The following is a 112,799-nucleotide window of genomic DNA, read 5'->3' on the forward strand; positions in this document are numbered from 1 at the left end:
CCAGGTCTCGTGCAGCCCGAGGCCGCGGTGCAGGAAGCCGGGCAACGGCGACGTACCGAGCAACTTCTCAGCTCCACCCTCGGGAGCGCCGTACACGTTGTAGTGCGCGACTCCACTGTCGTCGCTGACGTCGTTCCACGTCACGTTGATCGCGTTGTCGGCTCGGCCGGCGGCGGTCAGCCCGGTCACGGCGCCCGGTGCCCGGCGGTCGTCGTACGGCTTGGTGAGCGACTGGACCACGTACGACGATGCGGTCCACGCAGGGCCGGCGGGTCGGAGTTCGATGTCCAGGTGGTCACGGCCCGCGGTGATGGATGCTGGTAGTTGGTAGTTGTCGTCGAGCCAGCGTTGATGAGTGTTTCCGAGCGGCTGCAGCCACGTGCCCGCATCCTTGCCGTTAACAATCACCCGCGCCGACTGACCGGCGATGTTCTGGTCGCTCGTCCGGCGGAGTGTGACGCCACGGTTCGCCGGATCGGTCTTCACATTGAAGCGGATCGGCTGCGTGGTGGAGCGGACCTGATCGGTGAGGGTGATGTCGTCGTGGTCACCTTCGTACACCGAGCTGAGGTCGGCCTGGGTGCCGTTGTCGACGTACCCGTGCTGCTGACGGCTGCTCGCCGAGCCCGTGTCGACGCGGTCGGTCTCCCGTGCACCGAACTTCGACGCCGTATAAAGGAAAGCTGTCGAGCCGTAGATCGCCGGGTGGTCGTCCTGCTGGCCGTGCTCGATACCGAAGTCGAGCTGGTTCTCGAAGGCGACCGAGTCGGTGATGTGCAGCCGCCACGCGCCGTCGCATTCGTTGGTGCAGAAACCAGCCCTGACCTCGTGCGCAGAGTTGCCGTGGAACGGGGTCGAGTACGTGCCGGCGTTGAAGTACCAGCCGGACTCGTAGTAGTCCTCGGTGCCGGTGCCGTGGATGGCCGGCGTCCGCTCGCCGTCGACGTACACCCGCTCATCGCCCTCCAGATAGCCGCGAGTGTTGCCGTCGGCAAGCAATCCCTCCATGGTCTGCGAGACGCCAACGAACTTGCCGCGGCCGGCCACGTCCGCGAACGTCCAGTCACTGCCCTGTGTGGTCTCGCCGCGCGTCGAGATCGCCGTGAAGTACCCGATCTTCCCGGCCGCCAGGTCGGCCGCCTTGCGAGCGTCGCGAGCCGACGTCACCTCGGCCTGCCCTTTCAACGGGTACGTCGTCTTGTTGACCAGCGTGACCGTGGCGCGAGCGGCGTACGGCATCGGCCACCAGGAGGAGTACCAGCCGTCGGGGTCGATGGCGAAGAAGAGCGAGTGCACCGGGTTCTCGCCGAGACCGGAGCCGAAGAACTCGCCGAGCGGCGCGTCGACGCGCTTCTGGCCGTCGATCGTCACCTGCACGCGCACACCCGCGAGGAGAGTGTCGGACGGCTTGACGCGGGCGGCGTCCTCGTCCGTCGCGGCGTACGTCATCGCGTGCTCGCCGCTCCAGTTCTGCTTGGTGATCGCGTACCCGTGGGCCTGCTCGTCCGCGAGGTGGTTGGGGCCGACATCGAGCGTGTCGGTCCGCCCGGCCGTGGAATCGACCCAGTACGCGAACTCGTTGAAGTCCAGGTCGGACGAGACGAACTCGTTGGTGATCGTGATCTGCGACTTGCCCGCGGTCAGCGCGGCCGGGAGATCGACCGACTGGTCGTGCCACTGCGCACCCTGTGCCTTGAGCGGCGCCCACTCGCCCGCGGGCGCGCCGTCCACGAGGATCTTCGCGCGCTGGTTGCCGATCCGCAGATCCATCCGGCGGGTCAGCTTCACGCCCGTGTTGGCCGGGTCGATCTTCAGCGTGAACGTGCTACCACCGAGGAACGCGCGACCGTCGTCGGCGACGCTCTTCAGGTCGAGTCCGACGAGCTCGGGCAACTTCAACCGCAGCGCACTCAGCTCACCCGCACCGCGGACGTCGGCCAGCGTCACCTGCTTGCCTGGGGCAAGGTTCACCGGACTGCTCGCGGTCTGCGCGTCGGGCTGCGCGGGCTTGGGATCCTTCGTGCCGGCCGCGTTGAGCAGCGCGAGCACGTCCTCGGCCTTGTCGCTCGGGTCGAAGGTCCGTACGCCGTTCGCGTCCGGGAACTGGCGGTAGTCGACGTGGTAGAAGTACGGATTCGTCTGCGTGGTGATCCGCATCGACGAGCGGTACGGCATCGGGACGCGGATGTACACGCCGCCGCTGGTCTGTACGCCGTTCGCGACCAGCGGGTAGCTGAACGGCGCGCCGAGCTTGCCGTCGACGATGTCCTGGAGCGAGCCGTGCAGGACCTGCTTGCCGTCGAGTTCGACGGTGATCGTGCCGGTCTTGGCGACGTTGCCCTCGTCGCGCGTGAACCAGATCGAGGCGACCTCACCAGGGCCGCTGTCCTCCGCGATCACGCAGCCCGCATCCGTCGTACGCAAGCAGGAGTAGGTGCCGTCGAAGCCGTCGTTGTTCGTGCCGTCGCGGCCGAAGCTGGAGAACTGCTTGGTGCGGACGGCGGTCTGCAGCTCGGGCAACCGGTCCAGGTTCCGGTACACCTCCCAGCCGACCGGTCCGTTGCTCCCAGACGTGCCGGCCGACGCCGAGACGGAACCGGTCAGCACCAGTACTACGGACATCAGCAGGACGACAGCACGACGGAGCATGGGCGGTTTCCTTCGTGATGGGAAATCGATTTCTGAGATGTCTACCACCGATGTTTGCGGTTGAGAAGCCCTCAGGCAGACTGGACCCCGCACACAACTTGAGACTGCGGGAGATTCGATGAGCTCTGAGAAAGCCCAGATCGGCGTCACCGGCCTGGCGGTGATGGGCCGCAACCTGGCCCGCAACCTCGCCCGCAACGGGTTCCGGGTCGCCCTGCACAACCGGTCCCAGGCGCGGACCGACGCCCTCGTGAAGGAGTTCGGCTCCGAGGGCGAGTTCGTCCCCTCCACTGACCTGGCGGGCTTCGTCGAGTCGCTGGAGCAGCCGCGCAAGGTGATCATCATGGTCAAGGCCGGCGCACCGACCGACGCGGTCATCGACGAACTGGTGCCGCTGCTCGCCGAGGGCGACATCGTCGTCGACGCCGGTAACGCGCACTTCGCCGACACCCGGCGCCGCGAGGCTGCCCTGAAGGAGAAGGGCCTGCACTTCGTCGGCAGCGGCGTGTCCGGCGGTGAGGAGGGCGCGCTGAACGGCCCGAGCATCATGCCGGGCGGCTCACCGGAGTCGTACGCGGCGCTGGAGCCGATGCTGACCAAGATCTCCGCGCACGTGAACGGCGAGCCGTGCTGCGTGCACGTCGGCCCGGACGGCGCCGGCCACTTCGTGAAGATGCTGCACAACGGCATCGAGTACGCCGACATGCAGCTGATCGCGGAGGCGTACGACCTGCTCCGCCACGTGCTCGACCTGACCCCCGCGGAACTCGCGGACGTGTTCCGGGACTGGAACACCAGCGACCTCGAGTCGTTCCTGATCGAGATCACCGCCGAGGTCCTCAGCCAGACCGATCCCACCACGGGCGGCGCCTTCGTGGACATCGTCCTGGACCAGGCAGAGCAGAAGGGCACCGGCCGCTGGACCGTGCAGTCCGCGCTCGACCTGGGCATCCCGGTCAGCGGTATGGCCGAGGCGGTGTTCGCGCGGTCGCTGTCGGGTGACGTCGTACGGCGGGAGGCCGCGGCCGGCGTACTGCCCGGGCCTTCCGACGTGAAGGTGGACGTCGACCGGAAGGCGTTCGTCGAGGACGTGCGGCACGCGCTGTACTCGTCGAAGATCGTGGCGTACGCCCAGGGCTTCGACGCGATCCGGGCGGCCAGCGAGGAGTACGACTGGAACATCGACCTCGGCGCGATGGCCAAGATCTGGCGCGGCGGCTGCATCATCCGGGCGCGGTTCCTGGACCGCGTCACGGAGGCCTACAACCGGAACCCGTCGCTGCCCTCGCTGCTGGTGGACGACTACTTCAAGGAAGCAGTCGCCAGCGGGCAGGAGGCCTGGCGACGGGTGGTCGCGACCGCGGCGACCGTCGGCGTACCGGCTCCGGGGTTCTCAGCGGCGCTGTCGTACTACGACGGGCTGCGGGCCGAGCGGCTGCCTGCCGCCCTGATCCAGGGTCTGCGCGACCTGTTCGGGGCGCACACCTACAAGCGCGTCGACCGTGAGGGCAGCTATCACCTGGAGTGGTCGGGCGACCGCTCCGAGGCCACTGCGTAGACAGCAAGCGCAGCAACACACAGGAAGCCCGCTGCTCCGACGCCGGCCACGTTGAACCCGTGGACGGCGTCGGAGTGAGCGGCCACTGTTGCGGCGACTGTGCTGAGCAGCGCCGTACCCAGTGATGCGCCGACCTGCTGGGACGTCATCACCATGGCACCGGCCACAGCACTGTCGGCGCCGGCGCCCAGGGTGGCGGTGCTGTTGGCCGTAACCAGGACCCAGCCTGTTCCCAGACCGACCAGCAGGAACACCGGCATGACCTGCAGCCAGTAGTTGGAGTCGGGGCGCAGGAGACCGAGCAGCGCGAGGCCTGCCGCGATGGTGAGCAGTCCGGGGCAGATGAGCGCGCGCACGCTTGCTTTGGCCAGCAGGCGGCTCACGGCGCGTACGCCGACCATCAGACCGACTGTGAGCGGCAGGAAACTCAGACCGGCGCGGATCGGCGAGTAGTGGCGGACTGTCTGCAGGTAGAAGGTCAGGAAGAACAGGGCCGCGAACATGCCGATCGCGAGACTGAAGACGGCCAGGTACGACGCTCCTCGCTTGCGGTCTCTAAGGATCCTCAGCGGCAGCAGCGGAGACGCAATGCGCGCCTGCACTGCCAGAAACGCCGCTAGGAGCGCCACACCGGCAGCCACTGACGCGTACGTCGCGGGCGCGCTCCACCCGTCCGACTCGGCTCTGCCGAAGCCGAACACCACTGCCATCAACCCAGTGGTGGCCAGCAGCGCGCCCAGTACGTCGACTCGCACGCCCGCGGTGCGTTGCACCGGAGGGACGGCGTACAGGACACCTGCCGCGGCCACCGCGGCGATGGGGAGGTTGACGAACATGGACCACCGCCAGTCCAGGTACTCCGTCAGCACGCCGCCGGCCAGGATGCCGAGTCCGGAGGCACTGCCCATGACGGCGCCGTAGATCCCGAACGCCTTTCCACGCTCCGCCGGCGCCGGGAACGAGGCCGCGAGCGTTGCCAGCACTGCCGGAGTCAGCAACGCGCCGAAGACGCCCTGCAGTGCACGTCCGGTCAGCAACATCGCCCCACCGGTCGCTGCCCCACCGAGCGCGGAGGCCAGCGCGAAACCGGTCAGCCCGATCAGGAGCGCTCGCCGACGCCCAATCAGGTCGCTCATCCGTCCACCGAGCAGCAGGAGTCCGCCGTACCCGAGCGCGAACAGGGTGATCACCCACTGCCGCGACGGATCCGACAGCCCGAGGTCCTGCTGCATCGACGGCAGCGCGATGTTCACGATCGTCAGATCGATCCCCACCATCAACTGCGCCGTAGCCACTGCCCCCAGCGCCCACCATCGCCGCTGCTGGGTCTGATCGAGGGCGACTTGCGTCCTGAGTTCGCTCATGGTCATCCTTAAGTGAACAACTGTAGTGCTACGACTGTAAGGCAACGTGCGTTGCAATACAATCGGATGCATGGACGCTGGGACGACGCGGAGCCGGAACCGGCGCGGGCAGGGCGAGCTCCTGCGCCGCGAGATCATCGACGCGGCGCTGCGGATGCTGAACGAGCTCGGCGACGACGAGGCGCTCTCGCTGCGGGCGGTCGCCCGCGAGGTCGGGATCGCGGCGACCTCGGTGTACATCCACTTCGCCGATCGCGACGAGCTCGTGTTCGCGGCGCTCGAGCAGTCGACCGCCGATCTGCTGCGCGACCTCGAACAGGCCGAGGCGAGCGGCGGCGACGATCCGGTACGCCGGCTGCGCGCACGAGTCCTGTTCCTCGGCGAGTGGTCGCGCGAATACCGGGGCCTCTACAAGGTGCTGCACGAGAGCACGCTGAACCGGCGGATGCACCTGGTCTTCAAGGAGGAGCTGTCGATCCGGGCGATCGCCGCCGTTCAGGCCTGCATGGACGCGGGGCTCGCGCCGGCGGACGACGCCGCGGCAGTGGCACTCGACCTGCGCTCGGCGGTGCACGGCGCGGTCTCGATCCGCATCAACGAGCCGGAGGCCGACCTGCCGCCCTTGGAGGACCAGGTCGATCGTTTTCTGCGCAGGCTGGTTGGCGTCTCAATCGAACATGTGTTCTAATGGTCGTCCGCGTCAGTTCCCGAAGGAGATCGCCGCAACGATGACTGTAGACACTCTGGCAGTTGAGACGCCGTCCGACCTCGCCGACACTCCCGACCCGGTCAACCTGTCGACGGCCGCCCCCGAATCCACCTCCACCCCAGCGCCGGCCGAGGCCGGCGAGGTTGTGAAGCCGAAGAAGGCGCCGGCCAAGAAGGCCGCGAGCAAGAAGACGAAGACCATCGAGCTGACGCTGACCGTCACCGGGACGGCGGACGGCGAGTGGCGCGCCGAGCTGAAGCAGGGCACGACGTACCTGGCCCGCGACCTGGCTGTCGCCGCGGCCGCGGTGTCGCGTGCGGCCAAGGAGCTGCACGAGGACCTGTCGACCCCGATCGACGAGGTCATCGAGGAGGCCCGCTCCCAGCAGGCCGCCAAGGTCGCCGCCCTCGAGGCCGAACTGGAAGCAGCCCGCAAGGCCCTCGCCGACCTCGACTGAGCGCCCAGCTGAGTTCCGCCTGATCCCGACGAACAGGCTCCCCGTGGTCGGTCACCTTCCCTGATCAACCACGGGCAGAAATATGGAACCCGTCCGCAACCGTGTGAGGTGGTTGCGGACGGGTTCTGCAAACTTACTGGGGCTGGGTCTTCAGCACGATGCGGAGGTTGGCCTTGGGCTGGTGCTGCCAGGCCTCCTCGGCCTGCTCGAGCGGGTAGGTCTCGATGATCGGTCGGATGTTCTTCAGGACCGCGAAGTTCAGCGTGTCCTCGGAGTCCTGGGCAACCCCGGAGTACCAACCGGACACCGACAGCCGACCCTCGGCGAGCGCGTGGCCGGTGACCTCGATCGGGTCGCCGCCTTCGAGAACGATCAGCTGACCGTTCGGCCGCAGACCCTTCACCAGATCCGACTGGAGTTCCGCGCGAGACACCGTCGCGAGGATCGCCGCCGCACCGCCGAGCGCCTTCAGCGCCGCACCGGCATCGCCCTCGGTGCTGTCGATGTACTCGTCCGCCCCGAGCTGCCGGGCGAGCTTCTCCTTGTCCCGGCCGCGGTTGATCGCCACGGTCCGGAAGCCCATCTTGTCGGCGAACTGGATCGCCAGATGCCCGACCCCGCCGACCCCCTGCACCGCGATCGTGTCCCCCGGCCCGGCGTGCGCGTGCCGGAGTGCGTTGAACGCGGTGATCCCGCCGCACATCAACGGCGCCGCCTCCTCGAAGCTCAGCCCCTCCGGGATCCGCGCCACCGCATCCTGCGGCACGACAAGGTATTCGGCGTACCCGCCGTCGTACGACGTCCCGACGATCGTCCGGCTGACGCAGTTCGTGAAGTCGCCGCGCCGGCAGAACTCGCAGGTGAAGTCGACGCCGCCGGACCAGCCCACGCCGACCCGCTGCCCGGCTTCCCAGACGGTGACGCCGGCGCCGACCGCGTCCACGACGCCGGCGATCTCGTGGCCGGGGATCCGCGGCAGCGTCGTACCGAAGAGCGCGTTCCGCGGGATCGCGTCACCGCCGCAGATCCCGCAGGCGTGCACCTTGACCCGGATCTGCCCTTCCGCGGGCTCCGGGATCGGTACGTCGGTCACCACGAACGGGCCGCCCGCCTGCTGAACCTGGGCCGCGCGCATCGTTCCAGTCATTGGTCTCCTTAGTGCATTCCGCCGTCGGCAATGATCTGCTGGCCGGTGATCAGGCCGGCCTCGTCGCTCGCGAGGAACGCCGCGATACCGGCGACGTCCTCGGTGGTGCCCAGCCGGCCGATCGGCACCATCGCGACCAGGCTCTGCTTGTACTCGTCGTTCGCCGGATCGGTGAAGATCCCGGCGCCGTCGATCGGACCCGGGACGATCGTGTTCACGGTGATCCCGCGCGGCCCGAGCTCCAGCGCGAGCACGCGGGCCAGGTAGCCGGTCGCGACCTTGCTCGTGCCGTACAGGCCGACGCCCAACTGCGGGACCGTGGTGGTGTTCGACGAGATCGTGATGATCCGGCCGTTGTCCGCGATCCGCCGGGCCGCCTCGCGCAGCACGAAGTACGGGCCCTTGGTGTTGACCCGGAACAGCAGGTCGAAGTCCTCCTCCGTGACGTCGGCCACCGGGACGTTGACCTTCTCCATGCCAGCGTTCGCGACCACGATGTCGACCTGGCCGAACTCGTCGAGCGTCGCGTCGTACAGCCGCTGGATGCCGTCGACCTCGGACACGTCGGCGGCGACCGAGATCGCCCGGACGCCGAGCGCCTTCGCAGCGTCGAGAACCTCGTCCGCAGCTGACTTGTCGCGCGAGTAGTTGACCACGACATTCGCGCCTTGAGCGGCGAGCCGGAGCAGGATCGCCCGGCCCAGCCCCTTCGACGAACCGGTGACGAGCGCCGTTCTGCCCTGCAGCGTCATCCTTTTCCTTCTCCCATCAAGTGGCTTGTCTCGATCGTCCTGCGGGATCGCGCGGTACGGAAACAGAGACTTCTTGGCGGGGGCACAACGGATCGTTGTGCCACCATGGGAGGCGTGGATCTGAGCTTGCGGCTGCTGCAGTCGCTCGAGGCGGTCGCGGCGGAGGGCAGCATGACGCGGGCCGCGCGGACCCTCAACCTGACCCAGCAGGCGGTCAGCGGGCAGATCCGGCAACTGGAGCGTGTGGTCGGTACGCCGCTGGTCGAGCGGCGCCCGACCGGGATCGAGCTGACCGCGGCCGGGGAGATCGTGCTCAAGCAGGGCGCCGCGCTGTTGTCGTCGGCGCAGGCGATGGTGACCGAGGCGCGGCTGGCGGCGTCCGGGCGGCCGGATCCGCTGCGGATCGCATTCAAGGCGCAGAGTACGGCGCACTTCATGCCGGCGGTCGAGGCCGCGCTCCGGCAGGAGGCGCCCGAGCTCGAGCTCCGGCCGATCGCCTCGCACACGCTGCCGGACGAGATCGACGCGCTGCTCGAGGGGCGTGCGGACGCGGCGTTCCTGTGGCTGCCGATCGGGGACGATCCGCGGTTCACGATTCATCCGCTGATGCAGGAGGACCGCTGGGTCGCCCTGCCGCCCGGGCATCCGCTGGAATCCCGTACGACGTTGCGCATCGCGGACCTGGCCGACGTACCGGTCATCGGGCCTCGGGACGGGATGCCCGCGGCCGTGGTCGACTTCTGGTTCATCGATCCGCGCCCGGACGGCACCCGAGCGCTCTTCGGGCCGCAGGCCAGGACGCCCGAAGAGTGCCTGCACCTGGTGGCGGCAGGTCACGGCTGCTGGATCGCACCGGCCTCCACGGTCACGTACTTCGCCCACCCCCGCCTGACCTGGCTCCCCCTACTCGACGCCGAGCCGAACGTACTCGCCCTGATCTGGCCGAAGCACAGCGCGAACCCGATGCTCCACCTCCTCCTGGAACAGACCCGGCACGCCCTCAAACCCTTGCCGACAGCAACGACCTGATACCCACCGACCTGCACACCACGCGACCCCTGGGGCAGAAGACCCGGTTATCCCCTCGACTTGGGGGTTCTCCCCTGGTGTGCGAGGGGAGAACCCCTAACACGAAGGGTTATCCAGCCCCGTGCCCGTGTCAGCTCAGGGCTGTTGTCAGCGTGATGGTGAGGAGCGTGATGGTGGCCAGGGCGGCTACCAAGGTCCAGCGAGCTGCGGTGTTGCTCATGCTCTGATCGTCTCGTGGACGCCGGCTGCTTGGAATGCCTGCGCGTGGGATTCAGGGCAGGCTCCGGGGCGTCCTCCGGTGGAGTCCTGATCGGCGCCAGCTATCGAACGGGCGATGAACGGGATGTGACTCAAACGGCACGCCGAAGTGGTGGGCGGGGGTGGCAGGTTGGCCTTACCGTGGGTGACCTGGGCCGGGTCGGTGGGCCTTGATCTGGTCGAGGGGTTTGGCCGCTCCGGGGTGAGAAGGGGTCAGATGAGCACTTTCCAGGACTTGGGTTCGCTGCTGCTGGTGCGCGGCGCCGACGAGATCGACCACGCGGGCGGCAGCCTGTACGTCCACCTGCACCGCGTGGCCAAGCGCCTCAGCTCCCTCGGCGCGTCCGACGCCCTGGTGCTGGCCGGCCTCGCCCACGCCGCGTACGGGACCGACGGCTTCCCGACGCACCTGTTCGACTGGCAGACCGAGCGCCCGGTCCTCGAGTCGGTGATCGGCACGGAGGCCGAGCTGATCGTCTACCGGTACGGCGCCTGTGACCGGGAGACCACCTGGCGCGACCTCGCCGAGCACCGCACCGTGACGGACCGCTTCACGGGTACGTCGGAGGAGCTCGGCACCGAGGACCTCCGCGACTTCGTCGACCTGACGATCGTCAACGAGCTCGACGTCCTCGACCACGACGTCAAACGTGCAGCCAAGCTGCGCCCGTTCCTCGAGGAACAGATCCCGCGCTGGCAGTCTCTCGCCTCCCCCGCGGTCCTCACCGATTCGCAGCGCATTCTCCAGCTGCAGAACGAGGCCCTGTCAGACTAGGAGCTGTGAAACGGTTCCTGTGGCGGGGGTTCTTGGGACTTCTCGGGCTCTGGCTGATCGTCACCGCGGCATCTCTCGGCTACAACCTCGTCACCAACGGAACCGCAGCACCACCACCGGGCCTCAAGTACGTGCAGGCCGGCGACGTCAACACCCGCTACGACACCTGGGGTACGTCGGGAGCGCCCGTCGTACTCGTGCACGGGTCAGCGGAGTCCGTCGACACGTGGTCGCGGCTCGTACCGCTGCTCGCTGCCAACCATCGCGTGTACGCGTACGACATCACCGGCTACGGGTACTCCGAGCGCAAGGCGCCGTACACGGTCGAGCATCTCGCGGCGCAGCTGCTCGGGTTCCTGGACGCGATGCATCTCGGCGGGCCGGGTGAACCGCGGCCGATCCTGGTCGGGCACTCGCTCGGCGCCGGGATCGCGGCCGAGGCGACGCTGGAGGCGCCGGACCGGATCGGCGGGATCATGTTCCTCGACGGGGACGGGCTGCCGTTGCCGGGCGGGCAGGCCGGGCCGCCGCGGTGGCTGATCGTCCCGCCGTACCGGACGTCGCTGTTCCGGCTGGTGCTCGACCAGGGTTGGCTGCTGAAGAAGATCTACAACGGCGTCTGCTCCCCGAACTGCCCGGAGATGGTCGTCGACGACTGGACCCGCCCGTTCCGGCAGCCCGGTGCGGAGAAGGCCGTCTGGGAGATGACCGCGCATGGCATCCCCGCGGTCGCGCCGGAGCGGCTGGCGAAGCTGAGCGCTCTCAAGCTCCCCAAAGCGGTCGTTTTCGGCGCCGACGACACGAACGGCGGCAACCCGAGCGAGACCGCGACGCGCATCGGAGCGCCCGCGCCGACGCTGATCCCGAACGCCAACCACCTCACGCTGATCTCCAACCCGGCCGAGGTGGCGGCCGCGATCAACGCACTTCGCTGATCGCAGATGCGGCTGGGTTTCCTGGAAATCCGGCGGCCGCCGACGGATGATCGGGATATGGCCCGTTACGAAGTGGTTGCGCGCGCGAAGCCCGATCGTCGACTGTCCAACGCCGACTACCTCGGCCTCGCCCTGAACTCGTGGTCCTTGGACAAGGGCCTGCGGTTCCAGCGGATCGAGGACCTGCCGGACGGATCGATCGCGGTCGTCCTGCAGCAGAAGATGTCGCCGCGCAAGCACGACGCCGCCTGTGAGATGGCGAACCGGAGCCTCGCCCAGCTCGGCATCCCGGCCAGCCGGGTCCAGCGGATCGACCTGCACCGCTTGACGCGCAAGGGCGGCCGCGCGCTGGTCCGCTCCTGGGCCGGCCCGATCGACCCGCCTGGGACCGCCGGCGATCGCGAGCCCCGGCGTCCGAAGCCGACGCCGCCGCACCTGCAGGCCTACCTCAAGGAGTGAAGACCTCGAACCGCGCGCCGTACTTCGTGCCCAGCAGAGCACCGGCCGGGCGCGAGGTGCCTTCGAGGAACTCCTCCGGGTCGAAATGCGGCCAGTTCAGCCCGTCGATGTAGGCCTTGTGCGCCTTCAGCGACCGCACTCCGACGGCGAACGTGTCGGTGGTGTCCACCCCGTGCCGCGCGTCGGGTGATCCGGCCGCCCAGACCTGCCGTACGCCGTCCCACTTGTCGCCGGCGTCCGTGAAGATCCACCGGTTCGCGGCGTCCCGGACCGCGTCGAGCGTGGCGCGGCCGGTGTTGATGTGGTCGGCTTGGTTCAGCGTTACGTCGCCGTCCCAGGTGTCGCGGAAGTTGTTCGTGATGACGATCTCCGGCTGGTGCCGGCGGATCGCGGCGGTGATCACGCGGCGGAGCGCGACGTCGTATTCGATGGTGCCGTCGGGCTGGCCGAGGAACTCGACCGCGGAGACCCCGACGATCCGGGACGACTCGATCTGTTCGGCCTCCCGCAGCGGGCCGCACTCGGCCGGGTCGACGCCGTCGATCCCCGCCTCGCCGGAGGTCAGCAGGCAGTAGACGATCTGTTTACCCTGTGCGGTCCAGCGCGCGATCGCGGCCGCCGTACCGAATTCCAGGTCGTCCGGATGCGCGACCACAGCCAGCGCCTTCTGCCAGTCCTCTACCACCGGTTCGAGAGTGCTCATGCCCGCAGGCTAGTGCCCGAAGACCTGACGGGTGTAGGCGTTATCGAACGTGCGCTGCGGGTCGAGGCGGTCGCGGACGGCGAGGAAGTCGTCGAAGCGCGGGTAGCGGGTGCGCAGGTCATCCGCCGTGAGCGTATGCAGCTTGCCCCAGTGCGGCCGGCCGCCGTAGTCGGCGACGATGTTTTCGAAGGCCCGGAAGTACGGGTCGTGCGGCAGCCGGTGGTACTGGTGGATCGCGACGTACGCCGTCTCGCGCCCGGACGCCGTGGACAGCCAGATGTCGTCCGGTGCGGCCACGCGGACCTCGATCGGGAACGGGATCCGCGACCCGGACGCGTCGATCCACTCGCGCAGCCGGCGGATCACGTCGACGACGTGCTCGCGCGGCACGGCGTACTCCGACTCGCGGAAGATCACGCTGCGCTCGGAACAGAACACCTTGTACGACGCGTCGACGTACTCCCGGGCCGACAGGGCACGCGAGGCGAGCTGGTTGATCCGCGGCACCATCCCGGGCCGCCGGACCGCGAGCCGGTTGGTCAGCTCGAAGACCTTGTTGGACAGCAGTTCGTCGTCGATCCAGCCGCGGACCCGGCCGACCGGCGAGGCGCCGACGCCCGGGGCGACCCGGTTGTTCCGCTTGGTCAGCGCGATCTCGGTGTGCGGGAACCAGTAGAACTCGAAGTGATCGTTGCCATCGGCAAGTTCACCGAAACCGTCCAGCACCTCGCCGAGCGGCAGCGGCATCTCCTGTGCGCGCAGCAGGAACGCCGGAACGCACTGGAGGGTCAGCGAGCTGATCACGCCCAGCGCGCCGACCGAAATCCGGGCCGCGGCGAACACGTCCGGGTTCTCCTCCGCTGAGCAGTGCAGCACCGAGCCGTCCGCGGTGACCAGGTCGAGCGCGACGACCTGCGTGGCCAGGCCGCCGAGCCGCGCACCGGTCCCGTGCGTGCCGGTCGAGATCGCGCCGGCGACGGTCTGTTCGTCGATGTCGCCGAGGTTCGCCATCGCCAGGTCGAACGCCGCCAGGCCCGCGTTCAGCTTCCCCAGCCCGGTGCCCGCGCCGACCGTGACGCGGCCGGACTCCTTGTCGGCGTTGACGATCGAGGACAGGCCGTCCAGCCGGACCATCACCTGCTGCGGCACCGAGCAGCCTGTGAACGAGTGCCCGGACCCGACCGCCTTGAGCTTCTTGCCCTGCTCGGCCGCGGACTTGACCACGGCCGCGAGTTCGTCGGCCGAGTCTGGTCGCAGGGTCTCGATCCCGGTCGCAGACTCGGTGCCGGCCCAGTTCCGCCAGGTGCTCATCCGAAGTTCTTCCCTTCGCCCCGGTAGGTGACCAGTTCGCTCACCTCATCGCCGTCGATCGCGTGCACGACGTCGAACCGCTCCAGCATCTCGCCTGCCTTCGCGTACCGCATCCACACTCTGTCGCCGATGTGCAGCCGATCGGCCGATTGTCCCTGGACCGGAGTCTGCACCTCGCCGGCGCCTTCGGTGCCCAGCAGCTTCAGCCCCGACGGTGCGGCGGGCAGCGGCAGCCGCGATTTCTTCGCCGGCCCCGAGGCCACATATCCCCCGCCGAAGAGCGTGGCGATCCGCGGTGCGGGCCGCCGTACGACGTCCAGGGCGTAGGCCATCGCGTGCTCGGGCTGGAACACGTCGTACTTGTCGAAGAGGGTCGGGCCGTAGAGACCGGAGCCGGCGGTGACCTCGGTGACGACCGGGTCGGCGCTGCTGATCTCCAGACTGCCCGTCCCGCCGCTGTTGACGATCCGGAGCGCCGCGACCTGCTTGACCGCGTCGACGACCGCGCCGCGCCGGTCGGCGAGCTCGGCGGCCGAACGGCGCTTCACCCAGCGAACGGCCGGCGATGTGTCGGGAAGGCCGGCGATCTGCGCCTCGTAGAACATCACCCCAGTCAGCTCGAAGGCGTCGTCGGCGGCGACGGTGCGGGCCAGCGCCGCTACGTCGGACGGGGTCCGCAGCGGCGACCGCCGTACGCCGAGATGCTGGCCGAAGATCCGCAGCGAGGCGTCGACGTCGAGGCAGATCTGAATCCGGGCGGTCCCGGTCGCGGCGGCCTTGACGTACCCGAGGTGCTCCGGCGAGTCGATCATCAGCGTGATCCGGGACGCCGCCTCGGGGTCCTCGGAGAGCTCGCGGAGCGCGGTCCGATGGGTCGTCGGGTAGCCGAGCAGGATGTCGTCGACACCGTTGCGGGCCAGCCAAAGCGCCTCGGGGAGCGCATAGCTCATCACCCCGTGGAACCCGGGCCGCTCGAGCGCGGCCGTGATCAGCGCGCGGCAGCGGACCGACTTGGAGGCGATCCGGATCGGCGTCCCGGCGGCGCGCCGGACCAGGTCGTCGGCGTTCCGCCGGAACGCGGCGAGGTCGATCACCGCGTACGGCGCGTCGTGCCGCGCGGTCAGGCGGGCATACCGGTCGAAGTCACCCATAACCGGAGTGTAGGACACGAAATACTGAAAGGTAATACAACTTCTGCTGCGACTTTCCCCAGGACCAGGGAGTCTCACGGGCGCGACCGAGGTGCCGCCCAGGCGAATCTGATGGCTCGCCTCCCCAGAAAGGTCTCTTTCATGAACGTCAGTCGCCGCACCCTCCTCCGGACCACCGGCGCCGCCGCGCTGGCCACTCCGCTCCTGACCGCGGGCGCGGCCGCTGCGCCGAACCTTCCGTTCGGCCCAGTGCAGCAGATCGACGCAGGTGTCCTCAACGTCGGGTACGTCGAACTGGGCCCGGCGCACGGCACCCCGGTGCTCCTGCTGCACGGCTTCCCGTACGACATCCACAGCTACGAGCAGGTCGCCCCGCTGCTCGCCCGCCGCGGCTACCGCGTCATAGTGCCCTACTTCCGCGGCCACGGCAGTACGACGTTCCGCTCGGCCGCCACGCCGCGCAACGTCGACCAGGCCGCGTTCGCGCTCGACATCCTCGCTCTGATGGACGCACTGGGGATCCAGCGGGCCGTGCTGGCCGGCTACGACTGGGGCTCGCGCACCGCGGACATCATCGCCGCACTCTGGCCGGAGCGAGTGAAGGCGCTTGTCTCGGTCACCGGGTACCTGATCACCAACCTGGAGTTCAACAAGAAGCCGCTGCCGCCCGCGGCCGAGAACGCCTGGTGGTACCAGTACTACTTCGCCACCGAGCGCGGCGTGGACGGCCTGCACCAGTACAAGCGGGAGATCGGTGAGTTCATCTGGAAGTTCAACTCGCCGACGTGGAAGTACAGCGCCGCGACCTACGCCCGGACCGCGGTTGCCTTCGACAACCCGGACTACGAGGCCATCGTGATCGGCAACTACCGGTGGCGGCAGAGCCTGATCCCGGCCGAGCCGGAGTACGCCGAACTGGAGAGCGAACTGCAGAAGGCGCCGAAGATCGCCGTACCGACGATCACCATCGACGGCCGCCACGACCCGTTCACACCGGCCGGGAACGGCCAGTCCTATCGCGACCACTTCACCGGCGCGTACGAGCACCGCGCCTTCGATGTCGGGCACAACGTTCCCCAGGAAGCACCGCGCGACTTCGCGCGGGCGGTTGTGGACGCGGACCGCCTCTAGCCCATGCCTGCTTCCAGTGCTGGGACGACAGTGCGAGCCCAATCAGCCTGCTGGTCCGGCTTGGTGGAGGTCGTGGCCAGCAGCGCAACCGTCGATCCGTGCACCACGGACACGTCTACGTAGGACTCTGCTCCGGCGTACGCACGTACCGCGGCGGCAGCTGTGGTGTCGACCCAGAGCTGTTTGGCGCTTAGGTCTCCACCGGTGTCGCAGGCATTCATGCGGGCTTGGTAGCCGGCGTAGTACGCCGCTGCCTGGTTGGAGTTGCTGAAGCGGAGTAGGAGCGCGGTGGCGGGTAGGGCGTCGGCCGTGCGATAGCTGCCAGTCAGGGCGTAGGCGGGGACGGGTAGCGAGCCGTTGACTGGCTGGCCGGCGCAGCCGGAGGGCAGTGCTTCGTAGGAGGCCTGGTGTGGGTCACGGCGGCGGGTCCAGGTGTTGTTGCCGATGAAGCCCGCCTCAGCACCGCCTGGGTCGGTGTAGGTCTTCCAGCCGGCTCCCAGCTTCTCCGGTGCTGGGAGGTTGCGGGCGGTGAGCGGACCGGCGTTGGCCGGAGGCGGTGCGGTCGCCTGCTCCGGCACCTCCGGTGGGACCGCTGCATCCGTCGGCTTGGCGGTGGGGAGCGTGGCGGGCGGAACCGGCACCGTCCCGCCGACGGTGCTGGGGATGACCGGTGTGGGGGACTGCTGAACGACACCCGGCCCGGGCTGCTGGGCTGCGGAGTTGGAGCTGCAGCCCGCCAGCACCACCGCCAGGACACCGGCGACTACTAGGGCTTTCACTTCGGCTGGAAGTGCTGGTAGTCGGGTTTGGCCCAACCGGCGCCCCAGAAGTACCCCTGGCCGATCAGCGCCTTCGTCGGCACGCTGCTCGCGAACAGCATGCCGGGACGCGCCGGCGTGCGCGTGCGGTACGCCAGACCGTTCGACGGGTACCAGACGCCGTTCGCGGCGAGGTACGGGTTCTCCACAGTGTTGATGTCGATCGCCCAGCCGTACGAGTGCGGCGACAGCGAGTACGGATCACCCGTGACGCGGCGGCAGTTGAACGCGGACGTGTTGTCGGCCGCCATCGACTTGATGTCGCTGCCGCCGAACACGTCCACCCGGCGCATCTGCCGGATCGGGAACTTCGACGCGAACGTCGAGGTCCACACGGCGATCATCTTCGCCACCGCGGCGTCCCGCAGGATCAGCTCGCCGCGGTGCACGCGGCCGTCGAAACCCCAGTAGTTCAGCTGCAGCAGCCGCAGCGACGACGGCTTCACGGGGCATCCGGCGCGGTACGTGTTCGGCACCATCGCGGCGGAGACGGCGTACACCTTGGGATTCAGTGCCGCCTTGATCACGATCGTCGCGAGGCCGGAGTACTCCATCGCGGGCTGGGCGACGTACCGCGTCACGACGCGGACGGTCCGCGTCTTCGGCAGGTCGTCGGGGACCCGCAGCCGGAAGTTGCCTCCTGCATCCATCGTGCCGATGTTCAGCAGTCGCCAGACGCCGGTGCCGAGGTACTCCTGCAGCGCGAGTTCCTTGCCCGGTTCGGCCGGCACCATCCGCCCGGTGACCGAGACGCCGGTCAGGGTCGCGTACCAGGACGCCGGGGTGTTGATCAGGATCTTCCGGTCCTGGATCGGCACGGTCCGGTAGTCCGAGATCGCGAGCGCCGTCTCCGCCTTGACCCCGATCATGGTGCGGAACGCCCAGGTGCCCGTGGCCGCCGACACGTAGCTGAACTTGTAGACGCCGCCGGTCGTGGTCCTGGTCGAGGCGCGCAGTACCCAGGCTCCGGGGACGCGCTGCCACAGCGTGATGTACGAGCCAGTGATCGGCTGGCTGATCTTGCCGGTGAAGACGGTCGGCTTGTCCTCCCAGGACGCGGCCGGCTGGTCCAGCGTGATCGACCAGGCCGCTGCCACCGCTGGTGTCTGGGTAGGCGTCGGCGCAGGAGTGGGGGTAGGTGTAGGTGTTTCGGTTGGCGTTTCAGTAGGAGTCACCGAAGGCGTGACACTCGGCGAAGGACTCTCGTCCGCGTGGGCCACACCGACCGACCCGATACTCAGCAGAACCGCTACCGCCACCCCAACGAAGCGCCGCATCCGCCTCACCCTCCCCTGGACAACCTCTACCCCTATAAGAGGCAGTCACACAGGAAGACGTCACACGAAGGCGGGAAGTTGGTTCACTCCTGCAGTCTCTTCACCGCGGCGTCGATGCGCTCGTCGGTCCCGGTGAGCGCGACCCGGACATGCCGGTCACCCGCGGTCCCGTAGAACGCACCGGGGGCGACCAAGATCCCCCGGTCGGCCAGTGCTCCGACGGAGCCGTAAGCGTCGTACGACGAGTGCGACGCCCACAGGTACAGCCCGCCGTTGGACAGGGTGATCTCCCAGCCCGCATCGGTCAGCGCGTCCCGCAGTACCGCACGGCGACGCAGGTAGCGGGCACGCTGCTCCTCGACGTGAGCGTCGTCGGCGAACGCGGCAGCCATCGCGGCCTGGATCGGCGACGGCACCATCAGCCCGGCGTGCTTGCGGACGGCGAGCAGCTCAGTCACGACGGTCGGGTCACCGGTGACGAAGCCACCGCGGTACCCGGCCAGGTTGGAGCGCTTGGACAGCGAGTGCACCGCCAGCAGGTTGTCGAAGCTGCCACCGGACACGTCCGGGTGCAGCACCGACACCGGCTTCTCGTCCCAGCCGAACTCGGTGTAGCACTCGTCGCTGACCAGCAGTACGTCGTTCGCCCGCGCCCACTCGACCGCACGCCGCAGATCGGCCGGCTGGGTGATCTCACCGGACGGGTTGCGCGGAGAGTTCAGGTACGCGATCCGGACCGGCCCGTCGTACGTCGTCGGGTCAGCGACCGGGACGCTGGTCGCCCGGGCGAGCGCCGCACCGGCCTCGTACGTCGGGTACGCCAGGTCCGGGATGAGGACCGTGTCACCGGCACCGATGCCGAGCAGCGTCGGCAGCAGCATGATCAGCTCCTTGGTGCCGATCACGGGCAGTACGCCGCTCTGCGGGTCGACGCCGGTCACGTCCAGCCGCCGCGCCATCCAGTCCACGGCCGCCTGCCGCGCCGCCGACGTACCGATCGTCGTCGGGTACGCCGGGGCGTCCGCCGCGTCGGCCAGCGCCTGCTTCACCAGCGCCGGCACCGGGTCGACCGGACTGCCCACCGACAGGTCCACGATCCCGTCGGGATGCGCAGCCGCCGTCTGCTTGTAAGGGGCGAGCTTGTCCCACGGGAAGTCTGGCAACCGGCTGGAGGTCTCGAAGATCACCCGCCCATTCTCCCCCACACGCTCGGCAGCTGAGATCGGCTGTCCACATCACTACGATCAGCGTTGACAGGGGGGTGACCGAATGACGTATGACGTGGCAGTGGTGGGGGCCGGTGCGATGGGGTCGGCTGCCGCGCGGGCACTGGCCGCCGCGGGGCGAGAGGTCGTCGTACTGGAGCAGTTCACGCTCGGGCACGAGCGGGGCGGATCGCACGGCGCGACGCGGTTGTTCCGGCCGGCTGCGGACGAGGCCGAGATCGCTGAGCTGACGGAGCGGGCGCGGCCGCTGTGGCGAGAGCTGGAGGCGGAGTCGGGCGAGACGCTGCTCGAGGAGACCGGTGGGATCGACCACGGGATGAGTGACGCGTCGGTCGAGGCTTTCCGGTCGTTGCACCGGGCAACCGGGTCGGTGCTGCCGGCGGCGGAGGCTGCGGAGCGGTGGCCCGGGTTCCGGTTCGAGACTCCCGTGCTGTACCAGCCGGGGTCAGGTCGCTTGTACGCCGATCGGACCGTTCACGCACTACAGGTCGTGGCAGGTCGTCTGGGCGCCGAGTTCCGCGTGCAGTCACCAGTACGAGCGCTGCGGGCACATGCCGGTTTGGTCGAGCTCGACGTACCAGGGGGCGCGGTGCGGGCGCGGCACGTCGTACTGGCGACTGGGCCGTGGACACCGAAGCTGGTGGAGGGACTGGTGTCGTTGCCACCGTTCAGAGTGACGCAGGAGCAGCCGCGGTTCTTCGCTCCCATGTCAGACGAGCTGGAGTGGCCGTCCTTCGTGCATCACGGACCTACAAGCTACGGCCTGTACGAGCCGGGCTCCGGGGTCAAGGTCGGACTGCACGCGACTGGGCCGGAGGTGGATCCCGACCAGCGGGACTTCCAGCCGGAGCCGGAGCGGGACTCGGCCCTGCTGCAGTACGTCGAGCAGTGGTTCCCGGGGCTGGACCCCCACAGGTCCACAGCGATCAGCTGTCTCTACGACAACACGCCGACGTCCGACTTCGTCATCGACCGCGCCGGACCGGTCACAGTCGCCGCCGGGTTCTCGGGCCAGGGATTCAAGTTCGTACCGCTGGTGGGGGCCCTCGTCCGCGACCTGGTCACCGGCAGCGGCGAGACTCCAGCCAGGTTCAGATTTCAGAGCTTTCAGAGGTAGAGGCCGGTCTGGCCGTCCTCCAGGCGGCCCGCGGCCACCGCGTGCAGGTCGCGCTCGCGCAGCAGGATGTAGTCGTCGCCGCGCACCTCCACCTCGGCCCGGTCCTCCGGGTCGAACAGCACCCGGTCGTCGACCTCGACCGTCCGCACGTTCGCGCCGATCGCGACCACCTTCGCCCAGGAGAGGCGGCGGCCCATCTGCGCGGTGGCGGGGATCAGGATGCCCGCCGACGACTTCCGCTCGCCCTCCTGCTCGAGGGAGACCAGGACGCGGTCGTGCAGCATCCGGATCGGGAGCTTGTCGTCGGACAGCCGCTTGCGTGAAGTCACCGGCGACCCACCAGGCGGCGGATCACCAGGAGGACGCCGACCACGCCGACAACGGCACCGGCGACCGCGACGATCTTCTGGGTCCGCAGCTGACCCTGCTCGTCGAAGACCTGGGACTTGGCCTGCTCGACCTGCCGCAGGGCGACGTTCTTCGGGTTCGCCCGGTCGACCAGCTCGTCCACGGTCGAGGCCAGACGCGCCCGGGTGGCGGCGATGTCCGCCTCGATCTGCTCGGCGGTCCGAGCCTTCGTGTCCGACACGTGTCGGCGCTCCTTCCATCGGCGGGGCTGCCCCGGAATGCCCCTCGTCACCCACCATCCTCGCAGGTCATCCCCGCAAGTCCACGACCACCTTGATGTCTTCCGGTTTCCGCACCAATGCGTCCGGCCACTCCGACAGCGGCACGGTCCTGGTGATCAGCCGCTCCAGCCAGGTCCGGTCCGCGGCCAGCAGCACGTCCACGGCGTCCGCGTAGTGCCGCTTGCCTGCGTTCACCGTCCCGACCAGGGCGGCGTTGCGGACCACCAGCTGCCGAACCAGCGCGTCGAGCTGCACGTCGACAGTCGCCGGCCCGGGGTGGATCCCGGCCAGACACATGACACCAGCAGGCGGCAGCAGCGATGCGCAGTCGAACACCAGCTGCCCAGCCCCCGTTGCCTCGATCACCACATCCGGTACGACGTCCAGCTGCCCGAGGTCGGTGATGTATGTCCCGCCAAGCGCCCGTACCAGCTCTGGCTTCGGCCCGTCGTCAACCCGGTCCAGCACGTGTACGTCGTACCCGCGCTGCCGAGCAATCAGTGCGGCCAGCAAACCGATCGGTCCGGCACCTGTCACCAGTACGTGCTGCGGAGCGAACCACGACCGGGCTCCGACCTGGTCCACCTGCTCCCACGCCTTGGTGAGGATGCTGGCCGGCTCCACGAGCACACCGAGCTCTCCTAGCTCAGCAGGCACCGGTACGGCGAAGTACGGGTTGACCCGCCAGCGCTCAGCGCCGTACCCGTCCATCTCCTTGATGCCGCGCTCCGCGTACTGCCCGTTGCGGCAGAAGTCCCACTCGCCCCGTGCACACGCGGGACAGGGCACCGGGTCTGGCCGCCGTACCACTCCGGCGACCAGGTCGCCTCTGGTGAAGCCGGAGCCGACAGGTGCCTCCAACACGCGTCCGAGCGACTCGTGGCCGATGACGAGGCGGTCTGCACCGGGGCGGCCGCTGCCGAAGGCTCCGGAGACCATCTCCAGGTCGGTGCCGCAGATGCCCGTCAGCAGGCCCTCCACGAGGATCGAACCGTCGACGACGGGAGGTTCGGGGACGTCGCCCACTGTCGCCGAGTCGGACTTCCCCGGCGTGATTGTCATGGCCCGCATCGGCTCAGGCTAACCGGGTCATGTCGACGGTCACCTCGATGGCCGTCGCCGCCTCCCCGGAGTAGATGCCCTTCAGCGGCGACACGTCCGCGTAGTCGCGGCCGGTCGCCACCCACACGTGCCGGTGCCCGATCGAGATGTCGTTGGTCGGGTCGAAGCCCCACCACTCCCCGGTCCACGCCTCCACCCACGCATGGCTCTCGCCGACGACCTTCTCGCCCACTGCCGCATCCGGCTTCGTGTGCAGGTAGCCCGACACGTAGCGGCTCGGGACACCGACTGCGCGCAGCATGGCCAAGGTCAGGTGCGCGTAGTCCTGGCACACACCCTCACCGGCCTGCCATGCGTCGACAGCCGACGAGTGCACACCTGTGGTGCCGCGCTGGTACTTCAGCGTGTCGTGGACCCACTTGGACACCGCGAGCACGGTCTCCTCCGGCGAACGGCCACTCCGCAACGAGCGGGCGACCGCGGACAGCTCCCGGTGCTTCGGCACGTACGTCGTCCACTCGAGGAACTCGGCGTACGCGTCCAGGACCTCAGGTGACTTCAGCTGCACCCAAGTGACGTCAGCGGACGGCGGCGTCTGGTCGCTCGTCTCGACGACAGAGGCCGCGATCACCTTGAGCTCGGTGTGCGGGGTGTGCAGGTCGAAGGAGTTGACCTCAGTACCCCAGTAGTCCGTGTATTTGTACGCACGGGCTGCGGGGATCGTCTCCAGCCGAGCCACCATGAGGTTCTGCCGGTCGTCATGACGCGGCGTCAGCCTGGCTTCGTTGTAGGACTGCGTAACGGCCGTCGCGTAGCGGTAGCCGGTCGTGTGCACAACGCGGAGGCGCCAGTTCACAGGTTCACCTCCGTGTTGTTCCACTCGATCCACGGCACCGCATGGAAGTACTGCCGGGACACCGCCTCACCGACGTCGCGGACCGTCGTCTGCAACGCCTGCAGTCTGCCGGTCAGGTTGTCCAGCAGCTCCGCCGGCTGCAGGAACTCCAGATCGCTGCGTGCCTTTCCCAGCAACCGCGACGCCTCCGCACCCGCACCGATCCGCGCCGACGGCCCGTGGTCGAGGTCCTCCAGACAGGACTCCGCCTGCTGCAGCGCATGGAACACGGACCGCGGGAACAGCCGGTCCAGCAACAGGAACTGCACCACGCGGGATGCGTCGAGCGCGCCGCGGTACGTCCGCAGATACGTGTCGTGCGCACCCGCAGAACGCAGTACCGTCACCCAGCCGGGCGACGTGGGCCGGTCACCCACACGGGACATCAGCAGCCGGACCAGCATGTCCACTCGCTCCACCGACCGCCCGAGCACCAGGAACCGCCAGCCGTCGTCGCGGCTCATCGTGGAGTCTGCCAGCCCGGCGAACATCGCGGCCCGGTCCTCCACGAACGTGAAGAACTCGTGCGGCCCCACCCGGCGCGCAGCACGCTGCCGCTCGGGTACGGCGTTCCACATCGCGTTGATGCACTGCCACAGCTCGCTCGACACCACCTCACGCGCGACCCGGGTGTTCTCCCGCGCGCTGGCGATCGAGGACACGATCGACCCGGTCTCCGGGGACATCGCGACCAGCTCGGTCAGGCCCCACACGTCCAGCTCGCTGCCGTCGGGTGGGGTGATGCCGAGGACCGAGAGCAGCCGGCGGCTGGCCGTGTCGGCGTCGACGGTGGCGTCCTCGAGCAGTTGGTGGACCGAGACGTCGAGGATCCGCGCGGTGTCGTCCGCGCGTTCGACGTACCGGCCGATCCAGTACAGCGACTCGGCGTTGCGTGCGAGCATCGTCAGCACCTCCGTTGCACGTGGATAGTCATTGGCTAAACACTCACAGCCTCTGGCAAGGCGGTCCCGGTCTCACACTCTGGGCTGCCGGGTAGACGTTTCACAGCCACCCGCCCGGTCGCCCGGGTCTTCTGGTCGGCTCCACGTCCGTTTAACGTCTCCGCACCACTCGCGGCGACCGCCAGCGCGGCAAGGTTCCTCGCCGCGTTCTCATCACGATCCATCACCAGACCGCACGACTCACACACATACTCACGCTCGGACAAGAGCAGCTTGGCTTTCACCACTCCACATCCCGAACAGGTCTTACTGGAGGGAAACCACCGGTCAGCCACGATCAGCCGCCCGCCATTCCACTGGGACTTGTAGGCCAGTTGCCGCCGGATCTCACCGAACCCCGCATCCCCGATCCGGCGCGCAAGCTTGCGGTTCTTCAACATCCCGGCAACGTTCAGGTCCTCCATGACAACGGTCCCGAACTCGGCCACAATCGCGGTGGTCAACTTGTGCAGGGCATCGGCTCGCCGGTACGCGACCCGGTGATGCGCCTTGTTGCGCTGACCGTTGGCGCGCTGCCACCGGTTCGACGGCACCTGACCGGTACGGCGATCCGGCCCGACGCGGCGGGACACCCGACGCGACAGCTTCCCGAGCTTGCGCAGCGAGACGTCCAGGTGCTTGGGATTCGGCACCGTCTGGGGCTCGCCGCCCACCTCGGCCAGGATCGCAAGGCTCTTGACCCCAAGGTCCACACCGACCACCGCATCGGGCCGCATCGGGGCCCGGGCGGCTGTGTCCTGTTCGACGGTGAACGACACGAACCATCGGCCCCGCTCGAACCGGATCGTCGCCGCCATGATCCGGGCGGTGCCGTCGAGTAGCTCCGGTGCCGGTGTCTCGTGCAGCCGCACCCGGCCGATGCGCGGCAAGACCACGTACAGGTCCTCGCAGCGAATCACGCCAGTGGTGAACCGGCACGACCTGACCGCCTTGCGCTTTGCCTTGAACCGCGGGAACCCCACCGCGCGACCACGGCGCCTGCCCTTGCGCGAGTCGCCCCAGTTCTTCAGCGCTGCGGCCAACTGGGTCAGGCCGGAAGCGTAGGCCTCCTTCGAGTACTCAGCCCACCACGGCGCCACGTCGTGCTTGGCCTGGTTCCAGGCCTTGCGCAGCGAGTACATCGACCAGGAGATCGCCGGTGTCAGCAGCTCGGCCGGGATGCCGTAGCTAGTTTCGGCCGTCCGCTGATCCAGGTTGGCTTTGACCCGGCCAAGTCCCCAGTTGTACGCCTTACGCACCGCACCACAGTGCCCGTCCAGGTACCTTGCCTGACGGGGCGTGGGGTTCAGCGCATACTTGTACGCCCGCAGCATCACGACGGCAGCGTCAGGCATGTCAGCAGTCTCGCCGACCCCACCGACACAAATCGGCCGGCGACACCCGGCGGGCATCAGACCCAGGTCGGTAAGGCCTGGTCTACCTAGGCGACCCCCGCTTGCCAGTCCGAGGCAAGCAACCTCGCGCCGTGCCACCACCACAAGAGCAATGGCATCACTCACGCCCACGGAAACCATCCATCTCATCGAATCACGCCATTAGGACATGCCAGCAACCACTTCCGACGACTATTGACGACTCGACTGCAACACCCAATCAACCCCATCACTGTTGCTGCTGCTGTTGGGCGACGTTCAGTTCGGGACCCTGCTCCGGTGTCGCCGTACGGTCCGGCTTCACTGCCGCTGCCAGACCAGGTCCACGCAGCTCGGCGTCCTCACCGGACGCTCTGGGCGCCAGCACCCACGTGTCCTTGGACCCGCCGCCCTGTGACGAGTTGACGATCAGACTGCCCTCGGGAATCGCCACTCTGGTCAGTCCGCCCGGCAGAACGAACACGTCCTCGCCGTCGTTGACCGCGAACGGTCGCAGGTCCACATGGCGCGGCTGCAGCCGTTCACCCACCTTCGTCGGCACAGTCGACAGCTGTACGACGGGTTGCGCGATCCAGCCACGTGGGTTGGCCCTGATCCGCCGCCGCTGCGCCTGGAGCTCCTTGGGCGACGCATCCGGCCCGAACACGATGCCGTACCCACCAGAACCCTCCACTGGCTTGGTAACCAGCTCGTCCAGGCGGTCCAGTACCTCGGCCTGCTCTGCGGGCAGCCAGCACCGGTACGTGTCGACGTTCGGCAGCAGCGGCGTCTCGCCGAGGTAGTACTTGAGGATCTCCGGCAGGTAGGTGTAGATCAGCTTGTCGTCACCGACACCGTTGCCGACGGCATTGGCGATCACCACGTTGCCTGCGCGCGCTGCGTTCACCAGACCGGCCACACCGAGCACGGAGTCCGGAACGAACTGCACCGGGTCCAGGAACTCGTCGTCGATCCGCCGGTAGATCACATCGACCCGCTGCTCGCCTTCTGTGGTCCGCAGATAGATGACGTTGTTGCGGGCCAACAGGTCCCGCCCCTCGACCAGCTCCACCCCCATCTGGCGTGCCAGCAGCGAGTGCTCGAAGTACGCCGAGTTGTAGACACCTGGGGTCAGTACGACGACGTTCGGGTCGGTCACACCGGGTGCCGCGGCCCGCAGCGAGCGGAGGAGGTGTACGGCGTAGTCGCCGACCGCACGGACCCGGTGCTTGGCGAACAGGTCCGGGAACACCCGCGCCATCGTCCGGCGGTTCTCCATCACGTACGAAACCCCAGACGGGCTCCGCAGGTTGTCCTCGAGCACTCGGAAGTCGCCCTGCTCGTCACGCACCACGTCGATCCCGGCCACGTGGATACGGACGCCGTTCGGCGGTGCGATACCGGCAGCCTGCCGGTGGAAGTGCTCACAGGAGGTGATCAGCCGGCGTGGCAGTACGCCGTCCGCGACGATCTGCTGCTCGCCGTAGATGTCTGCGAGGAACGCCTCCAGTGCCCGCACCCGCTGGACGACGCCACGCTCCAGCCGCGACCATTCCGACGCCGTGATCACCCGCGGCACCAGGTCGAGCGGGAACGGCCGCTCCTCCCCCGACAGGCTGAACGTGATCCCCTGGTCGACGAGCGCCCGGTCGAGCGCCTCGGACCGGGTGGTCAGGTCCGCCGGCTGCAACGGCTGCAGCGAGTCGTGCAGCCGCTTGTACGCCGTACGCACGCCGTCGACCGGATCGAACATCTCGTCGTACGCCCCGGCATGCGGACGACGCGGGTCCAGGTAGCCGTCGAACAACTGGCGGGAGGATGCGCGGCTCATTTCCAGATCTTCACCTACGAACGTCCCGCTCGCACCCCGACAGGGCCTAGTTCTTCCGCACGTAACATTGCGCTCAGTAGACCTACCCGTGGAGGACCTGATGTCCGATCGTCTGTCCGTTGGCGACACCGCCCCCGACTTCACCCTGCCCGATGCCGACGGCAACGAGGTGGCGCTGGCGGACCTGCGCGGAAAGAACGTGATCGTCTACTTCTACCCGGCCGCGATGACCCCGGGCTGCACCAAGCAGGCCTGCGACTTCCGGGACTCGCTCGACTCGCTGCAGGCCGCCGGGTACGCCGTACTCGGAATCTCCCCCGACAAGCCGGCCAAGCTGGCGAAGTTCCGGGAGCGCGACGGCGTGACGTTCCCGCTGCTCAGCGACCCGGACAAGCAGGTGCTGGAGGCGTACGGCGCGTTCGGCGAGAAGACCATGTACGGGAAGAAGGTGACCGGCGTGATCCGGTCCACGTTCGTCGTCGACCCGGACGGGAAGGTCGCGGTCGCGCAGTACAACGTGAAAGCGACCGGCCACGTCGCCAAGCTGCGGCGTGACCTGGGCCTGTGACCTGTGACTGTGACCTCGTGGTTGTGACCTCGTGATTGTGAAAAGGCACCCCGCCGCAGGCGTTTCCGGAGGGAAACCTTCGACCGTTTCATGAGGTTGGTCCATAGAACGGTCGTTTGAAGCGAACTACCGCTGTGATTTGGGTCACACCAACATCTCAGCGGATCGCAGCGGAGTCGGCACTCTCGGTGAGTTTTTAAGCGTTCTTGTGAAAGAGCCGTACTCCGGGGACGGTTCCGGTTCAGCGACGGGTGGGTCACGACCGTTGGCGGGCTTCGCCGTGACGTGCGGAAACCGGGTAATCTGCGCGCGCAGTCTGCCTCTGGGAGGGAGGGACCTACCGCGATGGGAAAACATTCCTCTGCGGTGACGCGAACCAACAACAACCGTCGCTCGGTGTACATCACCGCGGTCGGGCTACTGGTGCTGTCGTTGGGCGCCGTCTTCGTCGTCCGCTCCTTCGGGTCCGAGGCGGGCGCCGACGGGTTCCTCGGCGGCGGCAAGGCCTGCGCCGACCCGACGCAGATCCAGTTGGCCACCACGCCCGAGATGCAGTCCTCGCTCGAAGCCGCGGCCAAGTCGCTGGCGGCCAAGGGCGGTAAGGACGGCACCCCGTGCCTGCAGGTCACCGTCAGCTCGGCGCCGTCGGCACAGGTCGCGCGGGACGTCGCGCACGGCAGCGACAACCGGCCGGACCTGTGGGTTCCGGACTCGTCGCTGTGGGTCGCCCAGGCCGATGACGGCCAGAGCGTCCCGAGCATCGCGGTCGCGTCCATCGCCACGTCGCCGATGGTCATCGTCAGCCGGCGCGAAAACTTCGCCGACACCTCGTCCTGGCTGCGCATCATGGCCGCCAACGAGCCGGCCCTGCTCGACCCGCTGAACACCTCACCCGGCGCACTCACGTTGCTGGCGGTGCAGAGCGAGCGGCAGAAGACGTCGGCGTCCGACGGTCAGGTGTCGCAGTTGATCGTCCCGCTGGCCCAGCGGCTCGGGTCGATGGCCAAGCCGTTCACGGACGTCAACGCGCTGTTCGGCCGCGCGGACCAGGACGGCAGCAAGACCGTCGTACCGGCGTCCGAGCAGAGCTTCGTGAAGTACCAGGAGGCGCACCCCGAGGCGCAACTCCGGGCGATCCAGCCGGACACCGGCACGCTGTACCTGGACTACCCGATCGTGGTCACGGCGAAGTCCGACACCGACTCGGCGAACGACGCCGCGCAGGCACTGGCCACCGAACTGCTGACCGACAGCTCCACGCAGGCCCGTGACCAGGCCGGCTTCCGGGACACCACGCTGAGCCCGCTCGGCGGCGGTCGCGGCGTCGGCGACGTGAACCAGCTGACGAAGCCGACCAGCGAGGCGATCGACACCGCGCTGCAGAACTGGACCCGGCTGTCGCTGTCCACGCACTCGCTGGCGGTCATCGACATCTCCGGCTCGATGGCGGAGAAGGTCGGCACCAAGACCCGGATGCAGCTCACGATCGAGGCGGCCGCGGGCGGCCTCAGCCTGTTCCCGGACAGCGCGGAACTCGGCCTGTGGACGTTCTCGACGACCATCGGCAGCGACAAGGCCGACTACAAACCGCTGGTGCCGATCGCGCCACTGTCGAAGCGGCAGCGCGGCAAGATCGTCGACCAGCTGAAGATCCAGCACCCGATCCCGAACGGCGGCACCGGCCTGTACGACACCGCGATCGCCGCGGTCCGGCAGGTCCGGCAGGAGTACAAGTCGAACGCGGTCAACACGGTCCTGCTGTTCACCGACGGCAAGAACGACGACCCCGGGAGCCCGACGCTGGCCCAGGCCGTCCAGATGCTCAAGGCCCAGCAGGACCCGTCCCGCCCGGTGCGCATCATCGCCCTGGGCATGGGCCCCGAGGCGAACGCGGACGAGCTCAGCGCCCTGGCCGGAGCCACCGGCGGCGCGGCGTACGTAGCCCGCAACCCCGGCGACCTGAAGAACGTCTTCATCGACGCCCTCCAGAGCCGCTGACACCGGCCCCTCCCCTAGGATGTCCTCCTAGGGGAGGCCAGCCCTCCTCAGCCAGAGTGGTGGAACGGCAGACACACCGGCTTTAGGTGCCGGCGCCCCCGGGCGTGCGGGTTCAACTCCCGTCTCTGGCACAAACAGCATTCATCCCCGGCGTTGTTCGTACGCCGCCGGCGGTACGTCGTACGACACCGGCAACTGTTGTCCGGTGTTCCGCGCGATCGCGACCAACGCCGACAGCGTGTGCTCGAACCACCCGAACAACACCCACACAAACAGGCTCCACACGACGCACCCGACCGCCGAAGCGATCCCGGCCGCGACGGAGTATTCGGTGGTCGGGTCCACCAGCGTGAGCAGAATGCTGACCCCCGCCGCAACCATCGCCAGCCCGATCAGCACCCATTTGACCACCCCGATCGCGACGGCGACGCGGGCACCGGCTGCCATGGAATTCGACATAGCTCCCCCTTCATCCGAATGTCGGCGTACGGTCAGCCGATCCTGGTCCAGGCACCGCAGTACCGGGTCTCGAAGGCCTTGTCGGTCTTCTTGATCGTGACGACCTGATTGCCGCCATTGCCATTGGCATTGATCGCGTCGAGATCGCCGTTGGTGTTCTTGAGGCGGGCCCAGTAGCAGTCGCCCTCGTTGCCGTTGCGGTAGGTGCCGGGCTTGATGTCGGCGCCTACCAGGTACACCCCGTCCTCGGTGATCGCAGCCTTCGGCGCGGGCGGCGGCGCTGTCACCGTCTTCGCCGGTCCGGGCACCGTCTGCGTGACGGTCGGTCCCGCAACGGTCGCGCCGGCCGGGCCGGGCACGGTCTTGGTCACGGTCGGCTGAGGTACGCCGGCGGTGGGCGTGCCGCTGCCGCTGCTCCCGGCGGTGCCGATGATCAACCCGAGCAGGAACGTTCCTGCGGCAACAACCCAGGGAACCCATCGGCGTGCCTTCTTCGGCGGCGGCTGCAACTGCGGGTCCTGCATCGGGGCGTACGGCGGATTGCCGCCATATCCCTGGCCCGGCTGCAGCTGCTGGTTCGGGTCGTGCGTGTACTGCGGGTATTGCTGAGACATGATGATTCCTCCCCCGGTCCCCGAGCCCCCCTCGGGATCCAAAGCCGAAACAGTAACGGTGAGTAGCGGTTCTGGCTATAGGTAACGGTGGATCGTTCGAAACCCTCACTCAACTGGAATGCACCGGTCAGAGCTGGATGGTGCCTGTGGTGCCGTTGAGGGTGGTTGGGGTGTTGGTGGGGATTTGGGTTGTTGCTGCGGGGACGGCTAGGACTGCGGGGATGCCTTGTTCTCGGGCGACTATGGCGGCGTGGGACAGGAGGCCGCCTTGTTCGGTGACTACGCCGGCCGCGATGGAGAGGAGTGGGGTCCAGGCGGGGTCGGTGAAGGGGCAGATGAGGATGTCGCCGGGGCGGACGGTGGGGAAGTCGGCTGGGCCGCGGACGACTCTGGCGGGGCCGGTTGCGGTGCCGTGGCTGCCTGGGATGCCGGTCAGCAGGTGCTGGTCGCTGCGGTCACCTGCGAGAGTCGCGTCGGGGGGTTGGGTTGTGATGGGGCGGGATTGTAGGAGCCAGGGGGTGTTGGTGGTTAGGGACCATTCGATGTCTTGGGGGGCGCCTAGGAGCGTGGTGACCCTTTGGGCTAGGGCTGCTAGTTGTGCGGCGGTTGCGTTGGAGAGGGTCGGCGTACGGCGTTGGGCGGCGGGGACCTGGCGGACGGTCAGGGTTGCGCCTTGGCGGTCTAGGGATGTGAGCTTGTCGGCGATGGTGCGGGTGACTTTGCCGGATGCGGTGACCTGGTAGCGGTCGGGGGTTACTCGGCCCTCTACGACGCTTGGGCCTAGGCCCCAGGAGGCCTCGATCAGGGTGGGGCCGTTCGCGTTGGTGAACATCACGCCGGAGACGTCCGCGTCCAGGTGGCGCTGGATGATGACGGCCATCGCCGGAGCCTCGGAGCCGTTGCGGTACGCCGTTGCGCGCGGGGACCACACGGACGCCCAGCAGGCGCGTACGGCGTCAACAACAGCAGCGATCCCTTGTACGCCGAGGAAGCTGTCGTGCTGGCCCGCTGCCGACGCGAGAGCGGTGTCCTCGTTCGCGGCCGATGACCGTACGGCGACCGGAGGATCACCCACGCTCCCAAGCCACCGCAAGAGCCCGTCGATGAGCCCATCATCAACCTGCTGGGTACCGAACGGGATGACGATGCCTTCGGGGACTGGGAGGCCGGCCTGGAGAAGGGTGGCGAGGGTGGCTGCTTTCGCGCCGCACCGGTCGGTGGTTGCGTCCTCGAGCGGCACCAGCATTCAACGGCTCCTATCAACGAAACGTTGACAACGGAATGTTGACAACATTCTGTTGATGATCCACTGTAGGCGGATGCGACGCAAGCAGGACGCGGCGGCGACCGCGGACCAGGAACAGGCCGAGCGCCAGCGCGAGGCGCGGGAACAACTGCTCGCCCTAGGCGCGAGGGACCTGCCGGCCCGCCCGTGGCGGCCGGCGCCGATCCCGTTGTCTGCGGTGGACTTCACGCAGTTCGCGGCCTGGCGGGCCGCTGACTTGAGCGACGACGATCTGCTAGCGGCGCTAGCGTTGTTGCCGGCTGCCCGGGCGGAGGTTGACGAGGTCGAGGCCGGGCTGCTGTTCATGGCCAGGAGCGCAGGGCTGACCTGGGCGGAGATGGCCGACGCGATGGGGTTCAGCTCGCCGCAGGCCTGTCAGCAACGGTTCAACCGCCTGGTCGCACGGCAGGACTCATGATGCTCCTGGTGCTGCACGCGGTCCGGCTCCTGGGGTTCGCGGACACGCAGGCGATCGCGCGACGTTTCGAACTGCAGGGCGTCGAGGACGACTTGAAGGACGCCGAGGCGCGCGGGTGGGCGACGTACAGCAGCTTCGCGGGTACGTCGGGCTGGTCACTCACCGAAGCGGGCCGCACGGAGAACGAGCGCCTGCTCAAGGCGGAGCTGACCGACGTGGACGCTATCCGCAAGGTGCACGCCGACTTTCTGCCACTCAACACCCTTCTCCAACAGGCCTGCACAGACTGGCAACTGCGGCCGACAGATGGCGATCCGTTGGCGGCGAATGATCACTCGGACGTCGCGTGGGATGCAGGAGTGTTGCACGAGCTCAAGGTGATCGACGGTGCGCTCGGGGGCATCAACCAGCGGTTGACGCAGGTGTTGCCCCGGTTCAGCGGGTACGACCGCAGGTTCTCACACGCACTGGCACGCGCCACAGCAGGCGAGACCGCCTGGGTCGACCGCAGCGACGTCGACTCCTGCCACCGCGTCTGGTTCGAACTCCACGAAGACCTACTCGCCACCCTCAACCTGCACCGCGGCGACTAGTTGCCCAAAGCGTCCAAGTAGGCAGCGCCGCGGGGGGTGAGTTGGTAGCCGACCTCGAGGCTGTAGGTGAGGCCGAGGTTCTTGAGTTTGCGTACGTCGAGTTTGAACGGCGCCGTCTCGCGCCCGACGGATGCCGCCAGGTCCGCCGCGCGCGTAGCCGGTGTGGATTCGATCAAGCGGAGCGTCTGCTCGGTCCAGGGACCGTGGTTGCTGAGCTGGTCGAAGTGATCCAGTCGCTCCCGTAGATCGGCCACATCAGCCTCCGACAGCGAAGACTGCGCGGCCAGCTCCTCGCGCGGGTCCGGACCCTCGACCAGGTGGAAGCGGATCAGGAACGTCGGCAACGTGTCGTCGCCGCGCAGCCGGCGCCGTACGTCCTTCGCGTTCTGGCGGTCGGCGAGTGCCACGTCCGGGTCGTTGTCGGCGATCAGGTCCGGATTCACCGGGCGGATGCTGTCGATCTCGATCCGGCCCGCGTTCGTCCGGTAGATCCGCCCCTCGACCACGCGCGGCTCGGCCCATCGCCGGTACGCCACGGTGATCTGGCCGCTCTCAACGCCGTCCTTGTCCGATCCAGCGAACAACATCTCTAGCTCCCCAACGCCTTCGCCACGATCGGGGCCAGTTCGCGCAACGCCTTGCCGCGGTGGCTGATCGCGTCCTTCTCTTCGATCGACAGTTCCGCGGTCGTGCGGTCGTACCCGTCGGCCTGGAACAGTACGTCGTACCCGAACCCGCCGGTCCCCCGCAACGAGCGGATCACCGACCCGCGCATCTCGCCGAGCACGAGCTCGTCCGGTCCGTCCGGCCGGACGAACGCGACCGCCGCCACGAACGACGCACCGCGACGCTCGTCCGGCACGTCCTCGAGCTGCCCGAGCAGCAGCAGGTTGTTCGCGTGGTTGTCCTTCGCCGGCCCCGACCACCGCGCGGACAGCACGCCGGGCATCCCGTTCAGCGCGTCCACGCAGATCCCGCTGTCGTCGGCGATCGACGGCAGCCCGGTCGCGGCGAGCGCGGCATGTGCCTTGAGCAGCGCGTTGCCCTCGAACGTCGGCTCGGTCTCGGCCGGTTCGACGTACGGCGGTACGTCGCCGAGCCCGAGCACCTCGATCCCGGGCACGATCGGCGTCAGGATCCGCCGCAGCTCCTCGAGCTTCTTCTTGTTGTTCGAGGCAAGCAGAACCCTGGTCACGCGAGGGCCTCCTGCTGGATCTTCGCCAGCTCCGCGCAGCCCGAAGTACCGAGCTCAAGCAAGCTGTCCAGCTCCAAACGGTCGAACGGCGCGCCCTCCGCCGTACCCTGCACCTCGATGAACTTGCCGTCGCCGGTGATCACCAGGTTCATGTCCGTCTCGGCGCGGACGTCCTCCTCGTAGCAGAGGTCCAGCATCGGCACCGAGTCGATGATGCCGACCGACACCGCGGACACCGTCCCGGTCAGCGGCTCGCTCTTCAGCAGCTTCCGCTCCCGCAGGAACGACACCGCGTCCGCGAGCGCGACGTACGCACCGGTGATCGCCGCGGTCCGGGTGCCGCCGTCGGCCTGCAATACGTCGCAGTCGAGCAGGATCGTGTTCTCGCCGAGCGCCTTGTAGTCGATCACGGCCCGCAGCGAGCGGCCGATCAGCCGGGAGATCTCGTGGGTGCGGCCACCGATCTTTCCCTTCACCGACTCGCGGTCCGAGCGGGTGTTGGTGGCCCGCGGGAGCATCGCGTACTCCGCGCTCACCCAGCCGAGGCCGGAGCCCTTGCGCCAGCGCGGCACGCCCTCGGTCACACTCGCCGCGCACAGCACCCGGGTCCGCCCGAACTCGACCAGCACCGATCCCTCGGCGTGGTCGAGCCAGTTCCGGGTGATCGTCACCGGGCGGAGCTGGTCAGCATTACGTCCATCAATACGGGCCATGAATCAGACCCTATGCCTCCAAACGCCGGACCTCCGCATTGGACGTGGGGTGCAGCGCGACCGGGGCGGCCGATCGGCGGACCGGGCCGAACTGGGTGACCGCCATCCGCGCCGCCCACGGCACCAGGTCGTTCGCCCGCCGCCCGACCCACGGCACGCCTTCCTTCACCAGCCAGACCGCGTCCGCCCACTTGCTCGGCGGCCGATAGGCGCAGTCCAGGTCCGGCGGTACGTCGATACGCACGCCGCGGACCGCCAGCTCGTCGGCGAACGCCCGTGCCAGCTTCCGGTGACCGCGTTCGGCGGGGTGCAGCCGGTCGATGCTCCAGAAGTCCCGGCGGTACACCTCCGGGTAGTCGGCCATGTCCAGCCGGATCCCGCCGTACCGCGCGTGCAGGTCGTCGAACACCACGTTCACCTGCTCGATCCGCCGCCAGAGCGGCCGGCGCAGCCACTTCGGCAGGCCGAAGACCTGCCCGTGGTCGTGGAACCGGACTGTGAGCAGCAGCGCGCCGCGCGCTGTCAGCCGGTCGGCGATCAGGTCGAGGTTGTCGCGGATCCGCCCGGCGTCGAAGGTCGATCGCAGGGTGTCGTTGACGCCCACGATCAGAGAGGCAAGGTCGATGGGACCGTCGCCGGTCGAGGGCAGTTGCTCGGTCGCGACGACCGGCACGGTGGCGCCGCTGGTCGCGAAGTTGGAGAACGTCACACGGTGGGTGCTGGCCAGGGAGTCGGCGAGCAGCGAGGCCCAGCCCCGCCACCCCTCGCCCGGGCGCGCACCGGCACCGGACAGGTCGGTCGTACTGCTGCCGTTCATCGGGTCCCCGACCCCTACTGTGGTCGAGTCCCCCAGTGCCACGTAGTGGAGGCTCACATTCCGCCATGGTGAGCGCACGGAGCGAGACCTCGATGTGCGGCGGATGACCACCAAGGCAATTCCAGCTGGAGGATCGGTGATTGCTTGCCAGAATTGCTCGGAGTTAGGCTGTTGCAAACAACTATGTGCAGGAGTTGCCTGGTATGACTGATCTTCGGTTTGGCGTGGTGGGGCTCGGGGCGCGCAGCCGCATCGCGCAGTACGCGCACCGTCCCGGCGAGGGCTCGGAAGTCGTCGCGGTCTGTGACCCGGTCGCGGGGCAGCGGGACCTCGCACTGGAGCTGTACCCGGACGCCACGGCGTACGCCGATCACTCCGAACTGCTCGACCAGAAGCTCGACGGCGTGTTCCTGACCACGCCCGACGACCTGCACGAGGGTCCGGCGATCGACTTCCTCGAGGCCGGGGTCTCGGTGTTCGTGGAGAAGCCGCTGGCGATCACCACCGAGGGCAGCGACCGGGTCCTGCAGGCGGCGTACGACTCCGGCGCCCGGCTGTACGTCGGCCACAACATGCGCCACATGCCCGTCGTCCTGACGATGCGCAAGCTGATCCAGGACGGCGCGATCGGCGACGTGAAGGCGATCTGGTGCCGGCACTTCGTCGGCCACGGCGGCGACTTCTACTTCAAGGACTGGCACGCGGACCGCACCCGCACCACCGGTCTGCTGCTGCAGAAGGGCGCTCACGACATCGACGTGATGCACTGGCTGGCCGGCGGCTACACGACCCGGGTGAACGCGATGGGGGCGCTCACGCTGTACGGCGGGATCACCGACCGGCTCGACCGGACGGGCCAGCGGTTCAAGGACTTCGTGTCCAGCGACAACTGGCCGCCGCTGGAGCAGAAGGGCCTGGCGCCGGTGATGGACGTCGAGGACCTCTCGATGGCGAACCTGCTGCTCGACAACGGGGTGTTCCTCACCTACGAGCAGTGCCACTACACGCCGGACTACTGGCGCAACTACACCGTGATCGGCACCCACGGCCGGCTCGAGAACTTCGGTGACACCGCGGGCGGGGTCGTGAAGGTGTGGAACAGCCGCCGCTCCGGGTACCGCGAGGACGCCGACCAGGTCGTCGAGATCGCCGGTGAGACCGAGCACCACGGCGGCGCCGACCCGCACCTGGTCGCCGAGTTCGTGAACTTCGTCCGCGACGGCGGCGCGACGCTCACCTCCCCGGTCGCGGCCCGCGCCGCCGTCGCCGCCGGCTACGCCGCCACCCAGTCCCTGCGCGCGAACGGCGTACCGCAGGACGTCCCGGCGCTGGACCCGGCCCTGGTCGCCTATTTCGACAACGGGCAGACGCGGTGAGGGTGTTATTCTCTTCGACGTGACCAGGTACGCCGCGATGCGAATGCTGAGCCCTCGATGCGGGAGGACTTCAGCGGCGTAGGCACGTGTGCTTGCAGCGAGAGGCCCCCGATGTCGGGGGCCTCTTTCGTTTCCCAAGACCCGCTGCACACCACTGGAGCCTGAGATGTACCCGATCACCTACATCACCGACTGTTTCGACGGTAACGCCCGCGCCAGACTCAGCACCCGGATCGGCGCCCTGTTCGGCCAGTCGCCGACCGTCGTCGCCGCCGACGGACCCGATCCGGAGTCGTTCGCCGCCCTCACCCTGCTCGACTGCCTGCAATCTCTCGAGCTGCTGGGCGAGGAGGGCCATCCGACGATCACGCTGCTGAACATCGCGCCGCGCGACGGCGTCTGGCCGAACGGCGTACCGTTCTGCTTCTTCTGGCACGGCAAGCACCTGGTCGCGAGCACCTTCAACGCCCGCGTGCTTTCCCTGGTACGGCGTGAGCTCGGCATCGACCACGTCTACGTCACCGACATCCGCGATGCGGTCACCGCCGCCGGGTTCGCGCCGGATGACGTCGAGAAGATCGCCGGCACCCAGTTCCGGAGCCTGTGGTACCTGCCGTTGCTCGCGAAATGGGTCGCCGACGGCCGCGCTGTCCCGGCGACCGAGACCGCCGTACCCGAGATCCTCGACGACGAACCGACCGTGAGCGTCGTCGACAACTTCGGCAACTGCAAGCTCGACCAGCGCCTCGACCTCGTCCCCGGCACGACGCTACCCGTTGCCCAGCGCAACGATGACGGCAGTACGACGATCGTCGACGTCAGGTGCTACCCGCACCTGACCGCCGTACCGCGGAACGCACCGGGCATCATCCCAGGCAGCTCCGGCACCGGCTTCACCGAACTCGTCATCCGCGGCGGATCGGCGGCCGAGTACTTCGGTCTGCGGCCGGGTGACGCGTTGCTGGAGGAGGTCACCGCTCAGGTGGCGTGAACTCCAGAGGAAGGCCGGCGGCGAGGAACTCGAACGCTCGGTCGATGGTGGCCAGGTAGGTCGGCATCGGTGCGTCGACGGCGGACTGGTAGGTCGCCATGACGACGCCGACGACCGCGCCGGCCCAGGCGCGGACGGCGAAGTCGTCCGGGGCGCGGCCGACCCGTTCGGCGGCGAGTTCGGCGAGCAGGTCGATGCCCTCGTAGAGCTGGTCGAGCATCCGGACCCGGAGCTCGGGTGCGTTCATCACCAGGCGCTGGCGCTCGGACTCCAGTTCCCACTCGTCCTCGGTCAGGACTCCGATGGCCTCGCGGATCGCTGTCCGGAGAGCCTCGGTGGGACTCAGCTCGGGCGGCTGGTTGCGGAACAGCTCGATCATCACCGGGTCGAGCCGGTCGAGGACGATGGTGTCCTCCTTGGTCGGGAAGTACCGGAAGAACGTGGCCGGCGAGACCTCGGCCGCGTCGGCGATCTCCTGGACCGTAGTGTCGGCGTACCCCTGGTCTCGGAAGAGCCGCAGCGCGTGCTCCTGGATCGCCGCCCTGGTCTTCGCCTTCTTGCGCTCCCGCAACCCGCTCATACCTTGATTGTCGCAAGTTCCGGTGCGGTTGCCTGGGTACGGCGGGGCAGAAAGACCAGCGCGAGCACGATGGACACCACCGCGAGGCCGCTGCACGCCCACAGCGTCACGTCCATACCGTCGACGAACGCCGCGCGAGCCGAGCGGGTCAGGTCGGGCGAACCGATCGCGACCGCCGCCGAAGCGCTGTCCCGCGCGGCCTCCGCGGCCGCGGGCGGAAGGCCCGTGACGTCCAGGTGGTTGCGGTACGCCGCGTTGAGCACCGTGCCGAGGATCGCGACGCCGAGCGTCCCGCCGACCTGGCGCGACGCCTGGATCAACGCGGATCCCGAGCCGCTCCGGTCGAGAGGCAGCGCCGCGAGTGCGAGCCCGTTCATCGGGGGCAGCGTGAAGCCGATGCTGACGCCTACCAGGCTGACCCAGATCGCGGTGAACCCGTAGCCGTCGCCGACCTTCGTGAACGCTCCGAGCGCCAGCCCGATGAGCATCAACGAGAACCCGATGACCACCGAGACCCGCGCCCCGGCCGCCTCGACGAGCCGCTCGGCGACCTTCGCCCCGATCAGCATCCCGCCGATGATCGGCAGCAACCGCAGCCCGGACTGGAACGCGTCCGCACCCTGCACCGCCTGGAACAGTTGCGGCAGCACGAACAGCAGTCCCACCAGCGCGAACGAAGCCAGCGTCGCCAGCACCGTGCCCCAGGTGAACCCGGCCGACCGGAACAAGGACAGCTCGACCAACGGATCCGCCGTACGCCGCGCCCACGCCCAGAACGCGGTCAGGAACACCACGCCGGCCGCGATTCCGCCAAGCGCCCATGCCGAGCCCCAGCCGTGCTCACCCGCGGCGATGAACCCGTACGTCAGGCAGACCAGTCCGGCCGCCGTCAGCAAGATGCCCGGTACGTCGATCCGCCGCGACCGATGACCGCTCGTCGACGGGATCAACAGGGCCACTGCAACTAGTCCGATTGCAACTAGTGGCAGGTTGATCAGGAAGATCGAACCCCAGCGGTAGTGATCCAGCAGCCAGCCGCCGAGCAACGGCCCGAGCGGGATGCCGAGCGAGTTCGCCATCAACCAGATCGTCATCGCCCGCTGTCGTTCCTCCGGGGCGAACAACAGGTTGAGCAACGACATCGACAGCGGGATCAGGAACGCCGACCCGATCCCGAGCGCCGCGCGACCCGCGATCAACTGACCTGGAGAGTCCGCGAACGCGCACGCCGCCGACGCCAGCCCGAACACCACCAGCGCCCCGAGCATCAGCCGCTTCGGCCCGAACCGGTCCCCCAGCAGTCCCGCCGGGAGCAGCAGCGAGGCGAGCACCAGGGTGTACGCGTTCGCGAACCACTGCAGCTGACTTGTGGATGCCTGCAGATCGGTCGCCAACGTCGGCAACGCGACGTTCAGCACGGTCAGATCCAGCCCGATCACGATCAGGCTGAGAGACATCGCCGCCAGGGCCCACCACCGCCGCGGATCCAGCATGACAAACACCTTTCTGAGATCAGCTCTAATTTGAGAGTAGATCTCAGATTTGCGATCTGTCTACTGTACGGCGCTGCGCAGCACCTCCCGGACCAGGTCCGGCTGCTCCAGCCACGGCGAGTGGCCGGCATCCGGGATCAGGTGGAAGGTGTGGTTCGGGACATGGCCGGCGAGATCGCGCACGGCCCAGGCCGGGCGGGGGTCGCCGGCGCCGTGGATGAAGGTGACCGGGGCCTGGATCGACGCGGCCTGTGCCGTCACCTCCTCCGGCGTCCGGCTCTTCATATCGGCCGAGAGCGCGCGGTTGGCGGCGAAGTTGATCGGGAGGTCGACGGACGCGCTCGCGTACGCCCACTCCATCGCGCGCTCCCGGTCGGCATGATCGGGAAACCACGACAGCACGCGGAACTCGATCTCCTCGGCCGGCGTGCGCGCGCGGCCCGAGAGGTCGTCGAGCCGGTCCTGCTGGTCAGGGGTCATCCGGCGCGCCCGTTCCGCAGCGTCGTGCGTACGCCAGTCGCCGATGCCGACACCGTCCAGGTACACGACGCCGGCCACGTGATCGCCGTACGTCGCGGCGTACGTCATCGCCAGCGATGCGCCGAAGGAGTGACCGATCACGATGATCCGCTCATGACCGAAGTACGCACGGAGCTCGTCGATGTCGCGCGCTGACCGGGCCAGCGTCTGCACGTCGGACGGGTCCGAGCGACCGCAGCCGCGCTGGTCGAAACGGTGTACGACGACGAGGTCTTCGAGCATCTCCGCGAGCACCGCGTAGTCGTCCCACAGGCCCGGGCCGCCGTGCAGGATCACGACCGCCGGCCGACCGGTCGCCGAACCGGTGGTTGCGGTCCACAACCGAACGCCGTCAGATGTCGAAAACGGCATGCGGGGTAGCGATCTCGACCGGTCCGGAGAAGGTACGGCGGGCGTTCTCGGCCTGCGTCACACGGTCGTACCACGGCGGCACATGCGTGATCACGAGCCGCTTCACACCGGCCTTCTTGGCATGCTCACCGGCGTCAGCAGGCGTCAGGTGGAGGTCGATCGGATTGTTCGGTTCGTTGTCCGGCAGCGCGGCCTCGGACAGCAGTACGTCGGCGCCGCGAGCGAGCTCGACCAACGCGTCATTGGGCCCGGTGTCGCCGGTGTAGACGAGCGACTTGCCGCCGTGCTCGACCCGGATCGCGTACGCCGGCACCGGGTGCACCATCCGCGCGGTGCGGATCGTGAACGGCCCGATCTGCTGAACGTCCTGCCAGGCATGGAATTCCAGCTCCTCCTCCATCCCGGGATCGAGCGGCAGGTCGTACGCCAGCGCCATCCGTTCCGACGTACCGGGCGGCCCGAACACGGGGATCCGCGGGATCGGGGCCCCCGGCGCGTAACGCGCCGCGACGTACAACCCGCACAGATCCATGCAGTGGTCAGGATGCAGGTGGGACAGGCAGATCGCCCCGATCTCCGGTACGGCGACATGCCGCTGGAGCGAACCGAGCGCGCCACTGCCGAGGTCCAGGATCAGGTTGAACCCGTCGGCGGTGACCAGATAGCTCGAGGCGGCCGAGTCCGGCCCGGGCACAGACCCGGAGCAACCGATCACGGTGAGCTTCATACTTGGAACCCTACCGGCGAGTCGACCCCCGCGCAGGACGACCGGTGGCGTCGATTCGGTTACCACACAGGCATCCCGGCCGCTTCCGGTGCCTTGGACAACGTCCGGGTGCGACTTGAATCACACTCGTCAGCGGACCCAGGCGAACTGGTCCACGTTCGACAGGGCCGGGCCGAGGAAGCGGGAGCCGATCGCGGCGAACTCCGCCGGGTTGCCCGTGGTGACGAAGCGGTGCGCGGGCGTCGGGAGGTGGTCGGGGCGGAGCAGGCCGGTCTTCGTGAGTACGCCGTACACGTCCTTCGCGCACTCCTCGGCGCTGCTGACCAGTGTGACGTTGTCGCCCATCACGTACGAGATGACGCCGGTAAGCAACGGATAGTGGGTGCACCCGAGGATCAACGTGTCGACGCCGGCCTCGACCAGCGGGTCCAGGTACTCGTGGGCAGCCTCGAGCAGCTCCGGTCCTGACGTCACGCCCGACTCCACGAAGTCCACGAACTTCGGGCACGCATGCGTGAACAGCTCCACCTGCGGCGCGGCCGCGAACCCGTCCTCATAGGCGAGCGACTGCGCGGTCGCCTTCGTGCAGATCACGCCGACGCGCTGGTTCCGCGTCGCCGCCACGGCCCGGCGCGCGGCCGGCAGGATCACCTCGACGACCGGTACGTCGTACCGCTCGCGAGCGTCCCGCAGCATCGCGGCACTCGCGGAGTTGCAGGCGATCACCAGCATCTTCACGCCGGCCTCGACGAGATGGTCCAGGCATTCGAGCGCGTACTCGCGGACCTCGGCGATCGGCTTCGGCCCGTACGGCTGCCGCGCGGTGTCGCCCAGGTAGAGGATCGGTTCGTGCGGCAACTGATCGAGTACCGCGCGGGCGACGGTGAGTCCCCCGAAGCCTGAGTCGAAGATCCCCACCGGTGCGTCTGCCACGGGAAGAGCTTATACAGGTCCGCGACCGGGCAGATCCGAAGTGCAGCCTTACCTAACCGCTGGGAACGACACGCCGAGGTTATCCACATCTTTACGTTATGGAATTGCCTTTTCGCGTGATGCGCGCCACTCTGGAGCGATGTTTGCTCGACCGCCCCTCGTGATGCCATGGATCTGATGCATCACCTCGCGGTGGTAATCGGTACCACCGCCGCACCAACTCCGCAGCCCGACCACATGGCCGCCGCAGGCCAAGCGGCCAGTCAGGCCACGGAGTCGAACAACGGCACAGCCGCGGACATCTTGTCGTCCATCGGACCGACGGGACTCCTGCTGCTGGCGCTGATGGCGATGTTCGCTGCGTACGTCGTCTCGCTGTCGCTGCACCCCAATGCCAAGTGCAACAGGTGCAAGGGTGCCGGCCGGCACCGCGGCAGCATCTTCAGTTACGCCCAACGCCCCTGCAACAGTTGCAAGGGCCGCGGCGTCCATCCCCGACTCGGCCGCAAGGTCCTGTTCAAACAACCGTAGGAAACATGACGTAACCACCCCTGCAGGTTGCTCAAGGCAACAAAACGCATCACCAACCCCGGACCGGCCCTCCGCCCGCCGCTCCGGTTCCCCTCACTCCTGCACCGAAAGGTTCAGCGTCCGGTTCGGCCGTCGAGCTGTTCGCGCAGGATGTCGGCGTGCCCCGCATGCCGGGCGGTCTCCTCGATCAGATGGACGAGCGTCCACCGCCGCGACGGTGCAGTACGCCTGCCCGGCCGCGGCCCCGGTACGGCGAGGTCGTCCCACGCCGCGACCGCCGCGTTGGCTTCCGCCCCGGTCTCCCGGTACTCCGCGAGCACCTCCGCCGCCGTCTCGTCAGCTCCCGCGCGAAACGTGGCCTGCCAGTTCGGCACCTCATGCCCGAGCAACCAGTGCCGCTCCACCGCGGTCAGATGCTTCACGAGCCCGAGCAGATTGGTCCCGGACGGTACGCCGGGTGCGCGCACCTCATCCTCCGGCACACCCTCCGCCTTGGCCGCGACCGACGTACGGAGGTAGTCGAGGAAGCCGAGGAGTACGTCGCGCTCGCCCGGCCCGGTCGCCGGCGGTCCGGCATCACGTCTCTTCACCCGGCCAAGGGTGCCGTCCGGTCTGTGCTTCGAGCACGGAAAGTTGCCAGAGCGGCAAGGGCTCAGGCCCAGAGCTGGCCTTCGAGGCGGTCCTCTGCCTCGTCGATCGTGCCTTCGTACGCGCCGGTGGACAGGTACTTCCAGCCGCCGTCCGCGACCACGAACGCGATGTCGGCCTGTTCGCCGTCGCGCACGCACTTGGCCGCCTGGCCGAGCGCCGCGTGCAGGATCGCGCCGGTCGAGATGCCGGCGAAGATACCTTCGTTGTCGAGCAGTTCGCGGACCCGGCGGACGGCGTCGCGCGGACCGACCGAGAAGCGGGCGTCGATCAGTGTCTCGTCGTACAGCTCGGGGACGAAGCCCTCGTCGAGGTTGCGCAGGCCGTAGACGAGTTCGCCGTACCGCGGCTCGGCGGCGACGATGCGCACCTCCGGCTTGTGCTCACGGAAGAACCGGCCGGCGCCCATCAGCGTGCCGGTGGTGCCGAGGCCGGCGACGAAGTGCGTGACGGACGGCAGGTCCTCGAAGATCTCCCGCGCGGTGCCGTCGTAGTGCGCGAGCGCGTTCGACGGGTTGCCGTACTGGTACAGCATCACCCAGTCCGGGTGTTCCTCCGCGACCTGCTTCGCGACCCGGACGGCCTCGTTGGAGCCGCCCGCGGCCGGGGAGGAGATGATCTCGACGCCCCACATCCGCAGGATCTGGCGGCGCTCCTCGGAGGTGTTCTCCGGCAGCACGCAGACCATCCGGTACCCGCGGAGCTTGGCCGCCATCGCGAGCGAGATGCCGGTGTTGCCGGACGTCGGCTCGAGGATCGTGTTGCCCGGGCGCAGCCGGCCGTCCTTCTCGGCGTCCAGCAGCATCCGCAGCGCGGCCCGGTCCTTGATCGACCCGGTCGGGTTGTGGTCCTCGAGCTTCGCCCAGAGCCGTACGTCGGCCGACGGCGACAACCGCGGCAGTCCGACCAGCGGGGTGCCGCCGACCGAGTCGAGCAGGTTGTCGAAGCGCATCGGGACTCAGCCGCCCGCGACGGCAGGCAGTACGACGACGATGTCGCCGTCCTTGACCTCGGTCTTCAGGCCGCCGGTGAACCGGACGTCCTCGTCGTTCACGTACACGTTCACGAACCGGCGCAGTTCCTCCGGCTCGCCCTCCACGATGCGCTCCTTGAGGCCCGGGTGGACGCCGTTCACGTTGTCGATGAACTCGGCCAGGTTCACGCCGTCACCGCTGACCGCCTTCGCGCCACCGGTGTAGGTGCGCAGGATCGTCGGCACGCGCAGCTCGATCGCCATCTTCAGTGCTCTCCTTCTGTCTCCGCATAAGAACCAACCACGCGTACTGCTTCTTCCGTGACCTCACCGCCGACGATCCGGTACGACCGGAACTCGACCGGCCCGTCGTACGACTGCGAGTGGGCGCCGCCCCGGGTGGAGACCAGCACGTAATGCGCGTTCGGCTCCTGAGCCCGGTCGATGTCGGTCCGCGACGGGTACGCCTCGGTCGCGGTGTGCGAGTGGTAGATCACCACCGCTTCCTCGTCCCGGTCCCACATCTCGTTGTAGAGCTGCTTCCAGTCCTCGTCGTCGAACTGGTAGTACGTGGGCGACATGGCCGCGTTCAGCATCGGCACGAACCGCTCGGCCCGATCCGACCCCTCCGGCCCGATGACGACCCCGCACGCCTCATCCGGATGATCCTTCCGGGCATGCGCGACGATCGCCTCATACGTCGCCTTCTCGATCACCAACACGCCTCCACGGTACGGCGCGCGCCGGACCGACCCCGCCAACCGCGGAGTCGGTCCAGAATGCGGACAGCGCGTTACCAGCGGTCGTGGATCTGGGGGCGGATGAGGTCGTCGTACGTCTGCTGCACGGCGGCCAACTGGTCGTCGGTCAGCGGGGTGAGGGTGGCGGCGGAGATGTTGCCGGCTACCTGGGCCGGGTTGCGGGCGCCGGGGATGACGACTGAGACGCCGGGCTGGTCGAGGATCCAGCGGAGGGCGAACTGGGCCATCGTGGCGCCGGCCGGGAGCCAGGGCATCAGGCGGCGGACGGCTTCCAGGCCGGTGGTGAAGTCGACGCCGGAGAAGGTCTCGCCGACGTCGAAGGCCTCGCCGTGCCGGTTGTACGTGCGGTGGTCGTCGTCGGCGAACGTGGTGTGCTCGTCGTACTTGCCGGAGAGCAGCCCGCTGGCGAGCGGGACGCGGGCGACGATGCCGACGCCGGCCGCCTGCGCCGCGGGCAGGACCTCGTCGAGCGGCTTCAGGCGCAGCGCGTTCAGGATGATCTGCACCGACGCGACGTTCGGCCGCGCGACCGCCGTCAGCGCCTCGGCACAGGTCTCGACACTGACGCCGTACGACGTGATGCGGCCCTCGTCGACGAGGGTGTCGAGCGCGTCGAAGACCTCGTCGTCGGAGTAGACCGGCGTCGGCGGGCAGTGCAGCTGCACCAGGTCGATCGTGTCGACGCCGAGGTTCTGCCGGGACCTGTCGTTCCACGCGCGGAAGTTCTCCAGCGTGTAGTTCTCAGCAAGCTGCTCGACCCGACGCCCCATCTTGGTCGCAACAGTCAAACCATCGTGCGCCTTCAGCACCTGCCCGACGAGCCGCTCACTCCGCCCGTCGCCATACACGTCCGCGGTGTCGATGAACGTCACCCCACCGTCGATCGCGGCCTCGAGCACCGCCAGCGCGTCGCTCTCGTCCACCGACCCCCAGTCCGCGCCCAACTGCCACGCCCCGAGCCCGACCACACCAACATCCCGCCCGGTCCGCCCGAGCCGCCGCATCTCCATGCGGCCCACCCTAATCAGCCCGGCGGAGGGGAAAGAAATGTGCGTGTGGTGGCGATTTGTTTCCCCGCCTCAGCGCATGTTGTGCAAGAGCGCGGACTTCCAGCACTGATGAAGGCCCTCGGAGCAGGCCGAGCGTGGACAGATCGAGCGTGGCCGGCGATCACCAGCGATGGTTGGTGAGTGGTGGACGTCCGCCGATCCAGCTCCGCGCCGACCTCTGCGCCGACGGAGGGCGATTCTCCGTACGACACCGAACCGCCTGCGGGAGCCGGCTGTCGCAAAGGTCGGCGCGACCCAATGGTTCACCTACGAGGACGGCCGAAGAAGACCGCCGACCTGGCGCTGACGACAGTGAAGCTGGCCCACGGCGCGAACGGTGATCAGGCCGATGACGTCTTCGACTCCGAGAACGGGCTCGACGGCGGCTTCGACGGCTCGGTCACACCCGGCCACGCGAGGACCGCCAAGCTCGGGTTCGCCGTACCGAAGGGTCGGCAGGCGCTGGACATCGAGGTCCAGCCCGGCTTCGAGTACGAATCGGTCCACTTCGAAGGCTCGGTCAAGTAGGCACCAGTCAGCGCATGTTGTGGAGGAGGGCGGACTGGAGGTAGCCGAGCCAGTCGTAGAGGTCGTAGGTGAGGCGGCGGGGGTCGTCGTCCGGGAGCTTTTCCCAGGTGGAGTAGTCGTCCTCGTCCTTGATGTCGAGGCGGGTGCCGATGGCGAGGCGGAGGTCGTTCAGCGCGCGCAGCCAGGAGAGCTGTTCGTCCGGCTCGAGCGCGATCTCGTCGGCGCCGGACTCCTCGAGGGCGGACAGCACCCGCTTGGCGTCGGTGACCTTGCCCTCGCGCAGCCCGCGTTCGGTGAATCGGCGGAACTCGGCCGACGCCATGTCGTCCTGCTTGTACGCGTCCGGCAGCAACCGCTGCAGTACGACGTCCTCGGGCGGCGACGTCGGCCCGTCGGAGTCGAGCAGCGCCGCGAGCGGGTCGCTGGACTCGGTGGCGCGCGGTGGCAGACCGTCGTACAGCAGCTCGACCAGGTTGCGGAGCAGGTTCGCCAGGATGTCCGCCTCGTGCTCGGCGAAGCTGACGACGACGGTCTTGCGGCGCCTGCGGAAACGGGTCACGACTTCTCGCAGGTGGCCCAGAGGCCGTAGGTGTGCATCGCTTCCACGTCGCGTTCCATCGCTTCCCGGTTGCCGTTCGAGACCGCCGATTTGCCTTCCTTGTGCACCTGCATCATCAGCTTCTCCGCCTTCTGCTTGGAGTAGCCGAAGTAGGTCTGGAAGACGAAGGTGACGTAGTCCATCAGGTTGACCGGGTCGTTCCAGACGACGGTCACCCAGGGCGGGCTCAACTCGATCGCCTCGTCGACCTCGGGGCTCTCGAGTTCGCTTGGTGCGGTGGTCACCTGTCCATTCTCTCCATCATCGGTTCCGGTCTCGCAATAGGCTGCTCCTGTGACGCACTCGACCGCGCTCTTGACAGACCATTACGAGCTGACCATGCTGCAGGCCGCGCTGGCCGACGGCACGGCGCAGCGCCGCTCGGTGTTCGAGCTGTTCGCCCGCCGGCTGCCGGACGGCCGCCGGTACGGCGTGGTCGCGGGCGTCAACCGCCTGCTGGACGCGCTCGAGCGGTTCCGGTTCGACGAGCAGACGATCGCCTTCCTGGCCGATCGCGGCGTCGTCGACCAGGCTACCCGGGACTGGCTGGCGGAGTACCGGTTCTCCGGCGACATCTCCGGGTACGCCGACGGCGAGATCTTCTTCCCCGGCTCGCCGGTGCTCGTGGTGGAGTCGTCGTTCGCCGAGGCGGTGCTCCTGGAAACCGTTTTCTTGTCGATCCTGAACCACGACTCCGCGGTCGCCTCGGCCGCGTCGCGGATGACCTGGTGGGCGGGTGGGCGGCCCTGCATCGAGATGGGCTCGCGCCGGACCCATGAGGAGGCGGCGGTCGGCGCGGCGCTGGCGGCGTACATCTCAGGGTTCAGCGCGACCTCGAACCTGGAGGCGGCCCGCCGGTTCGGCATCCCGAGCACGGGGACCGCGGCGCACGCATTCACGCTGCTGCACGACCGCGAGGAGGACGCGTTCCGGTCGCAGGTCGACGCGCTCGGTAAGGGTACGACGCTGCTCGTCGACACGTACGACGTCGCGGAGGCGGTCCGGTCCGCGATCGAGCTGACCGGTCCGGAGCTGGGCGCGGTCCGGCTGGACTCGGGTGACCTGCCGTCGCTGGCTGGGCAGGTCCGCGAGCAGCTGGACTCGCTGGGCGCGACGAAGACCCGGATCATCGTGACGAGCGACCTGGACGAGTACCAGATCGCCGCGCTCGCACCGGCGCCGGTCGACGGGTACGGCGTGGGTACGTCGCTGGTCACCGGGTCCGGGTACCCGACCTGCGGGTTCGTGTACAAGCTGGTCGCCCGCGAGGACGCGAGCGGCGAGCTGGTGCCGGTGGCGAAGAAGAGCCCGGACAAGATCTCGATCGGCGGCCGGAAGTGGGCGCTCCGCCGGCGTACGGCGGCCGGGGTCGCGGAGGTCGAACTGATCGGCGTCGGTGAGCAGCCGGTCGACGACGGCGACGACCGCGTCCTTCTGAAGCCGCTCGTCGAGCAGGGCAAGATCGTCGGCCGGACCACTCCGGAGGAGTCGCAGGCGCACCACGAGAAGGTCCGCGACGAGCTCCCCCGCTCCGCCAGCCAGCTCAGCCGCGGCGAACCCGCCATCCCCACCGACTACATCGGCGACTACACCAACAGAAACCCCTTCCGCCCTCGGAGCCACACATGACCACCCCAAGCCACACGGCCGACACGCCCGGCTCGGGCGGCCATGGGGAGTGGTCGCGGGACGCGCCGGCGGATGAGGCCGACGTTCTGATCGCCTTGCGGTTCGCGGAGCGCGCGACCCGGAAGGCGATCGCGGAGGAGCTTGCCGGGACCGTATTGCACACGGGGCAGGAGCTGGTGCTCGCCAAGCTCCTGCACCACGGTTCGCTCCCGGTGGCGCGGCTCGCGAAGGTCCTGGACGTCGAGGTGCCGACGGCAACGAAGACCACTCAGCGGATGGAAGCCGCCGGGCTGGTCCGCCGGGTCCGCAACACCACCGACGCCCGCCAGGTCGGCATCGAGCTCACCGATCGCGGCGTCGAGCTCGCCCACACCGTCCAGGAGATCTACGACCGGGCCGGCCGCCGCGCCCTCGCCCAGCTGTCGCCCGAGGACCGCCGGATCATGCGGAACTTGCTCTGGACGATCAGCATGACCCTCGAGCCGCTGTCATACGAGTAGCTCGTCCGCCTCGGCCGCAGCCTCCCGCGGCGACGGCGGCGACGGCTCTGTCGTGCCGTCCTTCCGCCAGCGGTAGAGACCGATCAGCAGATCGATCACCACGAACGCGGCCAGGCTGAGCCCGAGCAGCGGCAGGAACAACCCGACACCTACCGCGAGGGCGAGCAACCCGACCACAGCGAGCACCGGGATCTCCCGCCACGCGCCACGCCGAGCCGGGCGACCGAACCGCAGCGCGTGACCTCGTGTCGGCCGGCGCAGCCACCACATCCGGTAACCCCAGATCACCGACGCGACGACGGTCCCGGCGACGATCAGCAGCAGGATCTGGTTGACCAGGTCGAACAGCATCCCCATATGCGCGTCGATCCCCCACCGCGACAGCTTCGCCCCGAGCGGATAGTCCTCGAACCGGACGACGTCGACCACCTTCCCCGACATCGGGTCGACCGCGACCGAATCGGCCTGGGTCGGCCAGGCCTTCCCGATCTCGCTGACCACGAACGACGTACCGGCCTTCTTCGGCGCCGCCAGCTCCACCGGCCCGTCCAGCTGGGCGGATCGGGCGGACTGCAATGCCTGGGTCCATTCGTAGACCGCCGGGTCGACCTCGCCGCCGGGGAACGCGTGCCCCTCGTGACCCGCGTGGTCGGCGTCGGTGAGCGCCGTACTGACCGCCGGCGTCTTCCAGTCCACCGCGGCCTTCAGCTCCGTCACGTTCGCGCCGGCGAACCGCGACCAGGTGAGGCCGGTCGCCGACAGGAACAGCATCCCGAGGATCACCCACGTCCCGAGAACTCCGTGCCACGACAACGTACGGCGGCGCGCGCCGCCGGATCGCTCCACCCGCCAACGAGATCCGCTCCGGCGTCCGGTGAACCACAGCACCAGTCCTGCCAGCGCGATCAGCCACAACCACGATGCGGCCAGCTCGCTGTAGTTCCGTCCGGCGTCACCGAGGTGCAGGTTCGCGTGCAGACGCGACAGCCAGGTGCGGAACGGCAACGCGCCACTGGAGCCATAGGCAACCAGCTCCCCGGTGACCTGCGCGTTGCCCGGATTCACGAACACAGCAAGGCGTTCCGACTCCCCCAGCCCGGGTGCGTCGAACAGCACCCGAGTGGTGTCTCCCGGCCCGGCCGCCGGGCAGAATCAGACATGGCTAACCTCTCAGGACGGAGCGTCAACGATCCGAAACACCCAGTCACTGTGGCGTGCGCCTGTTGCCCCCGAAGACCAGCCCGGTTGCCGCCAGATTTCTCTTTGCTCTCCCTTATCCCTGCGTGCTGAGAGGCAGGTACCGGTCCAGGTAGGGGTTGCGGAACTTGCCCGCCGGGTCGTACTTCTCCGCCAGCGTGATGAAGTCCTTCACCTTCGGATAGCGCTCCGCGAGAGTGGCGGCGTCGGCCTCGAAGACCTTGCCCCAGTGGGGTCGCGCGTCCAGTGACGCCAGTCCGTCCTCCAGCGCGGCGACGACCGGGCGGACGACGGTCTCGTCCTGGACCCAGGTGAAGTGCAGGGCGACCGTGTCGCGGCCCTGGCTCGGGCTCAGCCACAATTCGTCAGCGGCGATCGTCCGGACCTCCGACACCTGGATCACCGGCGCGAACTGTTTGCCCAAGGCCCGCAGTACGTCGAACGCCTCGGCGGCCCGCTCGCGCGGTACGAAGTACTCCGACTGCAGCTCGTCCCCGTTGCTCGGTGTGAACTCGAGCCGGAAGTGCGGCAGCCGCTCGTTCCACGGCCCCGCGACGCCGCCCTGCTGGGTCGCGTAATCGGCGGGCATCACCTTGATCGGGTGCCGCGGCCCGTCGGCGAGCGTCGCGCCCAGCCACTCCTGGTCGGGCGTGGTCAGCTCCCGCCGCTTGCGCCACACCATCACGTCCGGGTCCACCCAGTCGGTGAACGCGCTCACGCTGTACGCGCTCCCCATCACCGCGTCGAGGTCCGTCGCGAGCCGCTCCACCGGCAGCCCGTCGTACACCACCTGGCTGATCTGGTACGACGGTTGTACGTCGAGCGTCAGGCTCACGGTCACCCCGAGCGCACCGAGTGAGATGACCGACCCGGCGAAGTCCTCGTCTTCCCGGGTCAACGTGACGAGCTCACCGGAAGCGTCCACGAACGTGATCGCGTTGACCGCGTCCGCCAGCGGCCCGTTGGCGTCACCGGACCCGTGCGTTCCCGTTGAGCACGCACCCGCGACCGAGATGTGCGGCAGCGACCCGAGGTTGTGCAATGCCAGTCCCTGGGCCTGCAGCGCCGCGGTGATCTCGCCGTACCGCAGCCCGGCCGACACCGTGACACCACGGTCGCCGACCTCGATCACCGTCGGCAGGTCGGCGACGCTGACCAACGTGCCGCTGCTGTCGGCAATCCGGTTGAACGAGTGCCCGGTCCCGAGCACTCGCACCTTCTCGGCCGCCGCGACCAGCTCCTGGACTTCCTCGATCGTCCGCGGCCGCTGCAGCTCACTCGCAAAGCTGACGTTCCCCGCCCAGTTCGTCACCCGACTCACGCCTGACCTGCCTCTCCTCGCCACCCGACCCGTCCGCCCGAGCCTCGCACACCAGCACCCGCCCGGCCTCGCCGCGTCCACCCCCCGAACCACCGATCGAGGCCGACCCGTCCCGCCTCCCAGCCCGACCAGCCCAGCCTCCCCCAGCTCGGCGACGGAGCGTGGTTTGATGGCGCCCGATGGTCATCTGTTTCGGTATCGCCGGGTTCTGGTTCCTCGTCTTCGGCGTCAGCTTCCTGCGCGACCGGCGGCTGTTCAAGAACGGGATCTTCCTGGTCCTCACGCTGATGTTCGCCGGTCTCGGGCTGATCTTCGCGGTCGAGACGGTCAGCCAAACCGCGGCCAAGGTGCTGGTGGTCGCAGTCCTGGTCGCGATCCCGCTGACGATAGCGGTGCTCGCGGTGTTCCTGGTGATCAACGGCGTCACGATGCTGCGCCGGGAGCGCCGCCGGCTGTCCAACCTGCTGTCGCTGCTGGTGGGCCTCGGGATCATCGGCTTCGTGATCTTCAGCGTGCTGGTGCAGAAGATCGGCTGGGAACCGCTGGCCGCCGTACGGTCGGTGCTGCTCGGCATCCTGACCTACATCTCGTTCCTGTTCCTCTGCTTCCTGGTGTACGCGTTCGTCTACAGCCGGATCCGCTCGTCGCGGAAGGTGGATTTCGTCGTCGTCCTCGGCTCGGGCCTGATGGGCTCGCGGGTCACACCGTTGCTGGCGAGTCGCCTCGACCGCGCCCAGCAGGTGTACGAGCGGGCGCTCCGCAAGGGCCGCTCGCCGCGGCTCATGACGTCCGGCGGCCAGGGCCCGGGTGAAGATCTGCCCGAGTCGCACGCAATGGCGGCGTACCTGGTCGAACACGGCGTGCCCGACGACCAGATCCTCCGCGAGGACAAGTCGACGACCACCTGGGAGAACCTGACGTTCAGCCGGGACCTGATGGTCGAACTGCGGCCGCAGTACCGCTGCCTGATCGTCACGAACAACTTCCACGCGTTCCGCGCCGCTCTGACTGCCCGCAAGGCGAAGGTCAACGGCCAGGTGGTCGGCTCCCCCACAGCGGCGTACTACTGGCCGACGGCAACCATCCGCGAGTTCGTCGCGATCCTGGCCAGCCACCCCTACATCAACGGTGGCATCTGCCTACTGATCACCCTCACCGCAATCCTGCCCCACTTCTAGACACGACCAGCGAGACTGCGGCTGAGGCGCGTCAAACACAACGGCGACAGGAAGAGCCCCGCGGTCGCGACCAGCAACGCAGTCCGTACGCCGAACACGCCGGCAGCCGCTCCGCCGAGCAGTGCGCCGAGCGGGGTCAGCCCCAGACCGAGGAAGTTGATCGTCGCGACCACCCGCCCCTGAACCGCCAGCGGCGTGACGAGTTGACGGATCGCGACGACCGCCACGTCGACGGATTGGCTCAAGGCGCCGTACAGGATGTTGATCGCGATCAGCGCTGCGACCGTGACCGGACCGGGGCCGTGGAGGGTGGAGGTGATCAGCATGACGAGGTCCGAGATGAGCGCCGCGAACACCACCACGCGCCCGTAGCCGAAACGCTTCGGTAGCCATGCGGACAGCAGCGAGCCGACCAGTACTCCCGGGCCGAACGACGCCATCACCAGCCCGACGACCGCACCGGGCAGGTCGAGCGTGCGCGTCAGGAAGAGTAGGTAGACGGTCGTCAGCGCGGTGAACGAGAACTGGTACACGCAGGTCGCAGCGGCGATCGCCCGCAACGACGCATCTCGTACGACGACGCGCAGCCCTTCACCGATCTGTCGCAGTACGCCGCTCTGCGCGACCGGCGTACTCCGCCGGCTCCGGATGCGGCTGACGGACAGGCTGGAACACGCGTAGAGCACCGCGCCGGCGACCACCGCGATCGGCGCGCCCAGCAGCGACACGAGTCCACCGCCGAACGCGGGGCCGCAGATCTGCGCGGCCGATCGGGTGGTCTCGAGCATACTGTTGCCCTGGGCAAATTGATTCCGCTCGACGAGCTGCGGCAACGAGGCCATGTACGCGACGTCGAAGCAGACGGTGAACAGGCCGACGGTGAAGCCTACGACATACAGGAACGGCAGGCCGAGGCCCATCCCGAACGGTACGGAGGCGAGGGCGACGGCCCGGCCGAGATCGGCGGCGACCAGCACTGTTCTGGACTGCAGGCGGTCGACCAGGACACCAACCGCCAGCGAGAACAACAGGATCGGTAGTCCTTGCACGGCGCGGAGTACGCCGAGTTGCGCGGCACCGGCGCCGAGCGAGGTGACCGCGACCAGCGGGAGGGTCACCTGACCGGCGAAGCTTGCGAATTGCGAGGCGCTCTGGCCGAGCCAGAGCCACCGGAAGTCACGATGCATCCACAGCGACACAGAGTTGTCCCAGGAGTCGGCCCGGGGACCACAGCCCCGGGCAAGGAGGAGCTGCGCCACTCACGCACGCCGGAAACCGGCGCGAACACTGTGCAAGCGGCACGCGATGACGGATGCGTTCAGCGCGTGCCCGGTTGACCGGGCATCCCCAACTCCTCGTGGACCGTCGACTCGACAGTCAGCTTAAAGGTTGCCCACCTGGTGAACCACTCAATTGCCGGTGCTCCCCGGACGCGGCAGACTGCTACAAGTGAGTCACCCGCTGTACATCGAGTTGCTGGGGCCGTTGCGGATTCGGTGGCATGGGACGGAGCTCCCGATCCGGGCGCAGCGGTTGCAGGCGTTGCTCGCCGTACTCGCGCTCCGCGCCAATCAGATCTGCACCGCGTCGGAACTCCTCGACGCGGTCTGGCAGGACAATCCGCCCGGCACGGGCGTGAAGGTGTTGCCGCCGTACATCTACCGGCTGCGACGGACGCTGCCCGAAGACATCCTTACGCATACCTCCGACGGCTACTTGCTGCGGCTCGACGAGGACGCCCTGGACGTCACCGAGTTCGAGAACGCCGTACGCCGCGCCACCGAGCTGCGCGAACGTGGTGAGCTCGATGCGGCGGCAGCCGAGTACCGTACGGCGCTCGCGTTGCACCGAGGCGAACCGCTCGCCGGCCTGCCCGGTCAGTTCCTCGCGGCGCAGCGGCTCCGGCTGGCCGAGCGGCGCGACAAAGTCTTCGGTGAGCGGGTCGACGTCGACCTCGAACGCGGCCGCGCCGCGGAACTCGTGGCCGAACTCGTCCCCGCGGTGGCCGCGCGACCATTCGACGAACGCCTGGCCGGCCAGCTCATGCAGGCCCTGTCCGCCGATGGTCGCCAGGCCGATGCGCTCGACGTCTACAGCCGCACTCGCCAGACCCTGATCGACGAACTCGGCGTCGAACCGGGACCGGCGCTGCGCGAGGTCCATCAGACGATCCTGCGCAACGAGACCACCGCGCAGGTCCGCGACGAGCTCCCGTACGCCGGAGCGACGTTCGTCGGCCGCGACGCCGAACTGGGCCACCTCGCCGACGTCCTCAGCGCAACGGACAGCCAGGCGCCGCCGATTGTCGCGATCGACGGTATGGCGGGCGTCGGCAAGACCGCGCTCGCCGTCAACACCGCCCGCAAACTCGCCCGCCGGTACCCGGACGGCCTGCTCTTCGTCGACCTGCACGGCCACACTCCCGGTCGCCCGCCGCTGGACGTGAAGGCGGCGCTCGACCACCTGCTCCTCGGCGCCGACGTACCAGCGGCGGCCATTCCGCACACCCTGGAGAAGGCCCAGGCCCTGTGGCGTACGACGGTCGAGGGGCGGCGCGTGCTCGTCGTACTCGACAACGCCCTGGACAGTACGACGGTGAACCAGCTGCTCCCGGGATCACCGACGTGCGGCGTACTGATCACCAGCCGCACCCAGCTGACCGGACTCGACGTCCGCGACCGACTGCACCTCGGGCTGCTCGACTCCACCGACGCCACCGACCTGCTCGCAGCCCTCGTCGGCGCGGAACGCGCGACCGCCGACGTTGCTGCTAGCAACGATCTGATCGAGCGTTGCGGCAACCTTCCGCTGGCGCTGCGGATCGCCGGCGCCCGGCTCCGGCACCGGCCGGCCTGGACCGTTGCCCACATCAACCAACGCCTGGACCGCGTCGGCCGTCGGCTGACCGAGCTCACCGCCGACGGGCTCGGTATCGCGGCCGCCTTCCAACTGTCCTACGACCAACTGGCGCCGAAACAGCAGCGGATGTTCCGCCTGCTCAGCGCGCTCCCGGGTCGCGACTTCGACCGGTACGGCGCTGCCGCCCTGGTGGACTGTGCACCCGAAGAGGCGGCCGATCTGGCCGAGTCGCTCGTCGACGCGAACCTGCTGCTCGAACCGACGCCCGACCGGTATCAGTTCCACGACCTGATCCGGGACTACGCGGCCGAGCTGGCCCGCACGACCGACGTCGATCCGGACGTGGCGACGGACCGGCTGCTGGAGTACTACGTGCAGACCGCGAACCATCCGCTGGCGCAGCAGGGAAACGCACCGTTCCTCGAGCTCGGCGACCGGCCACTCGTCGTCGAACTCCCTGCGCTCGACACGATCCGGCAGGCGGTGACCTGGGCCGACGCCGAGGCGGTCAACCTCGCGGCCGCCGTCGAGCAGGCGCTGGCGCGCGGCCGGCTGGAGTACACCTGGCTCGTGGCCCTCGGCTCGATGCGACTGCTGCAACTGCGCGGCTACCGTCAGCAGGAGAAGCAGGTCATCGAGCTCGGCCTGGAAGCGGCCCGGCGGGCGGGCAATCGCCAAGCCGAGGCGCACATGCTGCACGCACTCAGCAGCTACCTGCGAGGGAGGGGAAATACGCAGGGCGCGACCGACGCACTGCGGGAAGCTCTGGAGTTGCTCCCGGACGACGCCGATCCCCGCGTCCGCGGCCGTCTCTACACCAGCCTCGGTCTCGCGATGCAGACCGTGGATCCGTTCGGCGAAGCGCTTCCGGCTCTTCGCAAGGCGGCCGACATCGCCCGGGAGGTCCAGGACGACCTGCTGCTGGGGAGAGCGCTCACCTTCAGCGGACTCGCGCTCAGCAATGCCTGCGAGTACGTCGACGCCGAGCAGAGCTACACCGCCGCGTTGGCGATCCTGCGGCCGCGCGGCGCCTCCGGGCTGCGCGCTGACGCACTGAGCGGGCTCACCACCTGCTACGTGAACTTGGGCCGGCTGGACGAGGCAATGGCCTCTGCCACCGAGGCGCGCGATGTCGCGGTCGAGCTCGAGAGCTCGTTCAGTATCCCGTTCGCCCTCGCGCGGCTCGCACTGGTGAATCGGCTGCAAGGAAACGTGGACACCGCGCTCGCGCAGAGCCGGGAGGCCGTCGCCGTGGCCGAGCACGGCGGCAACGAGCAGGTGCGCTGGTCTGCCCGCCAATCGCTCGGGACCACCCTGCTCGCCGCCGGCGAAACCGACGAGGCGCTGGAATGCTTCGAGTACGTCCATCGCGGTGCCGTCGCCGACCAGAACAACGCCTACATCGTCGGCGCGCTCGAAGGTCTGTCCGACCATGCCGCCGCGGTCGGCGATCCGGCCAAGGCTGCGGCGTACCTGGAAGAGGCGCTGACGATCAGCGACGAGGTCTCGCCCGCGCGCTCGGTCGGGCTGCGCACCAAGCTGACGAACCTGTAGTCAGCGGCGACGCGGCTGCACCAGGCCGGACTCGTACGCGGCGATCACCAACTGGGCCCGGTCGCGGGCGTGCAGCTTGGCGAGCAGGTGCCCGATATGGGTCTTCACCGTGCCGCGCCCGACGTGCAGGTGGTCGCAGATCTCCTCGTTCGACAGGCCGCGCGCGATCAGCGAGAGCACCTCCCGTTCGCGCTCGGTCACGCCGTCGAGACCCGTCAGCGGCGCTTGCCCCGGCTCGGCCAGCCGCGCGAACTCGGCAATCAGCCTGCGCGTGATCGAGGGCGCCAGCAGTCCCTCACCCGCCGCGACGACGTTGATTGCCTGCAGCAACTCCACGGGCGGGACATCCTTCAGGAGGAACCCGCTCGCCCCGGCGCGCAGACCGGCGTACACAGCCTCGTCGAGGTCGAACATGGTCAGGATCAGCACCTTGGTCCCGGCGGTCTCCGGCGCGGCGCAGATCCGCCGGGTCGCCTCGATCCCGTCCAGCCTGGGCATCCGGACGTCCATGAGCACGACGTCCGGCCGCTCGCGCCGCGCGAGCTCGACCGCCTCGATCCCGTCCGCCGCTTCGCCGATCGTCGTCAGCCCGGGCGTGGTGTCGATCAGCACGCGGAAGCTGCCGCGCAGCAACGCTTGGTCGTCCGCGACCAGCACCCGGATCTCACTCATACGGCAGCCGTACGACGACCTCGAAGCCGCCGCCCGCACGCGGCCCGGCATGGTACGAACCGCCGTACACGCTCACCCGCTCCCGGATCCCGATCAGGCCATGTCCTTCCACCACTGCACCTCCCGCGCCATCGTCGGAAACCTCGACCTGTACGGCGTTCGCGCTGCCGGTGATCGTGATGCGGCAGCGGGTGGCGCGGGCGTGTTTGGTGACGTTGGTCAGGCACTCCTGGACGATCCGGTGGACGGTGAGGCCGACGGCCTCCGGCAGCGGTCCTGGTACGTCGACCTGCAGCTCGACCTGGACGCCGGTCGACTCGACCCGGCTCACCAGATCCGGCAGCGCGGCGAGGCCTGCGGGCGGTGCGAGCTCCACCGGCTCGTCGGAGGTCCGCAGCAGGCCGAGCATGTGCCGGAGCTCGATCAGCGCGTCACGGCTCGTCGACTCGATCACCGACAACGCGTCGGACACCTCCTCGGGACGTACCTGCAGGACGTGGTTCGCGACCCCGGCCTTGACCGCGATCAATCCCATGCTGTGCGCAACAATGTCGTGCAGTTCGCGGGCGATCCGCAACCGCTCCGCGGCCACGGCCTGCTCGGCCAACACTTGCGCCGACCGCGCGGCGGCAGCCCGTCGGTCCCGGACGACCTGTCCCAGGATCCAGGCGCCGTACAACGCGGCGATCCCGGTGAGCACGAGCGCGGCGCGGGACTCCCCGGCCGGTGCGCCGGCCACCATGGCGAGGAGCAGTACGACGAAGCCGACGACGCCGGCCAGGCCGATCAGGCGGCGGCTGGACAGCGGGCGGTTCGAGGTCCGGGTGAGCGCGACGACGTACAGGACGTAGGCGGCGGCGAGGAGCGGATCGCGCAGCGCGTCTACTACGACCGCGACCACGGACATCACGGCGACGACGCCGAGCGCCGGGATCGGCCAGATCCGCCGGACCGCGATCGGCAGCGCGAGTCCGATCGCGACGAATCCGGGGCCCGTCGACGACGTAAGGAGGACTAGGACGGCGTACCCGGCCGCGACGACGCAGTCCGCGGCGATCAGCTGTCGCCGGCTCAGTCCGTACTCCACGCACCGAACCTAGCTGAGCCGGCGGACCAGCACCTCGGACCGGAGTCCGACAGCCCGTGGTCCGATGTGCGGTCCGCGGATCCGCGAGAACGTGTCCGGCATGCTGAAACCACTTGCCCTGGCGGCCGGCGCCCTGCTGGTGCTCAACGCCGCCATCACCCCACCAGCCCAGGCGACACAGGCGGCATCAGCTCTCGACTGGGGTGAGTGTCCCGGCGGACCGGGCGGCGTCGGCGTCGAGTGCGCGACCCTGCAGGTGCCGGTGGACTGGAACCGCCCCGACGGCCGGAAGATCACACTGATGGTCGGCCGCCTCCCGGCGACCGGCCCGAAACCCCAAGGATCCGTGCAGGTCAACCTGGGCGGACCGATGGGCATGAACATCGACCTGCTGCGTTCGTACGGCGCCGGGCAGACGTTCGCCGGTCTGCGCCAGACGATGGACATCATCACCTGGGATCTCCGTGGCGGCCCCAACCTCCCCGGCATGAGCACGAACCTGCCGTGCGAATGGACCGGCGTGCGCCAACCGCGAGTGCCGCGCAACCAGACCGAGTTCGACGCGCTCGCTGCTGCCAACCGGGCGATCGCGGAGAAGTGCCAGGCGAAGGATCCGGAACTCTTCGCGGCGATGGACTCGGCGAGCCACGCGCGCGACCTCGAAGCCATCCGGCGCGCGCTCGGCGAGCCGAAGGTGAACTTCTACGGAGCGTCGTACGGCGGCTTCATCGGGCAGGCGTACGCCGGACTCTTCCCGGACCGGGTGCGATCACTGGTCCTCGACGGCACCTGGAACCACAGCACCGACCACTGGGATCGCGAGCTGACCCGGCTCGCGCGCGACGTGCAGACCTTCATGACCCGCTTCTTCGACTGGTGCCGTGGGCAAGAAAATTGCGCCGCGCTGTGGCAGCAGGTGGTGGCGCGGGCGCAGCGTAACCCGTTGCCGGCCGGGAGTACGACGTACGACGGCAACGAGATCCGCTGGACCGGGCTGCGGCTCGCGCGGCTGGGTGAGGCGTCGTACCCGAAGCTGCTGGCCGCGCTCAGGAAGGCTGCGGCGACCGGTGACGCGTCCGGGTTCGTACCGGCGCCGCCGAACGCGCCGTTCCCGTCGGCGCCGTCACCAGGTGTCGTCGAGTGCACGGACTGGCCGCATCCGACCAGCCAACGCCAACTCCAGCAGCAAGTACGGCGCATGGAGGCCGCCGCGCCGTACACCGGGATCGCCGGCACAATCCAGCAGGCGATGCTGAACTGCGTCGGCTGGCCGGTGCCCGTCCGCAATCAACCTGCCGCGCTACCGGACGGCCTGCCGCCACTGTTGATGGCGGGCAACTGGAGCGAGTACGACTCCGCGACGCGGGTCATCGACCAGGTACCGGGCAGCGGGTCGATCTACCACGACGGCCCGGGACACACGCTCTACATGTCCAACGACTGCGCCCGCGCGAAGATCGACGCCTACCTGGCCGATCTCGACGTACCGCCCCGCGGCACCCGCTGCTGAGGTCAGCGGACGCGGATTGAGACCGACGGACTCTTCTGGACGTTGCGGCCGTCGCTGACCTCGAGGTGGTACGACAACGTCTGCCTGCTGGTCAGGCCGGAGTCGGTGATCGAAGTGACGGTCGGCTTCGTCCAGGAGTTCGACGTACGCGACCAGCTGCCGATCCGCGTGCTGCCCCGGTACAGCAGGTAGGTGAGCGTGATGTTGTCGCGGTCGAGCACGGTCGGGAAGGCGATCGTCACCTTGTTCGCCCGCGCGCTGGCGACCTTGGGCGCGGCCGGCCGTGCGGGCGCCGCACCACCCGGAGTGTTCGTGAACCGGGTCAGCCCCTCCTGCGGTACCCCGTTCACCTTGGTGAAGTCACCGCCCGCCCAGAGATCGTTGCCGCCGGACGCGAACGCGAGCGGACCGACGAGGGTCGTGCCGCCCGCGGTCGCGTTCGGGAACCACGGACCGAGCTTTCCGGTGATCGCGCTGTAGACGAGGAAGTGATGCATCCCGGTCTTGTCCGGGAACGCGCCGTCAGCGCTGCAGTCGTGGGCGTGCGAACCCTTGTACAGCCAGTTCCCGATCGCCTTGATCGCCTCGGTCGCGCCCCGGCACTTGCTCTGCCAGAGCAGCTTGCCGGTGGTGGCGTCCGCGGCCAGCACCCCGTCGTAACAGCCCATGCTGAGCGTACCGGCGTTCGACGCGAAGACCTTGTTTCCTTGGACTTCGAGGTCCTTGACCCGGCTGTCGCACTCCTCGGACTTCGGCGGGATCGCGGCCGCAGCGGGCATCGGGAGCGCGGCGCCGGTGGCGGCGTTCACCATCGCCAGCGCGTGCACGTCGCGGCCGCCGATCCGGGTGAAGCCGCCGCCGACGAACGCCCGCTTGCCGTCGGTCGACAGCTCGATCGCGTGCACGTCGTCGTTCGCGTTCGGACTCCACGCAAGCAGCGCACCGCTGTTCAGGCTGACGGCGGCCGCCCGGCCGCGGGTGACCTTGTCCACGGATCCGAACGAGCCGCCGAGGTACACGGTGTCGCTGGAGATCTTCAGCGCCGCGACCCGGTAGTTCACCACCGGGTCCCAGCCGGCCACCAGCTTGCCGCTGGCAACATCGAACATCGCCACCCGCGACCGTGCGGCCCCGTCGACGACGGTGAAGTCGCCGCCGATCACGACCCGCCGGCCGTCCGGAGAGGTCGCGACGCTCCACACCGGCCCGTTGACCTGCGGCGCGAACCGGGTCGGTACGCCGGTGGACCGGTCGAACACCGCGAAGTACTTCCGCGCCACGTCCCCGACCCCGCGAGCCTTCCCCGGCGGCCGCACCCGAGTGAACAGACCGCCCGCGAAGACCAGGTTCCCCGCGACGGCGACCGTGTTCACACTCGCGTTCGTCTGCCAGGACGGCTGCTGCACCGACGACAGCGCGGACCCGAACCCGCGCGGCGCGCTGGCGGCCGCCCCATCAGTAGCTGCCTGAACAGCGGGACCGGACGGAATCAGGGCGGCGGCGCCCACCGCCGCAGCGGTGACGACAGCCAGAACGGCCTTCTTCATGAGCAAACCCCCAAGGGCCCGCTCCGGCGGAAGATGCCGACCCCATGATTCGATGACAATGCGCACTCAAACGATAACTGTCGGCACACGCACCCCGTGGCTCGGGGTCATCGGCGGCCGGGGCGGCAGCCGGCCAGGGTGTTCGTGCCGGTGCCACTCACGTGCGGGACCAGGCCGTAGTAGATGCGGGGTGCGCCGTCGAGCGTCAGCGTCGCCTTGCCGTTGGTGACCGGCAACGTCCGAGCCTGCCCGATCGCATCGAGCTCTCGTACGGCGGAACTCGCGGCGACCGTCAGCGGCGTCTTGGTCGGCCACGGGTCGACCCAGACCTCCGGCGCCGGGAAGTGCCAATCGGTGCGCTGGCCGGCCGTGTTCAGGATGTAGCCGTCAGCCCGGTTCCACAGCACGACCGCCGGCCCGTCCGGGGTGTCGAACCACAAGCCGAACGTCTGCGGATCCGCAAACGTCAGCTGCCCACGGAAGACGGCCTGGTCGAGCGCGCGAGCCGCTGTCGCGTACGCCAGCAGCGACGGCTTCGGGCTCAGATCGCGGTTCATGAGGCCGAAGTGGTACTCGACGTTGTCCGGATCGGCGATCTGCGGCATCCCGAGCACACTGTCGTGGAACTGGTACCAGCAGACGCACTTGACGCCCTCGGCTTTGGCCAGCGCCAAACTCAACAGCACGTTCTCCGCGGCGTGGCGATAGGTGTCGTGCCACCAACTGTTGGGCTTGGTCGGCGCGTACGCCTCGGTCAGCCAGATCTCCTTCGCACCGTGCTCGGCCATCAACGCCTTGAGCTGCTTCAGCCCGCCGTAGAAGTTCCAGTAGGTGCCCTCGGCACCGGTGTCCCAGTCGTCGCCCGGTGGGATGTAGTCAGGCGTGAAGTTGCCGCGGCCCGGGTGGTAGGCGAAGGCGTCGATGAGGTCCCACCCGCCCGCGGCGATGAAGTTCTCCACCCATGGTTTGTCCATTCCGGCCAGCCCGTTGTTCATCAGCTTCACGGTGTCGCCGGTGACGGCCCGGCGGTCGAACACCGGCCGCATCACCTTGTCCAGATAGGCCTGTGCGGCATCCCCGGTGTTGAACGGCCGGTTCAGTTCGTTGCCCACCTCGAAGTACGCCGCACCGGCACCGGCCGCCACCGCCAACTTGTCCGCGGCCCACGCGGCCGCCTCAGTGTCGGTCACGGTCAACGACGGCTGCAGTTCGATGTTGTGCCGCATCCCGCGCGCGTCGAACGCGGACGGCGGCAACCCGGGCCCACCGTCGTACGCGATCCGGACCAGGCTGATACCGGCTCGCTGCCACAGGTCGAGGACGGCGTCGGCGCTCGGCCGCTGGAGCCAGGGGTAGTTGGCGATCCCGAACATGCTGTCCGCACCGGCCTGATAGTCGTACGCCGGAAGTACGGCGAAACTGGTCCGTGCGAAGGCCTCGTCGTCGCCGGACCGGACCACCACCTCCGCCAACGCGATCCCACCGGCCGGCGCCGTCAGGTTGAAGGTGTGTTGCCAGGTGCCTGCTGCGGCGACGCTTCCGGTCACGCCCGTCGAGGCCAGTAGCACGCCGTCGAAGCTGCGCATCCACAGCTCGAGGTCGACCGACTTGGCCGCGCCGCCGTTGGCCACCAGCGCGGTGAGCGCCATCGGCGCACCGGCCGACTCGTACAGGTTGAAGTCACTGTTGGTGGTGAGCTCGATCCCGAGCTCCCGCCCGCGGCCGATGGTGGCAGTCGCCGACGGGCGGGTCTCGGAGAAGAAGAAGTCGGCTCGGCTGGTCCAGCCGCCGGCCGGATCGACCACGCCCGGCGAGTGCACCCAGGTCGCGTTCGTCCACGCCTGGCGGGAGCGGTCCAGCAGGAACAGCCCGTGCAAGCTGGAGCTCCAGGTCGACGTGTGCGCGACCCCGACGGTGTCCTCGTACGGGATCCCGCCGCCCGCGTCGCGGACCCACTCGGTGATCGCGATGTAGTCGTCCGGTGCCGTCGGTGCCTGGATCGCGCGGCTGAACAGGAATCCGTCCGGGAGCAGCGTGGCCGGCCCGGTGATCCGCCATTCCAGCCGGGCGTGCGACGTACTGACACTGAACCAGCCAGTGACGGTCGTCGAGCCGGCGGCGGCGTCGAAGGTGTAGTCCATCCGGATCGCCGGCGTACCGTCCGCGAGCGCGCTGAGCGTCGGGGTGCCGCCGGTGGAGGTCAGGACGCCGGAGACGCTGTCCTTGACCTGGAACTTCGAGCCGGCCGACCGCGTGACGCCACCAGCGTCACGGATCGCGAGCCGGCCGCCGGGGCTGGCCAGCAGGCTGATGCCGCCGGCCGTCAGGGTCACGTCACCGGCCGCGGCGAACGCGCTGATCGGGGTCGCTTCGGCGACCAGGACGACGCCGGCCGCGAGCGCCGCGCCGAGCAGGCTGCGGCGGCTGAGGGTGGAGGTCATCGACTACTCCTTCTGATAATGCGCATCTTCAGATTCGCTGGACGGAACATTCCCAGCCTCCAACCTGGACGTCAAGAGGTCATTGCGCTTTCGACTGTGCCTGGGCTATGGTCGCCGCAGTTCGCTGAAGATAGGCATTATCACAACGGAGGAACGATGGCACCGAAACCTCGCCGGGTCACCCAGCGCGAGATCGCCGAGCTCGCCGGCGTCAGCCAGACGACCGTGTCGGTGGTGCTGAACGACCGCGACGGCGGCGGAGTGCGGATCCCCGAGGCGACCCGGGCGCGGGTCAAGAAGGCCATCGAGCAACTGACGTACGTCGCCGACCCGGCGGCCCGCCGCCTGGCCGGGCTGGACAACCAGATCATCGGCGTCTTCACCTACGAGGCCGCGCTGTCGCCCGAGAGCATGGACTTCTACGGGCCGTTGCTGAACGGGATCGAGCGCGCCGCCGAGCGGATCGGCTGGGACCTGCTGTTCTTCACCTCGTCACCGGTGGAGGACGGCACCCGGAGCCTGTTCCACCGCAAGACCCGGCTGCGGCTGACCGACGGCTGCGTGCTGCTCGGTCAGCAGATGGTCGCGTCCGAGCTGGAACGACTGGTCGCGGAACAGTTCCCGTTCGTCGCCATCGGCCGCCGGGACGAGACCGCCGCCGCGGTGCCGTACGTCGCCATCGACTACGTCACGCCGACCACGGCACTGATCGACCAGGCCGCGGCAGCCGGGCATCAGCAGGCGCTCTACGTACACCGCGGCCGGGACACGCCCGCGGCCCGAGACCGTCGCGGTGCCGTCGAGGCCGCCTCCGCGGACGGCCGACTCGCCTTCCTGTTGGTCGGTGAGGAGCGGATCGCCGACCTGCCCCGGCTGGCACAGGCCACCGGCGCGACGGTGATCTTCGCCGAGGACGCGTTCCTGATCGAGGATGTCGTCCACGCGCTGACGGCCGCGGGCGTCGCCGTACCGGACGAGATCTCGGTCGCGGCGCTCGGCGAGGTTCGCGGTCATCGCATCGAGGGCCGGCCGCTCGCGGGCTTCCATGTCCCGAGGGAACAACTCGCGGCCGAGGCGCTCGACCTGCTCCAGCTGCTGATCTCGACCGACCCGCAGGACTGGGCCGACCTCGAGACGCGACGGCACCTCGACTCCGAGGTCGAGCCGGGCGCCACCATCGTCGTACGGACGGAATCGTGATTTCCACTGAGGTCGCGATCATCGGCGGCGGCCTCGGGTCCGTCGCCGCCGCGCTGGCGTTGCTGCAACGCGGCCGGCGCGTGGTGCTGACCGAGGAGTACGCCTGGCTCGGTGGACAGCTCACCTCGCAGGCAGTGCCGCCCGACGAGCACATCTGGGTCGAGCAGTTCGGTGTCACCGCCCGGTACCGCGCACTACGCGAAGGTATCCGCCGCTACTACCGCGACCACTACCCGCTGACCGATGCCGCCCGCATGGATCGCGAGCTGAATCCGGGACGCGGCCGGGTCAGCCGGTTGTGCCACGAGCCTCGCGTGGCCCACGCGGTGATCACCGGACTGCTCGCGCCGTACCGATCGACCGGGCGGCTGACCGTTCTGCAACCCTGCGTCCCCGTCGCGGCCGAGGTGACTGACGGCGTCGTCCGCACGGTCACGGTCGCGGATCCGACGACCGGGGCCGAGACCGTGATCTCCGCCGAGTTCGTCCTGGACGGTACTGAGACAGGCGACCTGCTGCCGCTGACCGGCACGGAGTACGTCGTCGGCGCCGAAGCGCGATCCGACACCGGTGAGCCGAGCGCCGCCGAGGTCGCGGATCCGGCCAACGTGCAATCCATCGCGTGGTGCTTCGTCTTCGACCACGTCGCCGGCGACCACACGATCGCGCGGCCCGACGACTACGACTTCTGGCGTTCGTTCGAGCTGCCGTTCTGGGGCGCGCCGATGCTGTCCTTCGTCGCCCCGAACCCGCGGACGCTGGCGCCGGAAGAGCGGACCATGAACGTCAACCCGGCCGCCGACGCCAGCGGCGACCCGCGGTTCGACGCGGGCGACAACGACCTGTGGCAGTTCCGCCGGATCGCGGCCCGGCAGAACTTCGCCGACGGCTTCTACGACAGCGACATCGTGCTCGCCAACTGGCCGCAGCTCGACTACGTCAGCGGCTCGATCATCGACACCGACGACCGCGCCGTCCATCTTCTCGCCGCGAAGGCGCAGTCGCGGGCGTACGTGTACTGGCTGCAGACCGAGGCGCCCCGTCCGGACGGCGGCCGCGGCTGGCCCGGTCTGCGACTCCGCGGCGACCTGGTCGGCACCACGGACGGCTTCGCGCAAGCGCCGTACATCCGGGAATCGCGCCGGATCAAGGCACTCACCACCGTCCGCGAGCAGGACATCTCGATCAAGGCCCGCGGGTACGACGGTCCGGCCCGGTTCGACGCCTCGGTCGGAGTCGGGATGTACCGGATCGACCTGCACCCCTCCACCGGCGGCGACAACTACATCGACGTCGAGTGCGCACCGTTCGAGATCCCGCTCGGCGCGCTGGTTCCGGCGGCCACCCAGAACCTGGTGCCGGCCGCCAAGAACATTGGCACCACCCACATCACCAACGGCGCCTACCGGCTGCATCCGGTCGAGTGGAACATCGGCGAATCGGCGGGCGAACTCGTGGCGTTCTGCCTCGAGAGCGGCCTGAGCCCGCAGCAGATCGCGACCGACGACACCCTCGTCGACCGCCTCCAGGGCCGGCTGAGCGAGGCCGGCGTCGAACTGCACTGGCCCGAGATCGCCGGCTACTGAGCCCCATCCCCCGCTGTCATTCCCCGCCGTCATCCCCAGCACGAAGGACCACATCATGATCACTGCAAGGAAGCTGCTCGGCGCGCTCGCGCTGACCACGGCGGCGACACTCACCGCCGCCTGCGGCGCATCCGACACCGGCGCGTCGAACGCCACCGACGTCAAGCTGCGGATGACGGTCTGGACCTCGAACGAGGACCAGCTCAAGCTGTTCACCACGATCGGCGACGCCTACCGGGCCGAGCACCCCGAGGTCAGCTCGATCACGTTCGAGAGCCTGCCGTTCGCCGACTACAACACCACCCTGACCACGCAGATCGCCGGCGGCAACGCGCCCGATCTGGCCTGGATGGGCGACCTGTCCAAGGACCTCATCGCCTCCGACGCGCTGGTCGGCCTGACCGACAAGCTGAAGGCGACCGACGGCTGGCAGTACGACGACCTGGTGGACAGCGCGACCAAGGAGTTCAGCCGCGACGGCAAGCTGTACGCCTACCCGTTCTCGAACTCGCCGTTCGCCCTCTACGTGAACACCGACCTCCTGGCGAAGGCCGGTCAGAAGATCGATCCGAAGACGCTCACCTGGGACCAGGTCGCCGCCGCGGGCGCCGCCGTACACGCCAAGACCGGCAAGGCGGGCTTCGTGATCCGGGACTTCGACTACAAGTCCTGGAACACGCTGGCCACGGTCTGGACCGGCTTCGGCGCCTCGGCGTGGAGCCCGGACGGAAAGACCTGCACGTTCGACAGCCCGGAGATGCAGCGCGCGTTCACGTTCCTGCACGACGCAGCGTTCAAGACCAGCGCGATGCCCGGGCCCGGCACGAAGGCCGACTTCTTCGCCGGCGACGCCGCCTTCACCGTCGCGCAGGTCTCCCGCGCTTCGTTGCTCACCGGGTCGTTCAAGTTCGGCCTGTACCCGCTACCCGCGGGGCCGTCCGGCAAGTACGCCGTACTCGGCCAGGCCGGTGTCGGTGTCCTTGCCGCGAGCAAGCATCCTGACCAGGCGACCGACTTCCTTGCCTACCTGACGAATCCGGCGAACGCGGCGAAGCTGGCGCAGTTCTTCCCGCCGCCCCGGAAGTCGCTGCTCACCGGCGCGAAGCTTGCCGAGAACAACAAGAAGCTGTCCGCAGCCCAGCTGCAGGAGGTCGTGGTCGACCAGCTGCCGAACGCCGTCACCCTGCCCAATCACACCAGCCCGGCCGAGATCGCCCAGAAAGGTAAGACCGCGCTGGACGCGCTGTGGAAGGCCGACGCCGACATCCCCGCCGTCCTGAAGTCGGTCTGCACCGCGATCGATCCCATCCTGGCCAAGTGATGCGCTACTGGACCACACGCCGGCGAGATGTGCTGACCGGGTACCTCTTCATCGCGCCACAGCTCGCCGGCGTCCTGCTGTTCGTGCTGATCCCGGTCGGCCTGGCGATCTGGTACAGCCTGAACAAGTGGAACGTCTTCACCGGCAAGCAGGTCTTCGTCGGCGCGGACCACTACGCCGCGCTGGCCTCCGACCCGCAGTTGCCATCGGTGCTGCTGGCAACGGTCGTCTTCTCCGGCGGCGTCGTGGTCCTGAACATCACGCTCGGCCTGCTGATCGCCGTACTGCTGAACCGGCGGTTCCGCGGCGCGACGTTCTTCCGGACCTTGTTCTTCTCGCCGGTCGTGGTGTCCGTGGTGGCGTGGACCCTGGTCTGGGGCTTCCTGCTGCAGGACAACGGCGGCATCAACGGACTGCTCCACGCGATCGGCGTGGACGGACCCAACTGGCTGCAGCACGGCGACACCGCGATGCTGTCGGTGATCGTCAGCCAGGTCGTCCGCAGTGTCGGTGTGAACATGGTGCTGTTCCTGGCGGCGTTGCAGGGCGTGCCCTCGGAGCTGTACGAGGCAGCCCGGATCGACGGTGCGCGCAGCCGGTCGATCTTCGCCCGGATCACGCTGCCGCTGATCTCGCCGACGGTGCTGCTGACCGCGATCATCACCGTCGTCGGCGCGCTGCAGTCGTTCGCGCAGATCGCCGTACTCACCGGCGGCGGGCCTGAGTTGAGCACCACCGTGCTCGTCTACTACGTGTTCCAGCAGGCCTTCGAGTTCAACGACATCGGCTACGGGTCGACGCTCGCGCTGATGCTGCTGAGCTTCGTGATGGTGCTGACGCTGCTGCAATGGCAGCTGCGCCGGAAATGGGTGTTCCATGAACAGTAAGCTCCGGCGGGCGCTCCTGGTGACAGCGCTCGCAGTCCTCGCGGTCCCCTTCGCCGTGCCGACGATCTGGATGGTCGCGGCGTCGATCAAGCCGCTGCCGGAGATCTTCAAGGCGCCGCCGTCGCTGTGGACCGAGCACCCGACGCTGGCGGCGTACGGCGAAGCGTTCACGTTCCAGCCGTTCGCCCGGCAGTACCTGAACAGCGTGTACATCGCCGTACTGGTCACGTTGATCACGCTGCTGGTCTCGAGCATGGCCGGGTACGCCTTCGCGCGGATCCGGTTCCCTGGCGCCAACGCGCTGTTCCTGGTGGTGCTGACCGGTCTGCTGGTGCCGAGCGAGGTGACGATCGTTCCGCTGTTCCAGGTGTTCAAACGGGCCGGGCTGATCAACACGCACTGGCCGTTGATCCTGGTCACCGCGTTCGGCGCACCGTGCGTATTGGCGAGCTTCATCATGCGGCAGTTCTTCATCGCGCTGCCCGCCGAACTGGAGGAAGCCGGGCGGCTCGACGGCCTCGGCCGCCCCGGCATCTGGTGGCGGATCTGCCTGCCGCTCGCCCGGCCGGCGCTGTCCGCGGTCGCGATCCTCACCTTCCTGGCTTCGTGGAACCTCTACCTCGAACCCACGGTCTACCTCACCTCGCCGGAACTGTTCACGTTGCCGCAAGCTCTCACCCGATTCACCGACGCGTACGGAGCCGACATGTGGAACACCCAACTCGCCGCCGCCACCATGACCGTCCTCCCGGTCCTGATCGTGTTCGTCATCGCCCAACGCCAGTTCGTCGAAGGCCTCGCCCACTCGGGACTGAAATGACCGAACCGATCGTCTTCGAACATGCCGACGTGCAGGTACGCGTCGATCGCGGCATCTTCGAACTGTTCCAGCGAAGGAACATCATCGCCTGCTACCGGACGCCTCTGGACTGGGTCAGGGTGCACGTCCAGGTACGCAAGCGCGCGATGATCCTGCACTTCTCCCACATCCAGGACCCGGACGAGCCGATCTACAGCCGCCTCATGGGCAGCGTCTATTCACTGGCCACCGTCGAGATCCCCATGTCCGACGAACCCGTCTACCGAGCCTTCTTCACCGACCTCGCCCACCTCACCGGCCGCCCGATCGACTGACGGCCGGTGCTGAGGTGTTTCCTCCAGCGGCGAGAACTGCTGTCCTGAACCCTGGGACCTTCTTGGGGGGAAGTACAGATGAGTCTTTGGGATGACACGCCTGCGTCCTTGAAGAACGGTGGCGGGCTCGATGCGCTCGAGCCGGTGCTGGACAGCGTCGACACACCGACCGAGGAGGAACGCGTCGAGGACGACGGGTTCAGCTGGCGGGTGTGGAAGACAACCGTGGGTGGCGATCTGCCGCTCAGTCTCGATCCGGCGACGGGATCGTTCAGCCGAAGTCCGGGAGCGGTGAACAGCACCGCCACGCTGCTCACGTTTCCCGATCCGCGGGTCGGGGTCGAGTTCGCGCTCCGGTTGGACGCGCCGGGTGGCGATCCGGACGGGACCGTGCGGCTCGTGGTCGACACTCCACAGGCGATCGCGCGGTTGCCGTTCCTGCGGGGTGCGAAGCTCGATGCGCAGGGACAATTGCGCGCCGATCCGGCCAACCCGGATGTCCGGTTCCACCTGCCCGCGGTGCGGGTCCGGCTGTTGCGGCCTGTCGGACAGGGGCTCGAAGTCAAGCTGCTGAGCAGTACTGTCAGTGGTCATCCTCCGCAGGATCAGATCTTCGACTTCATCCGGATGGAGCCGGCCCATGCGTTGATCGGTCCGGGTGAGGTGGTCGGGTTCGCCTTCCGCAGCGCCACCCTGGATCTGACGGGTGAAGCCGGCCCGTCCGGAGTACCGGCGAACGCGCGGACGCAGCCGACCGATTGGCAGGGGTTGTATCTGCCCGAGGTCAGGCTCTTCGTCGCGCCGACCGGGCTCGAAGGGCTGGCGGTCAGCGCCGGAGTACGGGATCTGTGGATCGGGATCGGTCAGCACGCGGGGGTGACCGGGCTGTTCGAGGCCGAGGTGGTGAACCGCGGCCAGTCGCCGACGGTCCGGCTCGCGTTCCAGGGTCCGGCCGGTGAGTGGTATCCGGTGCCGGACACCGACCCGATACCGAATCCGGTCGACCTGCCCGACAGCGCAACCCTGTACATCACGGCCGGCGGCGGACTCGCGCCGTACACGTATCGCGTCACCGTCAACGGCGGCGATCCCACCACCCTCGACCGCCGGACGATCCTGCTCCCGGCCGCCGGAACGACGGCGCTGGAGATCAAGGTCACCGATGCCGGCCTGCACGAGCTGATCAGGAACATCTCCGTCCGCAAGGCGACCGCGGCGCCGGTCACTCCGCCTCCCCCGCCAGGTGGCGAAGTCGTGCCGCGAACGGTCACCAGCACCGGCCATCGCGTGGTCGTCACCAGCCAGACCGACAGCACCGCAACGGTCAGACTCGATCCGGACGACGGCGGCGACATCGCCTGGTCGTGGCCCGGCGGCTCCGCCAACGGCGACACCGCCGAGATCCCGGTGGCAGCCGGCGCGACCGTGACGGTGACGGCGACCAGAACAGTCACCCCCGCGGCAGTGGCCGAGTTCAGCGCCTACACGTTGTTCAACCACCCGACGACGACCGAGTTCCCCACCGGTACCAGCACCAACTGGACCACCGTCGCGGACAACATCCGCACCTCCCCCGCAACGTCACGCCAGGAATGGGGCGCCGCGCAGCCCTTCCTCGGCCCGGACTCGCGGGCCCGGCTGGAACAGATCCCGAAGTCCACGCCGCTGGTCGTCGAGGGCTTCGCGTCGTTCGAGGGCCACACCGACCCGGACGCCGTCACTCGGAACCTCGAGCTCAGTAGGCGGCGCCGGGATGCGTTGATCCAACTGCTGACCACGGAACTGCAGTTCACCACCGTGACTCCCGGCACCCCACATGGTCAGGGGACCGCGGCAAGTAGCACGACGCCACCGCCCGGCTCGCCGCAGTGGTGGCGGGCGACAGCAAAACCAACGCCGGCGGCACCAACCACCGAAACCGTCACCGCGGACCTGACCCGCCCAGCGGCCGCGACCACCACGGAAGTCGACCCCGAGCCAACGCGCCAACTGGTCCCCGACTGCTTCCGCAAGATCGGCGTCCGGGTCGAACTGATCCGCGGCACCTTCGTGCGCGCCGAGATCTACGGCGAGTTCGACGTCCGTACCGCGGCCGAAGCGCGCCTGGACGAGCACACGGACGAGGAACTCCCGGCCAGGACCAATCCGAGCGACGGCATCTGCACCTTCCTGGTCCGGCTCAAGGTCGCCGAGGACCGCTCGTCCTGGGAGACCAGTGCCGAGTTCCGGGCCGTCGAAGGCGATCTCGACGGCCTCGCCAAGGTCGAGCGAGCGTCCGCGGGCTCGAACACCGCGCTCAACATCCTCGGTGCCGTCTCCGCCCTCTCCCCTCTCCTGGCCGCGGTCACGCCGCCGAGTCCGACAGCAGGCGAGCTGGTTCCGCTCGTCGTCCTCGGCAGCGCCGCGGTCGGGCTGGGTGCCGGCGGCCAGCTCCAGACCCAGTACGTCGTCCTGCGCGGCGGGCAGCTCGTGGTCACCGACGGCCTCGTGAACCCGGCCACCGGCAGCGGCCCGACCACCACCCAGATCAGCGTGCTGCTCGATCTCGAGACCGCGTTCTCGTTCGATCTCGGCTTCATCAAGGTCGATCCGCAGAAGCCGATCGTGACCCGCTACAAAGCGGTCGGAATCAGAAGCACGTGGGACACCGAGAACAACGGCGACGGGACGGTCGAATACGTGCCGCTGCCCGTGTTCGACCCGAGCCGCGGCTACACGCTCGACGTACCGGCCGGGTCCTTGATGGCCGCGCCGCCGTTGGATTCGTTGCTCCGGGTGCTCGGCGTTCGCGCGAGCCGACTCAATCCGACCTACCTGGAAGTGGAAGTCGGCCTCGGAGTCGATCTCGGCATCGTCACGGTCGACACCGTTCGGGTCCGGCTCCGGCTCGACGCCTTCGAGGCGCCGCAACTCACCAAGCTCGGCGCCACTCTGGACATCCCAGGCGCGATTCACGGCACCGGCTACCTGGAGATCACCGATCTCGGGTTCAAGGGTGCTTTCGATCTGACTTTCCCGTCGATCGGCCTGCGCGCGAGTGCCACGCTCGCGTTGGAGAGCCGGGCCGGCACGACCGGAGTGCTGGTCGGGGCCGAGGTCGAGTTCCCGGTGCCGTTGCCGTTGGGCAACTCGGGGCTGGGGATCTTCGGCTTCCTGGGCGGGGTCGGGGTCAACTACCGCAGGCTCGAGCAGACCGGGGTCCAGGCGCCGGCGTTGAAGTGGCTGGAGAATCAGCTCACGCCTGCCCGCGGGTTCAGCGTGATGCATCCGGCGGGGTGGGAGCTCAACCCCGGCAGCTTCGCGATCGCCGCGGGCATGATGCTCGGCACCGCCGAGGGCGGCTTCCTGATCCACCTCAAGGGGATCGTGCTGGTCGAGGTGCCCGGGCCGCGGCTGTTGCTGGTGATGAAGGCCGACGTGCTGAAGATGCCGCCGGTCCTGAAGGCGCAGAGCAGTGCCACCTTCCTGGCCGTGCTCGACCTCGACTTCGGCCGCGGCACGATCACGATCGGCATCGTCGCGGAGTACAGCATTCTCAAGCTGCTGAAGATCCGCGTCCCGGTGACCGCGTTCTTCCATCTGTCGCAGGCGCAGAACTGGTTCATCGATCTCGGCACCTACACCGACCCGGTGACGGTCTCGATCCTCGACGTCTTCCGCGGCACCGGCTATCTGATGATCCACGGCGACGGCACCACGCTCGCCAATCCGAAGCTATCGATCACCACCAACGGTCTGGCGATCGCGGTCGGCTTCCACCTGCAGTGCGTGCTGATGGGCAGCAAGTCCGTCGGCCTGTACTTCGAGGTCGCGGCCGGGTTCGACGCGCTGATCTCGTTCGAGCCCTTCGGTCTGGGCGGGATGATCTACGCCCGGGGCGAACTGCGGCTGTGGATCGTCGGCATCTCGGCGCGGGCCGAACTGACCGTGCTGGTCGGCCGCCGCGGCAGCACCGACACGACCAGCATCACCGGCCGGGTCTGCGGCAAGGTCGACTTCTTCTTCTTCAGCGTCGAGGGCTGCATCAAGCTCGAGATCGGCGGCGGCCCACCGGACCCGGCCGATCCTCCGGAGCTGATCGGCGGGGTGAAACTGGTCAGCCGCTCCCCCGCCCTCGTCGAGGGCAGCGCGACCGACCGGGCCGTCGACGGCGCGCTGGGTGACGCAGCAGCTCAGTCCGGCGACCCGATACCGACCGTTCCGTTGGATGCGGTTCCGGTCGTCCTGTTCAAGACCCCGCCGAGTGTTCTGCCCGGCAACGTCGTGCTCGGTGGTGAAGCGCGCGGCACGTCCGGCGCGGGAGCCGACCCATGGGTGCGCCGAGGCGACAACTGGTGGCGTTTCCAGCTCACCGGCGTCGAGTTGATCGGCGACCTGCAGCCGGATCCGCCCGCAGGCAAGACACCCGCGACTTGGTGGGCACGCAACGCGCCCGGCCAGTCCCAACTCGGCCCTGCCCTCGCGTTGTTGAGCTGGTTGCCGACGCCCGCACCACGAGCCGTCCCGTACGGCGAAAGCCTCACCACCACGGTCAAGGAACAATGGGGACACATCTGCAGCGACCCCGCCCGCCCGGCGCCGGTCGTGTGGACCTTCGACAACAAGCCGACCGGACCGAGTCCGGCCGGCTGGCGCCTGACCGGCGTCCCCTGGCCGGACCAGCCGGGCGACTTCCGCAGTACGCCGGTCGACGCCAAGCTCGACGTCACCGAGACCTGGCGGACCCACCATCCGCTCGCCGATCTCTTGCAGGGAACGGATCCTGCGGTCGTCGTCGGCGACTCGGTGCCGTGTCCGACCGGCCACATCGATCACGTCGACTCGATCCAGGTCTGGCAGAGCGGCAACCCGCTGACCTTCAGCAACGCCGCGCTGCCGATGAACGGCGAGGGTCTGCAGGAGGTCGTGGATCTGCTCGCCACCGGTACTTCGCTGGCCGACCTCGGTGCGGCATGGGCCGAAACGGCTTGGGACAAAGGGCTTTCCGACCAGCCACTGGGATGCCAGGGCCGGATCCTGCGTTCACCGTCGGGCGACGAACCCGACCCGGCGCCGTACGGGACCGAGGAGGAACGCGAGCTGGTCAAGAAGATCTGGGAGGAGACCGGATTCAAGCCGTCGGACTTCGGCAACACCCTGCGGCTCTCGGTGGACGGCGGTCTCGAAGCACTCGAACTCCTCCTGCTGGTGTCCGAGCGGATGCTCAACGAGGGCCTGATCATCACTTGCCGCAAGAGTGACGGTTCGGTCGTCGCGCAGCAGCCGGTCACCCCGGACAGCATGGTGACCTCCACCAACCCGCTGCCAGGCGAGTGGACGGACCCGGCCGGCCCCTGGGCCGACCCGATCGAACGCGCCGGGCGGATCGCGGCTCGGGTCGTCGCCGAAGAACGCGACCTGCTGCTCTGCCGCGTTGTCGTCGACGTACCGGGCAGCGTTGCCGTGGTGGAGCTCGGCGCCGATCGCCGCGAGAGATTCCTCGCCGGTACGCCGTACTGGCTGATCGCCGCGGCCGGGATCACCACCGCCGAGCGGTGGCGTTTCGACTACGACACCCAGGTCATCACCACCGACCGCGATCTACTCGAATCCACCCTGACCCAGGACCCGACCGACGTCGCCTTGCTGGTGCCGTCGCAGTCGTACACGGTCAGGGTGAAGTACCGCGCCCAGTCCGTGGCGGGTGCGAACAAGCCGTCGCCCACCGAGGCGGAGAACTGGGGCGGCGAGGAGACCCGGGACTTCCAGTTCGCGGCGGACGGGCCGGACGAGGTACCTCGTGATCTCGGGCCATGGTTGCTGGCCACCGCGCCGGCGATGAACGAGACCGGCATCTTCTGCGCCGAGCCGATCCGGATCGCGCTCGCCACCCAGAACGTGACCGCCCTCTTCGACGCGTACGGCGAGGAACTGCGCGTCCACGTGCAAGCCTCGTCCGGCTTCCATCCCGAACCACCAGGTGGCGGTCTCTCACTCACCCTGCCCTATCAACTGACCGGCCAGGGCGGGGTGATGGGCGCTCTGACACCAGACCTGGGCCAGGTCATGAACCCATGGCAGCAGGCGGTGACCGAACTGCTCGACGAGCTGCCGTGCACCGACAGCAGTGGCAGCAGCACCCACGGCACGATCCTGACGCTGCCCTACGACCTGCAGCCGCTCACCGACTACCTGGTCGACATCGAAGCCGTACCGAAGGGGGCACCTGACAACGCCCACGGCAGGCGCATCTACCGGGTTGGCTTCACCACCTCTCGCTTCGACACGGTCGGCGACCTGGCGAAGCTCATCCGGCTCGGAACCCGCGCGGATCGACATGTGCCGACTCCGACCGCGCTGTCCGCACTACCTCTGACCCCGGCCGGCGACGTACTGGACACGGTCTACCAGTCCGCCGGGCTCGCCGTCCCGCAAGTACCTCGCTATCCCGCGGCCGAAGTGCTCTGGTCCGGTGACGCGGTACCGCAGCCGGTCGCGGTCGTCGTGGAATGCAGTGAGGCGATGTGGCGCTCACGGCCGATGCCTACCGTCGTCGAGGGGCCACCCGACCCATCAGCCGGGCCGGGTCACAAGTGGTGGGCCGCAGTCGAGGGTGACTGGCTCTCGCTCGAGCCGAGCACCGCAGCGGTCGCGGCCGGCGATCTACCAAGAGCCGGCATCACCAAACTCGTGAAAGGACCAGGCGGCACCCGAGCCGTCGTCCTGCTCGCCCCAGGCTCCCGCGGCTCCGAGCTGCGCCTGGATCTTGTACTCGCCGGTGACGCACTCGCCGGTACTCCGGAACAGCGGGCCGAGGCCTTGCGCATCGCCCTGCACCGGGCGCCTTGGGAGGTGGAGGACTGATGGCTCGTCGAATCGCCTGGCCCTACTGGTTCCGCGCCGAAGCGGCCAAGGTCCCGTGGCCCGTCATTGCCGAGCAGCACCTGCAGCAGGTTCGTCAGCACCACGTCGTGATCGACGACCGGCTGCTGGAGCACCTGAAGACGATCCGGGAGAAGCGGCCCACCGAGATCCAGTTGCGCTGGATCTGCGCCAAGGAACTCGGCGTTCCGTCCGAGCCGTTTGTCGTGTGGCAGCGGTCGCGACGGGACAGGCCCGAGCGCGCCGACTTCACCCAACTCCCGGTCAAGGGCGGCCTAGGGCTGAACTGGAGCAGAGTCGCCTCGTACGTCGAAGTCGAGTGCGACCCGATCGACCCGGCTCGGCCTGTCGGGCTCCTGGTCACCCGCGGTGCTCTGGGCCTCGAGGCCACCGTCGGAGCCGCCGCCGTCACCAGTGTCGGCGGTGCTCGGGTGCGGCTCGTCGTCCGATGCCCGGGTGGCACGAGAGCGCTACTGGTCAACGGACACAGCCCGGACCTCCGGATCGAGCTACTCCAGCAGGTGCTCGACGACGACGAGTGGACGCCGCTCGAACGAGTAGGCCTTCCGGTGGACTCCCCCTGGCCCGGTACGTCGTACGACGCCGGACCGCAGGGTTTCTTCGACAACCCGGTGGACCCGGTCGAGGCAGCCCTGCAGCGACTCAAGCGCGGCGGTCCCCCGGTCGGCTGGTATCCAGTCACCGCAACCAGCCGTACTGCGCCGCTCTGGGCGCCACCGGACTACGGCATGCTGCTCAAGGAGATCCGCAACGAGACCCTGCCCCGGATCGAGCGGATCTATCGCCCGGCCCTTCCGCCGTACGAGCAGCAGAACGTGCTCGACACCGGACCGGTCGACGGTCCGAGTGGGTCTTCCTTGACCGCGACCGCCGAGCTGCCTGTGCTCTCACTGCTGACCCTGCCTGCGAGTGCGGACCCGTTCCTGGCTCTGGGACTCGGCTTCGGAACCAGCTACCTGGAGGAACGTCAGCACGACCAGCCGGGGGTGGGTGGTGACGACCTGATGGTCACCGCCGAGTACTCGGACACGCCCAACGGGATGGGTTCCACCACGATGGCGGCGTACCTGCCGTCCTTCCCGCAGCACGTGAACACCGCGACGCCGATCGATGTCGCGGCTGGCCGCGATGGGCTGGTGGCGCCCGAAGTACCGGATCGACCGTGGCGCGAGACAGTGCGCATCTCATGGTTCCGGCCGCCGAGCACGGCCGCGCTCGGGCAAGGAACGGGCGGATCGCTGGCTCGCTTCGAGTCGCCTGCCGACACGATCGCCGAGTGCTTGCTGCCACTGCGGCCCGCGGGCGACTTCCGGCCGCTGCTTCCGGTGCCTGACGGTCCAGAGGATCAGCCGGAGTTCCGCCGGACGAGCATCGTCGACGCCGCCGCCGAGATCCCGCTCGGGAGCGGTGGGCGCAGTCCGGGCTATCCGGTCGCGGTTCAGGATGTCTTCGGCGTCTGGTCGAAGTGGGAGGACGCGCTGTATGCCGGCGACGAACCTGCTCCGCCCCGGCCGCGCATCATCGCGATGGCGCTCACCTCCACCTTCACCGGTTCGACCTCGTGCCCCGCGACACTCGAGGTCGAGCTCGCGGTGAGCTGGGAAGACCGTACGCCGGTCGCGGTCGACCTGCGCGTCGTGCTGTTCCCGATGGCGTCGTCGACCAGTCCTCCACCGGCGGGTGTCACGCCGTTCGGTGCCGCACCCGCTGGTTGTTTTCGGCGGGATGTGGCGCTGAGCTTTGCGGGTCACGAGTTGCAGGGCGGCGCCGGAGTACAGGTTGAGCATCTGGACTCGGCCGGTGAGAACGTCGTACCGGCTGGGCCTGCGCAGGGCGAAGAAGGCCGTCGGTACAAGCTGCGGATCTCTGTGCCCGTCCTGGACTTCGGCGTGACCGCGCGCTGGGGTGCGGCTTTGTGGACGCGGTCCCACCTGCTGATCGGGGTCACGTCCGGCCTGACGCCGGCTGCGGCAAGTCCTGCGCTGACAAGTGCGGCGACGCCAGTACCGGTCGCGCCGATTCCGCCGCCGCTGCCGCCCGGTGTCCCGATGGGAAGCGCACCCGACGCGCAAGGCTGCTCGCACGCGAGGGTGCAGTGGTCTGTGCCCGCCGGCGCGCAACTCCAAGCAGACAAGGGAATCATCGTCTGGGAGATCGCCGAGACAGCCCTCCGTCAATCCGTCGGGCTACCGGCCCGAGCGGCCGAAGGCACGCCGTCCGGTGTACGGCTGCAACAACTCTGGGACTCGTACGACGCTCTCCCGGCTGACCGCCGCCGGTCGATCTTCCGGCGGCTGAAGGTGCTGCCCGGGTCGGCTCGCAAAGCGGACGTCACCCTGCCCAAGGGATCGACGGACATCCACCTGTTCACCGTGACCACGCTGTCCACGTCAGGCATCGAGTCGGCCTGGCCCGGCGGCGCGCCCGCTCACGCAAGCCTGCAGGCCGTCGCGGCACCGCGACTGCGTCGTCCCGCGGCGCCTGTCGTCAGTTCGGTCATCGGAGTCGCGGGCAGCGTCGCCCTGACCATGACCTCGGCGAGCCGCGTGCCGGTCCGCGAGTTCCGGCTGTTCCGGACGCGATCCGAGGTCGCCGCGCGATCCTTCGAGTCGATGGGGCCAGCGTTCGCCGTCGTACCGGCTGTTCCGCCCGGCGCAGGGCAGCCACCCGACCCGGTCACTGGCGAGTTGACCTACACGGCCAACTGGACAGGTGCGTTCGGTCCGTCGTGGGACGACTGGTTCGTGCGGGCGGTCGCAGTACCGGTTGATGCTGTGCCGGTTGCGGCTGTGCGTGGTCTGCCGTCGACTGCCTGCGAACCAGTGGTCGTGACAGTCCTTCCAGGAACGGCGCCGGACCTGGCTCCGCTCGTCGCTACGCCGACAGGCACGGGCGAACTGATCCTGGTGACGACGTCAACCTCGGCACCTCCCCGAGAGGTTCCTCTGGGTAGCCACCGCATCTCGGTCGAGGTACAGGGCGCGGCTGGGGTGGTCAACGTCGATCCGCTCCCACTTCAGGAGGTAGCGGAAGGGCCGGTCTCCGGACCGGCGCCGGCGAACGCCGCCCCAGGCACGGCCGTCGTCCGCGGACCGCGAGCGGCCGGCCGAACGCCACTCGGCGTATGGCTCACCCGGCCCGACAGCGGCCAGCCGGTCGACGTCTTCGTCCGGCTGGTCGATCCGCTCGGCCGGCTCGCCGAACAGCAAGTCACCGTGCCGGCGTTCGTTGCCGAACCGCCCAGTCTCGATCTGATCGACATCTTCACGATCGTCGGCCGCGGTGTGGTGGCACGGCTCGGCTCGGATGCCGATGTCGCAGCTCAACCCCCTTACGTTCTGGGGGTTCAAGCCCAGCAGACCCGCCGTCCGTTCCCGATCGGTCCGCTGCCACCACCGGTCCGGGCTCGCTTCGCGCTCGACGACATCCCGACCCGCCCGGGCCCCTTCCCGAGCGCCGACCCCATCCAAGCCGTCCGGGTGACCGACGACCCGCCGCACGAGTACCAGATCCTCGTCCGGCTGACACCACCGATGGTCGTCACCTTCGTCCTGCGCGCCCCCAACGGCGCCCAGGCCCAGGTAGTCGCCGAGGTCTGAGTGGCTCTCGACACGCTTGCATCTGTTTTGTTAGTCGGCTAAGTTTTGTGATTAGCCGACTAACAATATCTGCAGGAGGACGGGTCATGGACCTGGGTTTGAAGGATGCCGCGGTGCTGGTGACGGGTGGGTCGTCGGGCATCGGGCGGGCGACCGCGATCGCGTACGGGCGGGAAGGCGGCCGGGTCGCGATCACCTACAACTCCCGCAAGGACGCGGCCGAGGCGGTCGCCGAGGAGATCGAGGCGGCAGGCGGTACGGCGTACGTCGTACCGCTGGACCTCAGCGCACCGGAGACGATCGCGGCTGCCGTCGCGTCGACCGTGGAGCACTGGGGCGGGCTCGACGCGGTGGTCGCGAACGCGGTCGACTGGGGAGGACACGACGGGCGGACCGACAAGATCGAGGACGCCGCGCCGGAGTGGTGGACCGCTATCGTGCGCGCGAACCTCGAGGGGAACATGCACCTCGCGCAGCAGGTGGCGCCGGCGCTCCGGCGATCCGCGCACGGGCGGCTGGTGCTGGTCTCGACGGACCTCGCGGAGCGTGGCATGGCCGGCGGAGCCTGGGCGTACGGCGCCGCGAAGGCCGGCCTGCACGGCCTGGCCGCGAGCCTGCAGCACGATCTCGGCGCGGACGGCGTACTCGTGAACGTCGTCCTCCCCGGCATCACGCTGGAGAACGGCGAGCACCGGATCATCCCGCGCGCGGCCCTGGACAAGATCACGGCCGGATTCACTGCGCGGCATCTGCCCGACGTCTCGGAGCTCGCCGACGCGATCCTGTTCCTCACCTCCCCCCGAACCAAGGCCGTCCAAGGCCAGCTGCTGCGCATCACCGGTGGCAATCTGATGGCTTCTTAATGCAGCATTGACGGCGGCGGCGCTTGTACGGTGGGCTCAGGAGTACTCCGGAGAAGGAGCGTCGCGATGGCCCGGGCACTGATCGTGGTTGATGTGCAGAACGACTTCTGCGAGGGCGGGAGCCTGGCCGTCGCCGGTGGCGCGGACGTCGCGTTCCGGATCGGCGAACTGCTGCACAAATGGCACGAGACCGAGCCTGAGAACCGGCAGTACGCGTACGTCGTGGCCACCCGGGACCACCACATCGACCCGGGTGACCACTTCTCCAAGGAACCCGACTTCGTGAACTCCTGGCCACGCCACTGCGTCGCCGGCACCGACGGCGTCAGCTTCCACCCGAACCTGGACCCCCAGCCGTTCGACGCGATCTTCGACAAGGGCGAGTACGCAGCCGCCTACTCCGGCTTCGAAGGCAAGTCCCACGAAGGCGGCCACACCCTCGCCGACTGGCTCCGCAGCAAGGGCGTCACCGACGTAGACGTCTGCGGCATAGCCACCGACTACTGCGTCCGCGCAACCGCCCTAGACGCCCACCAAGAAGGCTTCACCACCACAGTCCTAACCCCCCTCACCGCAGGCGTATCCGAACCCACCACCACCCAAGCCCTAACCGACCTCCGCACCGCCGGCATCACGGTCACCTGAGGAAGTACAAAGGACACCGCTCCGCGGCGACTGCCTCTCTACCGCCACCACTTTGTGCACCCACCGACCATTTCAGGCGCCGGAAAATGGTCGGTGGGTGCACAAAGTGGGCGAGACGGCGGTGCGGTTGCCGCGGCGCTAGCCGCAGCTTGCCGACGGCAGCCGGGGGTGGGTGGGGCGGCGCGTAGCGCGGCGACGGAGGAGCCGTGCGTAGCATCGCATGGGCTGACTTCATCCCATCCCACCCATCCAGTCCTCTTACCTCACCGGTGCCCCTGGGCCGAGGGGGATTCCGAGGGCCCACCAGGCGAGGAATAGGAGGGTCCAGGCGATGGTCATTGAGACTGCTAGGGGGACTGTGTACGACGCTAGGGTGCCGACGCCGGCGTTTTTGCGGTAGCGCTGTAGGAAGCCGAGGGCCATTACGAAGTACGGGCTCATGGGGGTGATGGCAGTCGAGCCCGAGTCGGCGATCCGGAAGAGGGCTTGCGTGGTCTCGGCTGGGACGCTCAGGAGGAGCATCATCGGGACCAGGATCGGGGCGGTCAGGGACCACATTGCGGAGCCGCTTGTTACCAGGACGTTGATGATCGTGAGCAGCGCGAGGATGCCGAGGAAGATCACGACCTTTGGCGCCCCGAGGTCACCGAGTATCCGGGCCGACTCCGCGGACAGTAGGTCGCCGATGTTGCTCCAGTCGAAGTACGCGAGGAACTGCGCGATCGCGAAGAACAGCACCAGCACCGGCGCCATCTGTTTGATGCCTTCGGCCATCAGTTTCGGTACGTCGGCCGCGCGCTCGATCGCCTTCACGGTCACGCCGTACGTGACGCCGACCAGGCCGAAGAGTACGGCGACCACCATCGCGATGCCGTCCAGGAACGGTGAGTCGACGATGCTGCCGTCCTTGCCGCGCAGCGGGGAGCCGTGCGGCAGCAGGATGGCGACGATCGCCAAGGCCGCGACCAGGAACACGATGCCGGCCCGGCGCAGACCCTTGCGCTCGGCAACTGATACGGACAGCTGATCCGCGTCGTCGCCGGGCGCGTCCGGGTCGGCGTCGAGGTCGGTTCGCTTGCTCAGCACCAGCCGGGTGACGAGTGTGATCACCAGCGCCAGCAGGATCGACGACGCGATGTTGAAGAACCAGTTCGACAGCACCGAGACGTGCGCGTCCGGGTTCACGGTGCGGGCGGCCGCGGTGGTGATGCCGGCGAAGATGGCGTCGTTCGGGGTCGGGATCGGGCTGGCGTCGTACCCGGAGGCGATCGCGGTGTACGCGACCACGATGCCGAGGATCGGCGACCGGCCGACAGCGCGGAACGCGAGGCCGCCGAGTGGCACCAGGATGATGTACGCCGCGGCCGACGCGACATGCGCCATCGTGCCGGCGAACGCGACTGCGAACACCACCATCGACGTAGGCACCCGGGACACGCTGACCCGCATCAGTACCTGCAGGAACCCGGTCCGCTCGGCCAGCGCGACGCCCATGATCACGACCACGATCGTGGCCATCGGCGGGAACTCGGCGAAGTTCGAGATCGCCGTCGACACCGCCATCTGCAGGCCGTCGCCGGACAGCAGGTTCTGGACGGCGACCTCCTTGCCGTCCTTCGGCGAGAGCACGGAGACGTCCAGCGCGGACAGGATCGCGCTCACCACGGCCAGGATCGCCGACAGGATCCAGAACAGCCAGAACGGGTGCGGCAGCGCGTTCCCGATCCGCTCGATGACCGCCATCGCCCTGACCAGGCGCGGCAGCTCCCTCGTGTCGGTCGCCGTACTCATAACGTGTGCGCCTTGAAGAACGCGCCGATCAGCTCATGCGCTTCGAACGTCTGCGTTGCGTAGCCCGGGCCGGACGTCGCATCCGATCCTGGCCAGCTGTGCCCGCCGTCGGTGACCGCGACGTGCACGACGTCGGCCTTGCAGCCCTTGTAGGTGAACTTCAGTACGTCGTCACCGATCCGGCTCGTCTTCGGGTCCGGGTCGCAGTGGTCGTGGACCGTCCAGTCCCGGACCCAGGTCTGTACGTCGGGCAGGTCGCGCTGACCGTCACCGCCGTACGGGATCGTGGTGTCGCCCGTGCCGTGGATGTCGAGCACCGGGACCGGGCGGCTCGGCGCGCAGTGCGTGCCCTCGATGTAGAACGCGCCGGAGACCGGGGCGATCGCCGCGATCCGGTCGGCGAGGCGGCATGCGAGGATCCCGGTGAAGCCGGCGCCGTTGGACTTGCCGGTGGCGTAGACGGCGTTCGTGTCGACGCAGTACGACGCCTCCAACTGGTCGAGCAGGTCCTCGGTGAACTGCACGTCGTCGACGCCCTTGGCGGAGTACGGCGCACCCTGCCAGGCCTGCTTGTTCTCGTCGCCGATCACACCGTTGGGGTAGGCAACGATCGCGTCGAGTTTCGACAGGTCGGAGAACGCCTCGGTCTGGGCGCCGGTCTTGCCGCGGCCGTGGTAGACGAGGATGAGCCGCTTGGCCTTGGAGCTCTGGTAGTTGTCCGGCACGTGCAGGCGATAGGTCCGCGTGAGGCCGCCGCTGCTGACGGTATAGTCGCCGCTCGGAGCGGCTGGCTTGCCGCATCCGGAGCTGGGCGCGGCGGCTGCGGTTGCCGTGGGCAACGTGGTGGCGGCGGTCACCAGAGCCGCCGACGCCAGCACCGCGCCGACGCGCCGGGCAGCTCGCTGGCTAGGTGCGCCGCGCGGGCGGAGGGTTTTCGGGCGTGCGAGGTTCATCAGGGGCCTCCTCGGGGCGTGCGGCCTGCAGGCGGGCAGGCTCGCGCCTGGACCTCCCTGAGCGAAGGTCCAGTGTTCGGGGGTCGTGCGTCAGGCCGAGAGCAACTCGTCGGCGAAGGCGGCGATCCGGTCGGCGGCGGTCTCCACGAGGAGCCGGCCGTCCTCGGCTGTGGCGCGGCGGGGATCACCCAGCACGCCACGCTTGTGGTACGCGTCGAACCCGACGGACAGCCGCGGTCCGCGCGACTGCCTTGAGAGCCGGGCCGTGGTGGTCAGGTCGTCGAGCGTTGTGGCGCCGGGCTCCAGGCGGTCGGCCTGGACCAAGTCCGGTGCCAGGTAGAGCATCTGCGCGGTCTCCGCCTCGCCGGCGTGACCGTGCACCTCGCTGACTCCTGTGATCAGGTCCGAAACGACGGACGTGACCGGGGTCCACGCGAACGTCAGCTCGCTGCGGACGTACTCCTGCGCCAGCACGGACAGGGCGGCGTTGTTCCCTCCATGCCCGGTGATCACCAGGAACTGCCGCCAGCCGTGGTCGTGCAGGCTGGCCACCAGATCCCGGAGAACGTGCATGAACGTTGCCGGTGACAACGTCATCGTCCCGGCGAACGCCATGTGGTGCGGTGAGACGCCGTACGGGACGGCCGGGGCGATCACCGCGCGGCCGGCCAGGCGTTCCGCGACCCGCTCGGCGACGCCGACGGCGCGGACGGTGTCGGTGGACATCGCCATCCCCCCGCCGTGCTGTTCCTGGGCGCCGACCGGGATGATCACGAGCGGCGCCGTACGGACCGCTTCGAGAGCCTCATCGGTCGTAAGTTCGGCGAGTTTCATGAGAACTCCGGGGCGGACTCGACGGCCTTGCGGATGTTGTCGAGGTGTTCTCGGGTCAGCCGCTCGGCCTGTACGGAGTCCTGCGCGCGGACGGCTTCGACGATCGCCTGGTGCTCCTCGTGATCGCGTCCGCGGTTGTCGTACAGCGCGCGGATCTGCTGTTGCTCACGGACGCGCACCTTCAGCAAGGACGACAGAACCTCTTGTAATAAAGGGTTCCCGGACGCTGCCGCGAGCTCGACGTGGAAGTTCAGCGCGAACGCCGGACCTCCCGGCGGGACGAGCGCGTTGGTGACCGCGGCCTCCAGGCGCTCCAAGTTCTCGGGTTGCCGTGCGAGTGCGGACTGCGCCGCGACGGCCGGCTCGATCACCAGGCGCGCACTGATCAGCTGCAACACCGACTCCTTCGTGATCGGCGGCCGGTGCGGATTCGCCAGTACGACGTTGTTGATCGTCGGACCGACGTACGTCCCCGAACCGTGCCGGAACTCGACCGCCCCGGTCGCCTCGAGCTTCCGCAGCGCCTCCCGCACCGTCGGCGTGGTGATCGCGAACCGCTTCGCCAGCTCCCGCGCCGACGGGATCGCGTCCCCGGGCCGCAATCCGCCGTCCCGGATGATCCCGAGGATCGACTCGGTCAACCGGTCGGACAGGCTGGGCGGCACTTCGGCAGCTGAGTAACTCACAAACTGACTAAATCACTTAGCCATTCCCCGGGTCAAGGCCTCGAACGAGTAGTTCTGCTCAGTCGCGGTGACCGTCCGTGCACGTACTTTGCTGGCATGAACGAGCGCACCTGGGCCGGATCGATCGTCGTCATCGTGTTCCGGGCCCTGGGCATCGGTCTCGGCGTGGGCCTCGTCGTCGGGGCGATCGTGACGAGCGTCCAGTCCGCCGACTGCCTGCCCGACGAGGACTGCCTGGCCATGGTCGGCGGCATCGGGTACGGCGCTCTCGGCGGCGGGATCGCGATGGCGCTCGCGATCCTGGTGTTCGCGATCCGTCTGCACGTCGGCGCGATCTTCGGCGCCGGCGCCGCGATCGGTGTACTGGCTCTGCTCGCCGCCGCATGGGCATCGCTTCTCGGGTGGGGCCAGCCACTCCTCTTCCTGGCCGCTGTCGCGTTCTCCGTCAGCGCGGTTCTCCAGCGCTGCCACCAGCCGGCCGACGGCGGGCGCCGGCAGTGGTCGCGGCCGTCGACGGCAGCGGTTCTGATCGCGGCAGGCGTCGTACTCCTCGGCGCCCTCCCGGCCGGTTTCAAGCTCTCCAAGGTGTGGTCGGAACAGCGGCGGATCGAGGCTGTCATCGCCCGGCCGCTGCAGACCGACCTGGACGGCACCTGGCCCTACACCGTGCGCTCGTGGGACTCAGGATTCGAGTACGACGTCATGGAGCCGCCGTCGAACGGTCAGCGGATCGCCGAGGTCACCGTCACCGTTCGCAGCGCCACCCCGGACCAGGCGCCGTGCACCGGCTTCACCGACCGTGTCGAAGGCCCGGTGACAGTGACCGGCTGCACGGAACTCGCCCCGAACCTCTGGCAAGCACACGGCGCCGACGGCAAGACCCGGTACTTCGTCCACGCCGAGGACCGCCAGTGGGCCTACGTTCGATCCGGAACCTACGGCGACACGGACGTCCAACGACAGCACGACGCCCGCGCCGAACGGATCGCGAGATCTCTGCGGCCGCGCTCCGCCTTTCCGCTCGCCGCCGACTCGGTCGGCTGCGGCTTCTGCGAGTGGCTGGCGTAACAGGTCAGGGGGTGATGGTGATCGGGGAGCCGTTGGAGACCAGGGACCAGTCGCCGGTGTGGAAGGTGTTCGGGTTGACTTCGCCGGTGGCGGTGACGTAGTCGATCATCAGTTGGCGGATCTCGACCTGGCGGTTGTAGACGACCGGGGCGGTCTTGACGTGCGGGAAGTTGCCGCCGCCGGACTGGCGGTAGTTGTTGACCGCGACAACGAACTGCTGGTCGGCCGCGACCGGCGTGCCGTCGTACGCGAGGTCGGTGATCCGCGCGCCAACCGCCTTGGCGATGTCGATCTTGTAGGTCAGGGTCTTCGACAGGCCGCCGAGGATGTCGTAGTTGTAGTCCGGCGTACCGTTCGGCGCGGTCGGGGTCGGGGCGTTGGTGACGTCAGAGGACGGGAACGGCCCGGTGCCGGTGACCTGCTTGAAGTACTGCGCGGAGAACTCCAGGTACTCCTTGATCTGAGTACCGCTCATCGTCACAGCGAGCAGCGTGTTGTCGAAGACGTAGAGCCCGGCGACGTCACGGATCGAGACGTCCCCGGCCGGGATTGCGGCCGCCCGGTTGAACGGCGCCGCGATCGCGAGCACCGGCAGCGACGCTTGCGGCGTACCGACGAGAGCCTTCGAGACCGCGTCGGCCTGGATGAAGTTCACGAAGTCCAGCGCGGCGGTGTCCTCCCACGGCGCGGTCGCCGCGGACATCGCCTCGGTGCAGGTACCGATCTTCGAGTTCACGTACTCGACGACCTTGTCGTGGTCCTTCTGTAGCAACGCCACGACGTCCGGGTCGGCGTCGACGGTGTTCGCGTTCAGCACCTGGCTGTGCCGGCCGACGACCTTCCACTGCCCGTGGACCTTCTGCAGGTCGAGGTCGAACAGCGACAGCCGCATGCCCCACTTCAGCGGCTCGCTGAGCACCACCTGCTCGCCGCTGGTCTTGTTCGTGACGAGACGCTCGGGGATCTCGAGGTGGGCGTGGCCAACCAGGACAGCGTCGATCCCGGGGACGGTCTCGGCCATCAGCACCGACGCGTTCTCCGGGTACGGCAGCGCGTCGCCGTACGACGAGGACAGGTCCATCCCCGAGTGCACGGAGGCGATCACGACATCGGCGCCCGCCTTGCGGACCCGGGGCGCCCAGATCTTCGCGAGTTCGACGATGCCGCCGAACTTCAGCTTGTTCTCGACGTTCGCCTTGTCCCAGATCGCGATGCCCGGGTTGGTCAGGCCGAGGATGCCGACGGTGATCGGCTTCTCGCCCGGCACGTGCACCCGCTTCAGCGTGTACGGCGGGAACACCGGCAGGCCCGTGGTCCAGTCCTGGGCGTTCGCGCCGAGCAGCGGGAACCGCAGCTGCCGCTGGAACTTGCGGAGGATGTCGAGGCCGTAGTTGAACTCGTGGTTGCCGAGCGCGGCGGCGTCGTACCCGATCCGGTTCATGGCGGCCGCCATCGGGTGGATGTGACCGCCGGTGATGGGCTCGATCTTGGCGAAGTAGTACGACAGCGGCGTGCCCTGGATGGTGTCGCCGGCGTCCAGCAGCAGCGGTCGCGGCGCGCGCCGGTCCGCGGCGATCCGGTCCCGAACCGCGCTGACCAGCGTCGAGATCTTGGCGAGGCCGATGTCGTTGTGCGCGCTGTCGTCGTACTCGGCGTTCTTGAAGTAGTCCCAGTTGAAGACGTTGCCGTGCAGGTCGGTGGTGCCCATCACGGTCAGCCGGACGGTCTTGCCCGGCCCGCTACCGGCGTACCCCGGAACCGCCTGGAACCCGGCCGCGGCCAGCGCCGCCGCACCGCCGATCACCGTGCGTCGTGTCATCGTGGTCCGCTCACCGCTGTCCGTCATCGGCCCGCCTCACAGGTCTGTACGCCGGGATCTCCGGCCCGAAAGCACACGATACGGGCGACACACCCCCACCCCCGCGAACGCATGGCCCCGCGCACGCGAGAAGATGCCCCTCATGACCAAGCCGCCCGGCAAACTTCTGCCGTTGGTCGCCGCCCTCCTCTGCGGTGCCGTCCTCGCCCAAGCCGCCACACCGTCCGACCACTCCGTCACGTCCGCCGCCGCGCCCGTCACCCCGACGTCCAACCAGGGGCTCCAGCCGGTCCTGTCCAAGCAGGGCGAACCGTCGTCGACCAAACGACCCCCGCAGACTGCCAAGCCCCCGGTGGCCAAGCCCCCGGCCGACGACTGGAACCTGGCTGCGCACGGGAAGGTGCTCTACCTGACCTTCGACGACGGACCCCAGCACGAGTGGACCCCGAAGGTCCTGCAGCTCCTGCGTAAGCACAAGGCGCACGCGACGTTCTTCGTACTCGGGATCCAGGTCGCGCAGTACCCGGAACTGATCGCCGCCGAGCGGGCCGCCGGGCACACCATCGGCAACCACACCTGGGACCACAAGACGCTGACCCTGCTGCCGGACGCGAAGGTGCGTCAGGAGATCGCGATGGGCGTGAAGTCGAAGTGCCTGCGCCCGCCGACCGGTGCCACGAACGCGAAGATCCAGGCGATCGCCGCGTCGTACCACCAGCGGCAGGTGCTCTGGGACGTCGACACGAAGGACTGGGAGAAGCCCGGCGCCGCCAGCATCGAGCACGCGATCATGGCCGGGGCCCGTCCCGGCGCGATCATCCTGGTGCACGACGGCGGCGGCAACCGCTCCCAGACCGTCGCGGCCCTCGACCGAGCCCTGACCAAACTCACCAAGCTCGGCTACACGTACCGCTCGCTACCCTGCTAGCGCGCGACCGCGGCGGTGCCGTTGGAGAAGTGGCGGAGTGCGTGGTCGATGGCTTCAACCGGCTGGTCGAGTGACGGTACGCCGTACAAGCCGGCGGTCTTGACCCACTTGCCGGGTTGCAGCGTGGCCTGCGCCGCGGGCTGGTCGAGACCGCTGACGCCGGGGCTCGTTGGCGTCACGCCCGGCTGCAGGAGGGCCAGGAGAACGGGCTGGCCGAGTCGGCGCTCGTGCCGGAACCCCACCACCGCCGGCCACGGCAGGACTACGGGCGCCGGCGCGCCCTCGATGCCGAGTTCGAGCGCGGCTGGGGTCATCCGCATCGCGTACGGCGGGAGGTCCGTGGCGGCGTACCAGCGCTTCTGGGCAGCGCCCTGTTTGAACGAGCGGATGACGCTCGTCAACGGGAGCAGCAGCGCCACGATCATCAGTACGCCGATGTACCAGGCGTCGCCGAGTAGGTTCGTCAGCGCCACCGCCAGCGTGAGGCCGATCAGGGTCAGGAACACCACGATCGCGCCGCCGATGAGCCGGACCCGCCGGACGGTGGCGCGCCGGCGCAGCACCTCGTCGCGCCTCAGGCCGACCACGAAGCTCTCGTCCATGACCTGAGCTTCGCAGATCGGCAGGTCAGCGGTCGGGGGTCAGCGCAGTACGCTCGCGGCGCCGCCGGAGAAGTGCTTGATGGCCTCGTCGATGACGTGCACCGGCTGGTCGAGGGCCTTGACCAGGAACATGCCGGTGGGGCGCAGCAGCGGGTTCGGCTTGACGACGCTGCGGACGGACGGCTGGTCGAGGCCGCGGACACCCGCCGTCGTCGCGCCGACGCCGCGGACCAAGGCGAGGTCGAGCATGTACTGGCCGAGCAGCTTGTGCTGCGTGAAGCCGCGGACGGTCGCCCACGGCAGTACGACGGGAAACGCCGCGCCGTCACACGCCAACTCGAGGCCCTTGGCGGAGATCCGCATCGCGACGGGCGGCAGCTCGTTGGCGTCGTACCACTCCACCCGCTCGGCCTGCAGGCGATACACCAGGACCGTGCTGAGCACCAGCGGGATCATTGCCACGATCAACAACAGCGCGAACGGCCACATCCCGGAGCCGCGGAAGGCGACCAGCGCGTAGATCGCGGCGACGATCCCGATCGCGCCGAGGGCCAGCGTCACCCAGGCACCGCGCCGCTCGACGGTCCGCACCACCTCACGCCGGCGCAGCACGGCGTCCCGGTCGATCCCGACCACGAACGGCTGTCCCGGATCCGATGGCGGCACCTGCACCTCCGGCTCGACCTCTAGCGTATTGGTCTCTGAAACCTGTGAAGCTGTGTCCCCGTCCTCACTCACAGGGGACAGAATCCCACAGACCGCTACGACTTGCGGCGACCCGCCCAGCTCCAGGCGTAGATGCCGTCGTCAACGGCCTGGCCGCCCTCGCCGAGTTCGAGCGGACGGAAGGTGTCGACCATGACGGCCAGTTCCTCGAAGCGCTCGGCGCCCAGCGAGGCCTCGATCGCCGACGGCTGCGGACCGTGCGCGTATCCGCCGGGGTGCAGCGAGATCGACCCGAGCCCGATCCCGGAGCCCTTCCGCGCCTCGTAGTCGCCGCCGCAGTAGAACATCACCTCGTCGGAGTCGACGTTCGAGTGGTAGTACGGCACCGGCACCGACAGCGGGTGATAGTCGACCTTCCGCGGCACGAAGTTGCAGACCACGAAGTTGTACCCCTCGAACACCTGGTGCACGGGCGGCGGCTGGTGCACCCGCCCGGTGATCGGCTCGAAGTCGCTCACGTTGAACGTGTACGGGTACAGGCAGCCGTCCCACCCGACCACGTCGAACGGGTGCGTTGCGTACGTCATCCGGGACCCGACGATCCCGCCGGCGCCGTTCCCACGGTGCTTCACCAGCACCTCGACATCGGTCGCCTCGACCACGAGCGGCTCGGTGGTGGGGTGCAGGTCGCGTTCGCAGTACGGCGAGTGCTCGAGGAACTGCCCGTACCGGGACAGGTAGCGCTTCGGCGGCGCGATGTGCGAGTTGGCCTCGATCGCGTACGCGTGCACGCCCTCCGGCCCGGGCAGCCAACGGTGCGTGGTCGCGCGCGGGATGATCACGTAGTCGCCCTGGACCGCGTTCAGTACGCCGAACACGGTCTCCACGGTCGCCGAACCCTTCTCGACGTACACGCACTCGTCGCCGATCGCGTTCCGGTAGTACGGCGACGGCTGCTCGGCCACGACGTACGAGATCCGGACGTCACCGTTGCCGAGGACGAGCCGCCGGTCCTCCACGGCGTTGCTCTTGGACGTGTCGGTGAAGAGATCGTGCAGCTTCAGGTGCCGCGGGGTGAGCGGGTGGTTCGGGACGGTGGCGAGATCCGGCAGGTCCCACACCTGGGAATCCACGATCGCGGACGGTACGCCGGCGTGGTACAGCAGCGACGAGTCCGACGAGAACCCCTCCTCCCCCATCAGCTCCTCGTAGTACAGCCCGCCGTCCGGTTTCCGGAACTGCGTGTGCCGCTTCGGTGGAACTTCCCCGACCTGCCGGTAGAACGCCATCTCTCCACTCCACGGTGTACGTTATCCGAACGTCTGCGTCCGCTTAACGAAAGCATCCGTTAGGCTCTGGGTCATGTCAACCGTCCCTGCCCTGTTCCGGCACCTGGTCGACGACGCCGCCATGTTCCCGCCGGGCAACCTGCCGCTGGCCGAAGCGGTCGCGGCCCACCACGTCCACCGCCGGTCGCCGTACGCCGACCTGGTCGGCACGTTCGTGTGCACCGACGACGACCTGATGAAGGTCGCCGCCGAAGCCGCCCGCACCGGCACGGCACCGCTCCGTGTGTCCGTGGTGATCTCCGGGGGTGCCGGCGGGATCGAGCCGGTGGTTCGGTGGGGGGATCGGTCGAAGGATATTGAGGTGACCGCGGTCGAGGTTCGGTTGCGGGACGAGGACGACCTGTCGAGGAACGCGTTGCGTGTGGTTCGCGTGTGCGACGACTGCCTCGACGAGGAGACGGCGTACGTCGAACTCGGCCTGGATGGAGCGTGGGAACGCGCGCTCGACGTGGTCGCCGACGCCGGGTACGCCGCGAAGCTCCGCACCGGCGGCCTCGACGCCACGCTGTTCCCGTCCGCCTCTCAGGTGGCCTCCTTCATCACCGCCTGCCTCGACCGCGAGGTGCCCTTCAAATGCACGGCCGGGCTGCACAACGCGGTCCGGCATACCGCTGAAGACACCGGCTTCGAGCACCACGGGTTCCTGAACGTCCTGCTCGCGACCCGGGCGTCGCTCGACGGAGCCACCCACGACGAACTGGTCGAACTACTGGACCAGCGAGAGGGTGAGGTGCTGGCGGCGCGGGCGCGCGAGTTGTCCGACGATCAGGCGGCGAGCACGCGCCGGTGGTTCACGTCGTTCGGCTCCTGCAGCATCGACGAGCCGCGCACGGACCTGATCGCTTTGAACCTGATGGAGGGTGAATGAGCTGGATCGACATCCCGGACAGTTCGCCGTTCGGGCCGGAGAACCTGCCGCTCGGGGTGTTCCGGCACGGCGACGAGGAGCCGCGGGTGGGTGCGGCGATCGGCGACCAGATCATCGACCTCGCGCCGGTCGCGTCCGCGCAGATGCTGGACGGCGCGCAACTGTTCGCCGAGCCGACGCTCAACGCGTTCCTCGCAGTCGGCCGGCCGGCCTGGCGCGCGACCCGGAACTGGCTGCTCGACCTGGTCCGCAACGAGAACGACCGGGACACCGTCGAGCCGCACCTGATCCCCCAGTCCGCGGTGACGATGCAGCTGCCGTTCGAGGTCGGCGACTACGTCGACTTCTACGCCTCCGAGCAGCACGCGTCGAACCTCGGCCGACTGTTCCGCCCGGACTCCGAGCCGCTGCTGCCGAACTGGAAGCACCTGCCGGTCGGCTATCACGGCCGGGCCGGCACGATCGTTGCCAGCGGCACCGACATTGTCCGCCCCTCCGGCCAGCGCAAGGCCCCGGACGCGACAGTCCCGACCTTCGGCCCGTCCCAGCGGCTCGACATCGAGGTCGAGCTCGGCTACGTCGTCGGTACGCCGTCAACGCTCGGAAAGCCTGTTCCTGTTGAGGATTTCGAGGAGCATGTGTACGGCGTGGTGGTCGTCAACGACTGGTCCGCGCGCGACCTGCAGGCCTGGGAGTACGTGCCGCTCGGCCCGTTCCTCGGCAAGTCGTTCGCCACGTCGATCTCCCCCTGGGTCGTCTCGCTCGACGCGCTCGCGGCCGCTGCCGTTCCGCTCCCGGCGCAGGATCCGCCCGTCCTTCCCTATCTGGCCGGACAGAACCTGACGAACTACGACATCACGTTCGAGGTCAGGTTGAACGGTCACCTCGTGAGCTCCCCGCCGTACCGCGACCTCTACTGGTCGCCCGCGCAGATGCTCGCCCACATGACCGTCAACGGCGCCAGCGTCCGCACCGGCGACCTCTACGCGTCCGGCACCGTCAGCGGCCCGGCCAAGAACCAACGCGGCTCCTTCATAGAACTGAGCTGGGGCGGCCGCGAGCCCCTGCTCGTCGACGGCAAAGAACACACGTTCCTCGAGGATGGCGACGAGGTCACGATCGCGGCCTGGGCGTCCGGCGCAAACGGATCGCCGATCGGCCTGGGCGAGGTCACCGGGCGCATCATCCCTGGCTGATCTTGTTCATAACTGTTCGTTTCTCTTGACCTCTTAGCTGTTACGTGCGAACTTTTGGCGCATGAAACGTTCAGTGGGGTGTGGAGTACTGGCTGTAGCTCTGGCTGCCGGTGTGCTGAGCGTGCCTTCAGGTGCGCATGCCGCCGGCGACCTGACGCTGCGGTCGAGCGAGTTGACGGTCACCGTCGGGGCGGACTTTCCCCGGGTGATCAAGTACGTCGACAACGCCTCCGGGCAGGCCCTCGGGGGTCAGCCGGACGCGATCTCGACGGTCACCATCGACGGCGTGGCCCGCACCGCGCACCTCGCCGCATCGCCGACAGTCGACGGCGGAAGAGCGTCGTACATGCTGGCCTTCGACGCTCTGCCCGGGGTCGAACTGGATGCGAGTCTGAGCGTGACCGGCCGGGTGACGAAGTTCGCGATCGACGCGGTGCGCGACACCGACACGAGCCGCGTGCACACCATCGACATCCCCGACCACGACCTGGTCTCCGTGGCGAGTACCGACGCGGGCGCGACGACTGCGTTCACCACGCTGGATCCGGATTCGACGCGGACCGCGGACAAGATCACGCCGGTCACCGCGAGCACACCGGGCGACACGGCCGCGACCGGAGCGGCGTACGCGTTCGTCAACACCAGCGGGCTCGCGGCGGGTATCGAGTCGAATTCGGTGTACGACAAGCCGTCCGGGCAGTCGGTCGACGACGGCGCCCGGTTCTGGCACCGCGCTCGCAAGGCCGCCGACGGCAGTACGCGCGTCGGCGTGTGGAGCGGCCAGTGGACGTACCGTGCCGACACGTCGCCGTACCCTAATCTTCTGCCCCTCCCCGACCCCCTCCCCTGGGCGAAGGTCGTCGTCACCCCCGACGCGAACCACGACCGGACGGTCGACTGGGAGGACGGCGCGATCGCGTTCCGCTCGATCATGACCGAGCCGAACGGCGGCGACCAGGTCAAGAACCGGGTGATCACGCACATCCCGTTCAACTTCGCCAGCCAGGCCACGCACCCGTTCCTGCGCACGCTCGACGACGTCAAGCGGATCTCGCTGGCCACCGACGGCCTCGGTCAGATGGCGGTCCTCAAGGGGTACGGCGCTGAAGGCCACGACTCCGCCCACCCGGACTACGGCGGCAACTACAACACCCGCGCCGGCGGCCTGACCGACCTGAACACGCTGCTCAAGCAGGGCAAGTCCTGGAACGCGGCGTTCGGTGTCCACGTCAACGCGACCGAGTCCTACCCGGAGGCGAACGCCTTCAGCGAGGACCTGGTGGACAAGAACGCCAAGGGCTGGAACTGGCTGAACCAGAGCTACTACATCAAGCAGCGCCCGGATCTTGCCTCCGGCAACATCGTCAAGCGGTTCCAGCAGCTCCGCGACGAGACGGACAAGAACCTGCAGGAGCTGTACATCGACGTGTACTACCAGTCGGGCTGGCTCGCCGACGGCCTGTCCCGGCAGCTCGCCGGCCAGGGCTGGCAGATCGCCACCGAGTGGGCCGACCGGCACGAGCGGACGTCGCTGTGGTCGCACTGGGCCAACGACCTCGACTACGGCGGCGCCACCAACAAGGGCCTGAACTCGCAGATCATCCGGTTCGTCCGCAACCACGAGAAGGACGTCTGGAACAACGACCCGATCCTCGGCCAGACCGCGATCGTCGAGTTCGAGGGCTGGACCGGCGAGACCGACTGGAACGCGTTCTACGCCAACATCTGGCAGCGCAACCTGCCCGCGAAGTTCCTGCAGCAGCAGAAGATCCTGGACTGGAACAGCGGCGACATCACGTTCACCGGCGGCGTCCGCGGCGCGGTCGAGAACGGCAAGCGGACTGTGTACGTCGGCGACGCGAAGGTGCTCGACGGCGACAAGTACCTACTGCCGTGGGACAACAACAAGAAGCTGTACCACTACAACCCGGCCGGCGGCCACACCACCTGGAAGGTCCCCGCGGCCTTCGCCGGCACCCGGTCCTTCTCCGTCTACAAGCTGACCGACACCGGCCGGGTCAAGGTCGCCACCGCACCTGTCCGCAACGGCAGCATCAGCCTCGACGCCAAGGCCGGCCAGCCGTACGTCGTCTACCCGGACACCGCGCCGACGCCGCGGCCCGCGAACTGGGGCGAGAGCTCGCACGTCAAGGACCCCGGTTTCAACGCCGGCAACCTCGCCGCCTGGAACGCCACCGGCAACGCGACGATCGGCACCCTCGAGAACGGCCAGCACGTCGCCGAACTCGGTACGAAGGCGTCCTCGATCCGGCAGCAGCTCACGAGCCTCACCCGCGGTCGCACGTACAGCGCCTCCGCCTGGATCGAGGTCGAGCCGGGCAAGTCCCGCCCGACCACGCTGACAGTGGACGGTGTGCGCAACCAGGTCGTTCGGTCGACCGCTCAGAACATGGTGGCAGCCGATGACAAGCACGGGGCGTACTACCAGCGGGCGCGAGTCGTGTTCACTGCCAAGGGAAGTACTGCTGACCTGGCCATCGGAGCTAGTGCGGGAGCTGCGCGGGTTCGGCTTGATGATGTGCGGGTTGTGGAGACGGCGCAGGCTGCGGCGGGGCTCGTGGATGACTTCGAGCACGTAGACCAGGGCTGGGGACCGTTTGTGAAGGGCGATGCCGGTGGTGTCACCGACCCGCGGACAGTCCTCGCTCCCAAGCATGCGCCGTACACGCAGGCGGGCTGGAACGGGAAGCTGGTCGACGACGTACTCGACGGAAACTGGTCGCTCAAGTCGCACGAGGAGAACGAAGGGCTGGTCTACCGGACCGCGCCGTGGACGGTGAACTTCCAGCCGGGCCACAAGTACAAGGTCAGCTTCGACTACGAGAGCGGTCGCGCCGGTCAGTACGCGTGGGTCCAGGGTGTGGACAGGCCGGCGTCCGTCGAGGTCAAGGCGACGCCGATCGGCGAGCAGCGGACGAAGGCGACGTTCAACCAGGAATTCGTGGCCGGCTGCGGTGGCGACTACTGGGTCGGACTGCGCAAGCTCACCGACGGCGGCGATCAGAGCGACTTCGTCATGGACAACTTCGCCGTGACCGATCTCGGTACGACGTCACAGCCGGCAGACTGCACTTCGGTCGCGGTATCGGGCCTGACCGGGCTTGTCTCCGGTGAAGCGAACACCGTCACCACCACGTTCACCAACAACGATGTGGTGGCCGCCGGCAACATCACGCTTGGCCTGACGGCACCGGACGGCTGGACCGTCACGGCGACCACGCCGGCCACCCACCCGACCGTTGCCGCAGGCACCAGTGTGACGACGACGTGGGACGTGACTCCCCCGGCCGGTACGCCGGAGGGCAAGTACCCGGTGACTGCGACAGGTGGTCAGGCAACGATCAGCGCGGAGGCCACCGTGCTGCCGCCGGGATCGTTCCGCAGTCCCGGATCAAGGTGGCCGACGTGAGCAGTGAGGACGTCGCCACGGGTGGTGCCGCGACCTCGGCGCTGGACGGAAACCCCAGCACTCTTTGGCATTCCGCCTGGTCCGAGGTCAGTACGCCGGCCGGCTACCCGCATCACATGACGCTCGACCTCGGGTCGACGTACCAGGTGAACGGGTTCGGCTACCTGCCGCGGCAGAGTGGCACGAACGGAATGTTCAAGGGATACGAGATCTATGTGAGCGCGGACGGTCAGGACTGGGGTACGCCGGTTGCGACCGGGCAGTTCCCGAACTCCACCGCCGTACAGCGGGTCGACTTCACCGCCAAGTCCGGACGGTACGTGAAGTTCGTCGGCACGAGTTCGCTCAACGGCGCGGTCTTCGGATCGGCCGCCGAGTTCAACGTCTACGGCACGCACTAATCAGCAGAAAGCGGCGCCACTCCCGCCCCTAGGGAGTGGCGCCGCTTGGCTTTTACTACTTGGTGATCGTCACCGAGACCGGCGCGGACGCGGTGTTCGCCGCGACGACGCGGAACTTGTTCACGCCGACCCGGCCGCTCTGCACCCACACCGAGTAGGTCGCCCGGCTGGTCACCTTGGTGGTGGCCGGGAACTTGACCCACTTGCCGTTCTCCAGCCGCTGCACCTGGACGACGGTGTTCTTGGCGATGCCGGTGGTCTTGCCGGTGAACGAGACCTTCGTCCACGCCTTCGCGGTGGTCTTGTCCGACTTGATCGTGATCGACTTCGCCGCCGCCGGGGTGCTCGCTACGGTCTGGTGAGTCGTGGCGGCGTTGGCCTGCAGGGCGCCGGCGATGCCGAGTCCCCCGGCAGCCAGTGCGAGACCGGCGACGACGGCAGCGGAACGGCGGATGAACTGTGCACGCATGATGTCTGGTTTCCCCTCGTTTTGTTGGTGTTACGGAGGAGAAGACGCGGCGGCGGACGGAAAGGTTGTGTTACAACACCGTCTCAGGTCCGGCCGGCAGCACCAGCCGGGCGAGCGCGCCGCCGCCCGGTGCCTCGCCGAACGTCAGCTCGGCGCCGAGGACCTTGGCGTGCCCGACTGCGATGGTCAGGCCGAGGCCGTGCCCGGCGCCGCGTTCGGCCATCCCGGACCGGAACCGGCGCGGGCCCTCGGCAATCAGTTCCTCCGGGTAACCGTTGCCGTGGTCAACGACCTCGACGGTCCGGCCGCAGACTGTCACCTCGACCGGCGGCCGGCCGTGCCGCAACGCGTTGACGATCAGGTTCGCCAGGATCCGCTCGATCCGCCGCGAGTCGGTCGACACCGTCTCGTCCGGCCCGGTCTGGTGCACGATCACGCTGTCCGGCGCGAGCGACTGCTGCATCCGCAACCGCCCGACCGCCGAGCCGACGAACGCGCCGAGCCCGACCAGTTCCAGATCGGCCTGCTCGACGCCCGAGTCGAACCGGGCGATCTCCAGGAGGTCCTCGACCAGCCGCCGCAGCACCTTGGCCCGGTCGCGGACCAGTTCGCTGGGGCGGCCCGGCGGGAGGAGTTCAGCAGCGGTGGTCAGCCCGGTCACCGGCGTGCGGAGATCATGGGCGACGTCGGCCGTGAACCGGCGCTCAGCCTCGAGCTGACCGCGCAGCGAGCTGGCCATCGTGTCGAGGGCGGTCGCCAGCGACTGCACCTCGTCCTTGCCCTTGCCAACGGCCTCGGCCGCGGACGCGTCCAGGTCCCCCGCCGCGATCCGCCGGGCCGTGCCCGCGACCGCGACGATCCGTTTGGACAGGCTGCCGGCCAGGATCACGCTGACCAGGGCGACCAGCGCGACCGTGCCGATCCCGCCGAGGATCAGGGCCTGCTGCAACGCCTTCATCGAGTCGTCGGTGCTCTCGTAGTCCTGCTCGATCGAGAGCACCTTGCCGTCCTTGACCGCGACCGCCGCCCACATCTTCGCGTGCGGTGACCCGGTCTTGAACGTGGCCCGCTTGCCTTCGAGCACGGCGTCCCGCAACTGCGGCGGCAGCTCCGGATCGTCCACCTTCGCCCCGAACACCGGTACGTCGTTGGTGTCGTAGCTCTGCGCCGCAAGCTGGATCCGCTCGTCGGCGAAGCTGCGCGTCCGGTCCAGCCGGGCCGACTGGGCCTGGGTGTAGACCGCGACGCACAGCACCAGGATCGCGAGCGCGGAGACCAGCAGGAAGATGAGACCGAGCTTGCCGCGCAGTCCCATCTAGGCCCGCAGTTTGTACCCGAAGCCGCGGACGGTTTCGATGCGGTCGGCGCCGATCTTGGTCCGTAGCCGCTGCAGGTGGACGTCGACCAGCCGGCCGTCGCCACCCCACTCGTAGTCCCAGACCCGTTGCAGCAAGGTCGACCGGCTCAGCACCACACCGGGGTTGTTCGCGAACTCGATCAGGAGCTTGAGCTCGGTCGGCGTCAGCTGGACGGTCTGTCCGCTGCGCCGTACCTCCAGCGCCTCCCGATCCAGCTCGAGGTCGCCGAACGACTCCACGCCGGAGCCGGCCGTCGGTGCCGGACGCTCCGGGTCCGAGACCGCGCGCCGCATCACCGCCCGCAGCCGCGCCACCAGCACCTGGGTGTCGAACGGTTTGGTCACGTAGTCGTCGGCGCCTGCTTCCAGGCCGAGTACGACGTCGAGCGCGTCACCGCGGGCCGAGACCATCACGATCGGGACCGTGCTGGTCTCGCGGATCCGGCGGCACACCGAGATCCCGTCCAGCCCGGGCAGCATGATGTCCAGCATCACGACGTCCGGGTGGATCTTCTCGAATCGTTCGATCGCCTCCAGGCCGTCCTCGGCCGTGGTCACGTCGTACCCATGGCGTTCGAGGGTCAGTTGGGTCGCCTCACGGATCACCGCGTCGTCCTCAACCATGAGAATGCGCGCTGCCGGTTCTTCCGGTACCACCGAGCTTCAGTCTCCCTACTGGTCCGTCGAGCTCACCTTGATCATCTGCCGCCCGTTCCAACGGTAGACCTCGACCCGGCGACCCGACGGGCAGCAGACCGGGTCGTCGATCGCGAAGATCTTCGACTCGACCACCAGGTCCCCTTGCGGGCTGGCGTTCACGGTCGGTTGCTCGACATCCAGGTTCCAGATCGGTCGCGGGCCGGTCGGCTCGACGGCGATCAGGAAGATACCGAAGACGAACTTCTCCAGAGTATGGATCAGAACGATCTGCTGAGGTGTACCGCTGTGCAATACATCAACGGTCTTACCCCTGCTGAGGCAACGCGAAATCACGGTGCAATTCGAAAGGACTGTCCGCGAGTAGCCCGACAGGTGCCGATCGGCGAGCAGCCGGGCCCGGACTTTGTACAGGTCGACGGCCACTTCCGGGGTCCGTTCGGCGCGCGGAGTGGCGCTGCCGGTGCCGAACGCGACCGATGGCGTCGGGGTCGTCGGAGGGGGCGATTCGGGGCCCTCCACGCGCAGACCTCCGCCGTTTCCGCAGGCGGCGAGCGTGATCGTCGCGACCACCGCGGCGACGGCAGGCAGCACGGTACGGCGCCACAGACCCATCGGGCGCCTCCTACCCTGCATCAAGTCCCCCCCGCGAATTCGTACACGTCCTCACTTCCATGGTGTCGGCCGGACGTCACATTCGACGGGCATGGACGTCGAGTGGCCTCGACAGTTCTATTGCGGTTCCGTCACAGCATCGGTCCGGGCCTCATTCGGCGACGACCTTGCCCGGATTCAGCAGGTTCTTCGGGTCCAGCGCGGTCTTGATCGCCCGGTGCACGTCGAGGGCGACCGGCCCGATCTCCTGCGCCAGCCAGGCGCGTTTCAGGACCCCGACCCCGTGCTCGCCGGTGATCGTGCCGCCGAGCTCCAGCCCGATCTCCATCACCCGGTCGAACGCGACCTGGGCCCGCTCGGCCTGCGCCGGATCGGTCTGATCGAAGACGACCGTCGGGTGCATGTTGCCGTCGCCGGCGTGCCCGAGGACACCGATCGTGATGTCCAGCTCCGCCGACAGGTCCTCGAGTCGGCCGATGAACTCGGCCAGCCGCGAGCGCGGTACGGCGACGTCGTCGATCATCGTCGTACCGAGTTCCTCCAATGCGGTGAGAGCGACGCGGCGGCCCTCGAGGAGCATCTCGCCCTCGGCGTCGTCCTCGGCCTCGATGCACTCCAGCGCGCCGTGGTCGCGGCACAGCTTGGCGACCGCGGCGACATCGGCCGCGCCCGCCTCGCCGCCCGCGTCGGACTGCGCGATCAACATCGCGGCGGCGTCGTCGGGCAGGTCCATCCGCTTGTACTTGTTGACCGCGCGGATCGTGGTCCGGTCCATGATCTCCAGCAGACTCAGCGAGACGCCGCTGCGGATGATCTCCAGGATCGCGTTCCCGGCCTCGACACCGGAGCCGAACAGCGCGGCCATCGTCTTCGGCTTCGCGGCGGCCGGACGGAGCGCCAGGGTCGCCTCGGTGATGATGCCGAGGGTGCCTTCGCTGCCGACGATCAGCTTCGCCAGGTCGTACCCGGCGACGCCCTTCACGGTCTTCCGCCCGGTGCGCAGGATCCGGCCGTCGGCGAGCACGACCTCCAGGCCGAGCACGTAGTCCGTGGTCACGCCGTACTTCACGCAGCACAGGCCGCCCGAGTTCGTGGACAGGTTGCCGCCGATCGAGCAGAACTCCCAGCTGGACGGGTCCGGCGGGTAGAACAGCCCGTGCTCGGCGACCGCGCGGGACAGGACGGCGTTGTAGACGCCCGGCTGCGTGACGACGTACCGGTCGATGGGCTCGATCGCCAGGATCCGGTCCATCTTCTCGAGCGAGATGACGATGCAGCCGTCGAGCGCGTTGGCGGCGCCGGACAGGCCGGACCGCGCGCCCTGCGGCACGATCGGTACGCCGGCCTCGGCCGCGACCCGCACCGCCGCCTGCACGTGCGCCGTCTCCCGGGCCAGCACGACAGCGAGCGGAACCCCGGCCGGGCAGAACATCGCCCGGTCGTACCGGTAGCTCTCCATCCGGTCCGGATCGGTCACCAGCGCCTCGGGCGGCAGCACCTGACGCAACTGCTCGACAACCTCACTCATACAGCGAGCCTAGTTACTACTCCGCGGTACTGCGCCCCCCAGTTCAGAGGTCGGGCGGGGCGGCGCATAGCAGGCGCCACCTGTCCCCCAACCTCTTAGCGCGTGCGCTTGGTGACGTTCTCGGAGATCTCTTCGTAGCCGCCGCCGTAGTTGTGGTACTCGCGGCCGATGGCGGCGAACGTGATGCTGCCGGCGGTCGCCTTCACCTTCGGCGTGCGGCAGGTGCGCTGCCCTTGGATCACGGAGCCGTTGCCGCCGCTGCTGTCGCAGCTGAGCACCCGGCCGTTGTTGCCGCCGCCGTACTGCACCAGGAAGGCGTTGGCCTTCGCGTTGGCCACCAGCGGTGACGCCATGGTGATCTCGGCCCAGTACTGATAGCAGCTGTCGCGGACGAGCCGGACCGTACCCCAGCTGGGTGGTTGGTGGTTACGCAGCATCGGCGCCGATGCGATGGACCTCGCGCCCGAGCAACTGGCGGCTGTGGCCGCCTCGGCCGGGAGGGCGGACAACGCGAACGCGCCCACGCCGGCCAGGCCGGCGGTGCTGAGCAGAATGCCCAGTGTCTTCATGACGAAACCCTTCCTGAGTGCACGCCCCGACGCACACTCAGGAAGGCACACTACGCGAACGGAGCCTGCCCGGACAGTCATTCCGGTAATCGGACGGCGACACGCCGTGTTCAGTTGCTACCGGCAAGGTTCTGGGCATCGGTTACCCGTTTAACCGGATGTTAGAGGTTGCCGCGGCGCTCTTGTTCGCGCTCGATGGCCTCGAAGAGGGCCTTGAAGTTGCCCTTGCCGAAGCCGAGTGAGCCGTGCCGCTCGATCAGTTCGTAGAACACCGTCGGGCGGTCGCCGATCGGCGCGGTGAAGATCTGCAGCAGGTAGCCGTCCTCGTCCCGGTCGACCAGGATGCCGCGCGACTGCAGCTCGTCGATCGGCACCCGCACCTCGCCGATCCGGGCCCGCAGCTCGGGGTCCTCGTAGTAGGAGTCCGGGGTGTTGAGGAACTCGACGCCGTTGGCCCGCATGATGTCGACGGTGCGCAGGATGTCGTTGGTCGCGAGCGCGATGTGCTGCGCGCCGGCGCCGTCGTAGAACTCCAGGAACTCGTCGATCTGCGACTTCTTCTTCGCCACCGCCGGCTCGTTCAGCGGGAACTTCACCCGGTGGTTGCCGTTGGCGACGACCTTGCTCATCAGCGCCGAGTAGTCGGTGGCGATGTCGTCACCGATGAACTCCGCCATGTTCACGAAGCCCATCACCTTGTTGTAGAAGGCAACCCACTCGTCCATCTTGCCGAGCTCGACGTTGCCGACCACGTGGTCGACGGCCTGGAACAGCCGCTTCGGGTGGCCCTCCGGGCGGGTGACCTTCGTGGTCGCCGCGACGAAGCCGGGCAGGTACGGGCCGTCGTACTTGCTGCGGTCGATCAGGGTGTGGCGGGTGTCGCCGTACGCCGCGATCGCCGCACGGCGGACCGTGCCGTGTTCGTCGGTGACGTCGTTCGGCTCCTCGAGGACGACGGCGCCGACCTTGCGGGCGTGCGCGATGCACTTGTCGACGTCCGGGACCTCGAGGGCGAGGTCGGCCACGCCGTCACCGTGCTTGCGGTGGTGATCGAGCAGCGTGCTCTTCGGGCTGACACCGCCGGAGATCACGAACCGGGCGGAGCCGGCCTTGAGGACGTACGCCTTGCTGTCCTTGGAGCCGGTCTCGGGGCCGGAGTACGCGACCAGGTCCATCCCGAACGCGAGCTGGTACCACTTCGCGGTCTGGGTGGCGTTTCCGACCACGAACACCACCGCGTCCATGGCGGTGACCGGGAACGGGTCGGTGCTCTCGTCGTACGGCACCAGGCCGACGAGCTGCTTCAGCTGGTCGAGGTCGAGATCGGCGTCGAGCTCTGCGGGCGTGAGGTCGGTGCTGGTCATCGGGGTCCTCCCGGGTCGGTATCGTGCAGCCGAGCCTGGTCGGCGGGCGCAGGTTGCGCAACAGTTCCTTGTTTCGCTGGGCAAGCTGTGCAGTATGCTGCGGATGTTGCTGGACTATTTGGTCAGTCTGACCATCGCGGGAGGTTGGCCATGACGGTCGATGCGCTGGACGCCCGGATCCTGGGGTTGTTCGCGGCCGAGCCGCGGGTCGGCGTACTGGAGGCGTCACGCCGGCTGGGGGTCGCGCGCGGGACCGTGCAGGCGCGGCTCGACCGGCTGCAGCGCGACGGCGTTGTGCGCGGGTGGGGGCCGGATATCGACACGAGCGCGATCGGCTATCCGGTGACGGCGTTCGCGACGCTGCAGATCGAGCAGGGCTCAGGTCACACCACGGTCGCCGAGGCGCTCGCCCGCATCCCCGAAGTCCTCGAGGTGCACACGATCACCGGCGCCGAGGACCTCTGGTGCCGCATAGTCGCCCGCTCGAACGCCGACCTCCAACGCGTCATCGACCAGGTAGTCATCGTCCGAGGCATCCAAAGAGCCTCCACCGTCATCGCACTCGCCGAACAAATCCCCCACCGAGTACTCCCACTGGTAGAAGCAGCCACCACCTAGGCGAGGCGTTTGGCTACTTCTACTGCGGCTCGGGCTACTCGGGGGCCTACGAAGTCTCGGTCGAGTTTGCCGAGGACTACTACGCCGATGGAGGCCTCGACGCCGGGGACTCCCAGGACGGGGGAGGACACGCCTTGGGCGCCGGCCTGGAGCTCGCCGGAGGTGACGACGAAGGGGCGGCCGGCGGGGTCTGGTTTGCGGCGGCCGGCCAGGATCGCCTTGCCGGCGGCGCCCTGGTCGAGCGAGTGCCGCGAGCCCATCCGGTAGGAGACGTGGTAATCGGTCCAGCTCGGCTCGACGACCGCGATCGCGAGCGCCTCCTCACCGTCCGCGACCGTGAGATGCGCCGTGGCGCCGGTGTCCTCGGCGAGTGAACGCAGGACCGGGAGCGCGGCGTCCCGCAGCGTCGGCTGCACGCGACGGCTGTAGTGCAGTACAGCGAGTCCGAGCCGGGCCCGCCCCTCGCTGTCACGACGTACGAGCCGGTGCAGTTCGAGCGTGTTCACCAGGCGGTAGACAACCGTCCGGCTGACGCCGAGCGCCGCGGCCAGCTCGGTGATGGACAGCCCGTCCGGGGCGTCCGCCAGCAATTCGAGGACGGTCAGCCCCCGGTCGAGCGTCTGCGAGGTCTCGGCTGGCACCTAGCAAGAGTATCCGCTATTCGTGCGCGGCCCGATGGGCCCGTATCTTGCTGCCGTGCGAAATTACTGGTCGCTGCTCCCAGCTATCGTCGTGATCGTCGTCCTGATCCTGGTCTATGCCGTTCCGACCATCATCAATCCGCAGTGGACGAGCTCGATCACGGCGATGTTCCGCACCACCTCGGTGCCGGCCGATGCGACCCCCGAGGAGGCCCGCCGGGCGGCCGGAATCCTCGGCCCGCAGCAGCTGAAGTCCCGCCGGACGCTGGCGATCGCGATGGTCGTCGGCGCGGTCGCGCTGATCGGCTTCAACATCTCGTTGAACCGCGAGGCCGTCGGCTGCTACAAGGCCGCCCGCGCGTTCGGGGCGATCGACGGCCCGGACGCCAAGGATCCGTGCATCGACATGATCTACGGCACGTTCATCGGCGACGGCAGCGGTTCGAGCACCGAGGACAACCCGCAGCCGGCGCAGTACTACCAGCTGGTCAAGGGGAAGAAGCCGAAGTACCTGAAGTGGATCCAGAACGCGCCCAAGTACGACGAGGCGGATCTGGTGATCGGCACCGTCGGCAAGTGCGCCTCGGACCTCCGGGTCGAGCAGCTCGAGGACAAGATCATGGTGACCATCGACGTCGACGTGCCGTGCCCCGAGGACAGCAACATGTCGATGACCCCGATCAAGCTGAAGAAGCCGCTCGGCGACCGCAAGATCGTCACGGTCGGGGACAAGCCGATGACCGAGATCAACCCGGACATGGACTCCTGGTTCACCGTCCTGAAGAAGCTCGCGACCGGCGGCTAGTCCTCCCAGAAATCAGCTGAGCGCCCGCGTCTGCGAGTCGTAGACCCGGAACGGCCGGTTCCGCGCCAGCAGGATCAGCAAACCGGTGACACAGACCGCGGCGCCGCCGAGCAGCGCGACCGTCGGGGTGGTCAGCGACGCCGTCGTCCCGGCGACGAAGTCACCGAGCCGCGGGCCACCGGCAACGACCACGATGAACACCCCCTGCAGCCGGCCGCGCATCGCGTCCGGCGCCGCGGACTGCAGCACCGTGTTCCGGTACGCCGAACTCACCATGTCGGCCGCCCCGGACAGCGCGAGCAGCGCGACGCCCAGCCAGATCGTCCGGGACAGCCCGAACAGCCCGACGGCAGCGGCGTACGCCGTGATCGCAAGCACGATCGCCACACCCTGACGGCGTACCCGGGTCACCCAGCCGGAGAAGATCACCCCGATCAGCGCCCCGATCGCCGGCGCGGCCTGGAGGAGACCGACCGTCCGTACGCCGCCGCCGAAGAACGCGCCGGCCACGGCCGGGAACAGCGCCCGGGGTTGCGCGAACACCATCGCGAGGATGTCCGCGAGGAACGTAGCCAGCAACGCGGGCGCGGCGCGCAGGAACGTGAACCCCTCGAGCACCGAGCGCAGCCCGGCCCGCCGCACGGCGCCTGTCGGAGGCACCGGCGGCAGCCGGAACAGCGCGTACAGCGCCGCGGTGAACGTGATCACGTCGACCAGGTACGCCGCCGCGAACCCGTGCCAGGCGATCACCGCCGCCCCGAGCAGCGGTCCGGCGGTGAAGCCCAGATTGAACGCGGCCTGGCTGAGCGTGTTCGCGGCCGGCAACAGTTCGGGCCGGACCAGCCGGGGGATGATCGCGGACCGGGCCGGGTTGTTGACCGCGAAGCACGCCGACTGACAGGCGACCACGGCGTACAGCACCGAGACCTGCGCCCAGTCGAGGTGCGACTGCAGGACCAGGACCATCGAGAGCAGCCACAGCCCTGACGACGAGACGAGGGCGAGCGTACGGCGGTCGATCGCGTCGGCCATCGCACCGCCGTACAGCCCGAAGACGATCAGCGGGACCAGCGAGCACAGGCCGACCAGCCCGACCGCGAACGTCGAGTGCGTCAGCGCGTACACCTGGATCGAGACGGTCACCGCGGTCATCTGCTGACCGAGCTGCGACACCGTCGACCCGACCCACAACCGTCGAAAATCGGCGGACTCACGCAGCGGGCGGATGTCGGTGAGCAGACGCACCCTGACAACTTATGTCACAACGTGAAAAATTAAACAGTCGGGAAAAGCTCGTGAGCGAGGGGTTCGCCGGCCGTCAGCCCGAGGCCGTCGGTGACCACATGACCGGCGCCGGTGTACGTCGCCTCGGCGTCGAAGTAGATGTTGACGTGCGCGATCCGCGGGTCGTCGGTGAAGTTCGGCGTCGCGGAGTGCGCCAGGTAGGCGTTGTGGAAGGTGCAGTCGCCGGCCTGCAACGGGATCGTCAGGCGCTCCCCCCAGCGCAGGTCGGGCGCGGCGCGGAAGAGGTCGTTGCGGTCCGACAAGTCCTGACGGCGCAGGTCCTGGTGGTCCTGCGAGCCCGGGATGAAGGTCATGCAGCCACGCTCCACTGGTACGTCGACGAGCGCGATCCACGCGGAGAGGGAAGCGCGGGAGTTTGCGTGCGGCCAGTACGGCGCGTCCTGGTGGAACTCGGTCGCCGCGCCGTTGTGCGGTGGCTTGATCAGCAGCTGGTCGTGCCAGATCCGCAGCGGTACGCCGGCCAGCGCGGTCGCCGCCGCGGCGAGCCGGGGGTCCAGAGTGAGCTCCCGCAGTACGTCGTTCTGCCGCCAGACGTTGACGTACTGGTTGAAGATCTTCGACTCCTTGAACAGGTCGTCGGCGCCCGCGGTCCACTCGGTCGCGGCGGCCGCAAACCGGGCCGCCTCGTCGCGGCCGATGATGTTCCGGATCCGGACGACGCCGTCACGGCGATAGGCGGAAATGATCTCTTCGTCGACGGTCTCGGGTGCCGTAGGGTCGGTCGTGGTCATCGGGGTTCTCCTCGGATTCCGGTGGCCTGGAAGGTGTTTCCAGCGTCGCGGTTGCCTCGGTCCGAGGACAGGCGGTGGTTGACCAGGACTTGACCGATCTTGACCTCCTGGAGGTTGGGTGTGCACAACGTCTTGAGCAGTGAGGTGTTCCCGGACCCGCGGTTGCCGGTCGCCGGCGAGCGGCTCGAGGTGGTCGCGGACGTCGCGCCCCACAGCCACGCGTTCTTCGAGATCGCGGTCGTGGTGGCCGGGCGGGGCACGCACGTGTCGGCGGCCGGCGAGGTCGCGCTGGCGCCGGACTCGGTCGTCGTACTGCGGCCCGGCGAGTGGCACGGGTACGTCGACTGCGAAGACCTCGTGGTGCGGAACGCGTACCTCGGACCGGATGTGTTCGGGTTGCTGTCCGGCGCCCTCGTACCCGGAACTCTCGGAGCTCCGGCCCATCCGGCAGTGCAGCACGCGATGCGTTTGCTGGAGGCTGACCTGGCCGAGCCCTGGACGCTCGAACAGCTCGCGGCCCGCGTCAACCTCGCGCCCGGGTACCTGATCCGGCTCTTCGGCAAGTCGGTCGGCCTGTCCCCCATGGCCTACCTGAACCGCATCCGCGCCGAGCGCGCCGCCGGCCTCCTGATCGAGACCGAACTACCCGTCAGCACCATCGGAACCATGGTCGGCTGGCACGACCCGAGCCACGCCACCCGAAGATTCCGCTCGACATTCGGACTAAGCCCCTCCCAGTACAGGTCCGCCTTCAGACCGTAGCCTCCTTCTCCCCTCCCAGTGCATGTCCGGTTTCACGCCGTAAGCAAAGATGTCCTTCATGACGTCGTCTGTGCAAACGCCTGACCCGAATCCCGGCTGGCTGTCCGAGTTCGCGCTCGCGGAGACCCGGACGCGGGTACCGATCCTGTACGTCGAGGCCGTTCCGGCGCGCGTCGACACCTCCGGCCAGATCGAGCACATCGGGGTCCTGCTCCGAACCTCCCCCGCGACCGGCGAGATCACCCGCACGCTGGTCTCCGGCCGCGTACTGCACAACGAGTCGATCCGCGACGCGCTGCAGCGCAACATCGAGAAGGACCTCGGCCCGAACGCGTTCCCGCGGCTCCCTGCCACGCTGGTCCCGGTCACCGTCGCGGAGTACTTCCCGTTCCCCGGCATGACCCCGCTGCACGACCCGCGCCAGCACGCGGTCGCCCTCGTGTACGTCGTCCCCGTCACCGGCGAATGCAACCCGCGCCAGGACGCGCTCGAACTCACCTGGCTGACCCCCGAAGAGGCACTGTCCTCGAGCCTGCTCAACGACATGGAAGGCGGCCGCGGCCTCCTCCTCAAGCAGGCCCTGGCGTGGTCCGGAGCAATCGTCTGAGGTTCACCAGGGCAGGCGGCCCTCCTCGGCGTGTACCTGGCCGGTCGGGCCGTCCGGGTCCAGTGTCGCGAGCCCGACTGCTACTGCTGCACCCTGCGCGGGGGTGCGTGCCGCACTCCATCCGCCCATGTCCGTTGCGCAGTTGCCTGGGTCGGCGCCGTTCACCAGGATCCCGGTATCGCGCAGTTCGTTGGCGAGCATGACCGTCACCATGTTCACCGCCGCCTTCGACGCGTTGTAGCCGAGTGTCAGCACGGTCGACATCCGCGACG

104 protein-coding genes and 1 tRNA gene (2 of these 105 cut by a window edge) are annotated in these 112,799 nt (G+C 68.6%); 43 read left to right on the plus strand and 62 right to left on the minus strand.

Annotated features, from left to right (window positions below):
• Positions 1-2,649 carry the 5' portion of a DUF2961 domain-containing protein gene (locus ACLJOO_RS27210; RefSeq protein ID WP_410790234.1) on the minus strand. Its footprint begins 501 nt before the window's first position, so 2,649 of the gene's 3,150 nt are visible here — the first part of the coding sequence; its start codon is at positions 2,647-2,649; the stop codon falls past the left edge of the window.
• A gap of 118 nt (positions 2,650-2,767) precedes the next feature.
• On the opposite strand from ACLJOO_RS27210, the gene gndA reads away from it, so the two are divergent.
• Positions 2,768-4,207: an NADP-dependent phosphogluconate dehydrogenase gene (gene gndA, locus ACLJOO_RS27215; protein ID WP_410790235.1), complete on the plus strand. Its 1,440-nt coding sequence runs from the start codon at positions 2,768-2,770 to the stop codon at positions 4,205-4,207.
• Here gndA and ACLJOO_RS27220 read toward each other — a convergent pair.
• Entirely contained in the window at positions 4,165-5,571 is a 1,407-nt protein-coding gene (locus ACLJOO_RS27220; RefSeq protein ID WP_410790236.1) for an MFS transporter, read from the minus strand. The genes gndA and ACLJOO_RS27220 overlap by 43 nt on opposite strands.
• Positions 5,572-5,641: 70 nt before the next feature.
• Here ACLJOO_RS27220 and ACLJOO_RS27225 point away from each other — a divergent pair, with 70 nt between their 5' ends.
• Together ACLJOO_RS27225 and ACLJOO_RS27230 are read left to right on the plus strand one after the other, a co-directional pair.
• The gene (locus ACLJOO_RS27225; protein WP_410790237.1) at positions 5,642-6,259 is read left to right on the plus strand and encodes a TetR/AcrR family transcriptional regulator; all 618 of its coding nucleotides are present in this window, start codon (positions 5,642-5,644) and stop codon (positions 6,257-6,259) included.
• A gap of 40 nt (positions 6,260-6,299) precedes the next feature.
• Positions 6,300-6,737, plus strand: a complete 438-nt coding sequence (locus ACLJOO_RS27230; RefSeq protein WP_410790238.1) for a DUF6319 family protein — start codon at positions 6,300-6,302, stop codon at positions 6,735-6,737.
• A 133-nt stretch (positions 6,738-6,870) separates the two neighbouring features.
• Here ACLJOO_RS27230 and ACLJOO_RS27235 read toward each other — a convergent pair whose 3' ends face one another.
• A complete protein-coding gene (locus tag ACLJOO_RS27235; protein ID WP_410790239.1) occupies positions 6,871-7,884 on the minus strand; it encodes an alcohol dehydrogenase catalytic domain-containing protein in 1,014 nt (337 codons plus the stop codon).
• Positions 7,885-7,892: 8 nt separating this feature from the next.
• Positions 7,893-8,636 (minus strand): glucose 1-dehydrogenase, encoded by a 744-nt coding sequence (locus ACLJOO_RS27240; protein WP_410790240.1) that lies wholly within the window; start codon positions 8,634-8,636, stop codon positions 7,893-7,895.
• 114 nt (positions 8,637-8,750) lie between these two features.
• On the opposite strand from ACLJOO_RS27240, the gene ACLJOO_RS27245 reads away from it, so the two are divergent.
• From ACLJOO_RS27245 to ACLJOO_RS27260, 4 genes are all read left to right on the plus strand, one after another.
• Positions 8,751-9,665, plus strand: a complete 915-nt coding sequence (locus ACLJOO_RS27245) for a LysR family transcriptional regulator (RefSeq protein WP_410790241.1) — start codon at positions 8,751-8,753, stop codon at positions 9,663-9,665.
• Positions 9,666-10,140: 475 nt separating this feature from the next.
• On the plus strand, positions 10,141-10,698 hold the full coding sequence (locus ACLJOO_RS27250) for a DUF6817 domain-containing protein (RefSeq protein WP_410790242.1): 558 nt from the start codon (positions 10,141-10,143) through the stop codon (positions 10,696-10,698).
• Positions 10,699-10,703: 5 nt separating this feature from the next.
• Positions 10,704-11,633, plus strand: coding sequence for an alpha/beta fold hydrolase (locus ACLJOO_RS27255; RefSeq protein WP_410790243.1), 930 nt, complete (start codon positions 10,704-10,706; stop codon positions 11,631-11,633).
• Between the two features lie 57 nt (positions 11,634-11,690).
• Positions 11,691-12,092, plus strand: coding sequence for a hypothetical protein (locus ACLJOO_RS27260; protein ID WP_410790244.1), 402 nt, complete (start codon positions 11,691-11,693; stop codon positions 12,090-12,092).
• Here ACLJOO_RS27260 and ACLJOO_RS27265 read toward each other — a convergent pair.
• From ACLJOO_RS27265 to ACLJOO_RS27275, 3 genes are read right to left on the minus strand one after another with little or no spacing between them, the layout of a single operon-like run.
• On the minus strand, positions 12,082-12,795 hold the full coding sequence (locus tag ACLJOO_RS27265) for a PIG-L deacetylase family protein (protein ID WP_410790245.1): 714 nt from the start codon (positions 12,793-12,795) through the stop codon (positions 12,082-12,084). The genes ACLJOO_RS27260 and ACLJOO_RS27265 overlap by 11 nt on opposite strands.
• 9 nt (positions 12,796-12,804) lie before the next feature.
• A complete protein-coding gene (locus ACLJOO_RS27270; RefSeq protein ID WP_410790246.1) occupies positions 12,805-14,106 on the minus strand; it encodes a D-arabinono-1,4-lactone oxidase in 1,302 nt (433 codons plus the stop codon).
• The gene (locus ACLJOO_RS27275; protein WP_410790247.1) at positions 14,103-15,257 is read right to left on the minus strand and encodes an amino acid deaminase/aldolase; all 1,155 of its coding nucleotides are present in this window, start codon (positions 15,255-15,257) and stop codon (positions 14,103-14,105) included. The genes ACLJOO_RS27270 and ACLJOO_RS27275 overlap by 4 nt, the downstream gene beginning before the upstream one ends.
• 141 nt (positions 15,258-15,398) lie before the next feature.
• Between ACLJOO_RS27275 and ACLJOO_RS27280 the strand changes: the two genes are divergently transcribed.
• Positions 15,399-16,388 (plus strand): alpha/beta fold hydrolase, encoded by a 990-nt coding sequence (locus ACLJOO_RS27280; protein ID WP_410790248.1) that lies wholly within the window; start codon positions 15,399-15,401, stop codon positions 16,386-16,388.
• Here the strand turns inward: ACLJOO_RS27280 and ACLJOO_RS27285 are convergent.
• The 3 genes from ACLJOO_RS27285 to dapC form a co-directional block, all read right to left on the minus strand.
• Positions 16,385-17,167 carry a hypothetical protein gene (locus ACLJOO_RS27285; protein ID WP_410790249.1) on the minus strand — a complete coding sequence of 261 codons (783 nt, stop codon included), beginning with the start codon at positions 17,165-17,167 and terminating at the stop codon, positions 16,385-16,387. The two genes, ACLJOO_RS27280 and ACLJOO_RS27285, sit on opposite strands and share 4 nt — an antisense overlap.
• Positions 17,164-18,303 carry a M15 family metallopeptidase gene (locus tag ACLJOO_RS27290; protein ID WP_410790250.1) on the minus strand — a complete coding sequence of 380 codons (1,140 nt, stop codon included), beginning with the start codon at positions 18,301-18,303 and terminating at the stop codon, positions 17,164-17,166. Before ACLJOO_RS27290 ends, ACLJOO_RS27285 begins: the two co-directional genes overlap by 4 nt.
• A 263-nt stretch (positions 18,304-18,566) precedes the next feature.
• A complete protein-coding gene (gene dapC, locus ACLJOO_RS27295) occupies positions 18,567-19,667 on the minus strand; it encodes a succinyldiaminopimelate transaminase (protein WP_410790929.1) in 1,101 nt (366 codons plus the stop codon).
• A gap of 85 nt (positions 19,668-19,752) precedes the next feature.
• On the opposite strand from dapC, the gene ACLJOO_RS27300 reads away from it, so the two are divergent.
• On the plus strand, positions 19,753-20,826 hold the full coding sequence (locus ACLJOO_RS27300; protein WP_410790251.1) for an FAD-dependent oxidoreductase: 1,074 nt from the start codon (positions 19,753-19,755) through the stop codon (positions 20,824-20,826).
• On the opposite strand, the gene ACLJOO_RS27305 is transcribed toward ACLJOO_RS27300, so the two are convergent.
• From ACLJOO_RS27305 to ACLJOO_RS27335, 7 genes are all read right to left on the minus strand, one after another.
• Positions 20,817-21,110 carry a GroES family chaperonin gene (locus ACLJOO_RS27305; RefSeq protein ID WP_198682459.1) on the minus strand — a complete coding sequence of 98 codons (294 nt, stop codon included), beginning with the start codon at positions 21,108-21,110 and terminating at the stop codon, positions 20,817-20,819. The genes ACLJOO_RS27300 and ACLJOO_RS27305 overlap by 10 nt on opposite strands.
• Positions 21,111-21,151: 41 nt before the next feature.
• Entirely contained in the window at positions 21,152-21,415 is a 264-nt protein-coding gene (locus tag ACLJOO_RS27310; RefSeq protein WP_130381886.1) for a DUF3618 domain-containing protein, read from the minus strand.
• A gap of 67 nt (positions 21,416-21,482) precedes the next feature.
• Complete coding sequence (locus ACLJOO_RS27315; protein WP_410790252.1) at positions 21,483-22,526, minus strand: glucose 1-dehydrogenase; 1,044 nt, start codon at positions 22,524-22,526, stop codon at positions 21,483-21,485.
• Between the two features lie 4 nt (positions 22,527-22,530).
• On the minus strand, positions 22,531-23,373 hold the full coding sequence (locus ACLJOO_RS27320; RefSeq protein ID WP_410790253.1) for a transglutaminase family protein: 843 nt from the start codon (positions 23,371-23,373) through the stop codon (positions 22,531-22,533).
• Entirely contained in the window at positions 23,370-24,314 is a 945-nt protein-coding gene (locus tag ACLJOO_RS27325; protein ID WP_410790254.1) for an alpha-E domain-containing protein, read from the minus strand. The genes ACLJOO_RS27320 and ACLJOO_RS27325 overlap by 4 nt, the downstream gene beginning before the upstream one ends.
• A 35-nt stretch (positions 24,315-24,349) precedes the next feature.
• Entirely contained in the window at positions 24,350-25,708 is a 1,359-nt protein-coding gene (gene tnpB / locus ACLJOO_RS27330; RefSeq protein WP_410790255.1) for an IS607 family element RNA-guided endonuclease TnpB, read from the minus strand.
• 268 nt (positions 25,709-25,976) lie between these two features.
• Positions 25,977-27,479: a circularly permuted type 2 ATP-grasp protein gene (locus tag ACLJOO_RS27335; protein ID WP_410790930.1), complete on the minus strand. Its 1,503-nt coding sequence runs from the start codon at positions 27,477-27,479 to the stop codon at positions 25,977-25,979.
• Between the two features lie 178 nt (positions 27,480-27,657).
• Between ACLJOO_RS27335 and bcp the strand changes: the two genes are divergently transcribed.
• The 3 genes from bcp to ACLJOO_RS27350 all read left to right on the plus strand — a co-directional run bounded on the left by bcp (position 27,658) and on the right by ACLJOO_RS27350 (position 30,254).
• Positions 27,658-28,125, plus strand: a complete 468-nt coding sequence (gene bcp, locus ACLJOO_RS27340) for a thioredoxin-dependent thiol peroxidase (protein WP_410790256.1) — start codon at positions 27,658-27,660, stop codon at positions 28,123-28,125.
• A 366-nt stretch (positions 28,126-28,491) separates the two neighbouring features.
• A complete protein-coding gene (locus ACLJOO_RS27345) occupies positions 28,492-30,123 on the plus strand; it encodes a substrate-binding and VWA domain-containing protein (protein ID WP_410790257.1) in 1,632 nt (543 codons plus the stop codon).
• Between the two features lie 50 nt (positions 30,124-30,173).
• Positions 30,174-30,254: transfer RNA gene (locus ACLJOO_RS27350), tRNA-Leu, on the plus strand.
• Between the two features lie 10 nt (positions 30,255-30,264).
• Here the strand turns inward: ACLJOO_RS27350 and ACLJOO_RS27355 are convergent.
• The 3 genes from ACLJOO_RS27355 to ACLJOO_RS27365 all read right to left on the minus strand — a co-directional run bounded on the left by ACLJOO_RS27355 (position 30,265) and on the right by ACLJOO_RS27365 (position 32,442).
• On the minus strand, positions 30,265-30,582 hold the full coding sequence (locus ACLJOO_RS27355) for a hypothetical protein (protein WP_410790258.1): 318 nt from the start codon (positions 30,580-30,582) through the stop codon (positions 30,265-30,267).
• Positions 30,583-30,614: 32 nt separating this feature from the next.
• Positions 30,615-31,196, minus strand: coding sequence for a hypothetical protein (locus ACLJOO_RS27360; protein WP_410790259.1), 582 nt, complete (start codon positions 31,194-31,196; stop codon positions 30,615-30,617).
• Positions 31,197-31,323: 127 nt separating this feature from the next.
• Positions 31,324-32,442, minus strand: a complete 1,119-nt coding sequence (locus tag ACLJOO_RS27365; RefSeq protein WP_410790260.1) for a PEP/pyruvate-binding domain-containing protein — start codon at positions 32,440-32,442, stop codon at positions 31,324-31,326.
• A gap of 73 nt (positions 32,443-32,515) precedes the next feature.
• Between ACLJOO_RS27365 and ACLJOO_RS27370 the strand changes: the two genes are divergently transcribed.
• Together ACLJOO_RS27370 and ACLJOO_RS27375 are read left to right on the plus strand one after the other, a co-directional pair.
• Positions 32,516-32,899 (plus strand): hypothetical protein, encoded by a 384-nt coding sequence (locus tag ACLJOO_RS27370; protein WP_410790261.1) that lies wholly within the window; start codon positions 32,516-32,518, stop codon positions 32,897-32,899.
• Entirely contained in the window at positions 32,896-33,492 is a 597-nt protein-coding gene (locus ACLJOO_RS27375; protein ID WP_410790262.1) for a transcriptional regulator, read from the plus strand. Before ACLJOO_RS27370 ends, ACLJOO_RS27375 begins: the two co-directional genes overlap by 4 nt.
• Here ACLJOO_RS27375 and ACLJOO_RS27380 read toward each other — a convergent pair.
• From ACLJOO_RS27380 to ACLJOO_RS27395, 4 genes are read right to left on the minus strand one after another with little or no spacing between them, the layout of a single operon-like run.
• Positions 33,489-34,079, minus strand: coding sequence for a hypothetical protein (locus tag ACLJOO_RS27380; protein ID WP_410790263.1), 591 nt, complete (start codon positions 34,077-34,079; stop codon positions 33,489-33,491). The genes ACLJOO_RS27375 and ACLJOO_RS27380 overlap by 4 nt on opposite strands.
• 2 nt (positions 34,080-34,081) lie before the next feature.
• A complete protein-coding gene (rdgB, locus tag ACLJOO_RS27385) occupies positions 34,082-34,687 on the minus strand; it encodes an RdgB/HAM1 family non-canonical purine NTP pyrophosphatase (RefSeq protein ID WP_410790264.1) in 606 nt (201 codons plus the stop codon).
• A complete protein-coding gene (gene rph / locus ACLJOO_RS27390) occupies positions 34,684-35,400 on the minus strand; it encodes a ribonuclease PH (RefSeq protein ID WP_410790265.1) in 717 nt (238 codons plus the stop codon). Before rph ends, rdgB begins: the two co-directional genes overlap by 4 nt.
• A gap of 10 nt (positions 35,401-35,410) precedes the next feature.
• Complete coding sequence (locus ACLJOO_RS27395; protein ID WP_410790266.1) at positions 35,411-36,274, minus strand: SGNH/GDSL hydrolase family protein; 864 nt, start codon at positions 36,272-36,274, stop codon at positions 35,411-35,413.
• Between the two features lie 146 nt (positions 36,275-36,420).
• Here ACLJOO_RS27395 and ACLJOO_RS27400 point away from each other — a divergent pair, with 146 nt between their 5' ends.
• Together ACLJOO_RS27400 and ACLJOO_RS27405 are read left to right on the plus strand one after the other, a co-directional pair.
• Positions 36,421-37,593 (plus strand): Gfo/Idh/MocA family protein, encoded by a 1,173-nt coding sequence (locus ACLJOO_RS27400; protein WP_410790267.1) that lies wholly within the window; start codon positions 36,421-36,423, stop codon positions 37,591-37,593.
• 166 nt (positions 37,594-37,759) lie between these two features.
• Positions 37,760-38,584: an SAM hydroxide adenosyltransferase gene (locus tag ACLJOO_RS27405; RefSeq protein WP_410790268.1), complete on the plus strand. Its 825-nt coding sequence runs from the start codon at positions 37,760-37,762 to the stop codon at positions 38,582-38,584.
• Here ACLJOO_RS27405 and ACLJOO_RS27410 read toward each other — a convergent pair.
• The 5 genes from ACLJOO_RS27410 to murI all read right to left on the minus strand — a co-directional run bounded on the left by ACLJOO_RS27410 (position 38,565) and on the right by murI (position 43,208).
• Complete coding sequence (locus ACLJOO_RS27410) at positions 38,565-39,164, minus strand: TetR family transcriptional regulator (protein WP_410790269.1); 600 nt, start codon at positions 39,162-39,164, stop codon at positions 38,565-38,567. The two genes, ACLJOO_RS27405 and ACLJOO_RS27410, sit on opposite strands and share 20 nt — an antisense overlap.
• Complete coding sequence (locus ACLJOO_RS27415) at positions 39,161-40,657, minus strand: DHA2 family efflux MFS transporter permease subunit (RefSeq protein ID WP_410790270.1); 1,497 nt, start codon at positions 40,655-40,657, stop codon at positions 39,161-39,163. Before ACLJOO_RS27415 ends, ACLJOO_RS27410 begins: the two co-directional genes overlap by 4 nt.
• Before the next feature lie 60 nt (positions 40,658-40,717).
• Positions 40,718-41,548 (minus strand): alpha/beta fold hydrolase, encoded by an 831-nt coding sequence (locus ACLJOO_RS27420; protein WP_410790271.1) that lies wholly within the window; start codon positions 41,546-41,548, stop codon positions 40,718-40,720.
• On the minus strand, positions 41,529-42,275 hold the full coding sequence (locus ACLJOO_RS27425; RefSeq protein WP_410790272.1) for an MBL fold metallo-hydrolase: 747 nt from the start codon (positions 42,273-42,275) through the stop codon (positions 41,529-41,531). Before ACLJOO_RS27425 ends, ACLJOO_RS27420 begins: the two co-directional genes overlap by 20 nt.
• Positions 42,276-42,404: 129 nt before the next feature.
• Positions 42,405-43,208, minus strand: coding sequence for a glutamate racemase (murI, locus tag ACLJOO_RS27430; RefSeq protein ID WP_410790273.1), 804 nt, complete (start codon positions 43,206-43,208; stop codon positions 42,405-42,407).
• A 192-nt stretch (positions 43,209-43,400) separates the two neighbouring features.
• On the opposite strand from murI, the gene ACLJOO_RS27435 reads away from it, so the two are divergent.
• Entirely contained in the window at positions 43,401-43,739 is a 339-nt protein-coding gene (locus ACLJOO_RS27435) for a hypothetical protein (protein WP_410790274.1), read from the plus strand.
• 113 nt (positions 43,740-43,852) lie between these two features.
• On the opposite strand, the gene ACLJOO_RS27440 is transcribed toward ACLJOO_RS27435, so the two are convergent.
• From ACLJOO_RS27440 to ACLJOO_RS27460, 5 genes are all read right to left on the minus strand, one after another.
• Positions 43,853-44,329: a DinB family protein gene (locus ACLJOO_RS27440; protein WP_410790275.1), complete on the minus strand. Its 477-nt coding sequence runs from the start codon at positions 44,327-44,329 to the stop codon at positions 43,853-43,855.
• A gap of 62 nt (positions 44,330-44,391) precedes the next feature.
• Positions 44,392-45,339, minus strand: coding sequence for a PLP-dependent cysteine synthase family protein (locus ACLJOO_RS27445; RefSeq protein WP_410790276.1), 948 nt, complete (start codon positions 45,337-45,339; stop codon positions 44,392-44,394).
• A gap of 6 nt (positions 45,340-45,345) precedes the next feature.
• Positions 45,346-45,624: a MoaD/ThiS family protein gene (locus ACLJOO_RS27450; protein WP_410790277.1), complete on the minus strand. Its 279-nt coding sequence runs from the start codon at positions 45,622-45,624 to the stop codon at positions 45,346-45,348.
• Positions 45,625-45,626: 2 nt separating this feature from the next.
• A complete protein-coding gene (locus tag ACLJOO_RS27455; protein WP_410790278.1) occupies positions 45,627-46,082 on the minus strand; it encodes a Mov34/MPN/PAD-1 family protein in 456 nt (151 codons plus the stop codon).
• A 71-nt stretch (positions 46,083-46,153) separates the two neighbouring features.
• Complete coding sequence (locus ACLJOO_RS27460; protein ID WP_410790279.1) at positions 46,154-47,131, minus strand: aldo/keto reductase; 978 nt, start codon at positions 47,129-47,131, stop codon at positions 46,154-46,156.
• Positions 47,132-47,428: 297 nt separating this feature from the next.
• On the opposite strand from ACLJOO_RS27460, the gene ACLJOO_RS27465 reads away from it, so the two are divergent.
• Positions 47,429-47,698, plus strand: a complete 270-nt coding sequence (locus tag ACLJOO_RS27465) for a DUF4352 domain-containing protein (protein WP_410790280.1) — start codon at positions 47,429-47,431, stop codon at positions 47,696-47,698.
• Between the two features lie 7 nt (positions 47,699-47,705).
• Here ACLJOO_RS27465 and ACLJOO_RS27470 read toward each other — a convergent pair whose 3' ends face one another.
• Both ACLJOO_RS27470 and clpS read right to left on the minus strand, forming a co-directional pair.
• A complete protein-coding gene (locus tag ACLJOO_RS27470; protein ID WP_410790281.1) occupies positions 47,706-48,257 on the minus strand; it encodes a DUF2017 domain-containing protein in 552 nt (183 codons plus the stop codon).
• Positions 48,254-48,541, minus strand: a complete 288-nt coding sequence (gene clpS / locus ACLJOO_RS27475; protein WP_410790282.1) for an ATP-dependent Clp protease adapter ClpS — start codon at positions 48,539-48,541, stop codon at positions 48,254-48,256. Before clpS ends, ACLJOO_RS27470 begins: the two co-directional genes overlap by 4 nt.
• A 94-nt stretch (positions 48,542-48,635) precedes the next feature.
• On the opposite strand from clpS, the gene ACLJOO_RS27480 reads away from it, so the two are divergent.
• Together ACLJOO_RS27480 and ACLJOO_RS27485 are read left to right on the plus strand one after the other, a co-directional pair.
• Complete coding sequence (locus ACLJOO_RS27480; RefSeq protein ID WP_410790931.1) at positions 48,636-49,925, plus strand: nicotinate phosphoribosyltransferase; 1,290 nt, start codon at positions 48,636-48,638, stop codon at positions 49,923-49,925.
• The gene (locus ACLJOO_RS27485) at positions 49,922-50,425 is read left to right on the plus strand and encodes a MarR family winged helix-turn-helix transcriptional regulator (RefSeq protein ID WP_410790283.1); all 504 of its coding nucleotides are present in this window, start codon (positions 49,922-49,924) and stop codon (positions 50,423-50,425) included. Before ACLJOO_RS27480 ends, ACLJOO_RS27485 begins: the two co-directional genes overlap by 4 nt.
• Here ACLJOO_RS27485 and ACLJOO_RS27490 read toward each other — a convergent pair.
• Together ACLJOO_RS27490 and ACLJOO_RS27495 are read right to left on the minus strand one after the other, a co-directional pair.
• Positions 50,414-51,541, minus strand: a complete 1,128-nt coding sequence (locus ACLJOO_RS27490) for a PepSY-associated TM helix domain-containing protein (RefSeq protein WP_410790284.1) — start codon at positions 51,539-51,541, stop codon at positions 50,414-50,416. The genes ACLJOO_RS27485 and ACLJOO_RS27490 overlap by 12 nt on opposite strands.
• Before the next feature lie 157 nt (positions 51,542-51,698).
• Positions 51,699-52,943: a D-arabinono-1,4-lactone oxidase gene (locus ACLJOO_RS27495; RefSeq protein WP_410790285.1), complete on the minus strand. Its 1,245-nt coding sequence runs from the start codon at positions 52,941-52,943 to the stop codon at positions 51,699-51,701.
• 179 nt (positions 52,944-53,122) lie between these two features.
• On the opposite strand from ACLJOO_RS27495, the gene ACLJOO_RS27500 reads away from it, so the two are divergent.
• Positions 53,123-54,121, plus strand: coding sequence for a YdcF family protein (locus ACLJOO_RS27500; protein ID WP_410790286.1), 999 nt, complete (start codon positions 53,123-53,125; stop codon positions 54,119-54,121).
• Here the strand turns inward: ACLJOO_RS27500 and ACLJOO_RS27505 are convergent.
• Positions 54,118-55,320, minus strand: a complete 1,203-nt coding sequence (locus ACLJOO_RS27505) for an MFS transporter (protein WP_410790287.1) — start codon at positions 55,318-55,320, stop codon at positions 54,118-54,120. The two genes, ACLJOO_RS27500 and ACLJOO_RS27505, sit on opposite strands and share 4 nt — an antisense overlap.
• 250 nt (positions 55,321-55,570) lie before the next feature.
• On the opposite strand from ACLJOO_RS27505, the gene ACLJOO_RS27510 reads away from it, so the two are divergent.
• A complete protein-coding gene (locus ACLJOO_RS27510) occupies positions 55,571-58,534 on the plus strand; it encodes a BTAD domain-containing putative transcriptional regulator (protein WP_410790288.1) in 2,964 nt (987 codons plus the stop codon).
• Here ACLJOO_RS27510 and ACLJOO_RS27515 read toward each other — a convergent pair whose 3' ends face one another.
• Complete coding sequence (locus tag ACLJOO_RS27515; RefSeq protein WP_410790289.1) at positions 58,535-59,206, minus strand: response regulator; 672 nt, start codon at positions 59,204-59,206, stop codon at positions 58,535-58,537.
• A complete protein-coding gene (locus tag ACLJOO_RS27520) occupies positions 59,199-60,293 on the minus strand; it encodes a sensor histidine kinase (protein WP_410790290.1) in 1,095 nt (364 codons plus the stop codon). Before ACLJOO_RS27520 ends, ACLJOO_RS27515 begins: the two co-directional genes overlap by 8 nt.
• A 100-nt stretch (positions 60,294-60,393) precedes the next feature.
• On the opposite strand from ACLJOO_RS27520, the gene ACLJOO_RS27525 reads away from it, so the two are divergent.
• Entirely contained in the window at positions 60,394-61,803 is a 1,410-nt protein-coding gene (locus ACLJOO_RS27525) for an alpha/beta fold hydrolase (RefSeq protein WP_410790291.1), read from the plus strand.
• A 2-nt stretch (positions 61,804-61,805) separates the two neighbouring features.
• Here ACLJOO_RS27525 and ACLJOO_RS27530 read toward each other — a convergent pair whose 3' ends face one another.
• The gene (locus ACLJOO_RS27530) at positions 61,806-63,350 is read right to left on the minus strand and encodes a WD40 repeat domain-containing protein (protein WP_410790292.1); all 1,545 of its coding nucleotides are present in this window, start codon (positions 63,348-63,350) and stop codon (positions 61,806-61,808) included.
• Positions 63,351-63,457: 107 nt separating this feature from the next.
• Complete coding sequence (locus ACLJOO_RS27535; RefSeq protein ID WP_410790293.1) at positions 63,458-65,791, minus strand: hypothetical protein; 2,334 nt, start codon at positions 65,789-65,791, stop codon at positions 63,458-63,460.
• Positions 65,792-65,947: 156 nt separating this feature from the next.
• Here ACLJOO_RS27535 and ACLJOO_RS27540 point away from each other — a divergent pair, with 156 nt between their 5' ends.
• The 10 genes from ACLJOO_RS27540 to ACLJOO_RS27585 all read left to right on the plus strand — a co-directional run bounded on the left by ACLJOO_RS27540 (position 65,948) and on the right by ACLJOO_RS27585 (position 83,908).
• Complete coding sequence (locus tag ACLJOO_RS27540) at positions 65,948-66,991, plus strand: LacI family DNA-binding transcriptional regulator (protein WP_410790294.1); 1,044 nt, start codon at positions 65,948-65,950, stop codon at positions 66,989-66,991.
• On the plus strand, positions 66,988-68,577 hold the full coding sequence (locus tag ACLJOO_RS27545; RefSeq protein WP_410790295.1) for an FAD-dependent oxidoreductase: 1,590 nt from the start codon (positions 66,988-66,990) through the stop codon (positions 68,575-68,577). The genes ACLJOO_RS27540 and ACLJOO_RS27545 overlap by 4 nt, the downstream gene beginning before the upstream one ends.
• Before the next feature lie 55 nt (positions 68,578-68,632).
• The gene (locus ACLJOO_RS27550; RefSeq protein WP_410790296.1) at positions 68,633-69,898 is read left to right on the plus strand and encodes an ABC transporter substrate-binding protein; all 1,266 of its coding nucleotides are present in this window, start codon (positions 68,633-68,635) and stop codon (positions 69,896-69,898) included.
• Complete coding sequence (locus tag ACLJOO_RS27555; RefSeq protein WP_410790932.1) at positions 69,898-70,785, plus strand: carbohydrate ABC transporter permease; 888 nt, start codon at positions 69,898-69,900, stop codon at positions 70,783-70,785. The genes ACLJOO_RS27550 and ACLJOO_RS27555 overlap by 1 nt, the downstream gene beginning before the upstream one ends.
• Positions 70,775-71,605, plus strand: a complete 831-nt coding sequence (locus ACLJOO_RS27560) for a carbohydrate ABC transporter permease (RefSeq protein WP_410790297.1) — start codon at positions 70,775-70,777, stop codon at positions 71,603-71,605. The genes ACLJOO_RS27555 and ACLJOO_RS27560 overlap by 11 nt, the downstream gene beginning before the upstream one ends.
• Positions 71,602-71,919, plus strand: a complete 318-nt coding sequence (locus tag ACLJOO_RS27565) for a hypothetical protein (protein ID WP_410790298.1) — start codon at positions 71,602-71,604, stop codon at positions 71,917-71,919. The genes ACLJOO_RS27560 and ACLJOO_RS27565 overlap by 4 nt, the downstream gene beginning before the upstream one ends.
• 78 nt (positions 71,920-71,997) lie before the next feature.
• On the plus strand, positions 71,998-78,762 hold the full coding sequence (locus ACLJOO_RS27570) for a DUF6603 domain-containing protein (protein WP_410790299.1): 6,765 nt from the start codon (positions 71,998-72,000) through the stop codon (positions 78,760-78,762).
• Positions 78,762-82,400, plus strand: a complete 3,639-nt coding sequence (locus ACLJOO_RS27575; protein ID WP_410790300.1) for a hypothetical protein — start codon at positions 78,762-78,764, stop codon at positions 82,398-82,400. Before ACLJOO_RS27570 ends, ACLJOO_RS27575 begins: the two co-directional genes overlap by 1 nt.
• Before the next feature lie 86 nt (positions 82,401-82,486).
• Entirely contained in the window at positions 82,487-83,263 is a 777-nt protein-coding gene (locus ACLJOO_RS27580; protein ID WP_410790301.1) for an SDR family NAD(P)-dependent oxidoreductase, read from the plus strand.
• A gap of 66 nt (positions 83,264-83,329) precedes the next feature.
• Entirely contained in the window at positions 83,330-83,908 is a 579-nt protein-coding gene (locus ACLJOO_RS27585) for a nicotinamidase (RefSeq protein ID WP_410790302.1), read from the plus strand.
• 258 nt (positions 83,909-84,166) lie between these two features.
• On the opposite strand, the gene ACLJOO_RS27590 is transcribed toward ACLJOO_RS27585, so the two are convergent.
• The 4 genes from ACLJOO_RS27590 to ACLJOO_RS27605 form a co-directional block, all read right to left on the minus strand.
• Positions 84,167-85,699 carry an AbgT family transporter gene (locus ACLJOO_RS27590; protein ID WP_410790303.1) on the minus strand — a complete coding sequence of 511 codons (1,533 nt, stop codon included), beginning with the start codon at positions 85,697-85,699 and terminating at the stop codon, positions 84,167-84,169.
• Positions 85,696-86,652, minus strand: coding sequence for an alpha/beta hydrolase family esterase (locus ACLJOO_RS27595; protein WP_410790304.1), 957 nt, complete (start codon positions 86,650-86,652; stop codon positions 85,696-85,698). The genes ACLJOO_RS27590 and ACLJOO_RS27595 overlap by 4 nt, the downstream gene beginning before the upstream one ends.
• Positions 86,653-86,742: 90 nt before the next feature.
• Complete coding sequence (locus ACLJOO_RS27600; protein ID WP_410790305.1) at positions 86,743-87,486, minus strand: creatininase family protein; 744 nt, start codon at positions 87,484-87,486, stop codon at positions 86,743-86,745.
• Positions 87,483-88,172, minus strand: coding sequence for a FadR/GntR family transcriptional regulator (locus ACLJOO_RS27605; RefSeq protein WP_410790306.1), 690 nt, complete (start codon positions 88,170-88,172; stop codon positions 87,483-87,485). Before ACLJOO_RS27605 ends, ACLJOO_RS27600 begins: the two co-directional genes overlap by 4 nt.
• A 96-nt stretch (positions 88,173-88,268) precedes the next feature.
• On the opposite strand from ACLJOO_RS27605, the gene ACLJOO_RS27610 reads away from it, so the two are divergent.
• Positions 88,269-89,240, plus strand: coding sequence for a hypothetical protein (locus ACLJOO_RS27610; protein ID WP_410790307.1), 972 nt, complete (start codon positions 88,269-88,271; stop codon positions 89,238-89,240).
• A gap of 4 nt (positions 89,241-89,244) precedes the next feature.
• Here ACLJOO_RS27610 and ACLJOO_RS27615 read toward each other — a convergent pair whose 3' ends face one another.
• Positions 89,245-91,086 carry a bifunctional metallophosphatase/5'-nucleotidase gene (locus ACLJOO_RS27615; protein WP_410790308.1) on the minus strand — a complete coding sequence of 614 codons (1,842 nt, stop codon included), beginning with the start codon at positions 91,084-91,086 and terminating at the stop codon, positions 89,245-89,247.
• 115 nt (positions 91,087-91,201) lie between these two features.
• Between ACLJOO_RS27615 and ACLJOO_RS27620 the strand changes: the two genes are divergently transcribed.
• Positions 91,202-91,987, plus strand: a complete 786-nt coding sequence (locus tag ACLJOO_RS27620) for a polysaccharide deacetylase family protein (RefSeq protein WP_410790309.1) — start codon at positions 91,202-91,204, stop codon at positions 91,985-91,987.
• On the opposite strand, the gene ACLJOO_RS27625 is transcribed toward ACLJOO_RS27620, so the two are convergent.
• From ACLJOO_RS27625 to ACLJOO_RS27635, 3 genes are all read right to left on the minus strand, one after another.
• Entirely contained in the window at positions 91,984-92,589 is a 606-nt protein-coding gene (locus ACLJOO_RS27625) for a hypothetical protein (RefSeq protein WP_410790310.1), read from the minus strand. The two genes, ACLJOO_RS27620 and ACLJOO_RS27625, sit on opposite strands and share 4 nt — an antisense overlap.
• Positions 92,590-92,628: 39 nt before the next feature.
• A complete protein-coding gene (locus ACLJOO_RS27630; RefSeq protein ID WP_410790311.1) occupies positions 92,629-93,255 on the minus strand; it encodes a hypothetical protein in 627 nt (208 codons plus the stop codon).
• 95 nt (positions 93,256-93,350) lie between these two features.
• Positions 93,351-94,544 carry a homogentisate 1,2-dioxygenase gene (locus ACLJOO_RS27635; RefSeq protein ID WP_410790312.1) on the minus strand — a complete coding sequence of 398 codons (1,194 nt, stop codon included), beginning with the start codon at positions 94,542-94,544 and terminating at the stop codon, positions 93,351-93,353.
• Between the two features lie 73 nt (positions 94,545-94,617).
• Between ACLJOO_RS27635 and ACLJOO_RS27640 the strand changes: the two genes are divergently transcribed.
• The 4 genes from ACLJOO_RS27640 to ACLJOO_RS27655 all read left to right on the plus strand — a co-directional run bounded on the left by ACLJOO_RS27640 (position 94,618) and on the right by ACLJOO_RS27655 (position 100,499).
• The gene (locus ACLJOO_RS27640) at positions 94,618-95,472 is read left to right on the plus strand and encodes a hypothetical protein (RefSeq protein WP_410790313.1); all 855 of its coding nucleotides are present in this window, start codon (positions 94,618-94,620) and stop codon (positions 95,470-95,472) included.
• On the plus strand, positions 95,469-96,668 hold the full coding sequence (fahA, locus tag ACLJOO_RS27645) for a fumarylacetoacetase (RefSeq protein WP_410790314.1): 1,200 nt from the start codon (positions 95,469-95,471) through the stop codon (positions 96,666-96,668). Before ACLJOO_RS27640 ends, fahA begins: the two co-directional genes overlap by 4 nt.
• A 61-nt stretch (positions 96,669-96,729) precedes the next feature.
• The gene (locus ACLJOO_RS27650) at positions 96,730-100,098 is read left to right on the plus strand and encodes an endo-alpha-N-acetylgalactosaminidase family protein (RefSeq protein ID WP_410790315.1); all 3,369 of its coding nucleotides are present in this window, start codon (positions 96,730-96,732) and stop codon (positions 100,096-100,098) included.
• Positions 100,095-100,499 (plus strand): discoidin domain-containing protein, encoded by a 405-nt coding sequence (locus tag ACLJOO_RS27655; protein WP_410790316.1) that lies wholly within the window; start codon positions 100,095-100,097, stop codon positions 100,497-100,499. The genes ACLJOO_RS27650 and ACLJOO_RS27655 overlap by 4 nt, the downstream gene beginning before the upstream one ends.
• 55 nt (positions 100,500-100,554) lie before the next feature.
• On the opposite strand, the gene ACLJOO_RS27660 is transcribed toward ACLJOO_RS27655, so the two are convergent.
• From ACLJOO_RS27660 to hppD, 7 genes are all read right to left on the minus strand, one after another.
• Complete coding sequence (locus ACLJOO_RS27660) at positions 100,555-100,968, minus strand: hypothetical protein (protein ID WP_410790317.1); 414 nt, start codon at positions 100,966-100,968, stop codon at positions 100,555-100,557.
• A gap of 70 nt (positions 100,969-101,038) precedes the next feature.
• Positions 101,039-102,283 carry an ATP-binding protein gene (locus tag ACLJOO_RS27665; protein WP_410790318.1) on the minus strand — a complete coding sequence of 415 codons (1,245 nt, stop codon included), beginning with the start codon at positions 102,281-102,283 and terminating at the stop codon, positions 101,039-101,041.
• Positions 102,284-102,949, minus strand: a complete 666-nt coding sequence (gene cseB, locus ACLJOO_RS27670; RefSeq protein ID WP_410790319.1) for a two-component system response regulator CseB — start codon at positions 102,947-102,949, stop codon at positions 102,284-102,286. It lies immediately after the preceding gene.
• 48 nt (positions 102,950-102,997) lie between these two features.
• Positions 102,998-103,597, minus strand: coding sequence for a hypothetical protein (locus ACLJOO_RS27675; protein ID WP_410790320.1), 600 nt, complete (start codon positions 103,595-103,597; stop codon positions 102,998-103,000).
• Positions 103,598-103,748: 151 nt separating this feature from the next.
• Positions 103,749-105,125 (minus strand): FAD-binding oxidoreductase, encoded by a 1,377-nt coding sequence (locus ACLJOO_RS27680; RefSeq protein ID WP_410790321.1) that lies wholly within the window; start codon positions 105,123-105,125, stop codon positions 103,749-103,751.
• 95 nt (positions 105,126-105,220) lie between these two features.
• Positions 105,221-105,694 carry a hypothetical protein gene (locus ACLJOO_RS27685; RefSeq protein WP_410790322.1) on the minus strand — a complete coding sequence of 158 codons (474 nt, stop codon included), beginning with the start codon at positions 105,692-105,694 and terminating at the stop codon, positions 105,221-105,223.
• 161 nt (positions 105,695-105,855) lie between these two features.
• Positions 105,856-107,058 (minus strand): 4-hydroxyphenylpyruvate dioxygenase, encoded by a 1,203-nt coding sequence (gene hppD, locus ACLJOO_RS27690; protein WP_410790323.1) that lies wholly within the window; start codon positions 107,056-107,058, stop codon positions 105,856-105,858.
• 150 nt (positions 107,059-107,208) lie between these two features.
• Here hppD and ACLJOO_RS27695 point away from each other — a divergent pair, with 150 nt between their 5' ends.
• The gene (locus ACLJOO_RS27695; protein ID WP_410790324.1) at positions 107,209-107,676 is read left to right on the plus strand and encodes an Lrp/AsnC family transcriptional regulator; all 468 of its coding nucleotides are present in this window, start codon (positions 107,209-107,211) and stop codon (positions 107,674-107,676) included.
• Here ACLJOO_RS27695 and ACLJOO_RS27700 read toward each other — a convergent pair.
• Positions 107,673-108,317 (minus strand): IclR family transcriptional regulator, encoded by a 645-nt coding sequence (locus ACLJOO_RS27700; protein ID WP_130382015.1) that lies wholly within the window; start codon positions 108,315-108,317, stop codon positions 107,673-107,675. The genes ACLJOO_RS27695 and ACLJOO_RS27700 overlap by 4 nt on opposite strands.
• A 55-nt stretch (positions 108,318-108,372) precedes the next feature.
• Here ACLJOO_RS27700 and ACLJOO_RS27705 point away from each other — a divergent pair, with 55 nt between their 5' ends.
• On the plus strand, positions 108,373-109,122 hold the full coding sequence (locus tag ACLJOO_RS27705; RefSeq protein ID WP_410790325.1) for a hypothetical protein: 750 nt from the start codon (positions 108,373-108,375) through the stop codon (positions 109,120-109,122).
• Between the two features lie 12 nt (positions 109,123-109,134).
• On the opposite strand, the gene ACLJOO_RS27710 is transcribed toward ACLJOO_RS27705, so the two are convergent.
• A complete protein-coding gene (locus tag ACLJOO_RS27710) occupies positions 109,135-110,367 on the minus strand; it encodes an MFS transporter (protein ID WP_410790326.1) in 1,233 nt (410 codons plus the stop codon).
• A gap of 29 nt (positions 110,368-110,396) precedes the next feature.
• Positions 110,397-111,158: a phytanoyl-CoA dioxygenase family protein gene (locus tag ACLJOO_RS27715; RefSeq protein WP_410790327.1), complete on the minus strand. Its 762-nt coding sequence runs from the start codon at positions 111,156-111,158 to the stop codon at positions 110,397-110,399.
• 120 nt (positions 111,159-111,278) lie between these two features.
• On the opposite strand from ACLJOO_RS27715, the gene ACLJOO_RS27720 reads away from it, so the two are divergent.
• Both ACLJOO_RS27720 and ACLJOO_RS27725 read left to right on the plus strand, forming a co-directional pair.
• The gene (locus tag ACLJOO_RS27720; RefSeq protein WP_410790328.1) at positions 111,279-111,920 is read left to right on the plus strand and encodes a helix-turn-helix domain-containing protein; all 642 of its coding nucleotides are present in this window, start codon (positions 111,279-111,281) and stop codon (positions 111,918-111,920) included.
• Between the two features lie 58 nt (positions 111,921-111,978).
• Complete coding sequence (locus ACLJOO_RS27725) at positions 111,979-112,527, plus strand: NUDIX hydrolase family protein (RefSeq protein WP_410790329.1); 549 nt, start codon at positions 111,979-111,981, stop codon at positions 112,525-112,527.
• A 3-nt stretch (positions 112,528-112,530) separates the two neighbouring features.
• On the opposite strand, the gene ACLJOO_RS27730 is transcribed toward ACLJOO_RS27725, so the two are convergent.
• Positions 112,531-112,799: the 3' portion of an SDR family oxidoreductase gene (locus ACLJOO_RS27730; protein WP_410790330.1), read on the minus strand. The gene runs 460 nt beyond the window's last position; 269 of the gene's 729 nt are visible here — the last part of the coding sequence; the start codon falls outside the window, past its right edge; it ends in the stop codon at positions 112,531-112,533.

This window comes from Kribbella sp. C-35, assembly GCF_046549195.1.
Taxonomy (GTDB): Bacteria; Actinomycetota; Actinomycetes; order Propionibacteriales; family Kribbellaceae; genus Kribbella.

Bases quoted from the DNA above. Each gene is read 5' to 3' on its own strand.
- gndA (WP_410790235.1), top strand. From the start codon at position 2,768: ATGAGCTCTGAGAAAGCCCAGATCGGCGTCACCGGCCTGGCGGTGATG.
- ACLJOO_RS27220 (WP_410790236.1), bottom strand. From the start codon at position 5,571: ATGAGCGAACTCAGGACGCAAGTCGCCCTCGATCAGACCCAGCAGCGG.
- ACLJOO_RS27225 (WP_410790237.1), top strand. From the start codon at position 5,642: ATGGACGCTGGGACGACGCGGAGCCGGAACCGGCGCGGGCAGGGCGAG.
- ACLJOO_RS27230 (WP_410790238.1), top strand. From the start codon at position 6,300: ATGACTGTAGACACTCTGGCAGTTGAGACGCCGTCCGACCTCGCCGAC.
- ACLJOO_RS27235 (WP_410790239.1), bottom strand. From the start codon at position 7,884: ATGACTGGAACGATGCGCGCGGCCCAGGTTCAGCAGGCGGGCGGCCCG.
- ACLJOO_RS27240 (WP_410790240.1), bottom strand. From the start codon at position 8,636: ATGACGCTGCAGGGCAGAACGGCGCTCGTCACCGGTTCGTCGAAGGGG.
- ACLJOO_RS27250 (WP_410790242.1), top strand. From the start codon at position 10,141: ATGAGCACTTTCCAGGACTTGGGTTCGCTGCTGCTGGTGCGCGGCGCC.
- ACLJOO_RS27260 (WP_410790244.1), top strand. From the start codon at position 11,691: ATGGCCCGTTACGAAGTGGTTGCGCGCGCGAAGCCCGATCGTCGACTG.
- ACLJOO_RS27265 (WP_410790245.1), bottom strand. From the start codon at position 12,795: ATGAGCACTCTCGAACCGGTGGTAGAGGACTGGCAGAAGGCGCTGGCT.
- ACLJOO_RS27270 (WP_410790246.1), bottom strand. From the start codon at position 14,106: ATGAGCACCTGGCGGAACTGGGCCGGCACCGAGTCTGCGACCGGGATC.
- ACLJOO_RS27275 (WP_410790247.1), bottom strand. From the start codon at position 15,257: ATGGGTGACTTCGACCGGTATGCCCGCCTGACCGCGCGGCACGACGCG.
- ACLJOO_RS27280 (WP_410790248.1), top strand. From the start codon at position 15,399: ATGAACGTCAGTCGCCGCACCCTCCTCCGGACCACCGGCGCCGCCGCG.
- ACLJOO_RS27300 (WP_410790251.1), top strand. From the start codon at position 19,753: ATGACGTATGACGTGGCAGTGGTGGGGGCCGGTGCGATGGGGTCGGCT.
- ACLJOO_RS27305 (WP_198682459.1), bottom strand. From the start codon at position 21,110: ATGCTGCACGACCGCGTCCTGGTCTCCCTCGAGCAGGAGGGCGAGCGG.
- ACLJOO_RS27315 (WP_410790252.1), bottom strand. From the start codon at position 22,526: ATGCGGGCCATGACAATCACGCCGGGGAAGTCCGACTCGGCGACAGTG.
- ACLJOO_RS27325 (WP_410790254.1), bottom strand. From the start codon at position 24,314: ATGCTCGCACGCAACGCCGAGTCGCTGTACTGGATCGGCCGGTACGTC.
- tnpB (WP_410790255.1), bottom strand. From the start codon at position 25,708: ATGCCTGACGCTGCCGTCGTGATGCTGCGGGCGTACAAGTATGCGCTG.
- ACLJOO_RS27335 (WP_410790930.1), bottom strand. From the start codon at position 27,479: ATGTTCGATCCGGTCGACGGCGTGCGTACGGCGTACAAGCGGCTGCAC.
- bcp (WP_410790256.1), top strand. From the start codon at position 27,658: ATGTCCGATCGTCTGTCCGTTGGCGACACCGCCCCCGACTTCACCCTG.
- ACLJOO_RS27355 (WP_410790258.1), bottom strand. From the start codon at position 30,582: ATGTCGAATTCCATGGCAGCCGGTGCCCGCGTCGCCGTCGCGATCGGG.
- ACLJOO_RS27360 (WP_410790259.1), bottom strand. From the start codon at position 31,196: ATGTCTCAGCAATACCCGCAGTACACGCACGACCCGAACCAGCAGCTG.
- ACLJOO_RS27365 (WP_410790260.1), bottom strand. From the start codon at position 32,442: ATGCTGGTGCCGCTCGAGGACGCAACCACCGACCGGTGCGGCGCGAAA.
- ACLJOO_RS27370 (WP_410790261.1), top strand. From the start codon at position 32,516: ATGCGACGCAAGCAGGACGCGGCGGCGACCGCGGACCAGGAACAGGCC.
- ACLJOO_RS27375 (WP_410790262.1), top strand. From the start codon at position 32,896: ATGATGCTCCTGGTGCTGCACGCGGTCCGGCTCCTGGGGTTCGCGGAC.
- ACLJOO_RS27380 (WP_410790263.1), bottom strand. From the start codon at position 34,079: ATGTTGTTCGCTGGATCGGACAAGGACGGCGTTGAGAGCGGCCAGATC.
- rph (WP_410790265.1), bottom strand. From the start codon at position 35,400: ATGGCCCGTATTGATGGACGTAATGCTGACCAGCTCCGCCCGGTGACG.
- ACLJOO_RS27400 (WP_410790267.1), top strand. From the start codon at position 36,421: ATGACTGATCTTCGGTTTGGCGTGGTGGGGCTCGGGGCGCGCAGCCGC.
- ACLJOO_RS27405 (WP_410790268.1), top strand. From the start codon at position 37,760: ATGTACCCGATCACCTACATCACCGACTGTTTCGACGGTAACGCCCGC.
- ACLJOO_RS27410 (WP_410790269.1), bottom strand. From the start codon at position 39,164: ATGAGCGGGTTGCGGGAGCGCAAGAAGGCGAAGACCAGGGCGGCGATC.
- ACLJOO_RS27415 (WP_410790270.1), bottom strand. From the start codon at position 40,657: ATGCTGGATCCGCGGCGGTGGTGGGCCCTGGCGGCGATGTCTCTCAGC.
- ACLJOO_RS27420 (WP_410790271.1), bottom strand. From the start codon at position 41,548: ATGCCGTTTTCGACATCTGACGGCGTTCGGTTGTGGACCGCAACCACC.
- ACLJOO_RS27425 (WP_410790272.1), bottom strand. From the start codon at position 42,275: ATGAAGCTCACCGTGATCGGTTGCTCCGGGTCTGTGCCCGGGCCGGAC.
- ACLJOO_RS27445 (WP_410790276.1), bottom strand. From the start codon at position 45,339: ATGCGCTTCGACAACCTGCTCGACTCGGTCGGCGGCACCCCGCTGGTC.
- ACLJOO_RS27450 (WP_410790277.1), bottom strand. From the start codon at position 45,624: ATGGCGATCGAGCTGCGCGTGCCGACGATCCTGCGCACCTACACCGGT.
- ACLJOO_RS27460 (WP_410790279.1), bottom strand. From the start codon at position 47,131: ATGGAGATGCGGCGGCTCGGGCGGACCGGGCGGGATGTTGGTGTGGTC.
- ACLJOO_RS27465 (WP_410790280.1), top strand. From the start codon at position 47,429: ATGGTTCACCTACGAGGACGGCCGAAGAAGACCGCCGACCTGGCGCTG.
- ACLJOO_RS27480 (WP_410790931.1), top strand. From the start codon at position 48,636: ATGCTGCAGGCCGCGCTGGCCGACGGCACGGCGCAGCGCCGCTCGGTG.
- ACLJOO_RS27485 (WP_410790283.1), top strand. From the start codon at position 49,922: ATGACCACCCCAAGCCACACGGCCGACACGCCCGGCTCGGGCGGCCAT.
- ACLJOO_RS27500 (WP_410790286.1), top strand. From the start codon at position 53,123: ATGGTCATCTGTTTCGGTATCGCCGGGTTCTGGTTCCTCGTCTTCGGC.
- ACLJOO_RS27515 (WP_410790289.1), bottom strand. From the start codon at position 59,206: ATGAGTGAGATCCGGGTGCTGGTCGCGGACGACCAAGCGTTGCTGCGC.
- ACLJOO_RS27525 (WP_410790291.1), top strand. From the start codon at position 60,394: ATGCTGAAACCACTTGCCCTGGCGGCCGGCGCCCTGCTGGTGCTCAAC.
- ACLJOO_RS27530 (WP_410790292.1), bottom strand. From the start codon at position 63,350: ATGAAGAAGGCCGTTCTGGCTGTCGTCACCGCTGCGGCGGTGGGCGCC.
- ACLJOO_RS27535 (WP_410790293.1), bottom strand. From the start codon at position 65,791: ATGACCTCCACCCTCAGCCGCCGCAGCCTGCTCGGCGCGGCGCTCGCG.
- ACLJOO_RS27540 (WP_410790294.1), top strand. From the start codon at position 65,948: ATGGCACCGAAACCTCGCCGGGTCACCCAGCGCGAGATCGCCGAGCTC.
- ACLJOO_RS27550 (WP_410790296.1), top strand. From the start codon at position 68,633: ATGATCACTGCAAGGAAGCTGCTCGGCGCGCTCGCGCTGACCACGGCG.
- ACLJOO_RS27555 (WP_410790932.1), top strand. From the start codon at position 69,898: ATGCGCTACTGGACCACACGCCGGCGAGATGTGCTGACCGGGTACCTC.
- ACLJOO_RS27560 (WP_410790297.1), top strand. From the start codon at position 70,775: ATGAACAGTAAGCTCCGGCGGGCGCTCCTGGTGACAGCGCTCGCAGTC.
- ACLJOO_RS27565 (WP_410790298.1), top strand. From the start codon at position 71,602: ATGACCGAACCGATCGTCTTCGAACATGCCGACGTGCAGGTACGCGTC.
- ACLJOO_RS27570 (WP_410790299.1), top strand. From the start codon at position 71,998: ATGAGTCTTTGGGATGACACGCCTGCGTCCTTGAAGAACGGTGGCGGG.
- ACLJOO_RS27575 (WP_410790300.1), top strand. From the start codon at position 78,762: ATGGCTCGTCGAATCGCCTGGCCCTACTGGTTCCGCGCCGAAGCGGCC.
- ACLJOO_RS27580 (WP_410790301.1), top strand. From the start codon at position 82,487: ATGGACCTGGGTTTGAAGGATGCCGCGGTGCTGGTGACGGGTGGGTCG.
- ACLJOO_RS27585 (WP_410790302.1), top strand. From the start codon at position 83,330: ATGGCCCGGGCACTGATCGTGGTTGATGTGCAGAACGACTTCTGCGAG.
- ACLJOO_RS27590 (WP_410790303.1), bottom strand. From the start codon at position 85,699: ATGAGTACGGCGACCGACACGAGGGAGCTGCCGCGCCTGGTCAGGGCG.
- ACLJOO_RS27595 (WP_410790304.1), bottom strand. From the start codon at position 86,652: ATGAACCTCGCACGCCCGAAAACCCTCCGCCCGCGCGGCGCACCTAGC.
- ACLJOO_RS27600 (WP_410790305.1), bottom strand. From the start codon at position 87,486: ATGAAACTCGCCGAACTTACGACCGATGAGGCTCTCGAAGCGGTCCGT.
- ACLJOO_RS27610 (WP_410790307.1), top strand. From the start codon at position 88,269: ATGAACGAGCGCACCTGGGCCGGATCGATCGTCGTCATCGTGTTCCGG.
- ACLJOO_RS27615 (WP_410790308.1), bottom strand. From the start codon at position 91,086: ATGACGGACAGCGGTGAGCGGACCACGATGACACGACGCACGGTGATC.
- ACLJOO_RS27620 (WP_410790309.1), top strand. From the start codon at position 91,202: ATGACCAAGCCGCCCGGCAAACTTCTGCCGTTGGTCGCCGCCCTCCTC.
- ACLJOO_RS27625 (WP_410790310.1), bottom strand. From the start codon at position 92,589: ATGGACGAGAGCTTCGTGGTCGGCCTGAGGCGCGACGAGGTGCTGCGC.
- ACLJOO_RS27635 (WP_410790312.1), bottom strand. From the start codon at position 94,544: ATGGCGTTCTACCGGCAGGTCGGGGAAGTTCCACCGAAGCGGCACACG.
- ACLJOO_RS27640 (WP_410790313.1), top strand. From the start codon at position 94,618: ATGTCAACCGTCCCTGCCCTGTTCCGGCACCTGGTCGACGACGCCGCC.
- fahA (WP_410790314.1), top strand. From the start codon at position 95,469: ATGAGCTGGATCGACATCCCGGACAGTTCGCCGTTCGGGCCGGAGAAC.
- ACLJOO_RS27650 (WP_410790315.1), top strand. From the start codon at position 96,730: ATGAAACGTTCAGTGGGGTGTGGAGTACTGGCTGTAGCTCTGGCTGCC.
- ACLJOO_RS27660 (WP_410790317.1), bottom strand. From the start codon at position 100,968: ATGCGTGCACAGTTCATCCGCCGTTCCGCTGCCGTCGTCGCCGGTCTC.
- ACLJOO_RS27665 (WP_410790318.1), bottom strand. From the start codon at position 102,283: ATGGGACTGCGCGGCAAGCTCGGTCTCATCTTCCTGCTGGTCTCCGCG.
- cseB (WP_410790319.1), bottom strand. From the start codon at position 102,949: ATGGTTGAGGACGACGCGGTGATCCGTGAGGCGACCCAACTGACCCTC.
- ACLJOO_RS27675 (WP_410790320.1), bottom strand. From the start codon at position 103,597: ATGGGTCTGTGGCGCCGTACCGTGCTGCCTGCCGTCGCCGCGGTGGTC.
- ACLJOO_RS27680 (WP_410790321.1), bottom strand. From the start codon at position 105,125: ATGAGTGAGGTTGTCGAGCAGTTGCGTCAGGTGCTGCCGCCCGAGGCG.
- ACLJOO_RS27685 (WP_410790322.1), bottom strand. From the start codon at position 105,694: ATGAAGACACTGGGCATTCTGCTCAGCACCGCCGGCCTGGCCGGCGTG.
- hppD (WP_410790323.1), bottom strand. From the start codon at position 107,058: ATGACCAGCACCGACCTCACGCCCGCAGAGCTCGACGCCGATCTCGAC.
- ACLJOO_RS27695 (WP_410790324.1), top strand. From the start codon at position 107,209: ATGACGGTCGATGCGCTGGACGCCCGGATCCTGGGGTTGTTCGCGGCC.
- ACLJOO_RS27715 (WP_410790327.1), bottom strand. From the start codon at position 111,158: ATGACCACGACCGACCCTACGGCACCCGAGACCGTCGACGAAGAGATC.
- ACLJOO_RS27725 (WP_410790329.1), top strand. From the start codon at position 111,979: ATGACGTCGTCTGTGCAAACGCCTGACCCGAATCCCGGCTGGCTGTCC.